Annotated in this window: 91 protein-coding genes and 1 riboswitch (1 of these 92 only partly in view); of the genes, 53 read left to right on the forward strand and 38 right to left on the reverse strand. The window is 69.0% G+C overall.

Annotated elements, in window-relative coordinates:
- Nucleotides 1-235, forward strand: the end of a protein-coding gene (locus tag ABFX36_RS10115; RefSeq protein ID WP_052692412.1) for an enoyl-CoA hydratase. It extends 539 nt beyond the left edge of the window; the window shows 235 of its 774 coding nt (coding positions 540-774); its start codon lies off the left edge, out of view; the stop codon is at nucleotides 233-235.
- A 13-nt stretch (nucleotides 236-248) separates the two neighbouring features.
- Here the strand turns inward: ABFX36_RS10115 and ABFX36_RS10120 are convergent, their stop codons facing one another.
- The gene (locus ABFX36_RS10120) at nucleotides 249-809 is read right to left on the reverse strand and encodes a hypothetical protein (protein ID WP_045538293.1); all 561 of its coding nucleotides are present in this window, start codon (nucleotides 807-809) and stop codon (nucleotides 249-251) included.
- A gap of 108 nt (nucleotides 810-917) precedes the next feature.
- Between ABFX36_RS10120 and ABFX36_RS10125 the strand changes: the two genes are divergently transcribed.
- From ABFX36_RS10125 to ABFX36_RS10135, 3 genes are all read left to right on the forward strand, one after another.
- Nucleotides 918-2,039: a sensor histidine kinase gene (locus ABFX36_RS10125; protein ID WP_062367765.1), complete on the forward strand. Its 1,122-nt coding sequence runs from the start codon at nucleotides 918-920 to the stop codon at nucleotides 2,037-2,039.
- Nucleotides 2,000-2,677, forward strand: coding sequence for a response regulator (locus tag ABFX36_RS10130; protein WP_062367764.1), 678 nt, complete (start codon nucleotides 2,000-2,002; stop codon nucleotides 2,675-2,677). The genes ABFX36_RS10125 and ABFX36_RS10130 overlap by 40 nt, the downstream gene beginning before the upstream one ends.
- Nucleotides 2,678-2,773: 96 nt before the next feature.
- Nucleotides 2,774-4,249 (forward strand): HNH endonuclease signature motif containing protein, encoded by a 1,476-nt coding sequence (locus tag ABFX36_RS10135; RefSeq protein WP_346076186.1) that lies wholly within the window; start codon nucleotides 2,774-2,776, stop codon nucleotides 4,247-4,249.
- Between the two features lie 40 nt (nucleotides 4,250-4,289).
- Here the strand turns inward: ABFX36_RS10135 and ABFX36_RS10140 are convergent, their stop codons facing one another.
- From ABFX36_RS10140 to ABFX36_RS10165, 6 genes are all read right to left on the reverse strand, one after another.
- Nucleotides 4,290-4,604, reverse strand: a complete 315-nt coding sequence (locus ABFX36_RS10140; RefSeq protein ID WP_045538303.1) for a DMT family transporter — start codon at nucleotides 4,602-4,604, stop codon at nucleotides 4,290-4,292.
- 10 nt (nucleotides 4,605-4,614) lie between these two features.
- A riboswitch (guanidine-III (ykkC-III) riboswitch) is annotated at nucleotides 4,615-4,680 on the reverse strand.
- Between the two features lie 98 nt (nucleotides 4,681-4,778).
- Nucleotides 4,779-5,294: a MarR family transcriptional regulator gene (locus ABFX36_RS10145; RefSeq protein WP_006895814.1), complete on the reverse strand. Its 516-nt coding sequence runs from the start codon at nucleotides 5,292-5,294 to the stop codon at nucleotides 4,779-4,781.
- A gap of 37 nt (nucleotides 5,295-5,331) precedes the next feature.
- Complete coding sequence (gene mmsB / locus ABFX36_RS10150; protein WP_006895815.1) at nucleotides 5,332-6,201, reverse strand: 3-hydroxyisobutyrate dehydrogenase; 870 nt, start codon at nucleotides 6,199-6,201, stop codon at nucleotides 5,332-5,334.
- The gene (locus ABFX36_RS10155; protein WP_045538304.1) at nucleotides 6,198-7,373 is read right to left on the reverse strand and encodes an acyl-CoA dehydrogenase family protein; all 1,176 of its coding nucleotides are present in this window, start codon (nucleotides 7,371-7,373) and stop codon (nucleotides 6,198-6,200) included. Before ABFX36_RS10155 ends, mmsB begins: the two co-directional genes overlap by 4 nt.
- A gap of 42 nt (nucleotides 7,374-7,415) precedes the next feature.
- The gene (locus tag ABFX36_RS10160) at nucleotides 7,416-8,939 is read right to left on the reverse strand and encodes a CoA-acylating methylmalonate-semialdehyde dehydrogenase (protein ID WP_006895817.1); all 1,524 of its coding nucleotides are present in this window, start codon (nucleotides 8,937-8,939) and stop codon (nucleotides 7,416-7,418) included.
- 114 nt (nucleotides 8,940-9,053) lie between these two features.
- On the reverse strand, nucleotides 9,054-11,414 hold the full coding sequence (locus ABFX36_RS10165; protein WP_045538305.1) for an acetyl-CoA acetyltransferase: 2,361 nt from the start codon (nucleotides 11,412-11,414) through the stop codon (nucleotides 9,054-9,056).
- 153 nt (nucleotides 11,415-11,567) lie between these two features.
- Here ABFX36_RS10165 and ABFX36_RS10170 point away from each other — a divergent pair, with 153 nt between their 5' ends.
- Together ABFX36_RS10170 and ABFX36_RS10175 are read left to right on the forward strand one after the other, a co-directional pair.
- Nucleotides 11,568-12,905 (forward strand): hypothetical protein, encoded by a 1,338-nt coding sequence (locus tag ABFX36_RS10170; RefSeq protein ID WP_346076190.1) that lies wholly within the window; start codon nucleotides 11,568-11,570, stop codon nucleotides 12,903-12,905.
- A 9-nt stretch (nucleotides 12,906-12,914) separates the two neighbouring features.
- A complete protein-coding gene (locus ABFX36_RS10175; RefSeq protein WP_346076192.1) occupies nucleotides 12,915-14,288 on the forward strand; it encodes an NAD-dependent succinate-semialdehyde dehydrogenase in 1,374 nt (457 codons plus the stop codon).
- 1 nt (nucleotide 14,289) lies between these two features.
- On the opposite strand, the gene ABFX36_RS10180 is transcribed toward ABFX36_RS10175, so the two are convergent.
- Both ABFX36_RS10180 and ABFX36_RS10185 read right to left on the reverse strand, forming a co-directional pair.
- A complete protein-coding gene (locus tag ABFX36_RS10180; RefSeq protein ID WP_045540711.1) occupies nucleotides 14,290-15,216 on the reverse strand; it encodes a hypothetical protein in 927 nt (308 codons plus the stop codon).
- Between the two features lie 21 nt (nucleotides 15,217-15,237).
- A complete protein-coding gene (locus tag ABFX36_RS10185) occupies nucleotides 15,238-15,801 on the reverse strand; it encodes an HhH-GPD-type base excision DNA repair protein (protein WP_039867210.1) in 564 nt (187 codons plus the stop codon).
- 124 nt (nucleotides 15,802-15,925) lie between these two features.
- Between ABFX36_RS10185 and ABFX36_RS10190 the strand changes: the two genes are divergently transcribed.
- Complete coding sequence (locus tag ABFX36_RS10190) at nucleotides 15,926-16,459, forward strand: hypothetical protein (RefSeq protein WP_231875700.1); 534 nt, start codon at nucleotides 15,926-15,928, stop codon at nucleotides 16,457-16,459.
- Nucleotides 16,456-17,877 (forward strand): sugar porter family MFS transporter, encoded by a 1,422-nt coding sequence (locus tag ABFX36_RS10195; protein ID WP_006895824.1) that lies wholly within the window; start codon nucleotides 16,456-16,458, stop codon nucleotides 17,875-17,877. Before ABFX36_RS10190 ends, ABFX36_RS10195 begins: the two co-directional genes overlap by 4 nt.
- A 1-nt stretch (nucleotide 17,878) precedes the next feature.
- Here ABFX36_RS10195 and ABFX36_RS10200 read toward each other — a convergent pair whose 3' ends face one another.
- From ABFX36_RS10200 to ABFX36_RS10210, 3 genes are all read right to left on the reverse strand, one after another.
- On the reverse strand, nucleotides 17,879-19,036 hold the full coding sequence (locus tag ABFX36_RS10200; RefSeq protein WP_006895825.1) for an alpha/beta hydrolase family protein: 1,158 nt from the start codon (nucleotides 19,034-19,036) through the stop codon (nucleotides 17,879-17,881).
- Between the two features lie 95 nt (nucleotides 19,037-19,131).
- Nucleotides 19,132-20,193 (reverse strand): hypothetical protein, encoded by a 1,062-nt coding sequence (locus ABFX36_RS10205; protein ID WP_346076196.1) that lies wholly within the window; start codon nucleotides 20,191-20,193, stop codon nucleotides 19,132-19,134.
- Nucleotides 20,194-20,479: 286 nt separating this feature from the next.
- A complete protein-coding gene (locus ABFX36_RS10210; RefSeq protein ID WP_346076198.1) occupies nucleotides 20,480-21,346 on the reverse strand; it encodes an Rv1157c family protein in 867 nt (288 codons plus the stop codon).
- Nucleotides 21,347-21,585: 239 nt separating this feature from the next.
- Between ABFX36_RS10210 and ABFX36_RS10215 the strand changes: the two genes are divergently transcribed.
- Genes ABFX36_RS10215 through ABFX36_RS10230 form a run of 4 tightly spaced genes read left to right on the forward strand, consistent with a single transcriptional unit; the run spans nucleotide 21,586 to nucleotide 25,726 of the window.
- Nucleotides 21,586-22,638 carry a thiamine ABC transporter substrate-binding protein gene (locus tag ABFX36_RS10215; RefSeq protein ID WP_346076200.1) on the forward strand — a complete coding sequence of 351 codons (1,053 nt, stop codon included), beginning with the start codon at nucleotides 21,586-21,588 and terminating at the stop codon, nucleotides 22,636-22,638.
- Nucleotides 22,639-22,640: 2 nt separating this feature from the next.
- Nucleotides 22,641-24,287, forward strand: coding sequence for an ABC transporter permease (locus ABFX36_RS10220; RefSeq protein ID WP_346076245.1), 1,647 nt, complete (start codon nucleotides 22,641-22,643; stop codon nucleotides 24,285-24,287).
- On the forward strand, nucleotides 24,288-25,316 hold the full coding sequence (locus ABFX36_RS10225; protein ID WP_006895831.1) for an ABC transporter ATP-binding protein: 1,029 nt from the start codon (nucleotides 24,288-24,290) through the stop codon (nucleotides 25,314-25,316).
- Entirely contained in the window at nucleotides 25,313-25,726 is a 414-nt protein-coding gene (locus tag ABFX36_RS10230) for a (deoxy)nucleoside triphosphate pyrophosphohydrolase (RefSeq protein WP_006895833.1), read from the forward strand. Before ABFX36_RS10225 ends, ABFX36_RS10230 begins: the two co-directional genes overlap by 4 nt.
- Here ABFX36_RS10230 and ABFX36_RS10235 read toward each other — a convergent pair.
- A complete protein-coding gene (locus ABFX36_RS10235) occupies nucleotides 25,713-25,889 on the reverse strand; it encodes a hypothetical protein (RefSeq protein ID WP_006895834.1) in 177 nt (58 codons plus the stop codon). The genes ABFX36_RS10230 and ABFX36_RS10235 overlap by 14 nt on opposite strands.
- A 183-nt stretch (nucleotides 25,890-26,072) precedes the next feature.
- Here ABFX36_RS10235 and typA point away from each other — a divergent pair, with 183 nt between their 5' ends.
- The 5 genes from typA (at nucleotide 26,073) to ABFX36_RS10260 (ending at nucleotide 33,828) form a co-directional block, all read left to right on the forward strand.
- On the forward strand, nucleotides 26,073-27,980 hold the full coding sequence (gene typA, locus ABFX36_RS10240; RefSeq protein WP_006895835.1) for a translational GTPase TypA: 1,908 nt from the start codon (nucleotides 26,073-26,075) through the stop codon (nucleotides 27,978-27,980).
- A gap of 47 nt (nucleotides 27,981-28,027) precedes the next feature.
- Nucleotides 28,028-29,923, forward strand: a complete 1,896-nt coding sequence (locus ABFX36_RS10245) for an ABC transporter family substrate-binding protein (protein WP_006895837.1) — start codon at nucleotides 28,028-28,030, stop codon at nucleotides 29,921-29,923.
- Nucleotides 29,908-30,789 (forward strand): N-acetyl-1-D-myo-inositol-2-amino-2-deoxy-alpha-D-glucopyranoside deacetylase, encoded by an 882-nt coding sequence (gene mshB, locus ABFX36_RS10250; RefSeq protein ID WP_346076203.1) that lies wholly within the window; start codon nucleotides 29,908-29,910, stop codon nucleotides 30,787-30,789. Before ABFX36_RS10245 ends, mshB begins: the two co-directional genes overlap by 16 nt.
- Nucleotides 30,786-31,145: a hypothetical protein gene (locus ABFX36_RS10255; RefSeq protein WP_045538231.1), complete on the forward strand. Its 360-nt coding sequence runs from the start codon at nucleotides 30,786-30,788 to the stop codon at nucleotides 31,143-31,145. The genes mshB and ABFX36_RS10255 overlap by 4 nt, the downstream gene beginning before the upstream one ends.
- A gap of 112 nt (nucleotides 31,146-31,257) precedes the next feature.
- Nucleotides 31,258-33,828: a bifunctional FO biosynthesis protein CofGH gene (locus tag ABFX36_RS10260; protein WP_156479422.1), complete on the forward strand. Its 2,571-nt coding sequence runs from the start codon at nucleotides 31,258-31,260 to the stop codon at nucleotides 33,826-33,828.
- Nucleotides 33,829-33,843: 15 nt separating this feature from the next.
- Here the strand turns inward: ABFX36_RS10260 and ABFX36_RS10265 are convergent, their stop codons facing one another.
- Together ABFX36_RS10265 and ABFX36_RS10270 are read right to left on the reverse strand one after the other, a co-directional pair.
- Nucleotides 33,844-34,002, reverse strand: a complete 159-nt coding sequence (locus ABFX36_RS10265) for a hypothetical protein (RefSeq protein WP_197462920.1) — start codon at nucleotides 34,000-34,002, stop codon at nucleotides 33,844-33,846.
- A 56-nt stretch (nucleotides 34,003-34,058) separates the two neighbouring features.
- Complete coding sequence (locus ABFX36_RS10270) at nucleotides 34,059-35,699, reverse strand: FAD-dependent oxidoreductase (protein WP_062367006.1); 1,641 nt, start codon at nucleotides 35,697-35,699, stop codon at nucleotides 34,059-34,061.
- Between the two features lie 315 nt (nucleotides 35,700-36,014).
- Here ABFX36_RS10270 and fdxA point away from each other — a divergent pair, with 315 nt between their 5' ends.
- Nucleotides 36,015-36,341 (forward strand): ferredoxin, encoded by a 327-nt coding sequence (gene fdxA, locus ABFX36_RS10275; protein ID WP_006895842.1) that lies wholly within the window; start codon nucleotides 36,015-36,017, stop codon nucleotides 36,339-36,341.
- Between the two features lie 7 nt (nucleotides 36,342-36,348).
- A complete protein-coding gene (dapC, locus tag ABFX36_RS10280) occupies nucleotides 36,349-37,485 on the forward strand; it encodes a succinyldiaminopimelate transaminase (RefSeq protein WP_269449338.1) in 1,137 nt (378 codons plus the stop codon).
- 333 nt (nucleotides 37,486-37,818) lie between these two features.
- Here the strand turns inward: dapC and dapD are convergent, their stop codons facing one another.
- Nucleotides 37,819-38,784: a 2,3,4,5-tetrahydropyridine-2,6-dicarboxylate N-succinyltransferase gene (gene dapD, locus ABFX36_RS10285; protein ID WP_197462919.1), complete on the reverse strand. Its 966-nt coding sequence runs from the start codon at nucleotides 38,782-38,784 to the stop codon at nucleotides 37,819-37,821.
- A gap of 149 nt (nucleotides 38,785-38,933) precedes the next feature.
- Here dapD and dapE point away from each other — a divergent pair, with 149 nt between their 5' ends.
- Nucleotides 38,934-40,058: a succinyl-diaminopimelate desuccinylase gene (gene dapE, locus ABFX36_RS10290; RefSeq protein WP_062367004.1), complete on the forward strand. Its 1,125-nt coding sequence runs from the start codon at nucleotides 38,934-38,936 to the stop codon at nucleotides 40,056-40,058.
- Here the strand turns inward: dapE and ABFX36_RS10295 are convergent.
- Entirely contained in the window at nucleotides 40,044-40,745 is a 702-nt protein-coding gene (locus ABFX36_RS10295) for a TetR/AcrR family transcriptional regulator (RefSeq protein ID WP_346076209.1), read from the reverse strand. The two genes, dapE and ABFX36_RS10295, sit on opposite strands and share 15 nt — an antisense overlap.
- Nucleotides 40,746-40,862: 117 nt before the next feature.
- On the opposite strand from ABFX36_RS10295, the gene ABFX36_RS10300 reads away from it, so the two are divergent.
- The 10 genes from ABFX36_RS10300 (at nucleotide 40,863) to glgC (ending at nucleotide 49,254) form a co-directional block, all read left to right on the forward strand.
- On the forward strand, nucleotides 40,863-41,345 hold the full coding sequence (locus ABFX36_RS10300) for a PNPOx family protein (RefSeq protein WP_346076211.1): 483 nt from the start codon (nucleotides 40,863-40,865) through the stop codon (nucleotides 41,343-41,345).
- Nucleotides 41,346-41,396: 51 nt separating this feature from the next.
- Complete coding sequence (locus ABFX36_RS10305; RefSeq protein ID WP_006895847.1) at nucleotides 41,397-42,224, forward strand: LOG family protein; 828 nt, start codon at nucleotides 41,397-41,399, stop codon at nucleotides 42,222-42,224.
- Nucleotides 42,221-42,757 carry an LOG family protein gene (locus ABFX36_RS10310; RefSeq protein WP_346076213.1) on the forward strand — a complete coding sequence of 179 codons (537 nt, stop codon included), beginning with the start codon at nucleotides 42,221-42,223 and terminating at the stop codon, nucleotides 42,755-42,757. The genes ABFX36_RS10305 and ABFX36_RS10310 overlap by 4 nt, the downstream gene beginning before the upstream one ends.
- 42 nt (nucleotides 42,758-42,799) lie before the next feature.
- Nucleotides 42,800-44,572, forward strand: a complete 1,773-nt coding sequence (locus ABFX36_RS10315; protein ID WP_346076215.1) for a long-chain-acyl-CoA synthetase — start codon at nucleotides 42,800-42,802, stop codon at nucleotides 44,570-44,572.
- A 123-nt stretch (nucleotides 44,573-44,695) separates the two neighbouring features.
- Entirely contained in the window at nucleotides 44,696-45,508 is an 813-nt protein-coding gene (gene folP / locus ABFX36_RS10320; protein WP_346076247.1) for a dihydropteroate synthase, read from the forward strand.
- Nucleotides 45,505-46,470, forward strand: a complete 966-nt coding sequence (locus ABFX36_RS10325) for a glucosyl-3-phosphoglycerate synthase (RefSeq protein WP_346076217.1) — start codon at nucleotides 45,505-45,507, stop codon at nucleotides 46,468-46,470. The genes folP and ABFX36_RS10325 overlap by 4 nt, the downstream gene beginning before the upstream one ends.
- A 5-nt stretch (nucleotides 46,471-46,475) precedes the next feature.
- Nucleotides 46,476-46,841, forward strand: a complete 366-nt coding sequence (locus ABFX36_RS10330) for a DivIVA domain-containing protein (RefSeq protein ID WP_346076219.1) — start codon at nucleotides 46,476-46,478, stop codon at nucleotides 46,839-46,841.
- 94 nt (nucleotides 46,842-46,935) lie between these two features.
- Nucleotides 46,936-47,103 carry a DUF3117 domain-containing protein gene (locus ABFX36_RS10335; RefSeq protein WP_006895853.1) on the forward strand — a complete coding sequence of 56 codons (168 nt, stop codon included), beginning with the start codon at nucleotides 46,936-46,938 and terminating at the stop codon, nucleotides 47,101-47,103.
- A 53-nt stretch (nucleotides 47,104-47,156) separates the two neighbouring features.
- Nucleotides 47,157-47,954 carry a putative RNA methyltransferase gene (locus ABFX36_RS10340; RefSeq protein ID WP_346076249.1) on the forward strand — a complete coding sequence of 266 codons (798 nt, stop codon included), beginning with the start codon at nucleotides 47,157-47,159 and terminating at the stop codon, nucleotides 47,952-47,954.
- Nucleotides 47,955-48,036: 82 nt separating this feature from the next.
- Nucleotides 48,037-49,254 carry a glucose-1-phosphate adenylyltransferase gene (glgC, locus tag ABFX36_RS10345; protein ID WP_006895855.1) on the forward strand — a complete coding sequence of 406 codons (1,218 nt, stop codon included), beginning with the start codon at nucleotides 48,037-48,039 and terminating at the stop codon, nucleotides 49,252-49,254.
- A gap of 15 nt (nucleotides 49,255-49,269) precedes the next feature.
- Here the strand turns inward: glgC and ABFX36_RS10350 are convergent, their stop codons facing one another.
- Genes ABFX36_RS10350 through cofD form a run of 3 tightly spaced genes read right to left on the reverse strand, consistent with a single transcriptional unit; the run spans nucleotide 49,270 to nucleotide 52,207 of the window.
- Entirely contained in the window at nucleotides 49,270-49,842 is a 573-nt protein-coding gene (locus ABFX36_RS10350) for an NUDIX hydrolase (protein ID WP_006895856.1), read from the reverse strand.
- Nucleotides 49,839-51,206, reverse strand: a complete 1,368-nt coding sequence (locus ABFX36_RS10355) for a coenzyme F420-0:L-glutamate ligase (protein ID WP_062366999.1) — start codon at nucleotides 51,204-51,206, stop codon at nucleotides 49,839-49,841. The genes ABFX36_RS10350 and ABFX36_RS10355 overlap by 4 nt, the downstream gene beginning before the upstream one ends.
- Nucleotides 51,203-52,207: a 2-phospho-L-lactate transferase gene (cofD, locus tag ABFX36_RS10360; protein WP_062366997.1), complete on the reverse strand. Its 1,005-nt coding sequence runs from the start codon at nucleotides 52,205-52,207 to the stop codon at nucleotides 51,203-51,205. The genes ABFX36_RS10355 and cofD overlap by 4 nt, the downstream gene beginning before the upstream one ends.
- A 363-nt stretch (nucleotides 52,208-52,570) precedes the next feature.
- On the opposite strand from cofD, the gene ABFX36_RS10365 reads away from it, so the two are divergent.
- Nucleotides 52,571-52,834: a WhiB family transcriptional regulator gene (locus ABFX36_RS10365; RefSeq protein ID WP_045538235.1), complete on the forward strand. Its 264-nt coding sequence runs from the start codon at nucleotides 52,571-52,573 to the stop codon at nucleotides 52,832-52,834.
- A gap of 120 nt (nucleotides 52,835-52,954) precedes the next feature.
- On the opposite strand, the gene ABFX36_RS10370 is transcribed toward ABFX36_RS10365, so the two are convergent.
- Nucleotides 52,955-53,464 carry a metallopeptidase family protein gene (locus tag ABFX36_RS10370; protein WP_045538221.1) on the reverse strand — a complete coding sequence of 170 codons (510 nt, stop codon included), beginning with the start codon at nucleotides 53,462-53,464 and terminating at the stop codon, nucleotides 52,955-52,957.
- Nucleotides 53,465-53,589: 125 nt separating this feature from the next.
- On the opposite strand from ABFX36_RS10370, the gene ABFX36_RS10375 reads away from it, so the two are divergent.
- The 3 genes from ABFX36_RS10375 to manA all read left to right on the forward strand — a co-directional run bounded on the left by ABFX36_RS10375 (nucleotide 53,590) and on the right by manA (nucleotide 56,449).
- Nucleotides 53,590-54,012 (forward strand): DUF3499 domain-containing protein, encoded by a 423-nt coding sequence (locus tag ABFX36_RS10375; RefSeq protein ID WP_085950745.1) that lies wholly within the window; start codon nucleotides 53,590-53,592, stop codon nucleotides 54,010-54,012.
- Between the two features lie 65 nt (nucleotides 54,013-54,077).
- Nucleotides 54,078-55,205, forward strand: coding sequence for a hypothetical protein (locus tag ABFX36_RS10380; RefSeq protein WP_006895862.1), 1,128 nt, complete (start codon nucleotides 54,078-54,080; stop codon nucleotides 55,203-55,205).
- A complete protein-coding gene (manA, locus tag ABFX36_RS10385; protein WP_006895863.1) occupies nucleotides 55,205-56,449 on the forward strand; it encodes a mannose-6-phosphate isomerase, class I in 1,245 nt (414 codons plus the stop codon). Before ABFX36_RS10380 ends, manA begins: the two co-directional genes overlap by 1 nt.
- A gap of 26 nt (nucleotides 56,450-56,475) precedes the next feature.
- On the opposite strand, the gene ABFX36_RS10390 is transcribed toward manA, so the two are convergent.
- Nucleotides 56,476-57,891: a type VII secretion protein EccE gene (locus ABFX36_RS10390; protein ID WP_346076224.1), complete on the reverse strand. Its 1,416-nt coding sequence runs from the start codon at nucleotides 57,889-57,891 to the stop codon at nucleotides 56,476-56,478.
- A 114-nt stretch (nucleotides 57,892-58,005) separates the two neighbouring features.
- Here ABFX36_RS10390 and eccB point away from each other — a divergent pair, with 114 nt between their 5' ends.
- Complete coding sequence (eccB, locus tag ABFX36_RS10395; RefSeq protein ID WP_045537020.1) at nucleotides 58,006-59,400, forward strand: type VII secretion protein EccB; 1,395 nt, start codon at nucleotides 58,006-58,008, stop codon at nucleotides 59,398-59,400.
- On the opposite strand, the gene ABFX36_RS10400 is transcribed toward eccB, so the two are convergent.
- Complete coding sequence (locus tag ABFX36_RS10400) at nucleotides 59,387-60,010, reverse strand: TetR/AcrR family transcriptional regulator (protein ID WP_045537065.1); 624 nt, start codon at nucleotides 60,008-60,010, stop codon at nucleotides 59,387-59,389. The two genes, eccB and ABFX36_RS10400, sit on opposite strands and share 14 nt — an antisense overlap.
- A 175-nt stretch (nucleotides 60,011-60,185) precedes the next feature.
- On the opposite strand from ABFX36_RS10400, the gene ABFX36_RS10405 reads away from it, so the two are divergent.
- From ABFX36_RS10405 to nrdF, 5 genes are all read left to right on the forward strand, one after another.
- Nucleotides 60,186-60,743 carry an NAD(P)H-dependent oxidoreductase gene (locus ABFX36_RS10405; RefSeq protein WP_278124454.1) on the forward strand — a complete coding sequence of 186 codons (558 nt, stop codon included), beginning with the start codon at nucleotides 60,186-60,188 and terminating at the stop codon, nucleotides 60,741-60,743.
- 448 nt (nucleotides 60,744-61,191) lie between these two features.
- Nucleotides 61,192-61,425, forward strand: coding sequence for a glutaredoxin-like protein NrdH (gene nrdH, locus ABFX36_RS10410; RefSeq protein WP_006895868.1), 234 nt, complete (start codon nucleotides 61,192-61,194; stop codon nucleotides 61,423-61,425).
- A gap of 14 nt (nucleotides 61,426-61,439) precedes the next feature.
- Complete coding sequence (gene nrdI / locus ABFX36_RS10415) at nucleotides 61,440-61,919, forward strand: class Ib ribonucleoside-diphosphate reductase assembly flavoprotein NrdI (RefSeq protein ID WP_045537024.1); 480 nt, start codon at nucleotides 61,440-61,442, stop codon at nucleotides 61,917-61,919.
- Between the two features lie 75 nt (nucleotides 61,920-61,994).
- On the forward strand, nucleotides 61,995-64,229 hold the full coding sequence (gene nrdE / locus ABFX36_RS10420; protein WP_006895870.1) for a class 1b ribonucleoside-diphosphate reductase subunit alpha: 2,235 nt from the start codon (nucleotides 61,995-61,997) through the stop codon (nucleotides 64,227-64,229).
- 54 nt (nucleotides 64,230-64,283) lie between these two features.
- Nucleotides 64,284-65,279 carry a class 1b ribonucleoside-diphosphate reductase subunit beta gene (nrdF, locus tag ABFX36_RS10425; protein ID WP_039867217.1) on the forward strand — a complete coding sequence of 332 codons (996 nt, stop codon included), beginning with the start codon at nucleotides 64,284-64,286 and terminating at the stop codon, nucleotides 65,277-65,279.
- 25 nt (nucleotides 65,280-65,304) lie between these two features.
- Here nrdF and ABFX36_RS10430 read toward each other — a convergent pair whose 3' ends face one another.
- The 3 genes from ABFX36_RS10430 to ABFX36_RS10440 all read right to left on the reverse strand — a co-directional run bounded on the left by ABFX36_RS10430 (nucleotide 65,305) and on the right by ABFX36_RS10440 (nucleotide 70,049).
- Complete coding sequence (locus tag ABFX36_RS10430; protein ID WP_278124451.1) at nucleotides 65,305-66,057, reverse strand: SWIM zinc finger family protein; 753 nt, start codon at nucleotides 66,055-66,057, stop codon at nucleotides 65,305-65,307.
- 13 nt (nucleotides 66,058-66,070) lie between these two features.
- Complete coding sequence (locus ABFX36_RS10435) at nucleotides 66,071-68,962, reverse strand: DEAD/DEAH box helicase (RefSeq protein WP_278124449.1); 2,892 nt, start codon at nucleotides 68,960-68,962, stop codon at nucleotides 66,071-66,073.
- A 70-nt stretch (nucleotides 68,963-69,032) separates the two neighbouring features.
- Nucleotides 69,033-70,049, reverse strand: a complete 1,017-nt coding sequence (locus tag ABFX36_RS10440; protein ID WP_278127447.1) for an ABC transporter substrate-binding protein — start codon at nucleotides 70,047-70,049, stop codon at nucleotides 69,033-69,035.
- 228 nt (nucleotides 70,050-70,277) lie between these two features.
- Here ABFX36_RS10440 and ctaD point away from each other — a divergent pair, with 228 nt between their 5' ends.
- The 3 genes from ctaD (at nucleotide 70,278) to ABFX36_RS10455 (ending at nucleotide 74,068) form a co-directional block, all read left to right on the forward strand.
- The gene (ctaD, locus tag ABFX36_RS10445) at nucleotides 70,278-71,984 is read left to right on the forward strand and encodes an aa3-type cytochrome oxidase subunit I (protein WP_006895875.1); all 1,707 of its coding nucleotides are present in this window, start codon (nucleotides 70,278-70,280) and stop codon (nucleotides 71,982-71,984) included.
- 109 nt (nucleotides 71,985-72,093) lie between these two features.
- On the forward strand, nucleotides 72,094-73,320 hold the full coding sequence (gene serB, locus ABFX36_RS10450; RefSeq protein WP_006895876.1) for a phosphoserine phosphatase SerB: 1,227 nt from the start codon (nucleotides 72,094-72,096) through the stop codon (nucleotides 73,318-73,320).
- 4 nt (nucleotides 73,321-73,324) lie between these two features.
- The gene (locus ABFX36_RS10455) at nucleotides 73,325-74,068 is read left to right on the forward strand and encodes a peptidyl-tRNA hydrolase (protein WP_346076229.1); all 744 of its coding nucleotides are present in this window, start codon (nucleotides 73,325-73,327) and stop codon (nucleotides 74,066-74,068) included.
- A gap of 40 nt (nucleotides 74,069-74,108) precedes the next feature.
- On the opposite strand, the gene ABFX36_RS10460 is transcribed toward ABFX36_RS10455, so the two are convergent.
- Nucleotides 74,109-75,173, reverse strand: coding sequence for an LLM class flavin-dependent oxidoreductase (locus tag ABFX36_RS10460; RefSeq protein ID WP_346076230.1), 1,065 nt, complete (start codon nucleotides 75,171-75,173; stop codon nucleotides 74,109-74,111).
- 74 nt (nucleotides 75,174-75,247) lie between these two features.
- On the opposite strand from ABFX36_RS10460, the gene ABFX36_RS10465 reads away from it, so the two are divergent.
- Complete coding sequence (locus ABFX36_RS10465; protein WP_006895879.1) at nucleotides 75,248-76,081, forward strand: ABC transporter ATP-binding protein; 834 nt, start codon at nucleotides 75,248-75,250, stop codon at nucleotides 76,079-76,081.
- A 112-nt stretch (nucleotides 76,082-76,193) separates the two neighbouring features.
- Complete coding sequence (locus ABFX36_RS10470) at nucleotides 76,194-77,018, forward strand: NUDIX hydrolase (RefSeq protein WP_062366993.1); 825 nt, start codon at nucleotides 76,194-76,196, stop codon at nucleotides 77,016-77,018.
- Between the two features lie 31 nt (nucleotides 77,019-77,049).
- On the opposite strand, the gene ligD is transcribed toward ABFX36_RS10470, so the two are convergent.
- Nucleotides 77,050-77,997 (reverse strand): non-homologous end-joining DNA ligase, encoded by a 948-nt coding sequence (gene ligD, locus ABFX36_RS10475; protein ID WP_006895881.1) that lies wholly within the window; start codon nucleotides 77,995-77,997, stop codon nucleotides 77,050-77,052.
- A gap of 92 nt (nucleotides 77,998-78,089) precedes the next feature.
- Here ligD and ABFX36_RS10480 point away from each other — a divergent pair, with 92 nt between their 5' ends.
- Both ABFX36_RS10480 and ABFX36_RS10485 read left to right on the forward strand, forming a co-directional pair.
- Nucleotides 78,090-78,878, forward strand: coding sequence for an enoyl-CoA hydratase/isomerase family protein (locus tag ABFX36_RS10480; RefSeq protein WP_006895882.1), 789 nt, complete (start codon nucleotides 78,090-78,092; stop codon nucleotides 78,876-78,878).
- 14 nt (nucleotides 78,879-78,892) lie between these two features.
- Complete coding sequence (locus tag ABFX36_RS10485; RefSeq protein ID WP_006895883.1) at nucleotides 78,893-79,912, forward strand: class I SAM-dependent methyltransferase; 1,020 nt, start codon at nucleotides 78,893-78,895, stop codon at nucleotides 79,910-79,912.
- A gap of 79 nt (nucleotides 79,913-79,991) precedes the next feature.
- Here the strand turns inward: ABFX36_RS10485 and ABFX36_RS10490 are convergent, their stop codons facing one another.
- A complete protein-coding gene (locus ABFX36_RS10490) occupies nucleotides 79,992-80,666 on the reverse strand; it encodes a ferritin-like domain-containing protein (RefSeq protein WP_052692370.1) in 675 nt (224 codons plus the stop codon).
- 63 nt (nucleotides 80,667-80,729) lie between these two features.
- Here ABFX36_RS10490 and ABFX36_RS10495 point away from each other — a divergent pair, with 63 nt between their 5' ends.
- Complete coding sequence (locus ABFX36_RS10495) at nucleotides 80,730-81,935, forward strand: THUMP-like domain-containing protein (RefSeq protein ID WP_045537037.1); 1,206 nt, start codon at nucleotides 80,730-80,732, stop codon at nucleotides 81,933-81,935.
- Here ABFX36_RS10495 and ABFX36_RS10500 read toward each other — a convergent pair.
- Nucleotides 81,932-83,248, reverse strand: coding sequence for an outer membrane protein assembly factor BamB family protein (locus tag ABFX36_RS10500; RefSeq protein WP_006895886.1), 1,317 nt, complete (start codon nucleotides 83,246-83,248; stop codon nucleotides 81,932-81,934). The two genes, ABFX36_RS10495 and ABFX36_RS10500, sit on opposite strands and share 4 nt — an antisense overlap.
- A 127-nt stretch (nucleotides 83,249-83,375) precedes the next feature.
- Here ABFX36_RS10500 and ABFX36_RS10505 point away from each other — a divergent pair, with 127 nt between their 5' ends.
- Nucleotides 83,376-84,137 carry an acyltransferase gene (locus tag ABFX36_RS10505; protein ID WP_045537040.1) on the forward strand — a complete coding sequence of 254 codons (762 nt, stop codon included), beginning with the start codon at nucleotides 83,376-83,378 and terminating at the stop codon, nucleotides 84,135-84,137.
- 54 nt (nucleotides 84,138-84,191) lie between these two features.
- On the opposite strand, the gene ABFX36_RS10510 is transcribed toward ABFX36_RS10505, so the two are convergent.
- The 8 genes from ABFX36_RS10510 to ABFX36_RS10545 form a co-directional block, all read right to left on the reverse strand.
- Complete coding sequence (locus ABFX36_RS10510; RefSeq protein ID WP_062366990.1) at nucleotides 84,192-85,778, reverse strand: S24/S26 family peptidase; 1,587 nt, start codon at nucleotides 85,776-85,778, stop codon at nucleotides 84,192-84,194.
- A 4-nt stretch (nucleotides 85,779-85,782) separates the two neighbouring features.
- A complete protein-coding gene (locus tag ABFX36_RS10515; protein ID WP_006895889.1) occupies nucleotides 85,783-86,394 on the reverse strand; it encodes a hypothetical protein in 612 nt (203 codons plus the stop codon).
- On the reverse strand, nucleotides 86,391-87,125 hold the full coding sequence (locus ABFX36_RS10520; protein ID WP_052692368.1) for a signal peptidase I: 735 nt from the start codon (nucleotides 87,123-87,125) through the stop codon (nucleotides 86,391-86,393). Before ABFX36_RS10520 ends, ABFX36_RS10515 begins: the two co-directional genes overlap by 4 nt.
- The gene (locus tag ABFX36_RS10525; RefSeq protein WP_045537044.1) at nucleotides 87,122-87,709 is read right to left on the reverse strand and encodes a hypothetical protein; all 588 of its coding nucleotides are present in this window, start codon (nucleotides 87,707-87,709) and stop codon (nucleotides 87,122-87,124) included. Before ABFX36_RS10525 ends, ABFX36_RS10520 begins: the two co-directional genes overlap by 4 nt.
- A 29-nt stretch (nucleotides 87,710-87,738) precedes the next feature.
- A complete protein-coding gene (locus ABFX36_RS10530) occupies nucleotides 87,739-88,263 on the reverse strand; it encodes an alternate-type signal peptide domain-containing protein (protein WP_006895892.1) in 525 nt (174 codons plus the stop codon).
- Between the two features lie 174 nt (nucleotides 88,264-88,437).
- Nucleotides 88,438-89,685: a glycosyltransferase family 4 protein gene (locus ABFX36_RS10535; protein ID WP_006895893.1), complete on the reverse strand. Its 1,248-nt coding sequence runs from the start codon at nucleotides 89,683-89,685 to the stop codon at nucleotides 88,438-88,440.
- A complete protein-coding gene (locus ABFX36_RS10540) occupies nucleotides 89,685-91,247 on the reverse strand; it encodes a 1,4-alpha-glucan branching protein domain-containing protein (RefSeq protein WP_346076237.1) in 1,563 nt (520 codons plus the stop codon). The genes ABFX36_RS10535 and ABFX36_RS10540 overlap by 1 nt, the downstream gene beginning before the upstream one ends.
- A gap of 22 nt (nucleotides 91,248-91,269) precedes the next feature.
- Nucleotides 91,270-92,142 (reverse strand): class I SAM-dependent methyltransferase, encoded by an 873-nt coding sequence (locus tag ABFX36_RS10545; RefSeq protein WP_375003903.1) that lies wholly within the window; start codon nucleotides 92,140-92,142, stop codon nucleotides 91,270-91,272.
- Between the two features lie 99 nt (nucleotides 92,143-92,241).
- Here ABFX36_RS10545 and ABFX36_RS10550 point away from each other — a divergent pair, with 99 nt between their 5' ends.
- The 4 genes from ABFX36_RS10550 to ABFX36_RS10565 all read left to right on the forward strand — a co-directional run bounded on the left by ABFX36_RS10550 (nucleotide 92,242) and on the right by ABFX36_RS10565 (nucleotide 95,900).
- Nucleotides 92,242-93,027 carry an electron transfer flavoprotein subunit beta/FixA family protein gene (locus ABFX36_RS10550; RefSeq protein WP_222111521.1) on the forward strand — a complete coding sequence of 262 codons (786 nt, stop codon included), beginning with the start codon at nucleotides 92,242-92,244 and terminating at the stop codon, nucleotides 93,025-93,027.
- 51 nt (nucleotides 93,028-93,078) lie between these two features.
- On the forward strand, nucleotides 93,079-94,032 hold the full coding sequence (locus ABFX36_RS10555) for an electron transfer flavoprotein subunit alpha/FixB family protein (protein ID WP_006895905.1): 954 nt from the start codon (nucleotides 93,079-93,081) through the stop codon (nucleotides 94,030-94,032).
- Between the two features lie 165 nt (nucleotides 94,033-94,197).
- Nucleotides 94,198-95,028 carry a GNAT family N-acetyltransferase gene (locus ABFX36_RS10560; protein WP_346076240.1) on the forward strand — a complete coding sequence of 277 codons (831 nt, stop codon included), beginning with the start codon at nucleotides 94,198-94,200 and terminating at the stop codon, nucleotides 95,026-95,028.
- 23 nt (nucleotides 95,029-95,051) lie between these two features.
- Nucleotides 95,052-95,900 (forward strand): lysophospholipid acyltransferase family protein, encoded by an 849-nt coding sequence (locus ABFX36_RS10565; RefSeq protein WP_346076242.1) that lies wholly within the window; start codon nucleotides 95,052-95,054, stop codon nucleotides 95,898-95,900.
- Nucleotides 95,901-96,154 lie beyond the last annotated feature (254 nt).

Consider the following 96,154-nt stretch of genomic DNA (forward strand, 5'->3'; position numbering starts at 1 on the left):
CGTGCCCGCCGCCGATCTGGAGAGCACCGTCGCGGAGCTGGCCGGGCGGATCGGCCGATTCAGCGGCGACACCCTCGCCATCGGTAAGCGGGCCTTCTACGACCAGATCGATCGCACCGAGCCGGAGGCGTACGCCGCGATGACCGAGGTGATGGCGACCAACGCCGTCACCTGTGATGCCCAGGAGGGTATCTCTGCGTTCCTGGGCAAGAGGGATCCGGTGTGGCGGTCGTAGACGGCGCCACCGTTCAGCCGGACGACGCTCCTCGCGCGGACCCCGCGTACCACACCGGGCCGGTGAGCAGCCAGATCGCGGTGATGACGCCGAGAGTCTTGAACAGACTGAACAATTCGTCGCGCTGGCCGGCGTCGGCGACCGTGAAACCGAGGACGAGCACCACCGCTCCGGCGATCGCGGCGGCGGCGAGCCACCGGCCGAACTCGGCCCACTCGTGCCGGAGCCGTACCGGTCCCCGCTTGGGCACCGGGACGGGTGCCGGGCCGTCGGCGTACCGGTGCGCGAACCTGACATCGGCCCACCGGATCAGCCGCGGTCCGAAGACGACGGTCACGCCCAAGTAGATCGGCGCCAGCCGGTGGGCCAACCCGACGTCGCCGCCGGAGTGGAGGTCGAGTGCCACGGCCGCGAGGAGCGCGACGTCGAGCCCCGGGACGGCCGCCAGTACCAGTGTCGAGAGGCGCTGCGCGCGGACCAGGTAGCGCAACGACAGTCCGCCGGCGACGAGTACCCAGAAGCCGACTTCACAGCCGGCGATGGTCAGCAGTACCGGGTCGGTCAGATCGTTCATGCGTTCAGCATCGGGCGGATCGCCCGAAGGCACATCCCTCATCCGGCTCGTCGGCGTCATCCCTTCGGCGGACCCGAAGCCCCGCGACGTGTGCTGTAGTGATGTCTGATGATGTCGATTCCCAGATTCTCGTCGACGACGGTGTCGGCTCTCGGCACACTGGTCGTCGGTCTGCTGCTGTGGGTCAGTGGGGCGTTCACGCTGATCCAGGGCTGGGGCGGGCATTCGGCTCCGGTCAAGATCGCGATCCTGGTGGCGGCGTTCGTCGTTCAACTCGCGGCGCCTCGCCGACCGTCGGCGGCGCTCGCGATCATGGTGGTTCTCATCGCGCTCGACCTTCCGTCGGGTGCGTCCCTTCCGCTCTGGATCTCCTTCACCGACGTCATCTTCGCGGTCATGACGGTCGGGTCCGCGCGGTTGCGCAGGTTCGTCGGTGTCGCCTGCTTCGCGGTGACGGTCGCGGGTGCGGTGGCTGTGGCGCTCGCGGCGGATCCGCGGGCCGGTGTGCTGGTGGGCCTGCTCGGAGTGGCCTTCCTCGTCTCGCCGCTGGGCTACGCGCAGTCGGTGCACGCCACCATCCGGGCGGCGCGGGCCGAACAGTCGGCCGCCGCAGCCGAGCACGCCGCGGCGCTGGCGGAGGAACGTCGCCGGGTGTCGCGGGAACTGCACGACACGGTGGCGGGCCACGTGTCGGCGATCGCGATCCTGGCCGAGGCCGCACGTGAGGCACCGGACCCGAAGCCGGTGATCGCCTCGATGCGCTCCAACAGCCTGGCGGCGCTGTCGGAGCTGCGGGAGATGATCGACGTGCTCGCCGCCGACGGCGATGACACTCCGACTGTCCGCTGGTCGTCACTCGCTCCGTTCGTGACGGCGGCGGAGGCGGTCGGCTCGGCCGTCGAGGTGCACGGCGACACCGAAGGTCTTCCGCTCGCGATCGAGACGGTGTTGACCCGGATCGCGGGTGAGGCGCTGGCGAACGCGACGCGCCACGAGCCGGGACAGCCCGTCGCGGTGCAACTGGTCTCAGCCGGAGACCTCGTCGAGATGACGGTCAGCAACGGTCTCACGGACGGACGTGCGATGGCGCGCGGCGAAGGCGACGGATCGGGAGGAAATGGGTTGCGCAACATGATGATTCGCGCCGAGAGCATCGGCGGGTCCGCGACCGCCGGTGTGGAGGGTCGACGATGGGTGGTCCGCGTGCGGGTGCCGGTGGTGCGGGCGTGAGCCGGACGCGAGTGGTCCTGGCCGACGATCACGCCGCGGTCCGAGAAGGCCTGCGGCTGGTGTTGGAGTCGTCGGGAGAGATCAGCGTGGTGGGCGAGGCGTCGAACGGTGCCGATGCCGTCGACGCGGCCGAGAGGCTGCGGCCGGACGTGGTGGTGATGGACGTCCGCATGCCGGGGACGGACGGAATCGCCGCCACCGCCGAAGTCATGGCGCGTACCGACGCGGCCGTCCTCGTCCTGACGACCTTCGACATCGACGAATACGTGCTCGGCTCACTGGCGGCCGGAGCGAGCGGGTTTCTGCTGAAGTCGGCGTCCGGCGCGGAACTCGTCGACGGTGTCCGACGTGTCGCGCAGGGCGACGCGGTGCTCGATCCCGCGGTGACCCGGGTGGTGGTGGACGCGATGCGATCACGTCCCGCCGAGCCCGCTCCGGATCTGAGTGACCTCACCGAGCGGGAGATCGAAGTCCTCGGCGGTCTCGGCGCCGGACTGTCGAATGCGCAGATCGCCCGCCGCCTGATGATCGGGGAGGCGACGGTGAAGACCCACGTCTCGCGGGTGCTGATGAAGCTGGGCGTGCAGTCGCGGGTGCAGGCCGCTGTGCTGGCGGCACGATCGGGCATCGAGTTGTGAGGCGGCGGCTTTGTCAGAGGGCGGCGGTATGATTCGAACATAGAAGCACAGCAGGAGTGTTCTCGGGCACTGTGCAGGTGGAGGGGGGTGGGTTCGATGGTCGCGTCAGAAGTGCTGCCGGACGATCCGGCCGCCCTCGCGCGCCTGTTGGAAGCTGCGGCGACCAAGTTCGCGTCCCTGCCACTGTCCGCGGTCCCAGAAGACACCCTGCTGGAAACCGTCGAGACATTGGAGCGTACTCATCGTCGTCTCGACGGTGTCGACGCGGCAGTGTTGGTGGAGGTCTCCGACCGGGCCGTGTATCGCAAAGTCGGGTACCTGTCGGTGCATCAGTATTTGGCGCAGGGGTTGCGGCTCGGTGACGGTGCCGCCCGACGCCGGCGCGTCAGCGCCGCCGGGATCGGACGGTTCACCGACCTGCAGGGCCAGACCCGCCCGCCGGTACTGCCGGCGACTGCGGTCGCGGTGGGCGAGGGTGCGATCGGTGCCGACCACGTCCGCGAAATCGACGCCGTCATGGACAAGATCCCCACCGCCATCGACGCCGACACCCGAGCACGCGCCGAGGCACAGCTGGCGTGGGTCGCCCGCGAGTTGAGTCCGGCCGGTGTCCGCACCGCCGGCATCCGACTGCTCGCGCACCTGGACCCGGACGGGACCGTCACCGACGAACGCGACCGCAAACGCCTGCGCGGCTTCGCTGTGCTGCCGCAGGATCTGCGGTTGATGAGCAAAGTCCGCGGGTATCTGACTCCGGCGTTGCGGGCGGAGATGGAGGCGGCACTGCCGTCGTGGGCGGCTCCGGGGATGAACAATCCCGACGACCCGGATTCCCCGTCGGGGACGGTGGAGTCGGCGGACCCGGCCGCTCTGGCGGCGGCGGTGGAGCGTGATACTCGCACGCCGGGGCAGCGCACCCATGATGGTCTGCAGGCGCTGCTGCGCGCCTCCCACACTGGTGCTGGGCGTGGTCGGCGGTCGGGTGATCTGGTCATCACCGTCACCGACCACGAGTTGGCCGAGCGGGCCGGGATCGCGTTGACCGCGACCGGGACCCGGCTGCCGGTGGCGGAGTTGATCGAGGTCGCCGCCACCGCAACCCCGCATCTGGCCGTCTTCTCCGCCCACACCGGACAAGCCCTCTACCTCGGACGGGGACGCCGGCTGGCGTCGCGGGCACAGCGGTTGATGCTCTTCGCCCGCGACCGCGGCTGCACCGCCCCCGGCTGCGACGCCCCGTTCACCCGCACCCAAGCCCATCACTTCCCCGACTGGGCCGACGGCGGACCCACCGACATCGACCACCTCGGCGCCGCATGCGGGCGCCACAACCGCTCCGTCGGACCCCGCCCCGGCCAATGGCAGACCACCATCCTGATCGACGGACCCCACGCCGGCCGCGTCGCCTGGCGACCCACCCCCAACACCAGCCGCGGCGGGACAAGACCGCCCGGGTGGCGGATCAACCAGATCCACCACGCCGAACTGTTACCGGGCCACGAACCGCAGCCGCCGCCCGAACCCAGCGAATCTCGCATCGAGAACTACCTCGACACCCTCCTGGCCGCCTGACCGGACACACCCGGCCGGGAGCACGGAAGTGCGGTGGCCGTCAGCTGACGAGCTTCAGCCCGATGACGCCTCCGACGATGGCGATGATGCACACGATCTTCGCGATGCTCGCGGTTTCGGTGCCGGTGATCATGCCGAAGACGACGGCTCCGGTGGCGCCGATCCCGACCCATATCGCATACGACGTGCCGGTCGGCAGTTCGCGCATCGCGTAGGCGAGGCCGCCCATGCTGATGACGAGCGCGACGAAGAAGACGATGGTTGGGATGAGGCGGTGAAGACCTTCCGACCGTCCCAGGGCGGTGGCCCACACCGCTTCGAAGACGCCGGAGAGGATCAGAACGAGCCAGTGCATGAGTGCTCCTCGTCCACCGTCTTGTCGCAGACCGGGTACGGCGGGCTCGTCCGGGCGCCCCGCCACGGGGCGTCGCCACGAAGGCTACCCACCCGGTCGCACGACGGCCAGACGCCGATGACGGATGGAGACCACGACCACACCGAACGGTGTCCCGTCCGAAAACGCGAGTGTCTAGAAATCTCCGTTGTCACGCCGAAGCGACCGGATCGACTCCACCAACTGACGCGCCTGGGCGCTGGTCATTCCGACATGGGAGAAGACGCCATTGTTCAGCACCGCCGTCGCCTTCTCGACCAACTCCCGGCCGTCGTCGGTGATCGACACGAGTGTGGTGCGGCCGTCGCTCGGGTGCGGTATCCGCTTCACCAGCCCGGCGTCGGCGAGGCGTGCGATCGCGTGGGTGGCCGAGGAGACGTGCACCTGAAGCCGGTCGCTCGCCTTGGAGATCGGCAGTTCGCCGTGCCGGGTGAAGGCCAGCAGCCGCAACAGCTCGAAACGGGAGAAGGTGAGGCCGAACGGTTTGAGCTCCTGCTCGACGCGCGCGAGCATGATCTGGTGCGCGCGCATCACCGACGTGACGGCCTCCATGCCGTCGGCGATGTCGCCGCCCCAGCCTGCGTCTTCCCAGTTGCGGCGGGCCAGGGCGATCGGGTCGCGCTCGTTCGACTCATGATCCACCCCGGCCACACCACTCCCATCGTCTACGGCTGCGCCGAACTCGAGATCAGCGCAGGGTTTCGATTATCGCACTGAAGTCGAGATCGCTGTGCTCGGCGGCGAAGGCGTCGTACAGCTCGGCCGCGTGTGAGCCGAGCGGTGCGGTGGCGCCGGTGGTCGACACGGCGTCCATCGCCAGGTGCAGATCCTTGTTCATCAGCGCGGTGGCGAACCCCGGCCGGAAGTCGTTGGCCGACGGTGCCGTCTCGACCGGCCCGGGCACCGGGCAGTTGGCCGAGAGTGCCCAGCAGTTGCCGGTGGCGCCGGTCACCACGTCGTAGAGCGCCTGATCCGAGAGCCCGAGCTTCTCCGCCAGAGTGAACGCCTCACCGACCACGATCTGCTGCACGGCCAGGATCATGTTGTTGCACAGCTTGGCGGCCTGGCCGTTGCCCGGTCCGCCGCACGGCACCACCTTGCCCGCCATCGGCGCCAGGATCGGCTGTGCCGCGGCCAGTGCCGCGTCGTCGCCACCGACCATGAAGGCCAGGGTTCCGGCCGCCGCTCCCTTGACCCCGCCGGAGACGGGGGCGTCGAGCTGCATCATGCCCGCGGCGACGGCGAGATCGTGTACGGCACGCGCGTCCTCGACCGAGATGGTGGAACTGTCGATGAACAGCTGACCCGGCGTCGCGTGCGGCAGCACGGTGTCGTACACCGCCCGCACCGCTGCGCCGCTGGGAAGCATGGTGATGACGACGTCGGTTCCGGCGACGGCCTCCTCCGCCGACTTCGCTGCGCGGACACCGTCGGCGACGGCCGCCTCCAGCAGTTCGGGGACGAGGTCGAAGCCGACCACCTCGTGTCCGCCCTTGACCAGGTTGGCGGCCATCGGTCCGCCCATGTGACCGAGTCCGAGGAAAGCGATCGTGCTCATCGGTTGCCCTTTCCGGCGGTGACCCGCTGCGCCTCGGCGCGACCGATCACCATCCGCATGATTTCGTTGGTTCCTTCAAGAATGCGATTCACCCGCAGGTCGCGGACGATCTTCTCGATACCCGTCTCGTGCAGGTATCCGTAGCCGCCGTGCAACTGCAGCGCCTGATCGGCGACGGTGAAGCAGCTCTCGGTGACGAATCGTTTCGCCATCGCGCACAACTCGACCTTGTCGGGATCGTCGGCGTCGAGTGCCTCGGCCGCCCGCCACAGGAGCAGTCGGGAGGCCTCCAGGGAGGTCGCCATCTCGGCGAGCGTCGCCGAGATGGTGGGTTCGGCGATCAGCGGCTTGCCGAAGGCCTCACGCTCGGTGGCGTAGACGAGCGCCTTGTCGTACGCGGCTTGCGCACCGCCCATCGAGCACGCGGCGATGTTCAGCCGCCCGCCGTTCAGGCCGTTCATCGCGATCGAGAATCCCGTGCCCTCGCCGTCCGGGCCGCCGAGCATCGCATCGGCGGAGACCCGGACGTCGTCGAAGATCACCTGGGCCGTGGGCTGGTTGTGCCAGCCCATCTTGGCCTCGGGCGGACCGAAGGACAGCCCCGGCGTGCCCTTCTCGACGACGAACGTGGAGATTCCGCGGGGGCCGGCGTCACCGGTGCGCGCCATCACCACGTAGACGTCCGAGACACCGCCGCCGGAGATGAACTGCTTGCTGCCGCGAAGCACGTATTCGTCGCCATCGCGGCGGGCCGACGTCGACAGCGCCGCGGCATCCGACCCCGCGCCGGGCTCGGTGAGGCAGTAGCTCGCGATGTGTTCCATCGACGCCATCTTCGGAACCCAGCGCTTGCGCTGCTCCGTGGTGCCGTAGGTGTCGACCATCCACGTGCACATGTTGTGGATCGACAGGAACGCCGCGGTCACCGGATCGGCTTTCGCCAGTTCCTCGAAGATCCGCACACCGTCGATCCTCCGCAGACCGGAGCCGCCGACGTCCTCCTTGGTGTAGATCGCGGCCATCCCGAGCGAACCCGCCTCGCGCATCTCATCGACCGGGAAATGCTCGGTGGCATCCCATTCGAGAGAGTGCGGGGCGAGCCGCTTACGGGCGAAGTCGCGGGCCGCTTCGACGACGATCCGATCGTCGTCGGGCAATTTCGGATAGGGCATGTCGTTACCTGATACGCCTGTTCTCTGGTTCCGCGACGGGCCTCAGTGCATGGTCGGGATGGAGAACTCGGCGCCCTCCTTGATGCCCGACGGCCAACGTGAGGTGACCGTCTTGGTCTTGGTGTAGAACATGATCGACGCGGGGCCGTGCTGGTTGAGATCGCCGAAGCCGGAGCGCTTCCAGCCGCCGAAGGTGTGGTACGCGACCGGCACCGGGATCGGCACGTTGATGCCGACCATGCCGACCTCGACGCGCGAGGTGAAGTCGCGCGCGGTGTCGCCGTCGCGGGTGAAGATGGCCACGCCGTTGCCGTACTCGTGCTCGGTGGGCAGCGCCAGCGCCTCCTCGTAATCGTGCGCGCGGACGATGGTGAGCACCGGGCCGAAGATCTCGTCGGTGTAGATCGACATGTCCTTGGTGACGTGGTCGAAGAGGGTGGGGCCGAGGTAGTAACCGCCTCCGAGATCGGTGCCGTTGAACGAGGCCTCGGTGGCGCCCTTGCCGCGACCGTCGACGACGAGTTCGGCACCCGCGGCGACGCCCTGCTCGATGTAGTCCACCACGCGATCACGTGCGGCGGCGGTGATCAGCGGACCGTAGTCGGCCTTGGGGTCGTGGCTGTGACCGACGCGCAGCGCTTCGACCCGCTCGACGAGCTTGGCGCGCAGAGCGTCCGCGGTCGCGTCTCCGATCGGGACGGCCACCGAGATCGCCATGCAGCGCTCGCCGGCCGAGCCGTAGCCGGCGCCGATGAGGGCGTCGACGACCTGGTCGAGGTCGGCGTCCGGGGCGATGATCATGTGGTTCTTGGCGCCGCCGAAGCACTGGCTGCGCTTGCCGTTGGCGGCGGCCGTCTCGTAGATGTACTGCGCGATGTCCGACGACCCGACGAAGCCGACGGCCTTGACGTCGGGGTTCACGAGCAGTGCGTCCACGGCGGTCTTGTCGCCGTGCACCACCTGGAACACACCGTCGGGCAGGCCGGCTTCGGTGAACAGCTCGGCGAGGCGGACCGGAACGGACGGGTCGCGCTCCGAGGGCTTCAGGATGAAGGCGTTGCCGCAGGCCAGGGCGGGGCCGGCCTTCCAGAGCGGGATCATGGCGGGGAAGTTGAACGGGGTGATGCCGGCGACCACGCCGAGCGGCTGCCGCATCGAGTAGACGTCGATGCCGGTGCCCGCGCCCTCGGTGTACTCGCCCTTGAGGAGGTGGGGGATGCCGACCGAGAACTCGATCACCTCGAGTCCGCGCTGTACGTCGCCGCGGGCGTCGGCGACGGTCTTGCCGTGCTCGCTCGAGAGCAGCTCGGCGAGCTCGTCCATGTTCTGGTTCACCAGCTCGATGAACTTCATCATCACGCGGGCGCGGCGCTGCGGGTTCATGGCGGCCCACGTCTTCTGGGCCTCTTTGGCGGTGGCGACGGCGGCGTCGACTTCGGCGGCGGTGGCCAGCGGCACCGTGGCCTGAACCTGACCCGTGCTGGGGTCGTAGACGTCGGCGGTCGCGCCAGTCGCGGCGACGTGTGCGCCGTTCAGGTAGTGATCGATGGTCCGCAGTGCAGTCATGCGCCGTCCTTCCAGAGGCATCCGTTCGTGACGTGAACCACGATATACTTGGACATCCAAGTAATTCAAGAGGAAGCCGGACATCTGCAGGTCGGCGACGGTTTCAGCGGGGAGTCAGCATCCTCTCCACTGCGGTTCGCGCTTCTGCGCGAAGGCCGTGACACCCTCGCGGAGATCCTCCGAGACGAGGACGGTGTCGAGGACCGAGAGGCTCTCGTCCACGGCCCGGACCGTGTCCGGCTGCGATTCGGATCCGGCCATCGCCGCCAGGGAGGCGCGAACGGCGACCGGTGACGCGGCCAGGATCTCCTCGGCCACGGCGCGGGCGGCGGACATCACTTCACCGTGCGGTGCCACCCTCGACACCAGGCCGTACGCCAGCGCCTCCGCGGCGTCGATGCGGCGTCCGGTGAGGATCATGTCGCGGGCGAGGGCGGGCGGGACGACGCGGGGGAGGCGGACCAGTCCGCCCGCCGCGGCGACCAGGCCGACCTTCACTTCGGGCAGGCCGAAGGTGGCCTGCTCGTCCGCGACGATCACGTGGCAGGCCAGGGCGATCTCGAGCCCGCCGCCGAGGGCGAAACCGTTCACCGCGGCGATCACCGGTTTGGCGCGGTCGCGCCGCGCGGTGAGTCCGGCGAAGCCGTTGGCGGGCATCGAGAGGCCGCCTTGGGCGCCGGCGCTCAGATCGTTGCCCGCCGAGAACGCGGCCGAGCCGGCGCCGGTCAGGATTGCGACCCACAGATCGGGATCGGCGAAGTACGCGTCGAAGACGGAGTCCAGTTCCGCGTTCGCCGCCGGATTCAGCGCGTTGCGGACCTCGGGCCGGTTGATCGTCACCTCGAGCACCCGTCCCTCGCGCCGGACGAGCAGATGCTCGTACCGCTCGGCGAATCCGACCGCCGCGCGCGGATGGCGCGCATCGAGGACGTCGCGTGTGCGTGCCGCGTGGTTCTGGTTCGTCGACGCGCGGACGAAGATCGGCGTTCCGATGGGGTCGTCGTCGGCGCGCAGCAGATCGAGCAGGGCGGGGTCGTCCACGGCCGCGACGAACCGGGCGCCGTCGGCGAGCCGACCGACCACGGTGGCTCCGGGGGCCTCGCCGTCGGGATCGATGACGACGAACGACTCGATCGTCGCCGGGCCGTTCGGATAGTGCGCCACCCGCACCGACGGTGCGGCGTCCAATTCGCGTTGCAGGTCGGCGGAGGTGCTCGGACGCCAGGGAGCGGGGATGGACGAGTACACGCCCACCGAGTACTTGCTCAAGACGCCGCCGTTGGCTGCGACCAGGCCGAACGAGCCGGGCTCGCGCCGCGCCCGCGACACGATCTCCGCGATGCCGTGCATCGAATAGTTGTTGCCGGGCCCGCCGAAGTAGGGGAGCCCGCCGGTGACGGTCAGTCCGCGGGGGTCGTCGGGCGAGAGTCCGAGCTCGTCGATGACGTGCGAGACCGCGACCGGGAAGCAACTGTACAGATCGAAGTGCGCGACGTCGTCGACATCGGTGCCCGCCAGGCGCAGTGCCTCCCGGACAGCGGCGACCGACGCGGGTCCGCGGGAGAGGTCCGGCCGGGTCAGGAGCGGCTTCTCCCGCAGGTCGGCGTGGCCGTGGACGAAGACCCAGCGGTCGGCGGGGATCCCCGCCGACCGGGCGGCCGCGACGGACATCAGTACCGCGGACGCGGCCTGGTTGACGTGGTCGCGAGCCACCATTCGGCGCGGGTAGGGGACCGAGACGCGGCGGTTGCGGTCGGTGACGGTCGCCAACTCCTCGGCGGTGAACTCCTCTCGGGCGGCGGCGAAGGGGTTCCGCGCCGCCACACGCGTCATCGGTGCGAACAGCTCGCCCATCGACCGCGCGTACTCGGCGGCGCCGAGTCCGAGACGGTGGCGCCGCGCGTTCTCGACGATCGAGTACTGGGAGATGGGGATGACGACCCCGTGCTTCACCTCGTCGATCGAGGTGAGGCCGCCGATCGAGTAGCCACGGTCCTCCAGTTGCCCGCCGACGGTCTCGCTGAAATCCGGTGCGGTGCCCGAGCGCTGGGCGTGGCGGACCGTCGACATCACCTCGGCCCCGAACAACACCACCGCGTCGGCACGCCCGGCGGCGATCTCGGCGCCGAACTCGTTCACCAGATGCTGCGGGCTCTGCCCGCCGGTCACCTCTTCGACGGCCCTGCGCGGATCCATGCCGGTCCGGCGTGCCACCGCGCGCGGCATGTTGTCCGGCCGGCCGAAGGGCGACGACGACGCCGGGCTCGACCGCTCGAACGATCGGACCGCCACCACGGTGTCGACGAGGCGTGCCACGTCGTCGGCCCCGGTGTCGGCGAGCGCCGCGCTCACCGCGCGGGCCGCGAGGTCGGCCTCGGAGAGGCCCGCGTAGTCGGCGTCGTCGATGCGTTCGGCTGCCTGGCCGACCCCTACGATGACCGGTGTGGTGGGTGGAATGTCATCGAGGCGGTACACGCACTCCGGCCGGGACGCGGATGCGCCGGGAGTGGGCTGTGCGGGTGTGGGGGCACTGGACACGGGTGGAGCCTTTCCGGCGCCGCGGCCGCGACGCCTGACACTGCACCGCATTATGCCCACGTTGCCATCGAGCGATGGCAAGGAGGTCTCGTGAGCGCGTTGACGCCGCCCGACGCGGCGATGTACTGGCGATCGTTGACCACGGCGAACGATCAGTTCCTGCTGTATGCGTTCGACGCGCCGGACGACCCGTCGGCCGATCCGTTCGCCGAACTCGCGCCCCGCGCGTCCGAGATCGCAGACCTGCGTCTCGGCGTCGCCCGCGTGCCGTGGGATCTCGGGTATCCGCGCTGGCGCGCGTCGCGTCCCCGTCCCGAGCAGTTCTGCCGACACCCGGCCACCACGTGGACCGAATGCCTGGCCGCCCTGGGGTATCTCATGGCGAGCGGCGACCGCACCGCCGGGCCGCTGTGGCGGCTGCATCTGTTCGAATCGCTCACGGATGTGCCCGACGCCGACGGCCCGGCCAACATCGTGGTGCTCCAGATCTCGCATGCGCTCGGTGGCGGGCGGCGGGTCTCGGCGATCGCACGACGGTTGCTGACGCAGGGTCGGCCCGACCGGGTGCGCAGCAGCGCGCCGCTTCCCTCCGCCGTGGCCTCCGCAGTGGCCGCCGCCGCGGGCGCCGCGGCCATTGCGCCGCGACTGGCGACCGGAACCGTCGCCGGTGCGGCCGCGTGGATGCTCCGATCCCGTTGCGGCACAGCGGAAACACCGGGCGCCGACGTGATCGAGCCGACCGTGCTCAATCGTCCGGATCCCGGCGCGGTGGAGCTGCGGACGGTGACGCTGCCGCGATCGTCGGTCCGGCGGCTGGGATCCTCGGTCACCGTCGGGGCACTGGTGGGGCTGGCCGAGGTGCTCGGGCGCTTCGGCGGGACGAGTCCTGACGGCCGGGTGGTCGCAGAGGTCGCCGTCTCCCGTGAACCGGCGACCCGAGAACCGGTGGCTCGGCGCCGGAACGACTTCTTCTCCGTCGGCGTCGATCTGCGCCCCGACCTCGATCGGCGTGCTCGATCCGAGGCGATCGCGAGCCAGCTCGACGCGGCGCGGCGGCGAGACCGTTCTGCGGCCGCCCGCGTCGACCGCTGGGCGGCAGACCGCGCTCCGTCGGTACTGGGATCGCTGGCCGTCCGGCTCTCGTCCGCGGCGCCGGTCCCGGAGCGGGTGGCGGGTGCGACCGTGGTCTCGTCGGTGAACCGCGGCGACGGCGACCTCCGGCTGGCGGGCGGTCGAGTGCTGTTCACCGCGGGGTTCCCGGCCTTGTCCGCGGTCCACGGACTCACCCACGGCGTGCACGGAATCGGTGCCACGGTGACCGTGTCGATCGCCGCTCGCGGAACCGCCGCGCGGACCGTCGACGAGTACGCCGCAGCCGTGCGCGCGGCCTTCGGAGGAAGCCCGGCGACGCCACCTTCGCACGCGTAGCATTCGCATATGACTGCTTATGTGACCCAGAACCCCGCCACCGGCGTCGTGGAGCGCGAGTTTCCGACGATCACCGACGACCAGATCGATCCGATCCTGGAACGCGCCGAGAAGGCATATCGCCAGTGGCGGCAGACTCCGATCGAGCAGCGCGTACAGATGCTTCGCGACACCGCCGCGGCGTACCGCGACCGGGCGTCCGAACTGGCCGCGGTCATCACGAAGGAGATGGGGAAGCCGACCAAGCAGGGTCTGGGTGAACTCGCACTGACGGCGATGATCTACGACTGGTACGCGGACAACGGCCCGGCTCTGCTGGAGACCGAGCAACTCGATCCGCAGGGAGCCGCGGAGTCGATCGTCACCCGCACGCCGATCGGCCCGATCCTCGGCATCATGCCGTGGAACTTCCCCTACTACCAGGTGGCCCGGTTCGTGGCTCCGAATCTGTTGCTGGGCAACACGATCATCCTCAAGCACGCCCCGATCTGCGCTGCGTCGTCGGAGCTGATGGAACAGATCGCGCACGCCGCCGGGATTCCCGCCGACGCCTACATCAACGTCTTCGCGACCAACGAGCAGATCGCGACGATGATCGCCGATCGCCGGTTGCAGGGCGTCTCACTCACCGGATCGAGCCGCGCCGGGGCGGCGGTCGCGGAAGTCGCGGCGCGCAATCTCAAGAAGTCGGTGCTCGAACTCGGCGGATCGGACCCGTTCATCGTGCTCGACACCCCGGATGTCGCGGCGCTGGCCGCCGGCGCCGCAGCCATGCGGACGATGAACGCGGGCCAGGCGTGCAATTCGCCCAAGCGGTTCATCGTCGATGAGTCGATCTACGACGACTTCGTCACGAACCTGACGGCGGCGATCTCCGGGCTCGCGGTGGGCGATCCGGCCGAGGACGGGACCAAGGTGGGGCCGCTGTCGTCGGTCACCGCGCGTGACAACGTGGTCAAGCAGGTCTCGCAGGCGGTGGAGCAGGGCGCGACGCTGCACACCGGCGGAGAGGCCCTCGACGGGCCGGGCGCGTTCATGGCTCCCGCGGTCCTCACCGATGTGACGCCGGAGATGGACGCGTACCGCGAGGAGATCTTCGGCCCGGTGGCGGTGGTCTACAAGTTCTCGTCGGTCGACGAGGCCGTCGATCTGGCCAACGACGTCGAGTACGGACTCTCCGGTTCGGTGTGGAGCTCGGACGTCGAGGCCGCGCAGGCCGTGGCCGACCGGCTCGATGTCGGCATGGCGATGGTGAACGAGCACGGGACCTCGCTGCCCGGCCTGCCCTTCGGCGGCGTCAAGCAGTCGGGGTACGGCCGTGAACTCGGACAGTGGGGTCTCGGCGAGTTCGCCAACGTGCGGTTGCGCCGGACCGCGAAGTAGCTCAGGAGCGACCGGGGTACCGGCTGACGGCGTCGTCGGTCGGGTCCCCGGGAAGCTGCGGCCGCGTCGGTGTCTGCGGGGTCGCCGCGGTTCCGGCGCGGGTGAGGCGCTTGGGGAGCCGGTCGGCCAGCCCGCCGATCGGTGCCACGGACGCATTGAGCAGTTCCACGACCTCGTTGAGGTGGTCGACGGTCTCCTGCATCGCAGCGAGATTCGGCGGCAGCGAGGCGAGCGTCTCGGACAGCTCGGTGAACTTGTCGAGCGGTCCGCCCGGAGCGATCAGCTTCTCGAGGGCACCGTCGGCGCCGAGCAGTTGATCGAGCAGGCCCTCGTCGCCGGCGGCGCGGTCGAGCACGCCGCCGGGCTGAGACAGCTTCTCCAGCACACCGTCCGGAGCGGTCAGCTTGTCGACGATGCCGCCCTCGGATGTCAGCCGCTCGAGGATGCCCTCGTTCTCGGTGAACTGGTCGACCACGCCGCCTTCCCGGGTGAGCCGGTCGAGCGGTCCGTCCTTAGCGGCCAGCCGCATCAGGATCCCCTTCTCGTCCGTCATCTGGTCGAGCAGGCCACCGCGCTCGGTCAGCTTCTCGAGCAGACCGTCCGGAGCGGTGAGACGGTCGATCACGCCGCCCGGCTGGATCAAGCGGTCGAGGGGGCCGCCGTTGGCCAGAATCCGGCCGAAGGGGCGGTCGGGGCTCAGCAGATCGGCCACCTGGCTGAGGATCGCGAGCGGAGCCCGGACAGTGGCGATCTCGCTGTTCTCGTCGATTCCGAGCATCGAGTTCACCTCGGACTCGATGCTCTCGGCGGTGAGCCGCGCGACGTTGACGACCGACTCGACCGTGGAGAGTGCGATACCGGCCGTGGCGAAGCCGAGACGCAGTGGCAGCTTGACGGCCATCCGGACTTCGTTCGCGCTGCTATTCATGGTCGACGATTGTAGCGGTCGTCATTTCCTGGCAGCCGCCTTCGCGGCCTTCTTGAAGTCCCGAACCCGCTGGAGCGACTCCGGATCGGTGACATCGGCCACGGAACGGTATCCCTTGCGGCCGTAATCACCGGTCACCTTGGTCCACCCGCGCGGTTTCACGTCCAGTTGCTTGGCGAGCAGGGCCACGAAGATCTTGGCCTTCTGCTCGCCGAAACCGGGCAGCGCGCGGACACGCCCGAACAGTTCTTCGCCGGTACGGGCAGTGGTCCAGAGGGCGGCGGTGTCGCCGTCGTACTCGTCCACCACCGTTCGGGCGAGCTCCTGGATCCGGCCGGCCATCGACCGCCCGTAGCGGTGGATCGCGGGCGGAGTGGCGCACAACTCGGCGAAGGCCTCCGGGTCGGCGTGGGCGATCGCCACCGGATCGAGGGTGCCGAACCGCTCCAGGATCTTCGCCGGTCCGGCGAACGCCCGTTCCATCGGAAACTGCTGGTCTAGCAGCATGCCCGTCACGAGTGCGAAGGCGTCCGTGGAGAGCAGTGCGTCCGCGACCGGGTCCTGGGCGATCTGGAGGTCAGCCATGCCGCTCATGCTAGTCGCCCGCGGTCATCGGCACGCCGGTCGCCGGCGAACTCCGAGACCCTCTCCGGCGGCGCCCCGGTCGAAGTCCCGGCGCTCGCGGCTCCCGGCTGGCACACTCCCAAGCATGCGTACTGCAGACTGCTCAGCCAGGAGATCGGTTCGGGGAGTACGGCGCCGGGGGAGGGCGGTCGCGGCGGCGGGCGCGAGCGCGGCGGTGCTGGCCGCCGGGTGCGTCGCCGTCCCGCAGGCGCACGCGTCGCCCTACGGCGCCGAGTACGTGCGGTCCATCCGGTGCGACAGCGCCAATCCGTGGCCCGGTGCGCGGCTGCGGATCGTGGTCGATGTGTACACGGGCGGCCCGTTCCCGACGGACGGACTGCCGGGGCCGGCCATCACGCTCTCGTCGAACAATCCGGGCGGGGTGGGTCCGGTGCTCGAGCTGACGATGCTCACGACTGTGACCTGGCGCAACCTGTCGACCGGACGGACCGGCACCGTGCGGGTGCCCACCCGCGCGCACACCGCCGACTGGGACGTCGTGCTCCACCCGGGTCGCGGCGCCGTGCGGTTCACCGTGCATCAGAAGATCGGGGCGATGGCCTTCAACCCGATGGTGAATCCGCAGTACTCGTCGTGCACCGGAACGGCAGTCGCATGACCGCGTCGGAGACCGGGCGCACAGACGTCCCGCTGATGCGAGTCCTCGGAGTCTCGACCGCCGCAGCGGTCGGCGGCTTCCTGTTTGGTTTCGACAGCTCGGTCGTCAACGGTGCGGTGGACGCGATCCAGGGCGAGTTCGGGCTGTCGGACCTGGTCACCGGCGTCGCGGTCGCCATCGCCCTGGTCGGTTGCGCGCTCGGGGCGTGGTTCGCGGGCGGACTCGCCGACCGGTGGGGCCGCAAGAAGGTGATGCTGCTCGGTTCCGCCTTGTTCATCGCCTCGTCGATCGGCGCCGGTCTCACTCAGACGGTGTGGGATCTGATGCTCTGGCGGCTCATCGGGGGTCTGGGCATCGGCATCGCGTCGGTGATCGCTCCCGCGTACATCGCCGAGATCGCGCCCGCCCGGTTCCGCGGCGCGCTCGGTTCGATGCAGCAGCTCGCGATCACGCTGGGCATCTTCGCGGCGCTGCTGTCGGACGCGGTGCTCGCCGACAGTGCCGGCGCCGCCGCCAACACCCTCTGGCTGGACATCGAGGCGTGGCGGTGGATGTTCCTGGTCGGTGTGGTGCCGGCCGTCGTCTACGGCGTGCTGTCGCTGACGATCCCGGAGTCGCCGCGCTATCTGGTGGTCCGCGGACGAGACGGCGAGGCCTCGCGGATTCTCGCTCACGTGACCGGGGAACCCGATCCGGACGGCCGGGTCGCGGAGATCCGCCGCACTGTGAAGCTCGAGTCCGCGGCGTCGATGCGCGACCTCGCCGGGCCGGCATTCGGTCTCCACCCGCTGGTGTGGGTCGGTATCTGGCTCGCCGTGTTCCAGCAGTTCGTGGGCATCAACGCCATCTTCTACTACTCGACCACCCTGTGGCAGTCGGTCGGCTTCTCCGAGTCGGCGTCGTTCGTCACCTCGGTGATCACGGCGGTCATCAACGTGGTGATGACCTTTGTGGCGATCGGCTTCGTGGACCGGGTGGGACGCCGACTGCTGCTGCTCTTCGGCTCCGTGGGCATGTTCGTGGGGCTGGTGCTGGCATCGGTGGCCTTCACGCAGGTCTACGACGCCGTCGACGATTCGGGCGATACGGTCTCGCGGCTCCCGACGAGTTGGGGCGTGCTGGCACTGATCGGCGCGAATCTGTTCGTCATCGCCTTCGCCGCCAGCTGGGGACCGGTGATGTGGGTGATGCTCGGTGAGATGTTCCCCAACCGCTACCGAGCGGTGGCTCTCGGTCTGTGCACCGCGGTGAACTGGCTTTCCAACTTCACCATCTCGCTGCTGTTCCCGGCCGCGATGGGCTGGGTGGGCCCGGCCTTCGTCTACGGCTTCTTCGCGCTGTGCGCCGGGATCTCGTTCTTCTACGTGCGCGCGAAGGTGCCGGAGACGAAGGGCATGGAATTGGAGGAGATGGGCTGACTCAGAACAGTCCGCCGAGGAAATTGTCGACGGCGGCCTGCTCCTGACGCTTGCCCGCCGACTCGTCGCCGGTGAGATACGTGCTCATCTTGACCTTGTTGCTCGAGAGCTGCGCCTGAGTGACGTACCGCAGCGATGCGGGCACCACGACGCTCTCGTCCACCAGGCGCTGGCTCATGAGGATCGGGCGGTTGAAGCCGCGAGCCGGGATCGCGAGCGACTTGCGCAGCGATGATGCGAGTGCGGCGTTCGACGCGAGCGGCTTCGAGACCAGGTCGGCCAGCTGCGTGCCGCCGATCTCTTTGATCAGCGCCGAAGTGCACAGCTTCTGAGCCTTCTGGACCAGGGCTTCGCCGCGCGGGGTGAGGATCGTGCCCAGGTCCTCGGTGCTCTGAGACGCCAGGGTGTAGAGGACGTCGGCCACCACGGCCGTTGGTACCGCCGAGGACGACGGACTCAGGCCGGCGACCACGTCGTCGTAGCCGGCCGGAATGCTGGTCGCGGCGGCGCCGCGGAAGTCGAGCTCACCGGTCTGCCACGCGGTCGCGTTGCGGGCCAGCGACGTGGCGGCTGCGGCGCCCTGCGTGGAGCCGACCACCGCCCACTTCGGCGACAGCGAGGACGAGCCCACGTCGGCTCCGGCACGGACCGCGTCGACGATGTTGTGCGCGGTCGCGTCGACGTCGGAGTACTGCGGTGAACCCGGCGCGCCGACGGCCGCGTAGTCGGGGGCGATGACGGCGTAGCCGCGACCGAGCAGATGGCTGAGCGTCGAGCGGTCGTCGGCATCGCGCTTGGCCGACGGGGCACATGAATCGTTCCAGCCGTCGGAGCCGTGGGCCCAGACGACGACCGGCCAGCCGGCCGCCGGCGCCTTGCCCCGGGGCTCGAGCAGCACAGCCGTGGACAGATGCAGACGCTCGTCGGCGCCGACGGACCAGTAGCTGTACTGCTGGCCGGCGGCGGCACCCGGCACCAGCGCCCGGTCGTCGATGGTCCGGTTGGCGAACACCGATCCCGCGGTCTGACCGCCGGTGGGGGCTGGGGCGTCCTCCGGATCGGCGACGGCGAGTGCGCCGGTGACGCCGCCGACCGTCAGCGCGGCTGCCGCGGCGGTCACGACGAGGGTGCGGGCGAGCCGCTTCCGGGCGGTGATCATTATTCGGTCCTTTACGACGGGCCGCCGGGCTGCGGCGGAGTGAGAGAGTGCCGGTGCGGCCGGCACAGTAGGGATCGGCGTCAGTCCTGAACCAGTCAGTTCTGGACTGTGCCGAGCGCGGGCAGGAATAAGCAGGTGCGGCCGGCGGTGGTCGTGGTGCCGAAGACCGCCGAGAGGATGTGGCCCTTACCGGTGTCGACGCGGGCCAGACGGACGCCGTGGAAGTTCTCGGTGTCGGTGAGCAACTGCTTGAGCGGTCCGGCGGACGCCGCCTCCGACAGCGGCTTCAGATCGGCCAGGCCGCCCTTCATCGTGGTGGTGTTGAACCACGCGACGCGGAACTGGTCCGAGTCGGGCTTGCCGGGCGGCACCAGTGCGAAGGCCGTCTGATCCTCACCGATCGCCGTCAGCAGTTCCTTGCTGTCGGCGGGCAACAGCGAGGTGAGCGCAGTGAGCACCCCGGTGCGGTCGGCGGCGACGGTGGGCCACGGGCCGGGTGCCGCCAGAACCGGGGCGGTGGTGAGTCCGAGCGGGTTGTCGGGGGTGGGCTCGGCGCACAGCGGAGCCACGGCGGGGGACAGCAGGGACGTTCCGGTGACCTTCTGCAGCACGGTCAGCACGTCGGCGGCGGGAGCCGGTGCGGGCGCCGCGGGGACGGTGGCTGCGACCGGGGCGGGCGTCTGCGGGTCGCTCTGTCCGAGCTTGCCCAGACCGAGCTTCTCGAGGCCGGCGCCGTCGAGACCGATGCCGTTGAGAACACTCGCGCTGTCCAGGTACTTCGACAGATCCAGCCGGCCGTCGGAGGAGAGGATGGCGGTGATCGCCTCGACGGCCTTCTCGTCGCCGCCGGTGGCCTTGAGCTTGCGCAAGAGATCGGCGAGCGCGGCGTCGCCCGGAATCGTCGGCAGGGTGCGCACCTGATCGGCCTGCGGTGCGGCCGTCTGCGGTGCGGTGGAGTCGGGTGCCGACGGTGCCGTGGAGTCGGGGACTGTGCTCTGCGGGGCGCTCGTCTCGGGGACGGCGGTGCCCGGAGTGCTCGCCTCGGGCGACGGTGCCGCCGGATCGGCCCCGGCGGCGGCCGGCACAGCGAGTGCTGCGGCGGCGACTGCGAGCCCGGCGATGCCGAACCGCATCGATCGGTACGTGCGTGGACTCACTGGCTTACCTCCACAGCTGCGCAACGGCCACGGCGGCCGTGACCGCTGTGGCTGATGTGACTAAAGTTTCTTAAGTTAATAATGAGAATCAACCGCTGGATTTCTCAAGGAGCGAGTCCGAGTCGTTACCTGGATGCGACCCTTTGGAGATGTCGGAGCCGTTGCGCCACAAAGCTTTTCGTTGCCATAGCGATGTCCGTCACAAGTTGCGGCGGCGTCCCCGAAACCGATCAGAGCCCCGGACCTCCGATGGTCCAGGGCTCTGATCGAACTCGGGTCGAGGGGCTCAGATGATCGCGGTGCCGATCGTCGGAGCGATCATGCATGAGACGTTCTTGCCCTTGATCTTCGTCGTCACGGTTCCGTAGATCGTCGACACGATCCGGCCGCGGCCGGTGTTGGCGATGCCGGTGAACGTGCCGGGGCCCTTGGTGGCGTTGATCTTCGGATTGGGCAGCAGCGCCTGCTGTCCGGTGCGGCCGTTGTCGATGTTGAGCCAGGTGACGAAGAGCTTCTGTGCCGACTTCACCGCGGGTCCGGTGCCGAGGCTGGTGTAGACGTAGCCGGCCTGGCCGCGCTTCGGGCCGGGTGCCGGTGCGGCCTGCGGTCCGGCCGTCACCAGGGCCATGCCGACCGAATTGCCGCCGCCGGGCATGCAGCCGAAGCCCAGGGTCGGATACAGGAACTGCTGGATCCGCGGCTTGCCGGGGCCGGTGGGGATGTCGGGCGCGTCGCTCTTCTTCTTCTCGGCCGCGGGGGTCGCCTCGAGCGACAGTGTCTTCGCGGCCTCCTTGGCCCCGGGCTCGCCCAGGAAATCGATCAGCGAGCGCCAGACGTCCTGCGCCTCGGCGGGTACGGCCGGGTTGTCGGCCAGCTTGCGGACCTGGGCCAGGAGCTCGGTGTTGACCTTGCCGTCGGAGTCGCGGGTGGCGGCGGAGCCGATCAGGGCCGGAGTCAGTGCCCCGAGGGATTCGAGGACCTTGGGCTCCACGGTGGGCGCGTGAGCGGCGTCCGGGATCGGAAGCTCCTGCTGCGCGGCCGGAGCGTCCTTCGCGGGCTCGGCCGATGCGGTCGACGGGACGAGCAGAGCGGGGGCGATGACTGCTGCCGCAGCGACGGCTGCGGCGGTGCGGCGGGAGCGCGCGAGTCGCACGGCTGAATCCTCTTCGGTCGACGAACAGTTGTCTAGTGAGGCGAGTGTAGCCACAATCCCATGAAACTACTGAGGCGTGTGCGAAAATTGTTACACAAGAGGTTAGAGGGATTCCGACTGCGGATGCCCTCCGAATGCGGATACGCACCGTCAACTGGTTAGATTCGCCTCAGGTGAGCAACAACTGGCCCGCAGGCGAAATCTGGGGGCTTCTCTATCGAGGGGACGTGGGTTAGCAGATGGCCTTCTTCGGCAACGCGCGCTTCGGCAGCGCGCGGCGCAACCGCGCTGTCGTCGCGGCGGCACTGGCAGCCGTGCTGGTGGCGACGTCGGCGTGCACCTCCGGATCGGGTGGTGCCGACGAGGTGACGTTGTTGACGCACGACTCGTTCGAACTGCCGCAGAACCTGATCGACCGGTTCGAGAAGCAGACCGGTACCGAACTCAAGATCGTGCGTTCGGGCGATGCCGGGCAGCTCTCCTCAGTGGTGTCGCTGACCCCGGGATCGCCCAAGGGCGACGCCGTGTTCGGTATCGACAACACCTTCGCGGCCCGGCCGATCGAAGCCAAGGCGCTCGACCCCTACACCTCGCCCGCCGCGGTCGACGGCTCGGCGAAGTACGACATTCAGGGCGCGCCCGGGCAACTCACCGCCGTCGACCGGGGAGACGTGTGCCTGAACGTCGACGATGCCTGGTTCGACAAGCACGGCATCGAGGCGCCCACGTCTCTCGAGCAGCTCACGCAGCCCCGGTACCGGGACATGGCGGCCCTCCTCGACCCGTCGACGTCGTCGCCCGGGATGGGCTTCCTGCTCACCACGATCGGGCGGTTCAAGGGCGGAGTGGACGATTACTGGCGCGGCTTGGTCGACAACGGTGCCGAGATCGTCTCCGGATGGGAAGTGGCCTACAACCAGTTGTTCAGCGCCGGCGCCGGGCACGGCGACAAGCCGATCGTGGTGTCGTACGCGTCGAGTCCGGCCGCCACGCCGGGTACCAGCGCACTGCTGAACGCGTGCTTCGCGCAGGTGGAGTACATCGGCGTCCTGCGCGGTGCGGCGAACACCGCGGGTGCGCGCAAGCTCGTGGACTTCATGCTGACCCCGGAGGTGCAGGCCGCGCTGCCCACGGCCATGTACGTCTATCCGGTGCAGAAAGACATCCCGCTGCCCGCCGACTGGCGGCAGCGTGCGCCGATGCCCGCGTGGACCGTCACGATGTCGCCGGAGTACATCGACGCACACCGTGAACAGTGGCTGAACGAGTGGCGCGCCACGGTCAAGCGCTGACCGTGTCCGTGCCGGCGCGCCGGACCCCGGCGCCGATTCGCCGCACGTCGACGGCCGCTCGGGTCGCGACGGTCGTGCCCGCGGCGTTCATCGTGGTCATGTTCGTATGGCCGCTGGTCACCCTGGCCCGGCGGGCGGTGGCCGATGACGACGGTGCGGGCTTCTGGCAGTTGATCGACCGTACGGCTGGCTGGCATCTGCTGGCGGTCACCCTCGCCCAGGCGGCGGCGTCGGCGGTCCTGACAGTGCTGATCGCGGCGCCGATCGTGTGGCTCGTGGCCACCGTGGACCTGCCGGGCACGGCGATCCTCCGGGTGATCGTGACGGTCCCGTTCGTCCTGCCGACCGTGGTGGTGGGGGTGGCCTTCCGGGCGCTGCTGACCGGGCCGCTCGGCTTCCTCGGCGTCACCGACGGGTGGGCGGCGATCCTGCCCGCCCACATCTTCCTCAACGTGGCGGTCGTCGTCCGTGTCGTCAGCGCCGCCTGGCAGCAGATCGACCCGAGGACCGTCGAGGCCGCGCGAACCCTGGGCGCGACCGCGCCGCGGGCCTTCTGGGACGTGGTGGTTCCGCGGATCGCGCCCGCGCTGGCCTCGGCCGCGGCGCTGGTCTTCCTGTTCTGCTCCACCAGCTTCGGTGTCGTGGTGGTCCTCGGCGGCGGCACCGCCCGGACACTGGAGACGGAGATCTACCAGCAGGCGATCGGGTACTTCCGCATCCCGGAGGCGGTGGCGCTCTCCCTCCTGCAGATCGTGGTGGTCGCCTGCGCGCTGCTGCTGACCCGAGCGGTCGGCGGATCGTCCACCGTGGGCGCCGGTACGGCTCCGGCCGGAGGCCACCGGCGACGGCCCCGCGGGCTCCGCCTGCCGGCGGCCCTCCTCGCACTCGCGTGGACCGCCCTGTGGCTTCTGCTGCCCCTGGCGGCGCTGGTGCTCTCGTCGCTGCGCCCCGCGGGTGCCTGGACCCTCGACGGCTACCGCGGCCTGACCGATGGGTCCTACGGCGACTCGGCGCTGTCGGCGATGCGCTACTCCGTCACGAGCGCCGGGGGAGCGACCCTGTTGGCGGTGGTGGGCGGGCTGCTGATCGCGGTCCCGGTGACCCGCGGAGGGGGCCTGCCCGCCCGCTTCACGGCGCTGCTGGCCGTACTGCCGCTCGGTGTGAGCGCGGTGACCCTCGGATTCGGCTATCTGCTGGTGATCGGCACCCTGCCCGTTCAGGTGGCGCAGTCGCCGCTGGTGATCCCGGCCGTGCAGGCGCTGCTGGCGGTGCCGGTGGTGGCGGGGATCATGATTCCCGCGCTCTCCCAGGTGCCCGAACGGCTCCGCGACGCCGCGCGCACGCTCGGAGCACGGCCGTGGCGGGTGCTCCTGTCGGTGGATCTGCGTCTCACGGCGCGGGCGCTGTGCGCCGCGGCCGGTTTCGCCTTCGTGATGGCGATCGGCGAGTTCGGTGCCACCACCTTCCTCGCCCGCGCCGACACCACCACCCTGCCGGTGCTCATCGGATCGCTCATGAGCCGCCCCGGAACCGCGAACCTCGCCACGGCGATGGCCGCATCGGTGCTGCTGGTGGCGGTCAGTGCCGCGGTGATCGCGGCGATAGAGGCCATCGTCGGGACGCGCTCACGCACGGACGGAGAGGGATAGATGCTGACTGTGGAGGGAGCGACCGTCCGGTACGGGCGATTCGAGGCGCTGGCCGGTGTGCAGTGGTCCGTGGGCACCGGAGAGTCCACGGTGACCGCTCTCCTCGGTCCCTCGGGCTGCGGCAAGTCGACGTTGCTGCGCGCGGTGGCCGGCCTCGAACCGCTGGCAGCCGGATCGATCTGCTGGGACGGTGTCGATCTGGCGACGACGGCACCGCATCGCCGCGACTTCGGCGTCGTCTTTCAGGACGGTCAACTGTTCCCCGGCCGTACGGTGGCGCAGAACATCGCCTACGGTCTCGCTCGGCGCCATGTCCGCGGCCGCGCCGCGGCCGATCGGGTCGCGGAGATGCTGAGGCTGGTGCAACTCGACGGATTCGGCGATCGGCCGGTGTCGGCGCTCTCCGGCGGTCAGGCGCAGCGGGTGGCGCTGGCGCGGGCGCTGGCCCCGCGACCGCGGCTGCTGCTGCTCGACGAGCCGCTGGCCGCGCTCGACTCGCAACTCCGCGAATCCCTCGCCGAAGCGATCGGCGACATCGTGCGCCGCGCGGGCACACCGACGGTCCTCGTGACACACGACCACCGCGAGGCGGCGCTGGTGGCCGACACCGTGTCGGTGATGCGCGACGGCGACATCGTCCAGACCGACACGGCGTCGCGGCTGTGGCGCCGGCCGGTGGACGAAGAGACCGCGCGGTTCCTCGGCGCCCGGGCCAGCGTCCCGGGCACCGTCCGGGACGGTGTTCTGACGACCGCGCTCGGCGACGCGAGGCTGACCGGCAGCGCGGACTTCGGCGAACTGCGAGACGGCCCCTGCACGGTGGCTCTGCGTCCGGAGGCCGTCAGCGTCCGACCGGATCCGGAGGGCGATGCGGTGGTGGAGCATGCGGCCGCGCTGGTCGCCGGATGGCGCGTCCGCATCCGGATGGGCGACGAGGTCTTCGAGTGCGTCGGCGATCGGCCGGTGCGCCCGGGAGCGCGGGTACGGCCGACCCTGGAGCCCGGCGCGGTGGCGGTGATCGGACGATGACCGGCGATGTCCTGGTGGTCGCGGGCGCGGTCCTCCACCGATCGCGGGTGCTCCTGGCGCAGCGTGACTATCCGGCCGAGGTGGCCGGTCTCTGGGAGCTGCCGGGCGGCAAGGTGGAATCGGGCGAGACGCCCACGCAGGCGCTCATTCGTGAACTGTGTGAGGAACTCGACGTTCGGGTTTCTGTCGGGGCGCCGCTGGCCGACGTCGTGACACCGCGCGAGGGGCTGAAGTTGGTCGCGCACCGTGCCCGGATCGTCTCCGGGACACCGCGCGCGGTGGAGCATCGCGCCATCGCGTGGGTCGACGCGCAGCGGCTGGCGGAGCTGGACCGCAATAGTCAGATCGTGCCCAATGACATCGGCTGGATCCGGGAACTCACCGCAGAACTGCAGGTCAGGCCGCTCTAGCCTTCTTGAGTGCCTTGTTGGCCTGCTTCTTCGACAGGTGATCGCAGTCGATCTTCTTCATCCGATGGATGACGACCGGGCAACGGAGGCAGCGCGTCGATTTCTTGCAGCACTTCTTCTTCGGCTTGAGCTGCGCCACCTTCGCCGGCGAGGTCTTTCCCATAGCAAGACTTTAGCGCAGCCTAACCATATTCACGCAAGCTCTCGTCGCGACCTCGGCTGAGGTTGCCGTACCCTTAACGGGTTGATCTGGCGCGGCCGAACAGGAGTCGCTCCGCAGATCGAGTGACCGGCTCCGCCATCGGCCGCCGGATACCGCACCTGAACAGATACGAAAGAGACCTTAGTGAGCGCAGTCACCAACTTCCGCAACGTCGCGATCGTGGCGCACGTCGACCACGGCAAGACCACACTGGTCGACGCGATGCTGCGTCAGTCCGGAGTGTTCGGCGAACGTGCCGAACTGGTGGACCGCGTCATGGACTCCGGCGACCTGGAGCGCGAGAAGGGCATCACCATTCTCGCCAAGAACACCGCCGTGCACCGTCGTCAGCCCGACGGCAGCGAGTACGTCATCAACGTCATCGACACCCCCGGTCACGCCGACTTCGGCGGCGAGGTGGAACGCGCGCTCTCGATGGTCGACGGCGTGGTGCTGCTGGTGGACGCCTCCGAGGGGCCGCTGCCGCAGACGCGTTTCGTCCTGCGCAAGGCGCTCGCGGCGTCGCTGCCGGTGATCCTGGTGGTCAACAAGACCGACCGACCCGACGCCCGGATCGGTGAGATCGTCAGCGAATCGCAGGACCTGCTCCTCGACCTCGCCTCCGACCTCGACGACGAGGCCGCTGAGGCCGCGGAGCTGGCGCTGGACCTGCCGGTGCTGTTCGCATCGGGCCGCGCGGGTGTGGCGAGCACCGACATGCCGGAGAACGGCACCGTTCCGGCGGGAGACAACCTCGACCCGCTGTTCGACGTCCTGATCAACAACGTCCCGGCGCCGAAGGGCGACCAGGACGCTCCGCTGCAGGCGCATGTCACCAACCTCGACGCATCGCCGTTCCTCGGTCGTCTCGGCCTGGTCCGCATCCACAACGGCACCCTCCGCAAGGGTCAGCAGGTGGCCTGGATGCGTGAGGTCGACGGCGAGCAGGTCGTCGAGCGCGCCAAGATCACCGAGCTGCTGGTGACTCTCGGCGTCGACCGCGCACCGGCCGAGGAAGCCGTGGCCGGCGACATCGTCGCCGTCGCGGGCATGTCGGAGATCATGATCGGCGACACTCTCGCCGACCCCGAGAACCCGGTCGCACTGCCGCGCATCACCGTCGACGAGCCCGCCATCTCGGCGATCGTCGGCACCAACACCTCGCCGCTCGCCGGCCGCGTCAAGGGGCACAAGCTGACCGCCCGCATGGTCAAGGACCGCCTCGACTCGGAGCTGATCGGCAACGTCTCGCTGCGCGTGCAGGACATCGGCCGCCCCGACGCCTGGGAGGTCCAGGGCCGTGGTGAGCTGGCGCTCGCGATCCTCGTCGAGCAGATGCGCCGTGAGGGCTTCGAATTGACCGTCGGCAAGCCGCAGGTGGTCACCCGCAAGGTCGACGGCAAGACATACGAGCCCTTCGAGCACCTCACGATCGACGTCCCCGAGGAGTACCTCGGCGCGGTTACGCAGCTGCTCGCCGCACGCAAGGGCCGGATGGACCAGATGAACAACCACGGCAGCGGCTGGGTCCGCATGGAGTTCGTGGTCCCGTCTCGCGGTCTGATCGGGTTCCGCACCGACTTCCTGACCGAGACCCGCGGCACCGGCATCGCCAATGCCGTCTTCCACGAGTACGCGCCGTGGGCCGGCGAGATCCGCGCCCGCCACACGGGTTCGTTGGTCTCCGACCGTGCGGGCACCGTGACCCCGTTCGCGATGATTCAGCTCGCCGACCGCGGCACCTTCTTCGTCGATCCCGGCGACGACACCTACGAGGGCCACGTCGTGGGAATCAACCCGCGACTGGAGGATCTCGACATCAACGTCACCCGCGAGAAGAAGCTCACCAACATGCGGCAGTCGTCGGCCGATGTCATGGAGACCCTGGCCAAGCCGATGCAGCTCGACCTCGAAGGCGCCATGGAGTTCTGTGCGGCCGACGAGTGCGTCGAGGTGACGCCCGAGGTGTGCCGGGTGCGTAAGGTCAACCTCGATGCGTCGACCCGCGCGCGTGAGCGTTCGCGTGCCAAGGCGCGCGACGCGAACGCCTGAGGGGCCTGACGCCGGACCGTCGACTGGAGGAGCGAGAGGGAGTGCGGATGAGGACCGTGCGGACGCGCATCACCGCGATCGCAGTGACGGGGCTGATCGGCCTCTCAGCGACCGCGTGCATGGCGGATCCGCCGCCGCCGGTGCGGGAGACGCTGCCGACGCACACTCCGAACGAGTACCCCGACGAACGCACCGTCACGGTCGCGACCGACAGCATCGGTTCGGGTTTCAATCCGCATCTCGGAGCCGACCAGGGAACGGTCACCACGGCGATCGCCGCGATGACCCTCCCGAGTCCGTTCGTTCCGGTGAACACCCAGGACGGCGTCCAGTGGCGGATGAACGACGCACTGCTGACCTCGGCCGAGGTCACCTCGTACGACCCGTTCACCGTCGAGTACAAGATTGTCAACGACGCCCAGTGGTCCGACGGGCTGCCGGTGACGGGCGACGACTTCCACTATCTGTGGGAGCAGATGTCCCGGCAGCCCAACGTGATCGGCCCGGCGGGCTACCGCGCGATCTCGGATGTGCAGACCTCCGGCGGCGGCAAAGTCGTCACCGTGACCTTCAACAACGCCTACCCCGCGTGGCGCGAGCTCTTCGACAATCTGCTGCCGAGCCACACGCTGCGGTCGGACCCGACCGGCTTCCAGGTCGGCATGGACAAGGGAAAGCCGGTCACGGCGGGCCCGTTCCAGATCTATTCGATCGACCGGGCCCGCGACGAGGTCCGGTTGATCCGCAACGACCGCTACTGGCGCAAGCCGCCGGAGGTGGACCAGGTGGTCCTCCGCAAGGCGGGCACGCCGCAGCAGATGGCGCAGACCATCCGCAACGGCGACTCCACTCTCGCGGCGCTGCCGAGCGGAGCGGCGTCGGCGGCCGAGCTGGGCGCGATCCCCGGGGTGGTCAGCAGCCGGCTGCCGACCACGAGGGCGCTCGCGGTGAATGCGAATTCGCGGTCGGAGACCATGCGCTCGCAGCAGGTCCGCAAGGCGGTCCTCGGGATGCTCGACGGACGGCTGATCACCGCCGCGGCGGCGGGGGAGACGGTAGTGACACCGTTCGCGAACACCGTGTACGCGCCGTCCGATCCCGGGTACACCCCGGCGGAGAGGCCACGGCCGACGCAGGATGAGGTCCTCGCCCTGCTCGCATCGGCCGGCTACCGACCGGGCGTGCCCACGCCGCGTCCGGCACCCGCCGATCCGTCGGCGTCGAGCACCGCGTCGCCGACCACCCCGGCTGCTCCCGCACCCGCCGACGTCCCGGGACTGCCCTACGGTGTCTCGCCGATTCAATCGAACGGAACCGACCTCGTGGTGCGGATCGGCGCCACCAACACCGACCAGCGCACGATGTCGGCGGCGGAGACGATGGCCGATCAGCTTCGGTCCCGGGGAGTGCGGGCCAGCGTGATCGGGATGTCGAACACCGAGCTGTACGGGCAGGCGCTCACGTCCGGCCGCGTCGATCTCGTCGTCGGATGGACCGGTGTCGGCGGCAGTCCGGCCACCGAGCTCGCCTCGCAGGTGGCCTGCCAGGCTCCGCCCAAGGGCACCGAGGCCGGTGCGCACACGGTGGAGCCCGAGCACGATCAAGCGGCCGACGAGACGGTGCTGCCGACGGTGCCCTCCGGTGCGCCGAGCAGTACTGCGAAGCCGGAGGCCAACGTCTCCGCCGACGAGAGCTACACCGGGAACATCTCCGGGCTGTGCGATCCGACGTTGATCGCGCTGGCCGACGCCGCGATGAGCTCCGAGGACCCGGCACCTCAGCTTCAGGAGGCCGAGGGGCTGCTCGCCGATCAGGCGGTGTACCTGCCGATCTTCCAGGACACGATGTTCTCTGCCGTCACCGACCGCATCTCGGGCGTCTCGCTGGACGGCCCGATGCAACTCGGTGTCTTCGGCGGAGCCGACGGATGGGTGATTCAGTGACCGAACGGGCTCGTCTGCTGCTGCTGCACGCACATCCGGACGACGAGACCATCATGACCGGGGGAGTGATCGCGACGTATCTGGCGCGCGGCGTCGACGTCCGGGTGCTCACCTTCACCCTCGGCGAGGAGGGCGAGGTGATCGGTTCGCAGTGGGCCCAACTGGTCGCTGACGGCGGCGCCGATCAGCTCGGCGGCTACCGGATCGGCGAGTTGCGAGCAGCACTGGCCGAACTCACCCCGCCCGGCGTCGTGGCGCCCGCACCGCGGTTCCTCGGCGGCGCGGGGCGCTGGCGCGACTCCGGCATGGCCGGGACGCCCTCCGCGGAGCATCCGCGGGCGCTGTTCCAGGCCTCCCTCGACGAGCTCGCCGGCCAGCTGGCCGACGAACTGGTCGCGTTCGCACCGCAGGTGATCGTCACGTACGACGCCGCGGGGACCTACGGGCACCCCGACCACAAGCGGGTGCACGAGGTGTCCGCGGCCGCGATCCCCGTCGCGGAGTCGATGCTGGGACGGCCGTTCAAGGTCTACGAGTCAGTGACGCAGCGGTCGGAGCTGGAACGCGGTCTGGCCGCCGTCAGCGAGGTCCCGGCCGGCTGGCGGATGCCCGAGCCCGGCGAATTGCCGAGCTACCCGGACGATCAGGTGACCGCCGCCGTCGACGTCCGCGAGGTGCTCCCGCGCAAGGTGCGTGCCCTCGCGGCTCATGCGACGCAGGTGAGTGTGGCGCGCTCGCGCACCGAGTACGCGCTCAGCAACAACATCGTGTCGCCGGTGCTGCCGACGGAGCACTTCATCCGCGTCGACGCGGGCCGAGTGGCTGGACGGATCGAGACCGACCTCTTCGAGGGAGTGGCGCTGTGACCATCGGAGATCGCCTGGAACTGGCCGTGCTCACGGTCAGCGGCTTCCTGCTCGGCATCCTCACCGCGGCCTTTCTGCTGATCCGGATCGGCGCCTGGCCCTTCCCGGTCACCGCGCTGATCGCCGGCGTCGCGAATGTGCTGATCCTTCGCCTCGCCGAGTCGTACACCAAGTCGGCGTGGCAGTACGCACCGCTGATCGCGTGGACCTTCGTCACCGCGATGGCGATGCTCCCGGTGTTCGGCAACGGCTCGTTGATCGGCGACTGGCGCCTGCTGCTGCTCCTGGCGTGCGGGCTGGCGGTGCCTGCCTTCTACGCCTCGACGTCGCGGGTCCGGAATCTATCCCAGTCCTGATCCGGCCCAGTGCTGATCCGGCCCAGTCCTGATCCGCTCCGGAGCCGAGCCGGTGCCCCGTTGGACGGCGGCCGCCGGGGTCGTCGAATGCGACGTGGTTAACATCGGAGAAGTGACCATATCTTCCAGCGGATCCACGGGCGCCGGACAGACGCCCCCGGCGTCGGCCATGCGTCGTGCCCTGCGCCGCGCACGTGACGGCTCGGTGCTCAACGTCGATGAGGCCGCGGTCCTGCTGGCGGCCAGGGGCGCCGACCTCGACGCACTCTGCGAGGCGGCCGGCCGCGTGCGGGACGCGGGTCTGGACGCCGACGGCCGCAGCGGCCTGATCAGCTACTCGCGCAAGGTCTTCATCCCGGTGACGCACCTGTGCCGCGATCGCTGCCATTACTGCACCTTCGTCACCGTGCCGGGAAAGCTGGCCCGCGAGGGCCGCGGCGCCTACATGGAGATCGACGAGATCGTCGAGGTGGCGCGCCGCGGCGCCGAGCTCGGCTGCAAAGAGGCGCTGTTCACCCTCGGCGACCGGCCGGAGGATCGATGGCCGGAGGCCGCCGCCTGGCTGGACGAACGCGGTTACGACTCCACTCTCGACTACGTCCGCGCGGCGGCGATCCGGGTGCTCGAGGAGACCGGGCTGCTGCCTCATCTGAATCCCGGCGTGATGAGCTGGGAGGAGATCAACCGGCTCAAGCCGGTGGCGCCGTCGATGGGCATGATGCTCGAGACCACTGCGCGCCGACTGTTCACCGACAAGGGCGAATGCCACTACGGCAGCCCGGACAAGGATCCCGAGGTCCGGCTGCGGGTCCTGACCGACGCGGGCCGCCTCTCGGTCCCGTTCACCACCGGCATCCTGGTCGGGATCGGTGAGAACCTCACCGAGCGCGCCGAGTCGATCTTCGCGATCCGGAAGTCGCACAAGGCATTCGGACACATCCAGGAAGTGATCGTCCAGAACTTCCGCGCCAAGGCCGATACGGCGATGCGCGGGGTACCGGACGCGGAGATGTCGGAGTTCCTGGCCGCCGTGGCCGTCGCCCGTCTCGTTCTCGGGCCGGGAATGCGGATTCAGGCGCCGCCCAACCTGGTGTCGGCCGACGAGTGCCGGGCACTCGTGGCCGCCGGTGTGGACGATTGGGGCGGCGTCTCGCCGCTCACCCCCGATCACGTGAATCCGGAGCGACCGTGGCCGAACTTGGACACCCTCGCCGAGATCACGGCGTCCACCGGATACCGGTTGGTGGAGCGGATCGCCGCGCAACCGAAGTACGTCAAGGCCTCGAACCCCTGGATCGATCCCCGGATCGGACGGCATGTCGCCGCCCTCGCGGATCCGGTCACCGGTCTCGCGGCCGATGTGAAACCGGTCGGGCTGCCGTGGCAGGAGCCGGACGACGACTGGGACTCGTCGGGTCGCATCGACCTCAACTCGGCGATCGACGTCGACGGCCGCAACACCGACACCCGCAGCGACATCGACAACGCGTTCGGCGACTGGGACACCATTCGCGAGCAGGTGCTGGCGCTGGGCGGAGGGACCGGGGCGCCCGAGCGCTTGGCGTCCGACGTGGCGGCGGCGCTGCGCCGGGCCGAGAACGATCCTGCCGGACTGTCGGACGACGACTACCTCGCGCTCGCCGAAGCCGATGGTCCGGGACTCGACGCGCTGGCGGCTCTGGCCGACGCCATCCGCGCGGACGTGGTCGGAGACGACGTCACCTACGTCGTGAACCGGAACATCAACTTCACCAACATCTGCTACACCGGCTGCCGGTTCTGCGCCTTCGCCCAGCGTAAGGGCGACGCGGACGCCTTCACCCTCTCGACCGCAGAAGTGGCCGACCGCGCCTGGGAGGCGCACGTGGAGGGGGCCACCGAGATCTGCATGCAGGGCGGCATCGATCCGGAGCTGCCGGTCAGCGGGTATGCCGACCTGGTGCGCGCGATCAAGGACCGCGTGCCCGGGATGCACGTACACGCGTTCAGTCCCATGGAGATCGTCAACGGCGCCTCGCGCGGCGGCGAGTCGATCCGCGACTGGCTCTCGGCGCTCAAAGAGGCCGGTCTCGGCTCGATCCCCGGCACCGCGGCCGAGATCCTCGACGACGAGGTCCGCTGGGTGCTGACCAAGGGCAAGCTCCCGACCGCATCCTGGATCGAAGTGATCACCACCGCGCACGAACTCGGCATCCCGTCGAGTTCGACGATGATGTACGGCCACGTCGACTCTCCGCGCCACTGGGTCGGCCACCTCAACACCTTGCGCGGTATCCAGGACCGCACCGGCGGATTCACCGAGTTCGTCCCGCTGCCGTTCGTGCACCAGTCGTCGCCGCTGTATCTCGCGGGCGCGTCGCGTCCGGGGCCGACGCGGCGGGAGAACCGTGCGGTCCATGCCCTCGCGCGGCTGATGCTGCACGGCCGGATCGACCACGTGCAGACCAGTTGGGTCAAACTCGGTATCGAGGGGACCCGCGTGATGCTCCGCGGCGGTGCCGACGATCTCGGCGGCACGTTGATGGAGGAGACCATCTCGCGTATGGCGGGCAGCCAGCACGGTTCGGCGAAGACGGTCGCCGAACTCCACGAGATCGTCACCGGGATCGGTCGCCGCCCGCGGCAGCGGACGACGGAGTACGGACAGGTGTCCGCGCCGCTGCTGGGAGTCGGACTGGCCTGAGCCGTCCCCGGCTCGTCAGCGACGCCCGAACAGTCGTGCCAGCAGTCCCGGCTCGTCCGGGTGGCCCGGACAGCGCTGAGATGCGGGCACACCGCGCATGACGTGGTCGACATGGCGGCCGCAGCCCTTCCACGTCGTCTTTCCGCAGGTCTTGCAGGTAGCGCGCTGGCACATGGTGATACTCCTGGGTTCGGTTCGGTTCGGATGTGGTGGGTGTCTCGTGAGGCCGGTCAGGCGCTCTGGCTCGCCCGCAGGGTGAGCAGGCCGCCCGACAGGTTCGCGGACGGCAGGCCCGCGGCGCGCAGCACGCGGTACGCGAGATACGACCGCATGCCGCTGGCACAGAGCACCCTGATCGGCCGTCCGGCAGCGGTCGCACGGATCTCGTCGAGACGCTCTCGGACCTGCGTGTGCGGGATGCACAGTGCGCCCGGAACGGGATTCTCGGACTGCTCGTCGGCTCCGCGGACATCGAGCAGCAGGTGGCCCGGTTCGTCGATCTGGTCGGCGTACCACAGCTCCAGGGAGCCGTTCACGACGTTCTCGGCGATCATTCCCGCGAGGTTCACCGGATCCTTCGCCGAGCCGAAGGGCGGCGCGTACGCGAGGTCGAGGTCGATCAGGTCGGGACCGGTGAGCCGGGTGCGGATGGCGGTCGCGAGCACGTCGATGCGCTTGTCGACGCCGTCGGCACCCACCGCCTGAGCGCCCAGGATGAGGCCGTCGTCGGACCGGATGTGCATCAGCAGGTGAATCTGTTCGGCGCCGGGGAAGTAGCCGGCGTGGCTTCCCGGATGGAGGTGGACCGTGCGGTAGTCGATGCCCGACCGGTCGAGTGCCGCGCGATTGGCCCCTGTCATCGCGGCGGTGAGCCGGCCGACGCGGACGATCGCGGTGCCCACCGGCTGGGGAATCGCACGTGCTCGATCGGGGTCGAGGATGTGGTCGGCGACCAGGCGACCCGCACGGTTGGCGGGGCCGGCGAGGGCGACCGGCCGGCGCAGTCCGGTGACGGCGTCGGTGCTCACCGTCGCGTCGCCCACGGCCCAGATGCGGTCCAGATTGGTCCGGCCGTGCTCGTCGACGATGATCGCGCCGCGGTCGCAGGCCACTCCCGCGGTCTCGAAGACCTCGGTGTCGGGGCGGACGCCGACGGACAGCACCACGATGTCGGCGTCGAGCCGGGATCCGTCCGCGAGGACCACGGTGTCGGCCTCGTCGCCGTGTTCGATCGCGGTGGCGCCGATCCCCGCGTGCACGGTGACGCCCATCGCGCGGAGTTCGTCGTGCACCCCAGCGGCCAGTTCGCTCTCGAGCGGAGGAAGAACGTGTGATGCCAGTTCCACGACGTCCACGCGCAGCCCGCGCATCCGCAGGCCTTCGGCGGCTTCGAGTCCGATGAACCCGGCGCCGAGGACCACGGCGCGGGCGGCCCCGGACTCCACCTCGTCGCGCATCCGCGCGGCGTCGCCGACGGTACGCAGCGTTTGAACACGGGACGAGTCGAGACCCGGCAGCGGGGGCCGCAGGGCTTTCGCGCCGGGGGAGAGGATCAGCGCGTCGTAGTTCCAGACGGTGGTCGTGCCGTTGTGGCGAACCTGCACCGTCCGTTCCCGAGGGTCGAGGCCGATCACCTCGTGCCGGACGTGCACGTCGATGTCCAGGGCACTCTTCAGAGATTCGGGCGTCTGGACCAGGAGGGAGTCCTCGTCCTCGATCTCCCCGCTGACGTAGTACGGGAGGCCGCAGTTGGCGAACGACGGATGATCGCCGCGCTCGAAGACGACGATCTCGGCGTCCTCGTCGCGGCGCCGGGCCCGTGCCGCTGCGCTCATCCCTCCGGCGACGCCGCCGACGATCAGAATTCTCACCGTGCACTCCTTCGTGTCCCTGGTACCCCCTGGGGTATGCGGACGATCATACCCCAGGGGGTATGTAATCGGCGGTGGCGACGGTCACGATGGGGCGGTCCTGCGGCGCAAGGGCGGTGGGGTCGCGCTGCAGGTCGCCGGTTTTCATCAGCGTGCGCAAAATTCTGTGCAGGTGACGCGGATGCGGGTGCCGAGTGCCGGGGTCGACGATCGGAGGTGAAGTGCGACAGTGGATACTCTTAGAGTCGACACGATTCCTCTGCGCTCATCAGCCCTGAGTGCGGGGTGGGAAACGTGCAGTGAAGGAGAAGCGTAGTGACGTACATCATCGCTGAGCCCTGCGTCGATGTCCTCGACCGGGCCTGTGTTGAAGAGTGCCCGGTGGATTGCATCTACGAGGGCGGGCGCATGCTCTACATCCAGCCCGACGAGTGCGTCGACTGCGGTGCGTGTGAGCCCGTCTGCCCGGTGGAGGCCATCTTCTACGAAGACGACGTGCCCGACGAATGGGAGCCGTACGTGAGCGCCAACGTCGACTTCTTCGAAGAACTCGGATCGCCCGGCGGTGCCAGCAAGGTCGGCAAGACCGCGTTCGACCCGGCATTCGTCAAGGCACTGCCGCCGATGGGCGAAGAGGGCTGATCGACCGGTGAGTGCCGCGCCCGGTTCCAGCAGCCTGCCGACCAGTCGTCTGCGGCCGGTGAGTTCCGGTCTGCCCGACTTCCCGTGGGACACCATCGCGGATGCGAAGGCCGCGGCCGCGGCGCACCCGGACGGGATCGTCGATCTGTCCGTCGGCACCCCCGTCGACCCGGTGGATCCGGTGATCCGGGACGCGCTCGCCGCGTCGTCCGAGTTTCCGGGGTATCCCGCGACGGTCGGCACACGTGAGCTCCGCGACGCGGCGGTCGGCGCACTCAGCCGCCGCTTCGGCATCACCGGCCTCGACGAGTCGTCGATCCTGCCGGTGATCGGCACCAAAGAGGTGATCGCGGGGTTCCCGGCCCAGATCGGCGTGCCCGCGGGCGACCTCGTGGTGATTCCGGAGGTCGCGTACCCGACGTACGAGGTGGGTGCGCTCCTGGCCGGTGCGCAGGTGCTGCGCGCGGACACCGTCGACGCGATCGGCGACCGCGAGCCCGCGCTGATCTACCTGAACAGTCCGTCGAATCCCACCGGTCGCGTGCAGAGTGCGGCGGAGCTCAAGGTCATCATCGACTGGGCGCGCGAGCGCGGCGCCGTCGTCGTGTCGGACGAGTGCTACCTCGGTCTCACCTGGGAGGGGTCGGCCCACTCCGTTCTCCACCCCGAGGTCTGCGGCGGCGACCATCGCGGCCTGATCGCCGTGCACTCGCTGTCGAAGGTGTCGAACCTGGCGTCGTATCGGGCCGGTTTCCTGGCGGGCGATCGCGAGTTGATCGCCGAACTCCTCTCGGTGCGCAAGCACGCAGGCATGATCGTCCCGTTCCCGATCCAGGGAGCGACGGTGGCCGCGCTGAACGACGACGTGCACGTCGACGCTCAGCGCGAGCGCTACCGTGTCCGTCGCGACAAGCTGCGAACCGCTCTGCTCGGCGCGGGCTTCTCCATCGACCACTCCGAGGCGGGCCTGTATCTGTGGGCGACGCGCGGCGAGGACTCCCGCACCTCCCAGCGCTGGCTCGCCGAGCGCGGCATCCTCGTGGCACCCGGCGACTTCTACGGTCCCGCCGGAGCCCAGCACGTCCGTATGGCTCTGACCGGTACCGACGAGCGCATCGACGCCGCCGTGGAGCGCCTCTCGTAGGATTCGCCGCGGACTGCATGGATCAGCCGCCTTGCCAGGCCAGTCGGGCATGGGTCGGCAACTTCTCCCACGCTAGTCGAGTAGCCGCGGCGCCCAGCGCCGCGGCGTATCGAGACAACCACCCACGATCACCGCAGACCCTTCGAGAACGCGCTCTCGAATTCCCCGACCCGACATGAACAGCATTGCCGCAGGCGAGCCGACAGTCACTTCTCTCCCCGTCGGCCGCAGTCTCCAGGGACTGAGCTCGCATGCGAATCCCCGATACGCGCAGACTGCTTGCACAACTGTCTGGGCTGTATCGGGGATTCGCACGCGGTGGCCGGGTTCGGATCAGTTGTGCGCGTGCAGCGCCTCGTTGAGTGCGATGCCGTCGCCCTGCTTCGCGGTCACCTCGACCGCACCGGTGGTGCTGTTGCGGCGGAACAGCAGGTTCGACTGTCCGGCCAGATCGCGGGCCTTGACGACGGAACCGTCCGGGCCGGTGACCTTGGTGCCGGCGGTGATGTAGAGGCCCGCCTCGATGACGCAGTCGTCGCCGAGCGGGATCCCGCAGCCGGCATTGGCGCCGAGGAGACAGCGCTTGCCGATGGTGATGATCTCCTTGCCGCCGCCGGACAGCGTGCCCATCGTTGAGGCCCCGCCGCCGATGTCCGAGCCGTCGCCGATGACGACGCCTGCGGAGATGCGGCCCTCGACCATAGAGGTGCCGAGGGTTCCGGCGTTGAAGTTGACGAAGCCCTCGTGCATCACGGTGGTGCCGGGCGAGAGGTGGGCGCCGAGACGGACGCGGTCGGCGTCACCGATGCGCACACCCTTGGGCGTCACGTAATCGACCATGCGGGGGAACTTGTCGATCGAGTACACGGTCACCTGGCCGCGGGCGCGCAGCCGGGCGCGGGTGGCCTCGAAACCGTCGACGGCGCACGGGCCGAAGTTGGTCCACACCACGTTGCTCAGCAGACCGAACTGGCCGTCGAGGCTGGCCCCGTGCGGCTGGATCAAGCAGTGGGAGAGCAGATGCAGTCGCAGGTACACGTCGTGGGCGTCGACGGGAGCGACCGACAGGTCGGCGATGACCGTCCGGACCGCGACGGTGCGGACGCCGCGCGCCTCATCCGTTCCGACCAGCGGGCGCAGGTCGGCGGGCACGTCGTCGCCGGTCAACTCGGTGGATCCGGTGGTTCCGGGGTCCTGGGTCAGTTCGGGGGACGGGTACCACGTGTCGAGGACGACGGCTGATCCGTCGTTGTCCCACACGGTGGCGATTCCGATGGCAGCAGCACCTTGAGTAGTCACGGCCATGAGTCTATCGAGCGTGGCGTCGCCGCCATGCACGCGCAGTAGACGCGACGCCCGGCGACGCAACCCCCGTCCCGGACCGGGGTTCTGTCGCCGAAGGTCGCGTCTGCGGTGCTCGGGCGGCGCCCGGCCTACGATGGACAACCGTGAGCACTTCGAGGCTGGACCTGACCGCCGATCCCATCGAACTGACCGCCGCGTTGGTCGACGTCCCCAGTGTGAGCCGCGACGAGTCGGAGATCGCCGACGCAGTGGAGGCCGCCCTCCGCGCACAGACCGACGGCTTCGAGGTGATCCGCCACGGCAACTGCGTCCTCGCGCGGACCGATCGCGGCAAGCCCACGCGGGTGATCCTCGCCGGTCATCTCGACACCGTGCCGATCGTCGACAACGTCCCCTCGCGCCGGACCGTCACCGACGAGGAGGGCGACGTGCTGCACGGCTGCGGCACGGTGGACATGAAGTCGGGCGACGCGGTCTTCCTCCACCTGGCCGCGACCCTCGACGATCCCGCGCACGATCTGACGCTCATCTTCTACGACTGCGAGGAGATCGCGGCGGAGTTCAACGGGCTCGGCGCCATCGAGCGCGAGCTGCCGGAGTGGCTGACGGGCGACGTCGCGATTCTCGGGGAGCCGACCGCCGGGCAGATCGAAGCCGGTTGTCAGGGCACCCTGCGGGTGCGGTTCACCGCCACCGGAATCCGCGCACACTCCGCGCGGGCGTGGATGGGCGACAACGCGATTCACAAACTCGGAGCGATGCTGACCACGCTCGGCGGGTATGAGCCGCGGCGTGTCGACATCGACGGCTGCGAGTATCGGGAAGGACTGTCCGCGGTCGGGATCCACGGGGGTGTCGCGGGCAATGTGATCCCCGACGAGGTGTACGTCGACGTGAACTTCCGCTTCGCGCCCGACCGCACACCGGAGCAGGCCTTCGACCACGTCCGAGAGGTCTTCGCCGCCGACCTCGCAGACGGGACGCTGACCGCGGAGGTCACCGATTCCGCGGCGGGAGCGCTTCCGGGGCTGGCTCATCCGGCAGCCGCCAAGCTGGTTGACGCCGCGGGCGGGCGGTTCCGGGCCAAGTACGGCTGGACCGACGTGTCACGGTTCGCGGCGCTGGGCATCCCCGCCGTGAATCTCGGTCCCGGCGATCCGAGCCTGGCGCACCGGGTGGACGAGCGCGTCCCGGTGGAGCAGATCACCGAGGTCACCGACATTCTGCGCACGTATCTGACGTCCGGCGCGGACTCACCCGAACAGTAGGGCCGCGCCCAGATCGACCACTCCCGCGAACCGCGCCTCTGGGTCGTCGGTGACCGGCCCGAGTTGCTCGAACAGCTCGCTCGAGATGGACCCGAGCAGCAGATTCCACACGGCCAGCGTCCGCGCGAGGACCGCCGGATCGGTGTTCGGCGGAACCGCGGGGTCGTCGGCGAGCCTGCGGAGAGCCCGCACCGACGCCGACTGGACGCGGTCGTCGGTGCCCGCCACCGCAGGGATCGAGCCGAGACCGGCGACGATGCCGGCGAGCGCCCGCAGAGGTCGTTCGCCGGCGGGATTGGTCCGGTGCGCCGGCGCCCGATAGCCCGGCACCGGGGAGCCGTAGAGGAGCGCGTACTCACTCCGATTGCGCAGGGCCCATCCGCGCAGCGCTGTGGCGAATGCTCCGAACCGACTTCGGGGGCTTCGCTTGTCGACGAGGGCGGCGTCGATCTCGTCGGCGAGGTCGGTGTAGGCGTCGACGATGAGCAGGGTCAGCAGGTCGTCGCGGTCCCTGACATACCGATAGAGCGCCGAAGGGGTGATCTCCAGGTCCCGCGCGACGGCGCGCAACGACAGGCCCGCCGCGCCGTGTTCGGCGAGATGGCGGCGGCCCACGACGCGGAGGCCGCTCTCGATCGCCGCGCGGCGACGTGCGCGCCGCCCGTTCTGCTCTTCGTCGTCACTCATGACGTGACATCGTCGCATGCCCACCTCGCCCGGATTAGAGAACAGTGTTCTTGATTCTAGGGCGGGACAGGATTATCGTGACTGAACGACCGAGAACAGTGTTCTCGAATTAACTCGATGACGGAGGTTCCGATGTCCCTGCGAGAAACTACTGACCCGGCGGCGTCGGGAGGCCGCCTGCGCTCGGCCTTCAACGCGGCCATCGGTGGTCTGGTGCGGCTCGGTGCGGCCCCGCGGGACTGCTGCGAACTGCTCGTGCCCGGGCGAGTATCGGGGCGGGTGACGGCCCGGCCGGTCAACGTGCTCGACGTCGGGGGTGAGCGCTACCTGGTCGCACCACGCGGTGTCACGCAGTGGGTTCGGAACGTGCGCGCAGGCGGCGCGGCGACACTCCGGCGCGGGCGTCGGCGGGAGGCGGTGCTCCTGTCCGAGGTCGACGACGCACTCAAGCCGCCCTTGCTTCGCGAATACCTGCGGCGGTGGGGATGGCAGGTGAAGGGATTCGTCGACGGGCTCTCGGCCGAGTCCTCCGACGTGGAACTCGCCGCCGCCGCTCCGCGGTTTCCGGTCTTCGAATGCCGACCGGCGCACACTCCGTGAGCGCCGCGTCCTGACCGGGTGACCGTCGGAGGTGGTTGCTAGGGTCGCGACATGACCGACCGACCCGCACCCGATGCGCAGGGCGCCGACGCGCCCGTTCCGACGTGGAGGTCCGACACTCCGGACCCGGCCGACGGGAGCCTCCGAAACGTCGGCGCCGCGCAGGTGCGCGTCGAAGAGGGCGTCGAGGTGGTCCCCTCCGACCGACTGCTGCTGGAATGGATCGATCCGCGCGACCCCCGCCGGGCCGAACAGCGGATGATCCGCGACTCCTGGCGGGTGCAGCGCATCCAATCGGAGTTCGTCGCAGGCTTCGACGCGCTCGAGAACGTGGCCGAGGCGGTCACGGTCTTCGGTTCGGCACGCGTCAAGGAGCGGACACCCGAATACGAGTTGGCGCGCGAGCTCGGCCGTCGGCTGGGCCACGAGGGCTTCGCGGTGATCACCGGAGGCGGTCCCGGCGCGATGGAGGCCACCAACCGCGGGGCGTACGAGGCGGGTGCGCAGTCGATCGGTCTCAACATCGAACTGCCCTTCGAGCAGCACACGAATCCGTGGCTCACGTTGACGATGAACTTCCGCTACTTCTTCGTCCGCAAGACGATGTTCGTCAAGTACGCCCAGGCCTTCGTCTGTCTGCCCGGCGGATTCGGCACGCTCGACGAACTCTTCGAAGCCCTCACGCTGGTCCAGACCAAGAAGGTGCTGCGGTTCCCGATCGTCCTGATAGGCCGGGAGTTCTGGGGCCCACTGGTGGACTGGCTCCGCGGCACGCTCGAGGCGGGCGGCAAGATCTCGCCGGGCGACGTGGATCTGCTGCATGTGGTCGATACCGCGGCCGAGGCGGTCGAGATCGTCGTGCGGGCGGCGCGGTCATGAGCGCGATCTGCGTGTACTGCGCCTCCGGCCCGGTCGACTCCGCGTATCTGGCTCTCGCCGCCCGTACCGGTGAGGCCATCGCCGCCGCCGGGCACACCCTCGTCTCCGGCGGCGGCAACGTCTCGATGATGGGTGCGCTGGCACGCGGCGCGCGTGAGGCCGGCGGTCGCACCATCGGCATCATTCCGGAGCATCTGATGGCCAAGGAGGTGGCCGACCTCGACGCCGACGAGTTGATCGTCACCGACACCATGCGCGAGCGCAAACGCCTGATGGATGAGCTCTCGGACGGATTCATCACCCTGCCGGGCGGAATCGGCACGTTCGAGGAACTCTTCGAGACATGGACGGGAGCCTATCTGGGCGTGCACGACAAACCGATCGTGCTGCTGAACCACGAGGGCTTCTACGACCCGCTCATCGGCTGGCTCGACGATCTGGCGGCTCGCGGTTTCGTCGCCGACCAGGCACTCGGCAGACTGAAAGTATGTGCAACCGTGGGTGGCAGTATCGCGTATCTGACTACCCGGTAGGGTTGCGGCGTTCACCTGAAGGGCGAGGGAGTGAGGCAGTCGATGAGCACGAGCGTTCCGAACAAGGTCGGTATCACCGATATCGTGCGGGGAGTCGCGAGAATGGTGCCCGACCTGCCGTCGATGGCCACCCATGTGCCGGGCATGGTGGTCCGACCGCCGACCGCCAAGCGGACCATCGGACAGATCTTCGCCAAGCGCGCCGCGGCTCACCCCGATCGGCCGTTCATCCGCTGGCAGGGCGAGTCGATGACCTACGGCGAAGTGAACCGTCAGGTCAACCGGTACGCCGCCGTGCTGAGCGAGCGAGGCGTCCGAACCGGCGACGTGGTCGGCATCCTCGCGAAGAACAGCCCGACCGACCTGATGGTGATCCTCGCGGCGCTCAAACTCGGCGCCGTCGCCGGAATGCTCAACTACAACCAGCACGGCGAGGTGATCGATCACAGCATGAAGCTGCTCGACGCCGCCGCTCTGATCTACGACCCCGAGTGCGCTGACGCCTTCGCCTCGATCAGCCCCGAGCGGCTGCCCGAGCACGTTCTGGACTTCGCGGCGCTCGACGCGGCGGCCGCCGACAAGCCGGACGCCGACCCGGCCGTCACCCGAGACCTGCCGGCGTCCACCACCGCCTTCTACATCTTCACCTCGGGTACCACGGGGCTGCCCAAGGCCAGCGTGATGAGTCACAACCGCTGGTTGGCGAACTACGACGGCATCGGCGGTCTGGCCGTTCGCCTGCGCCCGTCGGACACCATGTACGTCTCGCTGCCGCTCTATCACAACAATGCGCTGTCGGTGTCGCTCGGCGCGGTGCTCGCCGCCGGCGCGTGCATCGCGATCAGCAAGCAGTTCTCGGCGTCGCGGTTCTGGGACGACGTCGTCACGAACCGGGCGACGGCGTTCTGCTACATCGGCGAACTGTGCCGCTACCTGCTCGCGCAGCCGAGCAAACCCACCGACCGCCGGCACTCGGTGCGGGTGATGGTCGGCAACGGCCTGCGGCCGGAGATCTGGGACGAATTCACCGAGCGCTTCGGAATCGACCGCGTCGTCGAGTTCTACGGTGCCAGCGAGCTCAACCTCGCGTTCGTGAACGCCTTCGACGTCAAGCGGACCGCCGGATTCTGCCCGCTGCCGTTCCGGGTCGTCGAATACAACGACGACGGCACCGCTAAGCGTGACGCCGACGGACGCCTGCGCAAGGTCCCCAAGGGAGAGCCGGGGCTGCTGATCGCCGAGATCAGCGACCGGGTCCCCGTCGACGGCTACACCGATTCCGGCGACACCGAGAAGAAGATCATCCGCGACGCCTTCAAGAAGGGCGATGCCTACTTCAATTCCGGCGATCTGGTGCGTGAACTGGGGTTCGCGCACATCGCGTTCGTCGACCGCCTGGGCGACACCTTCCGGTGGAAGGGCGAGAACGTCGCGACCACCGAGGTGGAGGGTGCCGCCGACGGAGTCGACGCGGTGGCGCAGTCGGTCGCGTACGGCGTGGAGGTGCCCGGATGCGACGGCCGCGCCGGGATGGTGGCTGTCCAATTGCGCGACGGTGCCGAACTGGATCCGAAAGCCTTCGCCGACGAACTCTACGAGGCGCTGCCGGGGTACGCGGTGCCGTTGTTCGTCCGCTTCGTCCCCGAGATCGAGACCACATCCACCTTCAAGAACCGCAAGGTGGAGTTGCGGAAAGAGGCGTACGCCGACACCGGTGACGACGAGGTGTGGGTGCTCTGCGGCAAGGGCGACGGCTACGTTCCGTACTACGACGGCTACGCCGCCGACGTCGCGGCTGCGAAGGTCCCGCGCTGAGGCGCGAGCGTCGGGACCGGCGCGCGAGGCGCGTGAGACGCACCGTAGGCTGACATCGTGAGCACTGCCCGTCCGGCCGCGACCCTCTGCGGCCGGCCCGTCGCCACCGACCGTGCGCTCGTGATGGCGATCGTCAACCGCACTCCCGACTCGTTCTACGACAGGGGCGCGACCTTCGCCGACGACGCCGCCAAAGCCCGGATCGACGAGGTCGTCGCGCAGGGCGCGGACGTGATCGACGTCGGGGGAGTGAAGGCCGGCCCCGGCGAAGAGGTCGACGCGGCTACCGAGGCCGAGCGCGTGGTGCCGATGATCGCGTGGATCCGCCGCACCCATCCCGACATCCTCATCAGCGTCGACACCTGGCGTGCCGAGGTGGCCGAACGCGCCTGTGAAGCCGGTGCCGACCTGATCAACGACACGTGGGCGGGCGTCGATCCGGCGCTGGCCGCGGTGGCCGCCCGGGCCGGTGCGGGATTGGTGTGTTCGCACACCGGCGGTGCGCGCGTGCGCACCCGACCGCACCGAGTGGCCTACCGGGACGTGGTGGCCGACGTCGTCGCCGAGGTCACCTCGGCGGCCGAGCGCGCCCGGCGGGCCGGGGTGCGAGAGGACGGCATCGTGATCGACCCCACGCACGATTTCGGCAAGAACACTCACCACGGTCTCGCGCTGCTGCGGAACCTGGACCGACTGACCGACACCGGATGGCCGGTGCTGATGGCGTTGAGCAACAAGGACTTCATCGGCGAGACGCTCGACGCCGAACTCGGCGATCGAGTGGCGGGAACCCTGGCCGCCACCGCACTCGCGGCGGCCCAGGGCGCGCGGATGTTCCGAGTCCACGAAGTGGCCGACACTCGACGTGTGGTCGACATGGTGGCCTCGATCGCCGGTACTCGGCCACCGGCCCGGACGGTGCGAGGACTGGCGTGAACCCGGGACACGAGGGCGCGCCGTGGGTCGACCGCGGCGAGGGCGAGGCGCGCTGGTCGCACACGCACACCTGGGATCATCCGGAGTGGGACGTCGACGAGTTGGTGGCCGCGAAGAACGGCCGGACCGTCTCGGTGGTGCTGCCGGCACTGAACGAGGAGGAGACGGTCGGCGGAGTCATCACCTCCATCGCGCCCCTGCTGGACTCGCTGGTCGATGAACTGATAGTGCTCGACTCCGGCAGCACCGATCGGACGGCCGAACTCGCCGGTGCGGCGGGCGCGCGAGTGGTGAGCCGCGAGGAGGCGATCCCGGGCGTGCCGCCGGTAGCCGGCAAGGGCGAGGCGCTCTGGCGCTCGATCGCCGTCACCACCGGCGACATCATCGCCTTCGTCGACTCAGATCTCATCGATCCGGACCCGATGTTCGTGCCCAAGATGATCGGGCCGCTTCTGGCCGACCCGGAGATCCACCTCGTCAAGGGCTATTACCGGCGTCCGCTGCGCACCGGTGACACCCAGGAGCCGGGGGGCGGCGGACGGGTCACCGAACTGCTGGCCCGACCGCTGCTGACCGCGCTCAAACCCGAGCTCGGGGAGGTGTGCCAGCCACTCGGCGGCGAGTACGCCGGCACCCGGGAGCTTCTCGCCTCGGTTCCGTTCGCCCCGGGCTACGGCGTCGAGATCGGGTTGCTGATCGACACCTACGACCGGTACGGGCTGGCGGGCATCGGCCAGGTGAACCTCGGGGTCCGCAGCCACCGCAACCGGCCGCTCCACGAGTTGTCGGTGATGAGTCGACAGATCGTGGCCACTCTGCTCGACCGCTGCGGCGTCGCCGACTCCGGAGTCGGTCTCACCCAGTTCGTCCCGGAGCCGGACGGCGGGTTCACCCCGCGCACGACGCAGCTTCAACGCGGGGAGCGGCCACCGATCCGCGAACTCGATCTCTCGCTACCCTGAACATCGTGGTGACTATCGGGCTCTATGTGATGGGCGTGGCCGTACTGGTCGCGCTGATCTTCGCCGTGGTGTGGTTCGTCTTCGGCCGTGGCGAGGATCTGCCGCCGGTCGAGAAGGGGACGACGCTCACCCGCCTGCCCCGAGCGGGCATCACCGGCGACGATGTGCGTGCCGTGCTGTTCCAGCAGACCTTCCGCGGTTACAAGGCCTCCGAGGTCGACTGGGTGCTGGAGAAGCTGGCCCGCGAGATCGACGAGCTGCGAGCCGTGGTCCACGACCTGCAGGCCCGCGATGCGGTGGATTCGGCGGCGGCCGACACCGGGCCGATACCGGTCGCCGATCCGCCGGACGGTCCGGGCCGCGGACGGTGACCGCACTGCCTCGCCGGACTGCCCGGAGTGCACAGGTGTGCGCCAAGTATCATGAGCGTGACATCGTGAAATCCACGTGAAGGGAGCACGACACATGGCGGCGATGAAGCCACGTATGGGGGACGGTCCGCTTGAGGCGGTCAAGGAAGGGCGTGGGATCGTCGTCCGGATCCCGATCGACGGAGGCGGCCGTCTCGTCGTCGAACTGAACGACGAAGAGGCTTCGGCGCTGGGCGAGGCGCTGCGCGAGGTCACCGCCTGATCGAGGCCCGAGGTCCGCGGTGGGAGACCGCGGCCGAACTCCTGGCCTGTCCGATCTGTTCGGACGGCCTGTTCCCGGCAGGCGCATCGTTGCGATGCGCCGCCGGGCATTCCTTCGACATCGCCCGGCAGGGCTATGTGTCTCTTCTGACCGGCAAGGGCAGTGCCCACCGCTCCGACACCGCGGACATGGTCGCGGCGCGCAACCGGGTCTTCGAGGCGGGGCTGTACGCGCCGATCGTCGCGGCCGTGGCAGAGCGTTGCGCGGACTCTCGCGTGATCGTCGACGCCGGCGGCGGACCGGGACAGTACCTCGAAGCGGGGCTGACCGCGGCCGGCGACCGCGCCGTCGGCATCGGCGTCGATCTCTCGAAGTTCTGTGCGCGAAGCGTCGCGCGGCGCCATCCCGCCGCCCTCTCGGTGGTGGCCGACCTGTGGGCCGGGCTGCCGCTGCGGGACGCAGTCGCTGACACGGTCCTCTCGGTGTTCGCGCCGCGCAACGCATCCGAGATCGCACGTGTCCTCGGCAGCGGGGGTCGTTGGGTGGTCGTGACGCCCGGCACCGGCCACCTGGCCGAGATCGTGGCGCCCATGCAGATGCTCTCGGTGGGGCAGGACAAGACTCGCCGCCTGGCCGAGGAATTCGGCGACCGCTTCGGTGAGGTCGTCGAGCAGCGGGTCCAGTCGCAGGTGCGCCTGAGCGAATCGGCCCTCACCGACATCGCGGCGATGGGTCCGGCGGCATTCCATCGGACACCCGAACAACTCGCGGCCGCGGCCGCCGATCTGGCCTCGGGCGGTCCGGTGACCGCCACGCTGGACGTGACCGTCACCGTGGCCCGTCGCCGGTGATCCGGCCTGTGCGCGTCTGCGGCGAACAGCCGATCTGCGAGGCCGGGTGGTCGGGTGAGCGGCGGCCGGATATGTTTGATCGGTGAGATCACAACCGCATGTTCTCGGAATCGTCCTCGCCGGCGGTGAGGGAAAGCGGCTCTATCCGCTGACCGTGGACCGGGCCAAACCCGCCGTCCCGTTCGGCGGCTCCTACCGGCTGATCGACTTCGTGCTGTCGAATCTGGTCAACGGCGGGTACGAACGGATCTGCGTCCTGACGCAGTACAAGTCGCATTCCCTCGACCGGCACATCTCGCAGACCTGGTGGTCGTCGGGATTCCACGGAGAGTTCATCACACCGGTTCCGGCTCAGCAGCGGCTCGGACCCCGCTGGTACACCGGCAGCGCGGACGCGATCTACCAGTCGATGAACCTCATCTACGACGAGGAACCCGACTACATCGTCGTCTTCGGCGCCGACCACGTGTACCGCATGGATCCGGCTCAGATGGTTCAGTCGCACATCGAGACCGGCGCCTCGGTGACGGTCGCGGGCATCCGCGTTCCGCGCAGTGAGGCCCACGCTCTCGGCTGCATCGACGCCGACGGCGACGGCAAGATCACCGCGTTCGTGGAGAAGCCCGCCGATCCGCCCGGCACGGCGGACGACCCGGACGTCACCTTCGCCTCGATGGGCAACTACGTATTCACCGCCGAAGCACTGGTGGAGATGCTTAAAACCGATGCCGCCGACGGAGATTCCGATCACGACATGGGCGGCGACATCATCCCCGCCTTCGTGGCGCGGGGCGAGGCGTACGTCTACGACTTCGACGACAACGTCGTGCCCGGCCAGACCGAGCGCGACCGCGGTTATTGGCGCGACGTCGGCACCCTCGACTCGTTCTACGACGCGCACATGGACCTGGTCTCGGAGAACCCGGTGTTCAACCTCTACAACAAGAGGTGGCCGATCCGGGGTGAGACGAGCCACCTGCCGCCCGCCAAGTTCGTCCGCGGCGGCACCGCCAACGATTCGGTGGTCGGCGCCGGGACCGTGATCGCCGGCGCGACCGTCCACGGCTCGGTTCTGTCGACCAACGTCTACGTCGGCGAGGGCGCGGTGGTCCAGGGCAGCGTCCTGATGCCGGGAGTCCGTATCGGCAAGAACGCCGTGGTGCGCAACGCCATTCTCGACAAGAACGTCAGGATCGTCGACGACGGTCAGCTCGGCGTCGACCTCGACCACGACCGGGAACGATTCGTCGTCTCGCCCGGCGGCGTGGTCACAGTCGGCAAGAACACCGTCGTCGACTAGGCCGCGGCGGCCCGATCAGGCGGTGGTCGCCAGCGCTGCGGCGCCGAGTTCCACCAGCCCGGGCACCGACTCGGCGTCCACCTCGGAGGGCAGGTCGCCCACCGGCCACCACGCGAGGTCGACCGACTCGTCACTGCGCACGATCGGCGGGAGCGAACCGTCCGCCTCACGGTCCGCGACGGCGGCGAACCGGACGTCGAGATGTCTGGTGGGTACGCCCAGCGAGCACGTGATCGGATGGGCGTGCAACTGCACCGGCCGGTCGGACAACGTCAGCGAGGACAGTCCCGACTCCTCGAGCCCTTCGCGCAGAGCCGCCTCGGCGAGCGTCGCGTCCTGCGGCTCGCAGTGTCCGCCGAGCTGAATCCATTTGCCGACCCGCGGGTGCAGGGTCAGCAGGACGTGCGTCAGATCGGCGTCGAAGACGATCACCGAAGCGGTGAGATGTCCTGCGGCGCAAGCTCTTCGGCAGGCATCGTCGGTGGCGGCCAGAAACGCGAGGTACGCGTGCCGGATAGAGTCCTGATGGGGATCGGGCGCGGTCCACGCGGTCAGCGACTCGACCGCGGACGCGTGCAGCGCGCTCACAGCTCGACGACCATCGAGTCGACGTCGGCGGGCTCGCGCAGACCGGCCTCCTCGGCGGGGTGGCCGATGGCGACGGCCCCGAGGGGCTGCCAGTGGGACGGCAGGTCGAGCTCGCGTCGCACCACCTCTGCGGCGAAGATCGTCGACCCCACCCAACAGCTGCCGATGTCGCGGACCGACAGGGCCACCAGCAGTCCCGCCACGGCGGCCCCGCCGGCGACGGTGAACATGGTCTTCTCGCACGCATTGCGCCGTGCGTCCGGGTACTCGTGCATACCGTCGCCGGTGACCACGGGAATCACGAGTTCGGGCGCGTCGTACAGGATCTGGCCGCGCCGAATGCGCTTGGCCGTCGATTCCGGCGTCTTTCGGTCCGCGGTCAGATCGGCGCGCCAGGCTTCGGCCATCGCATCGAGCAGGCGACGCCGGCGATCGTCGTCGCGGATCCACAGGAAGCGGATCGGATGCGTGTGATGAGGGGCGGGCGCCGTCAGCGCCTCGGCGAACGCGGCCCGCATCGACTCCTCGGCGACTTCCCGTTCGGCGAACCGCCGGATCGACCGGCGGGTCAGCAGAGCCTGCCGACGTCCGAGGGCGACCGCCTCTTCGACACCGAGCCGGAACATGTCGTCGTCGAGATCCCGGACCAGGTCGCGCGCGCCGGTGCCGTCGTCGACCGGCGTCATGCCGCGCACCACCGCCACCGGCACTCCGTCGAGTTTGCCCTTGACCAGGTCGGCGGCCGCCGCGAGTTCGTCGGCGACGGCGATGTCGGTCACCTGGAGGGTGTTGCCGTAGGGGTCGACGACCCCGTCGTAGCCGTGGCTGACGGCGATGCCCGAGGCACCGATCGCGACGTCGGTCTGACCGGTCCGCCAGGCACGGCCCATCGTGTCGGTGACGATGACGGCGACCCGGAGCCCGAATTCGTCGGCCAGACGCGCCCGCAGCCGGGCGGCACTGGCGTCCGGATCCAGGGGCAGCAGCGCGATCTGATCGGTGCGGACATTGGACCCGTCGACGCCGGCGGCCGCCTGCACGAGACCGTTGCGGTTCGCGGTGATGAGCGTGCGGTTGCGCCGAGCCACGACGCGCACCGTCTCGTCGTCGATCAGCCTGCGGCGGAAGGCGTCGCGTTCCTCGGGGTCGGTGGGCGCGGCGACCATCCGCCCCTCGGTCTTGGAGAACACCTTGCTGGTGACGACCAGCACGTCGTCGTCGACGATCCACGGTGCGGCGGCGATGATCTCGGCTGCGAGATCGCTTCCGGGCCCGAACTCGCCCAGACCGGTGACGGGAAGGATCTGCAGTCCGGCGGCCGCGCGGTGGTCGGGCGTGCGCGAAGGCTCCGCGCCGCCGGTCACGGCGTCTGCACTCCGACGAGGGCGCACGCGGCGCGGATCATCTCGGCGGTGGCCGCCGGATCGGTCATCAGCAACGGCGCCGACCCGACGGCGATGCCGTCGACGTGCGCCTCGTCGCCCTCGGCGATGAGCCAGCCGTCCAGGATGCCGTTGCCCGCGCGGGCGCCGAAGTGCTCGGCGATGCCTTGGGCCGAGGTCTCCACGCCGATCACCGACAGACAGCGGTCGGCCATCCCGCGCAGCGGCTTGTCGTCGATCACCGGGCTGATGCCGACCACCGGGGCCGACGTGGTGCGCAATGCGCCGCGGATGCCGGTGACCGAAGTGATGGCGCCGATGCTGACCACCGGGTTGCTCGGCGCCAGCAGGACGACGTCGGCCTCGGCGATCGCCTCCAGCACACCCGGCCCGGGCTTCACCTCGTCGAGACCCACCTGGGCGAATCCGTGCGTGGGAACCTGGGCGCGGTGGCGCACCCACCACTCCTGGAAGTGGATCGCGACCCGCTCGCCGTCCTGTCCGCCGGGCTTGTCGATCACGACGTGCGTCTCGTGGCGTTGGTCGGTGGCGGGGAGCAGTTCCACGCCGGGCTGCCACCGACGGCACAGGGCGGCGGTGACGTCGGAGAGATGGAATCCGGCTTCGAGCATCTGGGTCCGGATCAGGTGGGTCGCCAGATCACGGTCGCCCAGACCGAACCAGTCGGGGTCGGCGCCGTAGGCGGCCAGTTCCTCTTTGGCGTTCCACGTCTCGTTCCTGTGCCCCCAGCCGCGCTCGGGGTCGATGCCCCCGCCGAGGGTGTACATGCACGTATCGAGGTCCGGGCAGATCCGGACGCCGTGCATCCAGGCGTCATCGCCCACGTTCACCACGGCCGTCACCGTGTGCGGCGTGGCCGGATCATCGGGGAGCCGGGGGAACGGGGTGCGTCCGAACAGTTCGCGTGCGCCCTGGAGAAAACGGGCGCCGCCGACGCCGCCTACGAGTACCGTCACCTTCACAGACGTCCACTGTAATGACCGCACGCGCGTTTCCGCGCGGCGGCGACACCCTGACGGCGCGACACGCCGTAGGACTATGTCATTCACCTGGTAGGCGCGGTTTTGTCCGACCTCGGTGATAGAAATGAATCTTCGCCTTCCGCTTGACCGCGGCGGTAGTCAGCGTGTCTAATCACAACAGTGTCATTTGAATCGTCGGGGGACATTCTTCAGGCACATCGACCGGATCGCCGATCCGGTCGCGGGGTGGAATCAAGTCTGCGAGCTGGGAGGTGCCGGATGACTTTGGATACGGGCGATGGTGCTGACCCGATCAGTGAGATCAGCGCGATTGAGATCAGTGAAGTCCACGCGAACCGCCATCTGTCGGTGGTAGCGAACGAATTCGAGGAACTGTTCGACGCCGTCGAGGAGCAGTGGCAGGACCGTGCGCTCTGCGCACAGACCGATCCTGAGGCGTTCTTTCCGGAGAAGGGCGGTTCGACGCGCGAGGCCAAGCGCATCTGCCAGGGCTGTGAGGTCAAGGCGGAGTGCCTGGAGTACGCGCTGCACAACGATGAGCGTTTCGGCATCTGGGGCGGTCTCTCCGAGCGCGAGCGACGCCGTCTGAAGCGCGGAATCATCTGACGTCGTGATCGTCTGACGTCGTACGCCCCTGGCCGACCCCTCTCGTATCGGATCCTCCCGCCGATCGCGACGAGGGGTCGGGGCGTCTCCGGCGGCGTGCTCGCCGGCGTCAGCCCCCGTTCAGTCCTCGTCGGGGCCGTCCTCGACGGTCTCCTCGTCCACTCCCAGATAGGTCGCGACCTGCTCGATGAGCACCTCGCGCAGGATCTCGGGCAGTTCCTCGGCGTCATGCGCACGGAGTTCGAGCGGGCGCCGGAACAGGATGATCTGCGCCCGGGTGGGACGGCCGGCCACGTCGATGCCGGCCGGGATCAGCCGGGCCAGCGGCACCTGGCCGTCGGCGGTCACCTCGTCCGGCCATTCCACGGGGCCGTCTCCGCGCGGGAGCATCCGCGGGATGTCGTCCACAGCGACGTCCAGCCCGGTCAGGTGGGTATGCCACCGGCTGTCGATCTCGGCGAAGGCCTCCACCGCCGCGGCGTCGAACAGGTCGGCGCGCGTGCGGTGTCCCGGCATCGAACTCGGCATGAGCGGGCCGCGCAGACCGCGGCCGCGGCGGTCGCGCAAACGGCGGGGAGGAGGCGCGAGCAGGTCGCGACCGGACCGCAGCGGAACGAGTCGATAGCCCATACCGCACACCTTAGTGTCCCGGCTCCGCACGGCCGGCGCGTCGCTCGTGGGCACGTCGACCGGGTCCGCATCGGATGTGCGTGTCGATTGTCCGCGTCCGGCGTCGAGGCGATAGGCTGAGCGGCGTGAGTGTCCCTCGTCAGTGCTGCAGGCCCGGCTGTTCGCGTATCGCCGTGGCGACCCTGACGTTCGTCTACGCCGAGTCGACCGCTGTCATCGGCCCGCTGTCGGCGTCCGACGAACCCCACTCGTGGGACCTGTGCTCCCAGCACGCCGATCGGATCACCGTGCCGGTCGGGTGGGAGATGATGCGGAGCGAGCGCGGGTTCGCGCAGCCCGCCGAGGACCAGGAGCTCACGGCACTGGCCGAAGCGGTACGTGAGGCCACCGCCACCTCGCCCCGCGTGGGTTTTCTCGCCCATGCCGAGTTCGACGACACACCCCGCGGCAGGCACCGCGCGCAGCAGCGGTCGGCAGCCACCCCCGCGGCGACGCCGCGGCCGGGCCGTCGCGGTCATCTGCGGGTACTGCCCGACCCGGTCGACTGAGCTTCGCGCGACCACGATCACGCTCGCGACCGCTTTCCGGCCGGGCGAATACTAGGCTGTGATTCATGTCTGCGTTGACTACTGACCTCGACGACGTCGACGGTCTGCTCGCCGCCGACCGCGATGGTCTGCTGCGGGCCGCCGCCATGGCGGGTGCGCAGGTGCGAGCGGTGTCCCAGGCGCAGTCGGAGGGCGCGCTGGCACGGCTCGCCGACCTGCGACCGCGCGCTGTCGTCGTGGTCACGGGAGCGTCGGCCACCGCTCGGCGCGCCACCGATCTGGTGGTGGCGACCGTCGCGGCCCGTTTCGACGTGCCCCTGGTCAGCGTGCCGACTCTGCCCGGCTGGATCGGTCCGCTCGACGTGGTCGTGATCGCCGGGCACGACGCGGGCGATCCCGCACTCGCCGACGCCGCGGTGCGTGCGCTGCGCCGACGCGCCGAACTCGTCACCGTCGTACCGGTGGAAGGGCCGCTCCGCGAGGCGATCGGTGCCCAGCCGATCGTCGACCTGTCGCCTCGGCTCGTCGTCGATCCGCGCTTCGGCTTCTGCCATTTCGTCGCGGCGCTGACCGCGGTGTGCGTCGCCTTGTCCGCCGTCCGGTTCGCGCCTGCTCCCCCCGATCTCGCCGATCTCGCCGACCGGTTGGACGGGGAGGCCGCAGCTGACCATCCGGGCCAGGAGAGCTTTCACAATCAGGCCAAGCTCCTGGCCATGCGTGTCGCGGACCGGTCGGTGGTCTGGGCCGGTGACACGCCCGGGGCGAACGCCGTCGCCGCTCATGCGTCGGCGGTCGCCTTCAGCGTCGCGGGCACGGTGTCGAGCGCCGCGTCGGAGACCGTTCTGGCAACCGGGCTGCTCGACGGCTCGAACCGTCCGGCACCGGTCGACGACATCTTCTACGACCCGGAGATCGACCCGCCGCGGTCGGCCGCGATCCGCGGGATACTGTTCACCACTGCTTCGCGGCGCTGGTACGCGCAGCAGCGCAATGCCGGGCGCGCCGAGATCGACGTGCTGGCGGAGCATCCTGCGGGGTCCGACTCGGGCGCCGGGGAACCGGATCAGGGATCGGTGGCCGCGACGAGCGATCTGTTCGCCGACGCGCCCGCGGATCTGGGGGAGTACCTGGTGCTGGCGCTGCGCGTGGAACTCGCGGCGGTGTTCGTTCGATTGATGGGAGAAGCGGCCTGATGAAGCTGCTGGCTGGAGTGGTGCGGCCGTATGCGTGGGGATCGCGTACCGCACTCGCCGAGTTGCGCGGCACGCCGAGTCCTTCGCCGCACCCCGAGGCCGAACTCTGGTTCGGTGCGCATCCGGCTTCGCCCGCGCGGATCTGCGGCGAGGTGGAGGGTCCGCAGGACCTGCTCGGCGTGATCGAGGCCGATCCGGTGCGCGAGCTCGGCGCCGAGACCGCCGACCAGTTCGGTTCCCGCCTGCCGTACCTGCTGAAGATCCTCGCGGCCCAGGAGCCGCTGTCGCTGCAGGCGCACCCGAGTCTCGAACAGGCAGTCGCCGGCTTCGAACGCGAGAACGCCGCGGGCCTGGCGCTGGACGCGCCCGACCGCAACTACCGCGATCCGTCGCACAAACCCGAACTGGTGGTGGCGCTGACGGAGTTCGACGCGCTCGCGGGGTTCCGCGATCCGCACGTCACGGTTGAGATCCTGAAGGCTCTCGCCGTACCCGCCCTGGATCCCTATCTGGGCATGCTGGTGGAGCAGCCGGACGAGACCGGTCTGCGAGCGGTCTTCACCACGTGGCTGACCCTGCCCGAGGCGGTCATCGGTGCGCTGGTCCCCGAGGTGCTCAACGGCGCGGTGCGCGTCCTGGGCGGGGACGACGACCGCTTCACCCTCGAACTGCGGTCCCTGCTCGAGCTGGGAGAGGCGTACCCCGGCGATCCGGGCGTGCTCGCGTCGCTGCTGTTGAACCGGATCCGGTTGCAGCCCGGTGAGGGAATCTATCTGTCCGCGGGCAATCTCCACGCCTACCTGCACGGGATGGCGGTGGAGCTGATGGCGAACTCCGACAACGTGCTGCGCGGCGGGCTCACCCCCAAGCACATCGACGTCCCGGAACTGCTGCGCGTCCTCGACTTCCATCCGGTGTCGATCGACGCCCTGATGCCTCAGGTGCGGAGCCTCGGGACCGAGCGCGTCTATCTGACCCCGGCGCCCGAGTTCCGGCTGTCGCGGGTGGAATTGGACGGCACCGGGCTGCACGCCGCGCAGTCGATCAGCTTCGAGATGGCGGGTCCGCAGATCCTGGCGGTGATCTCCGGCCGGGTGGCCGTGGAGGGGAGCGGCGGCGAACTGTTGAAAGCCGGTCCGGGCGATGCGGTCTGGCTGTCGGCGGCCGATCCGGACGTGGTGGTGCGCGCGATCTCGTCCGGTGCCGTCTTCTTCCGTGCGATGGTTCCGGCCCTGCAGCACTGACCGTCCGCGGCTCGACCGCAACGGAGTCAGTCGAGTTCGGTGAGGCTTCGTTCGGCGGCGGTGGAGACCGGGCGCACCGGGACGGTGCAGCCGAGTCCGGATGCGAGGAGGAGTCCGCTGCCGGGATCGTGACGCAGGGTGGGCTCGCGTCCGCCGCGACCGTCGTCCAGGCAGTCGTGCCTGCGCAGCAGGGTCGCGCCGGGCGGAACCTCGTGCCCGCCGGCGCGGGTGTCGTCGAACAGCACGTGCGGAGCGGTGGGTCCGCGGTCGTTGACGGTGATCCACCGCTCGCCGACTGCATCCGCCAATCGCCGCCAGCGCTGGGGAGTGTCGGATACGACGGCCACCGACATCCCGATCGCAGCCAGTCGCGCCGCCACTTGTCGTGCGAGCCGGTGGTCGCCGCAGATCGTGCTCGCGGCGACGCCGGGACCGGCCAGGCGAAGCGCCACGGGCGCGCCGGATGCCGCGGCGCCGACGAGCTGACCGTCACCGGCGCAGGGAACGGCCACCGAGCGGCAGATCTGTTCGGTGGCGGCCGGCGGCACCGGCGCGGCCCCGCTGCCACGAGAACCGCTGCCACGAGAACGGTCGTCTCGACGATCCTCCGGTGGCGCAGCGATCGGCAGACCCGCGGCGAGCGCGCCGCGGTCGGAGGCGTCGACCGGGACCAGATCGTGACAGCCGTCGCGATCGGAGGCGTGTGCGCCGTTGTCGCGCACCGTCGCGGTCAGCCGCGGACCGGACCGGTCGGCCGTGAGGCTCAGCGTGACGGTCGTCGACACCGCCTCGCTCGAACCCGGAGCGGCCAGCAGCGCGGACAGCGACTCCGGAGAGGTCCCGGCCCATCGGTGGACGGCGAATCGGAATCCGTCGACGTGTGCGCCGAGCGCATCGGACGTCGCGCGCTCGACGGGAGCCCCCTCGGTCAGTCGCATCGTCAGGTCGGTGATCTCGGCAGCGGTCAGCGGACGAGTGGGGATGCCGGAGTCGGCGAGGCGAGCGCGCAGCCGGCGCAGGCACCACAGCGCCGTACGCAGCATCCCGGCGGGCCCGTCACCGCGCATTAGGACCGCCTGCGGACAGTCAGCGGGCCGGATTCGGACCACCAGGTGCACGCTGCGGTGGGTGGGAATTCGCAGTCCGCCGAGCAGCGTCCGATACGCGCCGGCCGCGATGCCGTCGTCCCAGCTGCGCATGGTGTGACTGACGACGTCGATGGCCCAGGGCGCGGCGTCGTGGGCCGACATCGCTGAGAGCACTGCGGGCAACAGACGCGGTGGTGTGGCCCGGGGTGTTCCGACCACCACCGGCGCCGGTTCGTCGGGGGCGATCGCAAGCACCCCGATCAGACTGTCGCCGCAGCGCCGCAGTCCGATGAAACCGTCGTCGGCGGGCACGTCGAACGGTGCCCGGACCTCCCATGGCGCGGTGCGACGCACCAGCATCCTCGCTTGCACTGAGTGCTCCCCCCGAACACGGACTTCGCGAAATCGCCGTGGGACGAGGCTAACCCGCGTCTAACCTCCTTGCGGGGGAATCGATCGGGGGGATTGATGTCACGTCACATCACGACGCGCGCGCAGATCAGCGGGTACCGCTTCGGGGTGGCTCGGGCCGAACACGCGCTCGTGCGCCGCGACGTACGGATGACGCACGATCCGATGCGCGCGCAGTCGCGGGCGCTCGTCGCCGGGACGGTGCTAGCGGTCCTGGTGCTCGCCGGCGCGGCGATCTACGGATTCGTCCGACCGCAACCCGACGTGCGCGATGCGCAGATCGTGGCCGTCGACGGCGGTGGGATGTACGTGCTGATCGACGGCGTGATGCATCCGGTGCCGAACGTCGCGTCGGCCCGGCTGATCCTCGGTCGGCCGCTGCCGGTGCGGCGGGTGAGCGAGCGGTCGTTGAGTCGCTTCCCGCGCGGTGCGGCCGTCGGCATTCCGGACGCACCGGGTGCGCTCGATCGACCGGCGGTGGCCGGACGGTCGACGTGGACCGTCTGCGAGGACGCCGAGGGCAGCGCAGTCGTGGTCGGCGACCTCGCGTCTGCCGCCGAGACGATCGACGCCGATCTCGTGCAGCACGCGGGAGTCGAATGGCTGCTGTACCGGGACCCGACCGGCAGCGGGACCTCCGTTCCGGTCCGGGCCCGCGTCGACCGGTCGCGGGTGGAGTTGGTCCGTGCGCTGGGACTGGAGGGGCGTGAGCCCAGGACGGTGGGGGCGGGACTGTTGAACACCTTCACCGCGCGGCCCGATCTGCGCGTGCCGGAGATCCCGGATCGCGGGTCACCGGGCGTTCTCGGTCTGCCGGTCGGTTCGGTGGTCGCGACCGCCGGCGTCGACGGAACCCTGCGCTATCAGCTCGTTCTCGCCGACGGAGTGCAGCCGCTGTCCGAGCCTGCGGCCGAGATGATGCGACTGACCGACCCGTCGGCCGCGGACGGAGTACGGCGAGTGGCGCCGGCCGCGGTGGCGGCGCTCACGGTCCGCGAAGTGGTGCCCGTCGCGCATTTCCCGCACGCGGCGCCTCGGTTCGGCGACCCTCCGTCGGTGCTGTGCCATCGCTGGAGCCGCGACACCGAGGGGGCCGCGACGGCGGCGCTTCTCGGAGCGCGCCGACTGCCGGTGCCCGACGGCGCCAGACCGGTGCTTCTGGCTTCGTCGGACGGTCGGGGACCGGCGCTCGACCGGGTCTATCTGCGGCCGGGGACGGGTGAGCACGTGGTGTTGACCGGCGTGGACCCGCGGTCGCCGCGCGCGTCGACGCCGTTCTATGTGAGCGATGCGGGCGTGCGCTATCGGTTGGCGGGCGCGGGGATCGGCGAGATCCTCGGGTTGCCGGAACCGGTGCGGGCGCCGTGGCCGATGATCGCGCTGCTGCCGTCGGGTCCGGAGCTGAGCCGGGAGGCCGCGGCGGTCACCTCCGACGGCGTCAGCTCCCGTTGACGAAGCGGCGCACCATCGCCTCCCAGTCGTCGGCGATCTCCTCGCATGTCATGCCGACGACGTCGAGAAGATGGCGCACGGTCAAGGCCATGAGCGGTGCCTGGACGGCGTGGGCGGTGACCTCCAGCCTGCCGTCGATGCCCATTTCGGCCAGGAGCATCCGCACGTGGAGCGTCGACATCGCCCAGACCGGATGCGATAGATGGTCGGGCTGGTCGGCACCCGCCTCCAGCAGGATGTCGAGGTGGTCGACGGTCATCTTGAGTCGCGCGCGGCCGTAGGCGATCAGCCGGTCGAGCGGGGGAGCGCCGGGCCCGAGAGGTTCCGGTCCGGAGAGGAAGGCCTGCTGGAGGTCCGACTCCGAGTGGTCGAGGAGGGCGAGCATCAGTCCCGTCCGGTTGCCGAAACGGCGGAATACCGTGCCCTTGCCGACGCCGGCGGCACGGGCCACCGCTTCCATCGTCACCGCGGACGCGCCCTGACTGTCGATCAGCGATTTGGCGGCCGCCAGCAGCAGCCGACGATTCCGTGCGGCGTCGGCCCGCTCCGGCGACGCAGCGGGCGCGTTCGCCACGTGCAGTTCAAGGGGGCCGGGGCCGTCGGGGAGCATGAGTCGACTGTAAAGCATGTCGGCGTTGTCGTGATTGCGGACACCGGAGGCCGATCCGCGCGCGACCAGCACTTCCATGCTGTGTCCGTCATCACGGCCGGCACCGGGAATCACGGCGGACCGTGGTCCGTTTCACTGGAGGTATCCGTACGTACGTCAGGAAGAGTGTCGCTCCATGTCTGAAGGCAACATCACCATCGCAGTTCTCGTCGGCAGCCTCCGCTCCGGCTCGCACAACCGTGCGCTCGCCGAACTGGCCGCGGCCAATGCTCCCGAGGGGATCTCGTTGAAGATCGTCGAAGGTCTGGGCGAGGTGCCGTTCTACAACGAGGACATCGACACCCCGGATGCGATCCCGGCCGCCGCGGCCTCGCTGCGCGATCAGGTGGCGTCGGCCGACGCCTTCCTCTTCGTCACCCCCGAGTACAACGGCACGATGTCGGCCGTCCTGAAGAACGCCATCGACTGGCTGTCGCGTCCCTACGGCGCCGGCGCGCTCGCCGGGCGTCCGGCCGGCGTCATCGGCGCCGCACTCGGCCGGTACGCGGGCACCTGGTCCCGTCAGGACACGCGCAAGTCGATCGGCGTCGCGGGAGCGAATGTGGTCGAGGCCGTCGAGATCGGTATCGGCACCGGCGCGCTGGGCGACGAGGGCGTGGCGACCGCTGAGACCGCCGAGCAGTTGGCCGAGGTGGTCCGGGTACTGGCCGACGCGGTCGCCGTCGCCGCCTGATCGACGCTCCTCCGGCGGGGCCGGCCGCGGATGTCCGCGGCCGGCCCCGCCGTCTGTGTCGAGCCGTCTGCGGCCGGGCTGCCGGCGATGTCGGACCCCGGTGGTGAACTGTGTGTGCAAGGGGCCGCACGGTCCCGGCCGAAGGCGCCGAATCGGCGTCCGCCGGCCCGTCTCGGGCACGCGGATTCGAGACACGCCGGACGCGCCGAGACACGCCGGTCCGCCTGTGGACAACTGTCACGCGACCTGGGAGTTTCAAGAATGTTATTCACAAGTTCTTGTGGTCTAGGAAAACATCAGACACTAGGTGTAGTGTTTGGGGTGTCCGGGGGGCGGACGGCAATCGACCGAATTACGGCGGTGTCGTTCACTGCGAAAGCAGGAGATCCGGTCAGAGAAGTCAAGCAAGTCGCTCGCAGCAGATCATTCATCTCAAGGGAGTTCATCGATGGCCATCACCGTCTACACCAAGCCCGCCTGCGTCCAGTGCAACGCGACCTACAAGGCTCTCGACAAGATGGGCCTGGAGTACGACGTCGTGGACATCAGCCAGGACGACGAGGCTCGCGATTACGTGATGGCGCTCGGCTACCTTCAGGCGCCGGTCGTCGTGGTCGGCGACGAGCACTGGTCGGGTTTCCGTCCCGACCGCATCAAGTCGCTCGCCACCAACGCGGCCTGACGGAGGCGAGCCACATGGCCGCCGACACTGAAACCCGAAATCCGCTCATCGTCTACTTCTCGTCGGTGTCGGAGTACACCCACCGCTTCGTTCAGAAGCTGGGGCTCCGCGCGGTCCGGATCCCCCTCATCGACCGCACGTCGTCGTTCCGGGTGGACGAGCCCTACATCTTGATCACGCCCACATACGGGGGCGGGAAGATCAGCGATGCGGGCAGCGTCACCGCTCATGCGGGCGGAGGCTACGTGCCCAAGCAGGTCATCAAGTTCCTGAACATCGAACAGAATCGGTCATTGATCCGCGGCGTCATCGCCGGGGGCAACACCAACTTCGGCGAGGAGTTCGCCCTGGCGGGCGACATCGTCTCGCACAAGTGCCAGGTGCCGTTCCTCTATCGCTTCGAGTTGATGGGAACCACCGACGACGTCGAACGGGTGCGCGCGGGCCTGGCTCAGTTCGCCGCGAGTTCCGCGTTCACCGGCCGGGCCGCCTGACTGCCCGCGCTCACCAGTTTCCGGACCACCAGTTTCCGTCAAGTACGCAAACTTCAGTTTCACCAGGGAGAAGCAGTGTCGCCCACCGCAGTTTCTGTCAGCGAATCCACCGTCTCGGCGAGCAAGTCGGGGGTGCACACGGGTCCGGCCGGCCACGAGCCGGGCGACCTCGACTACCACGCGCTCAACGCGATGCTCAACCTGTACGACGCGGACGGTCGGATCCAGTTCGACAAGGATCGTGAGGCCGCCCGCCAGTACTTCTTGCAGCACGTCAACCAGAACACGGTGTTCTTCCACGATCTCGACGAGAAGCTCGACTATCTCCTCAAGGAGAACTACTACGAGCCCGAGGTCCTCGCGAAGTACGACCGCGAGTTCGTGAAGTTGCTGTTCGGGCACGCCTTCGCCAAGAAGTTCCGGTTCCCGACCTTCCTGGGCGCGTTCAAGTACTACACCAGCTACACGCTCAAGACGTTCGACGGAAAGCGCTACCTGGAGCGTTTCGAGGACCGCGTCTGCATGGTGGCGCTGACGCTGGCCGACGGCGACACCGCGCTCGCGCGCAATCTGGTCGACGAGATCATGGACGGCCGGTTCCAGCCGGCCACGCCGACCTTCCTGAACTCGGGCAAGAAGCAGCGCGGCGAGCCGGTCTCGTGCTTCCTGCTGCGCATCGAGGACAACATGGAGTCGATCGGCCGATCGATCAACTCCGCGCTGCAGTTGAGCAAGCGCGGCGGGGGCGTGGCGCTGCTCCTCAGCAACGTCCGCGAGCACGGCGCGCCGATCAAGCGCATCGAGAACCAGAGTTCCGGTGTCATCCCGATCATGAAGCTGCTGGAGGACTCGTTCAGCTATGCCAACCAGCTCGGCGCGCGTCAGGGCGCCGGTGCCGTGTACCTGCACGCGCACCACCCCGACATCTACCGCTTCTTGGACACCAAGCGTGAGAACGCCGATGAGAAGATCCGGATCAAGACGCTGTCGCTGGGCGTGGTGATCCCGGACATCACCTTCGAGCTCGCCAAGAACAACGACGACATGTACCTGTTCAGCCCGTACGACGTGGAGCGCGTCTACGGCAAGCCGTTCGCGGACGTGAACGTCACCGACGAGTACCACGCCATGGTCGAGGACCGGCGGATCCGCAAGTCGAAGATCAGGGCGCGGGAGTTCTTCCAGACGCTCGCTGAGCTGCAGTTCGAGTCCGGCTACCCGTACATCATGTTCGAGGACACGGTGAACAGGTCGAACCCGATCGAGGGCAAGGTGACGCACTCCAACCTCTGCTCGGAGATCCTGCAGGTCTCGACCCCGTCGGAGTTCAATGAGGACCTCACGTACTCGCATGTCGGCAAGGACATCTCGTGCAACCTCGGGTCGATGAACATCGCCAAGACGATGGACTCGCCGGACTTCGGCCAGAGCATCGAGACCGCGATCCGCGGACTCACCGCCGTCGCCGATCAGACGTCGATCGAGTCGGTGCCGTCGATCAAGCGGGCGAACGACGAGGGTCACGCCATCGGCCTCGGCCAGATGAACCTGCACGGTTACCTGGCTCGTGAGCGGATCTTCTACGGCAGCGAAGAGGGCATCGACTTCACGAACATGTACTTCTACACGGTCCTGTTCCACGCCATCCGCGCGTCGAACAAGATCGCCAAGGAGCGCGGGACGGCGTTCGCCGGCTTCGAGAAGAGCACGTATGCGACCGGTGAGTTCTTCGACAAATACATCGACCAGGTGTGGGAACCGAAGACTCAGAAGGTGCGCGACCTGTTCGCACGCGCGGGCCGTGACGGCGAGAGCGCGCAGCTGTTCGAGTCGGGCATCCACATTCCGACCCAGGACGACTGGCGTGAGCTCAAGGCGTCGGTGCAGCAGTACGGCATCTACAACCAGAATCTGCAGGCGGTGCCGCCGACCGGTTCGATCAGCTACATCAATCATTCGACCAGCTCGATTCACCCGGTCGCGTCGAAGATCGAGATCCGCAAGGAAGGCAAGATCGGCCGCGTCTACTACCCGGCTCCGTACCTGACGAACGACAATCTGGAGTACTACCAGGACGCGTACGAGATCGGTTACGAGAAGATCATCGACACGTATGCGGCCGCGACCCAGCACGTCGATCAGGGTTTGAGCCTGACGCTGTTCTTCAAGGACACCGCGACCACGCGGGACGTCAACAAGGCGCAGATCTACGCGTGGCGCAAGGGCATCAAGACGCTGTACTACATCAGGCTCCGTCAGATGGCGCTCGAGGGGACCGAAGTGGATGGCTGCGTCAGCTGCATGTTGTGAGCTGTTGTCGCACAACGAGATCCAGTCGCCGACTACACCGAATGAGGAATGACGATGACATCGACTAGTCCTGCCGAGGGCGCACCGGTCAAGCTGGTGAACCGGGTCTCGGCCATCAACTGGAACCGAGTCCAGGACGACAAGGACGCCGAGGTCTGGGACCGACTGACCGGCAACTTCTGGCTGCCGGAGAAGGTGCCGGTGTCCAACGACATCCAGTCGTGGGGAACGCTGACCGACTACGAGAAGACGCTCACCATGCGCGTCTTCACCGGGCTCACCCTGCTCGACACCATCCAGGGAACCGTCGGCGCCATCGCGCTCATCCCCGATGCGCTGACCCCGCATGAGGAAGCGGTGATGACCAACATCGCCTTCATGGAGTCGGTGCACGCCAAGAGCTACAGCGCGATCTTCTCGACGCTGTGCTCCACCAAGGAGATCGACGAGGCCTTCCGCTGGTCGGAGGAGAACGAGTATCTCCAGCGCAAGGCGCAGATCGTCATGGATTACTACCGTGGCGACGATCCCCTCAAGCGCAAGGTGGCTTCGACTCTGCTCGAGTCGTTCCTGTTCTACTCCGGCTTCTACCTGCCGATGTACTGGTCTTCGCGCGCCAAGCTCACGAACACCGCCGACATGATCCGGCTGATCATCCGCGACGAGGCCGTCCACGGCTACTACATCGGCTACAAGTACCAGCGCTCGCTGGAAGTGGAGACGCCGGAGCGTCGTCAGGAGCTCAAGGACTACACCTTCGAGCTGCTGTTCGAGCTCTACGACAACGAGACCGACTACACCGAGGCACTCTACGACGAGGTCGGGCTGAGCGAGGACGTCAAGAAGTTCCTTCGGTACAACGCCAACAAGGCCCTCATGAATCTCGGCTACGAGGCGATGTTCCCGAAGGACGAGACGGACGTGAACCCGGCGATTCTGTCGGCGCTGTCGCCGAACGCCGACGAGAACCACGACTTCTTCTCGGGATCGGGCAGCTCGTACGTGATCGGCAAGGCTGTCAACACCGAAGACGAGGACTGGGACTTCTGACCTCTTGCGGCCGGTCCGGCGCCCGTCAGCGCCGGCCGGTCAGCACGTCGTAGTACGTCGTGAGGTCGTCGAGGGCCTCGCCGACCTCGGTCAGCGGCACCCCGGTGGCGCGCAGCGCCTGCCGCAGGGCCGTCGGGTCGAGGTCGGAGAGCGGGTCGACGGCGGGAAACGACGGGGGAGCGGGCGGCAGACGGTGGTCCCCGTAGGGGTCGTCGGCGACGAGCGGATCGTCGTCGCCCACCGCCGCGTGTCGGTCGCCGTCCTGCACCACCGCCAGCAGTTCGGGCAGGTCGGTGCCCATCACTGTCAGCAGCGTGGTGGGACGCCGGTCGATCTCCGCCGCCACCTCGAACGACACCGCCAGGACATGGGTGCATCGGGGAGCGTCGTCGGGGCAACTGCAGTCGGACGTCACGTCGGCCGGCTCGGTGGGTGCGATCAATTCGCCGAGTCCGGTCGGCTGCTCACCGCGGGCGAGGTCGAGCAGGTCGTCGGTGCTGCCCGTTCGGCGCAGCAGTTCCACGACGGTCTCCGGGTCAATGGTGCGCATCTCGAGCCGGACGTCGAAGGGGTCGAGCTGGCTGCCGCGCACCGAAGCCGTCACCACACCGTGCCCGATCCGAAGACCTTCGACGTGCCGCTCCCGGAAGTATCGACGGGCGCCGGTGATGCGGCGGTGATCGGCACCCGACTCCACCACGCCGACGAAGGCGCGCGACCAGCCGGTGATGCCGTAGCCGCGGACTGCGGCCTTCGTCCGCCGTCTGCCGGGACTCATGGACGCTCCGATCTCATTCGGCGACAGCCTCCTCGCGCAGAGCCAGCAGATCCATCAGGGTGTCGTCGTCGAGCTCGGTGAGCCACGACTCGCCGGTGCTGACCGTCAGGCGCGACAGTTCCCGCTTCGCCGCGACCATCTCATCGATCCGTTCCTCCAGCGTTCCGACGCACACGAACTTCCGGACCTGCACATTGCGCGTCTGCCCGATCCGGTAAGCACGGTCGGTGGCTTGATCCTCCACCGCCGGATTCCACCATCGATCGGCGTGGATGACATGATTCGCCGCCACCATGTTCAGGCCCGTTCCGCCGGCCTTCAGTGTGGCGAGAAGCACCGGCGGACCGTCCTCGGCGGCGAACCGCTCGACGATCTCGTCACGCCCGCTGCGGGTGACACCGCCGTGCAGGACCGGCACGGCGGCGCCGAGGACCGGTTCGAGCCAGGTCGAGAGCAAGTCGGCGAACGCAGCGAACTGGGTGAAGACCAGCGCGCGGTCGCCCTCGGCGATCAGCGTGGTCAGGACGTCGACGAGGAGTTCGACCTTGCCGGATCGATGGCGGCCCCGCCGCAGCATGGCCGAGCCGTCGTCGAGGTAGTGCGCCGGGTGATTGCAGATCTGCTTGAGCCGGGTCAGGGCAGCGAGGACCGTCCGACGGCGCGGGCCGCCCTGCTGGGTATCGGCGAGTGCCTCATGCAATTCGTTCAGAACGGCTTGATACAGGCCTGCCTGCTCACTGGACAGGTTGGTGCGGACCATCAGTTCGGTCTTCTCCGGGAGATCGGGAGCGATGGTCGGATCGGTCTTCTCCCTGCGCAGAATGAACGGCTTGGTCACGGCCGACAGCCGGGCGACGGCTCGCGCGTCCCGGTCGCGCTCGATGGGTTCGGCGAACCGGGCCCGGAACTTCGAGGCGGTGCCGAGCATGCCGGGATTCACCAGATCGATCACGGCCCGCAGGTCCTCCAGCCGATTCTCGACCGGGGTCCCGGTCAACGCGACCCGCTGGGCGGCCGAGACGGCGCGCAGCGCTTTCGCTGCCGCGGTGTGGACGTTCTTGACGTGCTGAGCCTCGTCGACGACGAGTTCCTTCCATGTCAACGCCGCCAGTGCATCACGGTCGCGCGCGAGAGTCGCGAACGTGGTGAGCACCACGTCGGCACGGTTCTCGGCGATCCGCTCCGTCGATCGGCCGGTGCCGTGATGGACCACCACCCGCAGATGCGGCGCGAACGACGACAACTCCCGTTGCCAATTGCCGATGACCGACATCGGGCACACCACCAGAGCCGGATCCGATTCCGGGTCGCGCTCGCGGCCGGCGGTGAGCAGCGCGATCACCTGCACGGTCTTGCCCAGACCCATGTCGTCGGCGAGGACGCCGCCTGCCCCGATGGCGCCCAACGCGGTCAGCCACTCCAGTCCGCGCTGCTGGTAGGGACGAAGCTCGGCGCGTAGACGCGACGGCGGGGGCATCGACGGCGGCACGATGGTCCCGCCCGCGGCGATGTCGTCGAGCCAGCCGAGGCCGGAGACCGTCGTGACCGGAACCGGAAGGGTGTCGTCGCGCTCGGTCACCAGAGCCAGGAGATCGGCCATCGTGGGCGCCTGGTCGCCGGGCGCCAGCGCACGTTGGGCCGCGACGAAGGCCGCGGCGCGGCCCAGTGCGGCGCCTTCGGCGCGGAGCCACGTGCCGCGGAGCCGGACGAGATCGCCGCTCTGCTGAGCGAGTTCCTCGATGTCGGACGATGACAGCTCTCGGGAGCCCGGGGCGTCGCCGAGAGCGAGCCGCCACTCGAAATCCGAGATCTCGTCGAGGCCGACGAATCCGGGCCGGGCTCCGCCGCCGGGCGTCTGTTGTGAACGGATCGACAGCGAGGGGGTGACGGCCGCGATCGACGACGGCAGAAGGACGTTCACGCCCGCCGCCTGGAGGTCCGCGGCACCGCGGGCGAGGAGTTCGTCGACCACCGCGGTCGTGAGCAGATAGTCGAGGCTGTGCGGATCGGCTTCGGCGCGGCTCAGCTCGCCGAACGCGCCGACCGCTGTCGCGAGCTCGGTGGTGACGGCATCGAGTTCGTGCGCATCGAGGCGGTGCGGGACCACCGGGACGAGTTCACCGTTCGGACTGCGGAGGCAGACCTCGAGGCGCCAGCGCACCTGCTCCGGCGCCATCAGCGGCTCGTCGGGCTCGTCCGGAGGTACGTGAAGGCGCATCACCAGTGCGGGGCGTCCCGGACCGGCGGTGCCGACCCAGTCGTGCCAGGCCTGTGCGCTGCGCGGTCCGATCTCGCCACCGAGATCGGTGGGCGCTCGTTGCGCCAGACCGGCGATGAGCGGTATCGGCGACGTCACCTCCGCTGCCGCGAGGAGCCGGCGGCACTCGTGGTCGACGGCCTCGGCGACGAAGTCGGTGACAGCTCCCCGGGTGGCCAGCGCGGGCGGCGCCGAGTCCTGTGCGATCGACAGCCAGCTGTGCCACGCGGCCCCGGGTACCGGGACCCAGCGCACCTCGTACACCCCGCCGACCAGACAGGTGCTCGGCGCGACGGCGCCTGACGCGATATAGCGGCGTACGCAGGCGAGGAGGTGACGGTAGTACGCGATGTCGCCGCCGACGCGGAGATGGGCGCAGCGATCGAGGAACTCGACAGCCGACGCCATGCCGAGTCCGCATGCCGGAAGGAACCGGCGCGTGCCGTCGGGTTCGGCGATCTCCACCGTGTGCCGCAGCCGCTTGCGTGACACCAGATCGGTGAGCGCCGCGGGGACCTCGACCGCGTCGCCGAAGACGGTGCCCGGTTCGGTCGGCGCATCGGGCCACACGGCCATCCCGAGCCCGGGAACCCAGCGGATGCGCAGCGGTGCCCGGCTGTGCTGCTCGGCCACGGCGATCGCTGTCATGGCACCAGTTGTAGCTCAGCGGTACGACATCGGCGATGTCGGGAGCGCCGCGAGGCCCGGACCGGCGGAATCAGCCCGCGGAACTGCTGTTGAGGGAGACCTTCACGTCGTTGAGCACCAGCCACGCCGCTGCCAGTCCGGACGTGCCGTACCAGACGGTGTCGTCGACGGAGAGGACTCGGTTCCAGGTGGGCGCGCCCATGTCTAGCCAACGATCGCTGAGGAGGACGCGCTTGCCGCGCTCCAGACCCTCGGGCCCCTCGTAGCTCACATAGATGAGGTCGGCGTCGGCGTCGGTGAAGTCGGCGTCGGTGGCGGGCACCGCCTCGGGCGTGCGCTGGGCGGCGGGCCGGGCGACCCCGATCGTCGCCATGATCTGCGCACCGAAGGAACCGGTGCCCTCGATCATCTCCGCGTCGGGAGTGAAACGGACCAGCGAGACCTCGCTGTGGGGTGCGTCCATCACGCGTCCCACGCGGTGCGCCTCGGTGGTGAATTCGTCGAGACGAGCATTCGCCGCCCCGGTCCGGCTGACGCCCGCCGCGACCGCGCGGAAGGCCGCCTGCCAGTCGGAGGCGGGATCGACGGTGACGATTCGGGCCGTGCCGAGCGCGCCGGTACCGCGCAACGCGTCGAGGCGCTGCCGCGTCTCCGGCGAGGTCAGGACCACCTGGGGGGCGGCGGTGCGCACGGCCGAACTCGCCGGTGCGTCGCCGAGCGCCGGAACCGAGGCCAGTTGCGGGCCCAGATAGGCCGGGACCGACCCGGCCGGCGCGGTCACACCCGTGACTTGAGCGCCCATGCCGAGCGCGCACAGCGCGTCGAGGAGAGCGGGATCGGTGACGACGATCCTGGCCACGTCTGCGAGGCCCGGGTCGGGTGCGGTGGGAGCCAGACAGGTCTTGGCGTAGTCGCGGCCCGGATTCACGATGTTCACCTCGGCGATCCGGGTCACCGTCGTGGAGATGACCGAGCCGTCGGGCGTGCGCAGGACGTCGTCGTCGGCGGCACAGGCGCCGAGGCCGACGGTCAGCGCGACCGCCGTCGCCAGGGCACCGGCGCAGCGCCGCGGGGAGCGGGCAAGCATGGAGAACACCCGCCTACGCTAGCATCGGCGGCTCGCCGTGAAATGGGGCTACCTGCGGCGACGAACGCGGTCTATCTTGGTAATACGACAGATCGTAGGACCCGGTCGGAACGGTGCGCCGGTCTGGTTTACGATCAGTACGTAGCGCTAGCGCCAGAGTTGGCACGACAGCAGAGTTTTGGGCCGTCAGGCCCGGTGCCCGCAATCGGCGCCGAGGAGGAGGAATCTGTGACCGCGGTAGACCAACCGACGACCCGGGTGGAGGCGGAGCGGCCGTATCCGGCCCGCGTCCAGCCCAAGGGCTCGTTCTTCTACAAGCTCATCACGACGACCGACCACAAGCTGATCGGTCAGATGTACATCGCCACCTGCATCGGGTTCTTCCTGGTCGGCGGTCTCATGGCGTTGTTGATGCGTGCCGAGTTGGCGCATCCGGGGCTGCAGTTCCTGTCGAACGAGCAGTTCAACCAGCTGTTCACCATGCACGGCACGGTGATGCTTCTGATGTACGCGACCCCGATCGTGATCGGTTTCGCGAACTTCGTCCTGCCTCTGCAGATCGGCTCGCCGGACGTCGCCTTCCCCCGCCTGAACGCGCTCGGCTACTGGCTGTTCCTGTTCGGCAACCTGGTCGCGCTGGGCGGCTTCCTCACTCCGGGCGGCGCCGCCGACTTCGGCTGGACCGCTTACACCCCGCTGACTGACGCCGTTCACGCTCCGGGCGTCGGTGCCGACCTGTGGATCATGGGCCTGGGTGTCGCCGGTCTGGGCACCATCCTGGGTGCGGTCAACATGATCACCACCGTCGTGTGTCTGCGCGCACCCGGCATGACCATGTTCCGCATGCCGATCTTCACCTGGAACATCCTGGTGACGAGCGTTCTGATCCTGCTGATCTTCCCGCTGCTCACCGCGGCGCTGATGGGTCTGGAGGTGGACCGGCAGTTCGGTGCGCATCTGTACGACCCGGCCAACGGCGGCGTGATCCTGTGGCAGCACCTGTTCTGGTTCTTCGGTCACCCCGAGGTCTACGTCATCGCCCTGCCGTTCTTCGGCATCGTGTCCGAGGTGTTCCCGGTGTTCTCCCGTAAGCCGCTGTTCGGCTACTCGGGCCTGGTGTACGCGACGCTGGCCATCGCGGCGCTGTCCGTCGCCGTCTGGGCGCACCACATGTACGTGACCGGATCGGTCCTGCTGCCGTTCTTCTCGTTCATGACGTTCCTGATCGCGGTTCCGACCGGTGTGAAGTTCTTCAACTGGATCGGCACCATGTGGAAGGGCCGAATCACCTTCGAGACACCGATGCTGTTCGCCATCGGCTTCATCGTCACCTTCCTCTTCGGTGGTCTGACCGGTGTTCTGCTCGCCAGCCCGCCGCTGGACTTCCACATCTCCGACACCTACTTCGTGGTGGCGCACTTCCACTACGTGCTCTTCGGCACGATCGTGTTCGCGACCTTCTCGGGAATCTACTTCTGGTTCCCGAAGATGACCGGTCGCATGCTCGACGAGACCCTGGGCAAGTGGCACTTCTGGCTGACCTTCATCGGCTTCCACGTCACCTTCCTGGTCCAGCACTGGCTGGGCAACGAGGGCATGCCGCGTCGTTACGCCGACTACCTGCCGTCGGACGGTTTCACCACGCTGAACATCGTCTCGACCGTCGGCGCGTTCATCCTCGGCCTGTCGACCCTGCCGTTCGTGTGGAACGTCTTCAAGAGCTACCGCTACGGCGAGGTCGTGACCGTCGACGACCCGTGGGGCTTCGGCAACAGCCTCGAGTGGGCCACCAGCTGCCCGCCGCCGCGGCACAACTTCACCGAGCTGCCGCGCATCCGTTCGGAGCGCCCGGCGTTCGAGCTGCACTACCCGCACATGGTCGAGCGCATGCGCGCCGAAGCCCATGTCGGCTGGGGCAGCAGCAACCAGCACTGACGTCGCGACAGCGACCAGATCAGGCCCGTCCGAGTTCGCTCGGACGGGCCTGATCGTCGTTGGTGGACCTGCCTGGGAACGCGTCGTCGGTGGCGGCCATAATTGCGGTGTGGAAACGAGCGATGCGAAGCGCACCATTCTGATCACCGTCAGCGGACCCGACCATCCCGGCGTCACCTCCTCCCTGATGGGGGCGTTGTCGTCGGTGGGCGTCGATCTGCTCGACGTGGAGCAGGTCGTGATTCACAATCATCTGACCCTCGGTGTACTGGTGACCGCCGACGGCGATGTGGAGGACCTGCAGGACGCGGTGTCCGCGCAGATGGCCGACCGCGGCATGCACGTCGATATCGACCTCGATCCGCACGGCAGAGAACAGGCCGCCTCCACTCACGCCGTCGTGGTCCTCGGCCGCCCGATCTCCGCGGAGGCCTTCCAGGCCGTGGCCGCCGAACTGCATCGTCAGGGCGCGAACATCGACTCTATCCGCGGAGTGGCCGACTACCCGCTCACCGGCCTGGAGCTGATGATCAAGGCCGTCGACACCGAGGACTCCGACGCGGCCATCCGCGAGGGGCTGGGCGCGGTGTCGGCGAAGTACCCGATCGACGTCGCGGTCGAACGCGGCGGGCTGGCGCGGCGTGCCAAGCGCGTCATCGTCTTCGACGTCGACTCGACGCTGATACAGGGCGAGGTCATCGAGATGCTCGCGGCCAAGGCCGGCCGCGAAGCCGAGGTCGCGGCGGTCACCGAGGCCGCCATGCGCGGGGAACTGGACTTCGCCGAGTCGCTGCACGAGCGGGTCAAGGCACTCGAGGGCCTCGACGCGGAGGTCATCGACCGGGTCGCGTCGTCCCTGGAACTGACTCCGGGCGCGCGCACCACCATTCGCACCCTGAACCGCCTCGGGTACCACTGCGGTGTGGTCTCCGGTGGCTTCCGCCAGGTGATCGAGCCGTTGGCCGGAGAGCTGGAACTCGACTTCGTGCGCGCGAACACTCTGGAGATCGTCGACGGCAAGCTGACCGGTCGGGTGATCGGAGAGGTGGTCGACCGAGAGGGCAAGGCTCGCGCGCTGGCCGCCTTCGCCGAACAGATGGGCGTCCCGATGGAGCAGACCGTCGCGGTCGGCGACGGTGCCAACGACATCGACATGCTGACCGCCGCCGGCCTGGGCATCGCATTCAACGCCAAACCCGCGCTCCGCGAGGTCGCCGACACCACCCTCGACCATCCGTACCTCGACGCCGTGCTGTTCATGCTCGGCGTCACCCGCGACGAGGTGGAGGCGGCTGACAGTCGCGACGGCGTGGTGCGACGCGTGCCGATCGACTGATCGGATGAGCGTCTCCGTCACCGATCAGTACCGGCGCCTGGTGTCGTACCAGGGTGCCTACGACGATCCCGAGGACCCGCAGAACGTACAGGCCATGCAGATGGTCCTGCACATCGAGAAGAAGGACCCACCCGAGCGCCATTCGCTGCTGGTGTCGGCGGCTCGAGCCGTCGTCCTGCTCTGTCTGGACCCTCGTGTCGCGGCGGGCGGGGAGTGGGCCGCACCGATGGACGCCTGGTGCGATGCCCGGATCCGCAAGATCGCCCGACGCGCACGGGGCGCCCAATGGGAGGCGGCTCAAGGCGTACCGGGAGTCACCGCGACCGTGAGCGGCGTGCAGGCTCGGGCGTATGTGCCGAGCCGCATCGGCGACGTCGACAAGCGGATCGCGAAATTGCAGATCGGCGGCACCGAGGTCGACGGCCCGCTACCGGGCGACGATGCGCCGGTGGACGGTTCCGCCGGTTTGATCCTCTGGGTCAATCCGGGCCTCGAGATGACGGTGGGGAAGACGGCGGCACAGGTCGGTCACGCGTCGATGCTGGGAGTCCGCTTGATGTCGGAGACGCAGACCGCGGACTGGTATGCGGAGGGCTGTCCTCTGGACGTCCGCCTGCCGGGACCGCAGCACTGGGCCCGTCTCGTCGACGCCGCCGCGGCCGGCGACGCTGTCCCCGTGCAGGATGCCGGTTTCACCGAGATCGCGCCCGGGTCGATGACCGTGATCGCCGAACTAGCCCGGCCGTGAGCTGTTCGGCTCCGCCGCACGGCGAGCGGAGCCGGACCGCTCAGACGCTCGGGGCCAACTTCTCCACGGTGCCGAACCACACCTCGCGATCGCCCGCCAGCGGGGCGAGGATCAATTCGTCGGCGCCGATACGCTCGGCGAACCGATCGAGTCGGCCCAGGACGTCGTCGGGTGTGCCGACCGCGGCGAGCCGAAGCATCTCGTCGACCTGAGCGCCCTGCGGTCCGTCGAGCAGAGCGGCGGCGTCCGCGTCACTCAGGTGACGTCCGCGGTTGAAGAGGAACTTGATCCGCTGCAGTTTCGCCGATCGGAGCTGCTCGTAGGCGCGGTCGACGTCGTCGTCGGCGATGACGGTCGCGGCCGCCATCACGTACGGCTCGGTCTGTCCGCCGTCGGGCAGCGGTGCGGGCCGGAAGTCGCGCACGTAGAGTTCCACTGCCCGTTCCAGGGCCTGCGGCGCGAAATGCGAGGCGAAGGCGTAGGGGAGACCGAGGGCCGCGGCGAGCTGGGCGCCGAACAGTGATGATCCGAGGATGTAGAGCGGGACACCGGTGCCCGCGCCCGGGGTCGCGACCACACCGTGGACCGAGGAACCCGCGAAGTAGCGCTGGAGTTCCACGACGTCGCCCGGGAAGTTCTCTGCGGCCGCGGGAGTGCGTCGGAGCGCGGTGAACGTGGCCTGATCGCCGCCCGGCGCACGCCCGAGGCCGAGATCGATGCGGCCGGGATGGAGCTCGGCGAGGGTGCCGAACTGCTCGGCGATCGCCAGCGGCGAGTGGTTGGGCAGCATCACGCCGCCGGCGCCGAGACGGATATGGGAGGTGTGGGCCGCCATGTGCGCGACGAGGACCGCGGGCGCTGCGGACGCGATGGCCGGCATGTTGTGGTGCTCGGCGTACCAGATCCGCCGGTAACCGGTCCGGTCCGCGAACTGCGCCATCCGGAGCGAGTGCGCGAGGGACTGGGCGACGGTCTCGCCGGGGCCCACCTGAGCGAGGTCGAGGAGGGAGAACGGGACGCGGGACCGCGCGGCGCGGGAATCGGCCGGCGAGTCTGAGGGATCGGAGACAGCGTCTGAGGGATCGGAAACGACGGAATCGGTCACTGATGGTTCAGCGGTGCGGGGCGTCTTTGTATTCCGCCGCACCGGCGATGTGAGGCATCCGGCACCATGGAGACGTGACCGAACTGATTGCTGACCCCGACCTGCTCATCGATTTTCGCGACGTCTCCCTGGTGCGTGACGGCAAGACGCTCGTCGGCCCGGTGAACTGGCAGGTGGAGCTCGACGAGCGATGGGTGATCATCGGGCCCAACGGCGCTGGGAAGACGTCGCTGCTCCGGATGGCCGCGGCCATGGACTTCCCCACCCGCGGTGAGGCGTTCGTGGTGGGCGAGCGGCTGGGCCGCACCGACGTGCGTGAGCTGTCGACCCGGATCGGCATGGTGAGTTCGGCGATGGCGGCCCGGGTGCCGGGCGACGAACTCGTCTCCGACCTGGTGATCTCGGCAGGCTATTCGGTGCTGGGCCGCTGGCGCGAACAGTACGACGAGATGGACCGGGCGCAGGCGGCGGACATCCTGGAGTCGATGGGCGCCGAACACCTCGCCGATCGCACGTTCGGCACGTTGTCGGAGGGCGAACGCAAGCGAGTGCTGATCGCCCGAGGTCTGATGACCGACCCGGAACTGCTGCTTCTGGACGAGCCGGCCGCTGGACTCGATCTCGGCGGGCGCGAGGAACTCGTCGACCGGCTGAGTGTGCTCGCATCCGATCCGGATTCCCCGGCGCTGGTGCTGATCACGCATCACGTCGAAGAGATTCCGCCGGGCTTCACGAACATCATGATGCTGTCCGAGGGCGCCGTGACCGCACAGGGTCCGCTCGACGAGGCGCTCACGGCCGAGAACCTCACGGCGACCTTCCGCCAGAACATCGCGCTCACCCGGGACGACGGCCGTTACTTCGCTCGTCGCGCACGCCGAGCGGGCGGTCACCGTCGCGGGGAATGACCCGACCGGGCCGCCGAATATCGATGCGGCGTTTCTTGGGTATGCGAGTATTGAATCCGGCCGACCGAGCGTAAGTTCGGTCGCAGATGATCGCTCAGTCGAAGGAACGTGCATGTTTGCTGAAGAAGGTTCGGCCCCGGTGCCGCTGCGGGACGCCTCCACGGTCGTCCTCGTCCGAGACTCCGCCGACGGCATCGAGATCTTCCTCCAGCGCAGGGTCAAGCAGATGGCGTTCGCCGGCGGGATGACGGTGTTCCCCGGCGGCGGTGTCGACGATCGCGACCGCGATGCGGAGATCGCGTGGGCGGGCCCGGACGTGGACTGGTGGGGCGAGAAGTTCGGCACCGACGTCGAGACCGTGCGGGCGCTGGTGTGCGCCGCGGTCCGCGAGACCTTCGAGGAATGCGGGGTGCTCCTTGCCGGGTCGGCCGACGCCGTCCATCCGGACCCGGCGAGCCTGGCGGGTGAACGCGCCCGCCTGGTGAACAAGGAGATCTCGTTCGCGCAGTTCTTGAACGAGCACGCACTGGTGCTGCGCACCGATCTGCTCGCGCCGCTGTCGCACTGGATCACCCCCAAGAACGAGGTTCGCCGCTACGACACCCGCTTCTTCCTCGCGGAACTCCCCGCCGGGCAGAACGCCGACGGCGAGACCTCGGAGGCGGCCGCTACCGAGTGGCAGACCGCGGAGCGAGCGCTGGCCGACTGGGAGGCGGGGCGGCACTTTCTGCTCCCGCCCACGTGGTCGCAGCTCCGAGAGGTCGCCCGGTACGCGACGGTCGCCGAACTGATGGCCGCCGAGCACGTCATCGCGCCGGTGGAACCGGCCATCGCCGACCCGGCAGGACTCCAGGGGCTCCGCTTCGCCGACTCCGACGAGTACCTCGCCTCGCTCGCCGACGGCCGGATGGAACGGCTCGGGGACACCGCGTCGTAGCCGGAGAGGGGCGCGGCATCCGGCGCGGGTGCTACTCGCCGGCGAGTCCGTCTCGGTCGGCCCACTCCAGCAGGGGGTCGAGCCGGAATGCGCGGTCGTCGATCGCGCGGTGAAGGTCGCCGAGTTCGGCGTAGCGGGCGGGCATCGTCGCGACGGTGAAGTCGTCCGGCTCGGCGTCGTCGATCTCGTCCCAGCGCAGCGGCGCCGAGACCGTGGCGCGGGCGTTCGCGCGGATCGAGTACGCGGCGGCCATCGTGTGATCCCTGGCGTTCTGGTTGAAGTCGATGAAGACGGCGTCGGGATCGCGGTCCTTGCGCCACCACGTCACCGTGGCGTCGCCGGGCAGCCGTCGCACCACTTCGGCACCGAAGGCGTGTGCGGCGCGGCGCACGTCGCCGAATCCCCACTCGGGTTCGATGCGAACGTAGACGTGCAGTCCGTGCCCGCCGGACGTCTTCGGGAATCCGCGGATGCCGAGTTCGTCGAGTATCTCGTGGACCACGTGCGCCACCCGGCGGACGCGGGCGAAGTCCGCGCCGGGCATCGGATCGAGGTCGATCCGCCACTCGTCGGGCTGTTCGACGTGCGAGCGCCGCGAGTTCCAGGGGTGGAACTCGACAGTCGCCATCTGTACGGCCCAGAGCACCGCCGCGGGCTCGGTCACGCACAGTTCGTGGACGGTGCGCGAGTACCGGGGGAAGAAGATGTCGACGGTCTGCACCCAGTCGGGCGCACCGGCTGGGAGCTTCTTCTGGTGGACCTTCTTCTCCGCCGTCCCGCGAGGGAAGCGGTGAAGCATGCACGGCCGTTCGTACAGAGCGCGGGTGATGCCGTCCGCGACGGCCAGGTAGTACCTCGCGAGGTCGAGCTTCGTGAGTCCGGCATCGGCGAAATAGACACGGTCGGGGCTGCTCACCCGCACGTCGCGAACCGACCCGTCGGGCCCGGGAACCTGCAGTACGACGGCTTCGTCACCCATGCGGCAACACTAATCCCTCTCGGGAGGGTTCAGGTGTCACATGCTTACCGCCCGGTTGGGTCGACGACCTGACTTACCGGTAGCCTGCCCTCATGGCTGAGTTTGTGACGCTGGAGACGTCCGAGGAACATCCGGGCGTCGGGACGATCCTGCTGAACCGTCCGCCGATGAACGCGCTGAACCGTCAGGTCCAGAATGAGCTCGCGGCGGCCGCCGACGAGGCGAGCGTGCGCGACGACGTCAAGGCCGTCGTCATCTACGGCGGGCCCAAGGTGCTGGCGGCGGGCGCCGACATCAAAGAGATGAACGATATGTCGTTCTCGGACATGCAGAAGGTCGCCGGACGTCTGCAGCGGGCGCTGGGGGCGATCGCCGAGATCCCGAAGCCGACGGTCGCGGCGATCACCGGTTACGCGCTGGGCGGCGGACTCGAGGTGGCGCTGGGCGCCGATCGGCGCATCGTCGGCGACAACGCCAAGCTCGGCGTGCCCGAGGTGCTGCTCGGAGTGATCCCCGGAGGCGGCGGCACGCAGCGGCTCGCGCGGCTGATCGGTCCCTCGCGGGCCAAGGACATGATCTTCACCGGTCGGTTCGTCGGTGCCGAGGAAGCTCTGCGGATCGGTCTCGTCGACCAGGTGGTGGCACCCGACGACGTGTACGACGAAGCGCTGAAGTGGGCGGGCCAGTTCTCCGGAGCGGCTTCGGCCGCCCTCGCCGCCGCGAAGACCGCCGTCGACTCGGGTCTCGAAGTGGACCTGGCCACCGGACTCAAGATCGAAGAACAGGCTTTCGCGGCCCTGTTCGCGACGCAGGACCGCACCATCGGCATGGAGTCGTTCGTAGCCAACGGCCCGGGCAAAGCCGAATTCACCGGAAAGTAGGGAAAGACCCGACAATGACCGCCATCGACGACCAGAACCCCGCCGATCCGTCCCCCACGGGCGTCGACGCCGCCGATCAAGTGGACCCGGCACCCAATCCGCATGCCACCGCCGAGCAGGTGGAGGCCGCGCTGAAGGACACCAAGCTCGCGCAGGTCCTCTACCACGACTGGGAAGCCGAGACGTACGACGAGAAGTGGTCGATCTCCTTCGACGAGCGCTGCATCGACTACGCCCGCGGTCGTCTCGACAAGATCCTTCCCGATGCGCCGCTGCCGTACGGCCGGGCCATGGAACTCGGTTGCGGCACCGGCTTCTTCCTGCTGAACCTGATGCAGTCGGGTGTGGCGGAGAAGGGCTCGGTCACCGATCTGTCGCCGGGCATGGTGAAGGTGGCGCTGCGCAACGCGGAGAACCTCGGCCTGGACGTCGACGGCCGGGTCGCCGACGCCGAGAGCATCCCGTACGAGGACGACACCTTCGATCTGGTCGTGGGCCACGCGGTGCTGCATCACATCCCCGACGTCGAGAAGTCGTTGCGGGAGGTGCTGCGCGTGCTCAAGCCCGGCGGCCGCTTCGTCTTCGCCGGCGAGCCCTCGACGTACGGTGACTTCTACGCCCGGTGGATGAGCCGCGCCACCTGGTGGGCCACCACCAATATCACGAAGTTCGGGCCGCTCAAGTCGTGGCGCCGGCCGCAGGAGGAACTCGACGAGAGCTCGCGCGCGGCGGCACTGGAGGCCGTCGTCGACATCCACACCTTCTCGCCCGAGGATCTGGAGCGACTGGCGACCAGCGCGGGTGCGGTCCAGGTCGAGTCGGCCGCGGAGGAACTCGCCGCTGCCATGCTCGGCTGGCCGGTCCGGACTTTCGAGGCCGCGGTGCCGCCCGAGAAGCTCGGCTGGGGCTGGGCGGGCTTCGCGTTCGGCGGCTGGAAGCGCATGACCTGGCTCGATGAGAACGTCCTCCGCAAGTTGGTTCCGCCGAAGTTCTTCTACAACGTTCTGATCACCGGAGTGAAGCCGGAGAAGTAGGGCACCCTCCGCAAACGATCGACGCACCGCTCGGCATCGGCGACCTCCTCCGCGAGGGGCCGGAGCCGGGCGGTGATCGCTATGGCGGCCCGGCGCCGTCGAACACCGCCACCCGGAAGTCGGTCATCAGCCGACGGCAGCGCGTGTAGAAATCCCGCCTCGTGGTGCCTATCGCGCGCAGCGCCGGCCCGTGGTCCAATGCCACCACCGCGATCACGACGGTCGCGAAGGTCTGCCACGCGCCGCCCGCCGGCCTGCGCGCCCATCGCGGTGCGGGCGCGAACGCCTCGCGCAACCGGCGTTCCTGGAAGCGGACGTGGTGGCGTTCGTCGTCCAGGATCCGCGACGAGACCTCGCGCAGCAGAGGGTCGGACGATGCGGCGAGCGCGCCGTAGTATTCCAGTGCGATGAGCTCGGCGGTCGCCAGTACCAGCAGTTCGCTCCGCAGTCCGAGGGCGCGCCGCGTCGCGACGAACACGCGGTCGGACCAGTGCCCGGCGATCGTCGGCGCCCCGGCTGCCCGAAGCAATTCGGCCAGCATGCGCGCGTGGTTCTGTTCCTCGGCGACGAACATCCGAACCGCCGCGGCGTAGTCGGGATCGCCGGTTGCTTCCGCAAGCCGGATCAGCGCAGCGCCGTCGCCGCTCTCGCCCACCTGGAACCGTTGCAGACTCCGGATCACCGGTGACGGGAGTCGGCTGCCGGCTCGCCAGTCGGGGTCCGGATTCTGCTCCCGGATACGGGACCGTGTCACGAACTCCTCGCTCCATGTCATGGTGCCGGTTATACCGGTTATCGCACCGACTAGGGTTGCGCTGTGGGTTACGAGTTCAGCATCGACGACGTCGACTACCTGCGTTCCCGGTACGGCGACAAGGCCCTCCAGAACGCGTCCGCGATGGCCCTGACTCCTGATTCGCTGCTGCGTGAGATGCCCGATCTGCGCTCCCGGTACGGCGACCGCGCGCCGGCGCTCGTCGAGACCGTCCTCAATCGCCGTAGGGCCGCCGGACGGTTGGCTCACGCCGATCAGCTGCTGGCGAGCGACACCGCGGTCCAGCAGGCCACGGCGGCGGCCGTGGCCGAGCACCGGGCGGCCGACATCGCGGCGCGCTATCTCGGAGCCGTCGTGCACGACGTGACCTGTTCCATCGGATCGGAGATGATGGCGCTGTCGGTGACGAGCGGCATCGCCGGTGTGATCGGCAGTGACGTCGATCCGGTCCGGTTGGCGATGGCCGACCACAACATGTCCCTGGGCGACGAGCGGCGCTCGCCGTGGCTGCTGGCGCGCGCCGACGCCCTCGCGCCGGTGTCGAACGCTGACGTGGTGATCGCCGACCCGGCGCGCAGGAATGCGCGTGGCCGAACCTTCAAGCTCGACGAACTCGATCCGCCGCTGTTGGAGTTGCTCGCGGTGTACGCCGGACGCGAGCTGGTCGTCAAATGCGCCCCGGGGCTCGACTACCGACTGCTGCGCGATCGGTTCGGTTTCGAGGGCCAGGTCCAGATCGTCTCGCTCGACGGCGGCGTCCGCGAGGCATGTCTGTGGAGCGAAGTGACGCAGCCGCGCCGCCGAGCGACCGTCCTGCGCTCAGCCGGCCGAGACTACGAGATCACCAGTGCCGATCCCGACGACATCGATCCGCCGGGAGTCGACGAGTGGATCATCGATCCGGACGGCGCGGTGGTTCGCGCCGGTTTGGTGCGGAACTACGCCCACCGACACGGGCTGCGGCAGTTGGACCCGCAGATCGCGTACCTGACCGGTGGCCGTGTGCCCGCGGGGGAGCGCGGCTTCCGGGTGCTCGACCAGCTGGGGGTCTCGGAGAAGAACCTTCGGGGCGCACTGGCGGCGCACGACTGCGGGAGTCTGGAGATCCTGGTCCGGGGGCTCGACGTGGACCCCGACCGTCTGCGAAAGCGGCTGAAGCTCAAGGGCTCCCGACCTCTTGCGCTGATCATGACGCGCATCGGTCGGTCGGGGACCGCGTTCCTGTGCGAGCCGGGTGTCCGGCGCTAAGACGTCGACTTCGGGCTGTAGTAGTACACGGCGCCGATATTGGTGGCGACCGCCAGGCGGCCGGTCGGCGAGACCGCGACGCCCGTCGCGAATCCCTTGGCGTCCGGCATCGGCAGTGTGCGTTCGGTAGCGCCCGAGCGTGTGTCGATCTCCATCAATTCGAGGTTCTGGTCGGCGCCGGTGCGGACCACCGTCCACGCGGTGCCCGCCGCGGTCATGCTCGACAGTCCCGTCGTCTGGAGGTCGTCGCGGCGAACGACTTCTTCGGCCCTGTCGCCGGCGTCGCGCAAGATCACCAGCGGGGCGCCGATGGTGCCCGCCGGGATGATCAGTCCGTCGGGAGAGACGGACATGGTGCCGAACCCGTATCCGCCGTTGTCGTGGGTCCACTTCACCGCGCCGTTGGACGCGTCGAGTGCGTTGATCCGGCCGTCCCTGCTGAAGGCGTAGACGGTCTTGCCGTCGGCCGACACGGTGGGAGGGCCGACCACACCGCCGGGAAGATCGGTGGCCCACTGGTCGGTGATCGCCTGGTGGTCGCCCTGGCGGGCGTACGAGAGCGCCTTCACCTGCGACGATTTCGCGCCCTGCGGGAAGAAGTTGAGGAAGAGGCGCTGGTGCGCCCAGTCGACGGCCGGGGGCGCGGAGATCGCGCATCCCGGCCCGCCGCTCACGCAGTCGCCCAGCCCGGTCAACGGGTCGGCGGCGGGCGCCGACCAGAGCTCGGCCTGCGGCATCGCGAGATCGCCGTTCTGTGAATTGAGGATCGTCACCTGGCCGAGCGACGTGGTCACCAGCACGTGGCCGGGGCCGACGAACTTGGCCGACGTCGGTACTCCGGCCACGTCCTTGCGCCAGCGGATCGCTCCGCCGCCGGTGAGCGCCAGGAACCGGCCCGGCTCTCCGATGTACGGCTGCGAGAACTGATCCACGACGGCCGCGTTGCCCCAGAAGCCGTCGGCCATGCGCTTGCAGAAGTTCTTCCGTCCCGCTCGCGAGTCGAGCACCAGGAAGTTGCAACCGACCGGCGTCCGTGCGCTGACGACGACGTCTCCGCCGCCGTTGAGGGTCACCGGACTGGTCACCGGGCCTCCGGTGGGCCGGGTCCACGACAGTTCGAGGTCGGCCGGCGGTCGTGCGAAGCTGTAGTTCGAGTTCGCATTGTTGCCGCCGTACGACGACCAGCCCGCCGCGGGCACCGACCGCACGTCCAGGTGACCGTCGGAGCAGGAGGCGACGATCAGCGCGGTCAGCGCCCCGAGAACGGCGGTGCGGAGGATCGCGCGCATACGTCGGCGTGCGGCCTGGGTCATCGTGCTCCGATCTGGTCGAGATGCGCGACTGCCGTCGCGCCCGCGCACGACTCTATCGTGTCGTGTCACCAGGCCAATCGTCCGCTGGCGGAGGTCTGTCGGAGACCGTCGTTTACTGTGTGTCTTCATGACCACGATGTGGAACGCCTCCTATCGTTCACGCTGGCGTGCCGGACGCCGCCGCGACCCGCAGCAGGTTCGTTTCCTGACGATGGACTCGCTGCGCTGGGTGAAGCGCAATCGCGCGTGGACACCGTGGTATCTCGTGCGCTACTACCGTCTGGCCAGGTTCCGGATGGCGAACCCGCACATCGTGCTGCGCGGCATGGTCTTCCTCGGCAAGAACGTGGAGATCCACGCGACGCCTGAACTGTCGCGGATGGAGATCGGGCGCTGGGTGCACATCGGCGACGGCAACTCCATCCGCTGCCACGAGGGCAGCATGCGCATCGGGGACAAGACCGTCTTCGGTTGCAACAACGTCGTCAACTCGTATCTCGATCTCGAGATCGGCGGATCGACGCTGATCGCGGACTGGTGCTACATCTGCGACTTCGACCATGTCACCGACAATCTCGACCTGCCGATCAAAGACCAGGGCATCGTCAAGGGACCGGTGCGAATCGGCCCGGACACCTGGATCGCCGCCAAGGTGACGGTGCTGCGCAACACCACCGTGGGGCGTGGCTGTGTGCTCGGTGCCCATGCGGTGGTGCGCGGAGTGATCGACGACTACGCGATAGCCGTCGGGACGCCCGCCCGCATGGTGAAGAACCGCAAGGAGGCGTGGGAGGCCGGCGCCGAGCAGCGCGCCGAACTCGAACGCGCCTTGGCCGACATCGAGCGCAAGAAGGCCGCCGCCCGGGGCGAGGACACCAGCGCAGAGTAGCGCCTCGGCCGATCCGGGGTCGGCTCACCGCGGCTGCCGATCAGCCGCCGGAGGTCAGCCGGCCGGAGCCACCGGAACCGGTTCGACGGAGGTCTCCGGCTGGGCGGCCGGGGCCTCCGCGGACGGAGCGTTGGGCGCAGCGGTGGTCGGCGGCGGCGTGCGCGCCTCACTCCAGACCCCGCCCGAGCGGCTCACCACGACGACGGTGCCGTCGGGTTCGGTGATCTCCAGCCGCTCACTCTGCGGCAGCCAGCGCACCGAACTCGACGACGGGAAGCTGCCCCGGTAGACCACCTCGGTCGAGGTCGCGTCCCGGATCGTCACCGCGCCGCCGTCGTCGTAGAACGCGAACTGTCCGGACGAGGTGAGCGTTCCGCCCGGCGGAAGTTCGGGGGTGGCGCTCGGACTGTCGGTGGTGGACGGCTGCGCCGGCTTCGACTCCGACGACCCTGGAGCGGTCGACGGGGACTCAGACGTGGAGGGGGCCGCGGAGCTCGACGGGGCTGCGGAGGTCGAAGCGGTCGCGGAACCGCTCGGGCTCGCCGTGGGTGCGGCCCGCGAGACGGATGACGGCGAGAGACACTCGAAGTAGGGCAGTGCCGGTGGGAGAAGTCGCGCGGCGTGGAACTGGACTTGGACGGTCAGTGTCCGCTGCGACGGGAAAAGGTAATCGTAGGCCCGCAGGGAAATGGTTAGAACGGTGTCGCCGCCGCCGAAGAGCAGGTCCCAGAGCCAAGTCCAGAAGCTGCCCCCTGTGATGTCCTTGGTGATGGTCGAGTTTGCGGGGTAAGCACTGGTCAGGAAAGTGTCAGCCTCGGTGGACGAGCCTTTCGTCACCGACAGGACGAATTTCCGGTTCGGGTCCGGCTGTGCCACGTTGGGCCAGCTGAATTGCACCGATTTCGAGAGTCCGAATCCAGGATTCGAGGCGGTACAGGCCAGAGAGATGGGGTCGGCCTCCCACCCGGTGGCCAGCGCGCCGGTTGCGGTCGCCTGGTCTGACTGCGCGGCTCGAGCCGGCCCGGAACCGTGTATGCCGGAGGCTGCGACGGCGATGACGGTCACCGCCGCGGTGCCGGCGAGCAGCCGATGAGCGATCTTCGTGTTCCGCCACCCCCGCGCGGGTGCGAATGCGATAGCCAGCAGGGCGGCTACCGCGAGGGCCTGGAGGGTGAGGGTGAGCGGGTTGGCGAGCCACGATGCGACGTACCCGAGGATCGGCACAGTGAAGAGAACGCGCCGTGCGTCGGCGACGATGTACCGGTTCGGGTCGGGCGCAGAGTTCGCATCGCCCTGCATCGTCAGTTCAGCGGACGCCGAGGACTTCGCGTCGACGGATACTACGCGATGGGTGACGCGTGTGCCGTCGTCGCGCACGACCGTGGCGACGTCTCCGGGCTCGAGGCGGTTCGCGTCGATGGTCTTCGAGATGCCGAGGGATCCCACGGGAATGGTCGGCGCCATCGATCCGGTCTCGAAGATCAGCGGCCGGATACCGAAGATCAGGGCCACGACCGTGGCGAGGAGGCAGAGTGCACCGAGAACCGCGCCCACGGTGAGCGCGCGATCGGCGAGGCGCCGAGGCCCGGCCGGCCTGGTCGGCGTGGCGGTTATCGGTTGAGTGGGGGCGTCGTCGTTCACGTGGCTATCCCGTCGCATCGAAGAAGAAGACGACGCTGCCTGCAGACCCGAGGTTGAGGCCCGCGTACTGCGCCGGCGTGTCGGTCCGGAGTGTGAGCTGCATGCACAGCCGCTCGCTGCTGCCGACCGCCAACGGCCGCGGGGGTACGCCAGTGAATTCAGTCTTCGCCGTGGAGACGTTCTGTGCCGAGACGAGGGTGGCCGATCCCGACGGACACACCGTGCCGGTCGACGTGCTGCCGACGGTGGCGTTCGCGGCGACGACTGTTGATTTCAGTGTCGTCCACCGGCCGACGTCGGTGGGCGGTGTGCCGGAAGTGCCGGTCGCCTGCACCGAGGGGACGTACGTGAGCGCGACCGAGCCGACATTCTGGACGTCCACCATTGCAGCAGTCGTGTAGGCCGGGAGCAGTGTTCCCGGGAAGGTGAGGGTCGCGGTGTGTGACCCGTTCGCCTCGATCTTGAGGACCCCGGTCGTGAACGTTCCCGACAGTGTCTGGGAGGTGGTGGACCACAGCGCCGAGGTACCTATCGCGCCGGTACCCAGGAGCACGCCGCACGCGAGCAGCGCGCGGACCCTCTTCGAGGTGACCGCCGTCTTCCATCCGGGTCTCACGATTCTGGCTCCTTCGAGGAAGGTCGCTCGGGAAGGGGATCGTCGGCACTGGCGTCGGCGATCGGCTGGGTCTGCGCGTCGCTGTGCACGGCGGCGAACGTCTCGGTCGGAGTGTCGTCCGCCGGCCCCGCGGCCGCTTCGGCGGCGGCTTTGTCACGGCGCTCCTGTCTCCAGTCGGTGTAGAACTGCCACGCGCCGTAAGCGAAGAGCAGTCCGGCGAGGACGAACACCGTCAGGGTGCGTTTGGCGCCGCTGAACCAGGTGTTGACACAGCCCAGAAGCGGAACCGAGTACCAGAGCACTCCGCGGACCTGCACCGGCCGGACCGGTGGGTCGACGGCGCTGTTGGCGTCGCCCTTGGTGATCAGCCGCGGCTGACCGGACGGCGACTTGTCGAATCCGACCACTCGGTGGGTCACCACACCGGGCTGTCCCGACTTCACCTGATAGGTGACCACATCGCCGACCTCGATCGACGAGAACGGACGCGGCTTCACCACGATCAGCGTTCCCGGCGGATAATCCGGCCGCATGGACCCGGTGAGTACGGAGTACGGCCGCGCCCCGGCGACCTTCGGTATCACGATGGTCGTGAACAGCACGGCGAATGCCGCGATGAGGAGAATCCAGCTGACCGTCTGCCACAGAATGTGCAGTGCTCGCTGACGCGGTGTGCGCTCCACCTCCGCCGAGCCGCCGGTCTCGGTCCGAGCCGATTCGTCGCCGGTCACGGGTTCTGCCCCGGCCGCAGCTGTCCGACGGAGAAGTCGAAGTTGATCTGATACTGGGCGGGCTGGGTGCCGGTGACGGACTTCAGCTGGGCCTGCACGCACCAGGTGGTCTCGGCGCCGACGTCGAGCACCTTCCAATCCGATGACGACGGGGACGTCGGCGCGATCGCCGTGTGCGGACCCGTGGTGTCGGTGGCGGGAAAGGCCCCGCTCAGATCCCCCGTGCCGCCGGGGCAGCCGCCGACCGAACCCGACAGCCGTACCGTGACCGCCGAACCGGAGGACGTGATCGACGGCCCGGCGCTCGCGAGCAGGAACTTGATCCGCGTGGAACCGGTGTTCTTGATCTTCAGCGGCGCCTGCGTGACGTTGCCGACCGCGATGTTCGTTCCCTGCAGTGCGGGGAAGGTGTGGGACGACGCTCCGTCGCCATGTGCATCGAGGCCGATGGTGCCCGTCTCGATGGTGCCTGGATTCCGAGTCTCCTCATCGGCCCACAGAGCCCCGGTGGTGTACACCGATCCGAAGATCAGTGACACCACCAGGACTCCGAGGGCTCCGAGCAGCAGTCTGCGCTGGGTCACGGTCCGGGGTTTCGCTCAGCGATTCTCCGTCAGGACGGCCGGACCTGGTTGAGTGTGATCTTCATATTGCTGACCTGCACCGAGGCGTTGGTGTCCTCGGTACCCGGTGTCGATTCCTTGAACTCGACCTGGACGGTCACGGGGAGCTCCTGCCCGTTCGTGACGTCGATCGGCGTGGTGGTGGTGTCGGTGCCGTTGACCGAGGTGGTCACGACGAAGTTGTCAGACGGCACGTTGGTGGTGCCGAGGTTCACGCCGAGCGTGGCCTTCATGTTCTTACCGGTCGCCGTGACAGTGCAGTCACCGGAGTACTTCCAGACGTCGCCGGGAACCATCAGGTCTTCGAGGGGATTGATCGCGCTGCCGCCGATCATGGTCGGCGAGACGTCGGTCCAGGTGCCGCCGGTGCCGCAGTCGAGCCCGAAGTCGCCGGTCGTGATGTTGCCGCCGACGATGTCCTCGGTGTCGTTCCACAGTGCGTACGATCCGACTCCGCCGAGCAGGAGGATCGCCCCCGCGCCGACGGCCAGTGCACCTTTGGTCTTACGGTTCATATCTCTTACCTCTGGTCGCGGTGGTCATCGTCGACGCCACCGAACTCGAAATTCGTGACGTTGTGCCACTGACCAAGTAATCGCAGACGTCCGAATAGGCCGTTACCTTCTGTAATCGAACCGTTATGCGCATCGGGCATGTCGTCCACAGGCGCATGGGCCGAAAGGCCTCGATCAGGGCTGCGACGGGTCTCGATCGGGCATCGGGCGCATCGGAATGTCCGGACGGCCGAGGTCACGCGGCGGGCGTCGGCGCGCAGCCGCGTACACCGATGCGGTGCGCTTGGCGATCGACTGCCAGGTGAATTCCTCGCCCAGCCGGGTACGGGCGCGACGGGCGCGCTGCTGCGTCGCCGCCGGGTCGTCCAGGGCCTCGCAGACGGCGACGGCGAGTCCCTCCGGATCGAAGGGGTCGAAGGTCCAGCCCGTCTCGCCGTCGGTCACCGCTTCGCCGAGCCCGCCCGCCGTGGACGTGATCAACGGGATGCCGGTGGCGGCTGCCTCGAGGGCGACGATGCCGAACGGTTCGTAACGGCTCGGCAGGACGATCGCGTCGCAGCGGTGCATCAGTTTCAGCAGGCCGTCGTGGTCCTGCCGTCCGACGAAGTCGACCGCGGCCGTCACCTGATGTTCGAGGGCCAGCTGACGCAGCCAGCCGATCTGGGTGCCGTCGCCCGCAACCGTGAGGTGCGTGCCGGGGTGCGCCCGCCGGATCACCGGGAGTGCCTCGAGCAGATCCTGCACGCCCTTCTCGAACTCGAGCCGACCGGCGAAGAGCAACTCGGGCGGACCGCTGCGCGGGCGTCGATCCACGAACCGCCAGGTGCCGACGTCGATTCCGTTGTGGATCACGGTGATCGGCGCCAGGTCGGGGCCGAAGAGAGTCGCCACCTCCTCGCGCATGGACGCCGAACAGGTGATCAGCGCGTCGGAGGCATTGGCCAGCCACCATTCGACCGAGTGAACCTGCCGGTTGATGTGGCCGGCCACCCATCCGCTGTGCCGCCCGGCTTCGGTGGCGTGAAGAGTCGAGACCAGCGGAACGTCGAAGTACTCGGCCAGCGCAACCGCGGGGTGGGCCACCAGCCAGTCGTGCGCATGCACCACGTCCGGCGGCGGGCCGTCACGCAGGAGGCGCAGGCCGGCGCGGACGAACCCGTGGCCCATCGCCAGCGTCCACGCCATCATGTCGGCGCCGAAATCGAACGCCGGCGGGTCTTCGGCCACCGCGATCACACGGACGCCGTTCACGACGGTGTCGGTGGTGGGATGGGTCCGGGCGTCGGTGCCCGACGGCCGGCGGGTCAGCACCGTCACCTCGTGGCCCAGGCCGGCGACGGCCTCGGTGAGATGGTGGACGTGGCGGCCGAGGCCCCCGACCACCACTGGCGGGTACTCCCAGGAGACGATCAGCACACGCATCAGAACCCGCCTTCGCGGCTCGGCAGACGGCGGGCGTCGAGTGCGCCGAACAGATTGTCGGCGCGGCGCCACCCGGCGGCCAGCCCGGCGGCCCGCTGCTCCTTGCCCGCATCGGAGGCCTCGCAGATCTCTCGCGTGGCGTGCGCATGCTTGTACGCGCGGTCCTGGGCGTAGCCGGCGGCGGTGTCCTTCGAGATCATGAACGGCCAGTCGGACTGCACCGTCAGCAGCGTCTCGCGCAGAATCTGGTCGGCTACCTCGTCCCGCACGTCCGGAATCCCGTGACCGCCGTCGAGCCGCTTGTCGAGGGAATCGAGCGCGGTCGCGGTGACCTCCTCGTTGAGCCGCACCAGGTGCTGCACCTGCGGACCCTCCCAGACGCGCCAGTCCTTGCCCGAGCCCCACGACGAGTCGTCGATCCGGACCGGGTCGCCGACGAATCCGTTCCGCCGGGCGGTGGCGAGCGATCCGACCGTGATGCCCGACTCGGGCAGCCTGCGCATGAGCCGCTCGAGCCACACCGGTCCCTCGTACCACCAGTGGCCGAACAACTCGGTGTCGAAGGCGGCGACCACGTGTGCGGGGCGGCCGATCCGGTCCGACTCGGCGATGAGCCGTGAGCGCACGCAGTCGATGAAGTCGTCGACGTGCTTGTCGATCACGGGGTTCACGAGCGCCGGATAGTAGGGCTTCTTGGCGTCACCCGGCACGTTCTTGCCGGTGACCCGAACGGGTTTGAAACCGGTCAGGTGATCGTAGGTGTGGAAGTCGCGGTAGTTCGCGTGCCCGGGGTAGCCGGACTTCGGCGACCACACGCGGTAGCTGACGGTCAGATCGCGTCCGAACGCGACGACGTCGGAGTCGCCCACCGGGCGGCCGAGCGCCGTCTCGCCGTGCAATGTGGGGCCGTCGACCATGAAGTGGCCTACGCCGGCAGCGGCGTACTCCTGCTCCATGCCCGGCGTGTACGCGCACTCCGGCGCCCAGATGCCCGACGGCTGCGTGCCCCAGCGCAACCGCGCGTCGGCGAGACCCTCCCGGAGGGAGAACTGCCGGAGTCGTCGGTCGAGCAGCGGCTGGAAGGGATGGGCGAGCGGTCCGCCGAGCAGTTCGATCACCCCGGCGGAGACGAGCGGACGGATCTGCGGGCTGCCGCCGTGCCGCCACTGCGACTCGAAATCGGCCAGTGCTCCGGCGGCCGCACGGAACTCGCGGTGGCCCATCGCACGACGGTCGGCGTCCGGTGAGGTCGCGGCCTCCATCGCGCGCAACTGCCAGTCGGCCAGCCACTCGTACATCGACGTGGCGCAGTGCGGGTCGTCGAGCTGCGCGGCCAGCACCGGGGTGATGCCCAAGGAGATCAGGTCGGTGTATCCGTCGTCGGCGAGGCGTCGCAGGGCGGCGAAGACGGGCTGGTAGCAGTGTGCCCACGACTGGTACAGCCATTCCTCGCCGACCGGCCAGCGGCCGTGATTGGCCAGCCACGGCAGATGCGAATGCAGCACCAGGGTGAACTGGCCGGGTACCTTCTCGGCGCGCGGTGCAGCGGCGGTCGTGCTCATCACGGCTCCAGATCGAGGGTCGTCAGCGGCGCACGGCCACGGCGAGCAGGTCGAGACTCGCGTCGATGTCGGCGTCGTCGGCGGAGAGGATGTCGAAATCGGAGGTCGCCACCGCGGCGACGTCCGCGGCCAGGTCGGCGGGCCACTCGTCTCCGGCGAGTGCGCGGTCGATCTGGGCGTCGATGATCGATCCACCCCATTTCGCGTCGAGGTCGCGCAGCGCCGGGCCGTGGTGGACGCCGAGCATCTGCCGGACGTCGAAGGCCGCCGCGCCGGCGTCGGCGGGCCCGTTCGGCGCGGCCGCTCCGGTCAGCAGTTCGGTCAGTTCGGCCGCGCTGAGCTCCCGGGTGTGGAACGGGTTCAGCGGAGTGTCGCGGCCGGGGGAGAAGGTGATGCGGTTCGGGGTGCTCATCAGGAGCACCCCGCCCGGGCGGAGAACGCGGTGGCACTCGGCGACGAAGGCGCTCTGGTCCCACAGATGTTCGATCACCTGGAAGTTGACGACCACATCCACCGATCCGTCGGTCAGCGGGAGGTCGATCAGATTGCCCCGGTGGACGACCAGTTCGGGGTACCGGCGGCGTGTGTGCTCGACGGCCTGCTCGTCGTAGTCGACGCATGTCACCGACTTCGCGCGCGCGGCGATCATCGACGCGCCGTAGCCCTCACCCGATCCGGCTTCGAGGACGTCGCGGCCCGCGCAGTGGTCGAGGATGTACTCGTAGGCCACCTCGTGCCTGCGGAACCAGTAGTTCTCCGCGGCGATTCCGGGTACGGTGCGTTCACCGGTGAGCGCGAGCTGATCGGACTGCGGTGTCGCCTGGTAATCGGTCACCGCCACGACCTTAGTACCCGTGCGGGTGGGCGCCTGCATGCGGGAAGTGATCGGTGCCATGTTCTCGTCGCCGAGTACCAGCCGCTAAAGTGATGAGTGAACCATGGCCTTACCGGCCGGTAAGTTGCCGAACCCGATGCAGGAGGTCGACGTAGACCCATGACGAATATTGTCGTTCTGATCAAGCAGGTTCCCGACACGTGGTCCGAGCGCAAGCTCGCCGATGGCGATTTCACGCTCGACCGGGAAGCCGCCGACGCAGTGCTCGACGAGATCAACGAGCGCGCTGTGGAAGAGGCGCTGCAGATCAAGGAAGCCAACGGCGGCGAGGTGACGCTGCTGTGCGCCGGTCCCGAGCGCGCCACCGACGCCATCCGCAAGGCTCTGTCGATGGGTGCGGACAAGGCCATCCACATCAAGGACGACCTGATGCACGGCAGCGACGCGGTCCAGACCGCCTACGTTCTGGCGTCGGCGCTGGGCACCATCGAGGGCGTCGAGATGGTCATCGCGGGCAACGAGGCCACCGACGGACGCAGCGGTGCTGTGCCGGCGATGATCGCCGAGTACCTCGAGCTGCCGCACCTGACCCACCTGCGCAAGCTGGAGATCGACGGCGAGACCCTGCGCGGTGAGCGGGAGACCGACGAAGGCATCTTCAACGTCGAGGCCACCCTGCCGGCGATCGTCTCGGTCAACGAGAAGATCAACGAGCCGCGCTTCCCGTCCTTCAAGGGCATCATGGCCGCCAAGAAGAAGGAAGTGAATGTCGTGACCCTCGCGGAGATCGGCGTCGAGGCCGACACCGTCGGTCTGGCCAACGCGGGCAGCACCGTCACCGGCGTCACCCCGAAGGCCGAGAAGACGGCCGGCGAGCGCGTCACGGACGAGGGCGACGGTGGCGTCAAGGTCGCCGAGTTCCTGGTCGCGTCGAAGATCATCTGATCGCGCCCACCACTTCATCTGGCGAACCCATAGACATTCAGGAGAACAATCATGGCTGAAGTACTCGTGCTCGTTGAGCAGGACGCCGAAGGTGGGCTGAAGAAGGTCACCAGCGAGCTCATCACCGCGGCGCGCGCCCTCGGCACCCCGTCCGCTGTCGTCGTCGGCAAGCCGGGCTCGGCTGCCGGCGTCACCGCGGGTCTCACCGAGGCCGGCGCCGAGAAGATCTACGTCGCCGAGTCGGACGACGTCGCGAACTACCTCATCACGCCCAAGGTCGACGTGCTGTCGCAGCTGGCCGAGGCGAACGGCGCCGCAGGCGTCCTCGTCGCCGCCACCGCGGACGGCAAGGAGATCGCCGGCCGTCTGGCCGTGCGTCTGGGCTCGGGTCTGCTGACCGACGTCATCGAGGTCAAGGAGGGCGGCGCAGGCGTGCACTCGATCTTCGGTGGCGCGTTCACCGTCGACGCGCAGGCCGGCGGAGACACCCCGGTCATCTCGGTGCGCCCCGGCGCCGTCGAGGCCGCGCCGGCCGCCGGTGCGGGCGAGGTCGTCGAGGTCGAGGTTCCGGCTCAGGAAGGCGGTGTGAAGATCACCGGCTTCGCGCCGAACGTCGGCGGCGACCGCCCCGAGCTCACCGAGGCGTCGATCGTCGTCTCCGGTGGCCGCGGTGTCGGTTCGGCCGAGAGCTTCTCGGTGGTCGAGGCACTGGCCGACTCGCTCGGTGCCGCTGTCGGCGCATCGCGTGCCGCCGTCGACTCGGGCTACTACCCGGGCCAGTTCCAGGTGGGTCAGACCGGCAAGACCGTGTCGCCGCAGCTGTACATCGCCCTCGGCATCTCGGGCGCGATCCAGCACCGTGCCGGCATGCAGACCTCGAAGACCATCGTGGCCGTCAACAAGGACGAAGAGGCCCCGATCTTCGAGATCAGCGACTTCGGCATCGTCGGCGACCTGTTCAACGTCGCCCCGCAGCTGACCGAGGAGATCAACAAGCGCAAGTGATGCGCTGATCTTCGCGTAAGCGTCGAGATCGCCCCGCCGCACCCCGTGCGGCGGGGCGATCCGCATTTCCGCGTGAGCCGAGCACGACAGGAGTTCACCCGCAGTGTCCGGACACGTCACGTCGCATTGCCGGGGACGTTCAACGACGCGCCTTGACTGCGAGGCATGACAGTAACGGACGTCTCCACCGGATTCCCGTCTCCGATCCTCGCGCGACCGGTCCTCGCCGGGGGCGACTACCAGGTCCTGATCTCCGAGAACCCCTCCGACATCGACGACGCGCAACGACTCCGATACGAGGTGTTCAACGGCGAGCCCGGCTACTCCGACGCCATCGGCGACGCCGATTCGGGCCGCGACGCCGACGCTTTCGACGAGTTCTGCGACCACATGCTGGTCCGTCACATGCCGACCGGGGCACTCGTCGGGTGCGCCCGGGTGCTGCCGCCGCCCAGGGCGATCGCAGCCGGCGGCTGGTACTCGGCCGGTGAATTCGATCTCGGAGAGCTCTCGGAGATCCGCGGCGAGACGGTCGAGATGGGCCGCGCGGTGGTCGATCCGGGTCACCGCAGCGGTTCGGTGACGGCGATGCTGTGGGCCGCCGTCCTGAGCTACCTCGAGGAGGGCGGTTACCGGTATCTGATGGGTTGCGTATCGGTGCCCCTGGAATCGGCGATCGGCCGCGGTCGGGAACTGCGCGGGATCCGCGACCTCGCCCGCGACAGGCACCGGGCGCCCTGGCAGGTGTACCCGTACCGGCACGTGGAGGTCGACGGAGCCAGGCTCGACGATCTGGAGCCTCCCGCCGTCAACCGGCTGCCCGCACTGTTGCGCGGCTATGTCCGCCTCGGTGCCCGCGTGTGCGGGGAGCCGGCGTTCGACGAGGTGTTCGACGTCGGTGACTTCCTCACCGTCCTGGATCGCCACAACGGCGACCAGCGGTACACCGACCGTCTCCGGGGTGCGATGACCCGGCTCGGCGCCGACGGGAAGTAGGCGCCGTGGAGTCCAGTCCGTGGATGCCCGTCAGTCCGTGCGGTGTGCACTGCGTACACACGCACACGCCCCCGGTGTCCCGGCTGCGAGCGAGCGTGCGGCTCACGTCGTTCGCTGTCGTCGGCGTGACGATCCTGCTCTTCGGACTGCTGACCGTGGCGTGCCCGCGCGGGCTGCGGCACCGGTACTGGCGCGCCGGCGCCCGAGTGACGCTGCGCTCGATGGGGGTGCTGCTCGAGATCGACGATCGCCGTCCGTCACATGCGCCTCGGTTGCGCGGCGCGCTGATCGTCGCGAACCACATCTCTTATCTGGACATCGTCGCGATCGCATGTGTGGCGCCCGCGCGTTTCGTGGCGAAGAGTGAGGTGCTGGCGATGCCGGGCTTCGGTCCGATCGCCCGCCTGTTCGGAGTACTGGCGCATCGGCGCGGGGATCTGCGCCGGCTGCGGCCGATGATTGACAGGGTCGGCGGCATTCTCGACGCCGGGCGCCGTGTGGCCGTGTTCCCCGAGGGCACCACCTGGTGCGGAACCGCGTCCGGCCGATTCCGTCCGGCGTTCTTTCAGGCGGCCGTCGATACCGGCGTCCCGATTCTGCCGGTCCGACTCTCGTACACCGATCGCGGTTCACGGACCACCATGCCGGGATTCCTGGGCGAAGACACCGTCGCGAGCACGCTGTCACGTATCGTGCGATCGCGCCATCTCACCGTCACGATCACGATCTTCGACCTGCAGATGCCTGCAGGGGATCGACGCGGTCTGGCGGCCGCGGCCCAGCGACTGATTCTCCCGGCGGAGCCGGTCTCGGCGATGCGGGAACTGGATGTGGATCTGTCCGGTCAGCCGCCGGTGCCGACCGCGGCCTGACGCCGACGGGTCGGCAGCCGCATCGCCGGACGCACTGTGACCGCGGGGCCATGGGCGCGGCAAGGCGCTTCCAAGGACCGCCCCGGAACCTGTTCTCGTCAATCTCAACGAACGAGGTCAGGACTAACCTCGAAATTTCATCGGGGTGACGTCCTGGCCTGTGCGGTTTCGGATTGATGGTTGTGAGCTGATTGTGCCTGTCGGGTACGACAAGGCCGCCGATCGTCGGATACGTCCGGGTTCCACATCACCGG

Source organism: Gordonia cholesterolivorans, from assembly GCF_039531975.1.
In the GTDB taxonomy this organism is placed as follows: domain Bacteria; phylum Actinomycetota; class Actinomycetes; order Mycobacteriales; family Mycobacteriaceae; genus Gordonia; species Gordonia sihwensis.

Bases quoted from the DNA above. Each gene is read 5' to 3' on its own strand.
- ABFX36_RS10120 (WP_045538293.1), bottom strand. From the start codon at position 809: ATGAACGATCTGACCGACCCGGTACTGCTGACCATCGCCGGCTGTGAA.
- ABFX36_RS10125 (WP_062367765.1), top strand. From the start codon at position 918: ATGATGTCGATTCCCAGATTCTCGTCGACGACGGTGTCGGCTCTCGGC.
- ABFX36_RS10130 (WP_062367764.1), top strand. From the start codon at position 2,000: ATGGGTGGTCCGCGTGCGGGTGCCGGTGGTGCGGGCGTGAGCCGGACG.
- ABFX36_RS10135 (WP_346076186.1), top strand. From the start codon at position 2,774: ATGGTCGCGTCAGAAGTGCTGCCGGACGATCCGGCCGCCCTCGCGCGC.
- ABFX36_RS10140 (WP_045538303.1), bottom strand. From the start codon at position 4,604: ATGCACTGGCTCGTTCTGATCCTCTCCGGCGTCTTCGAAGCGGTGTGG.
- mmsB (WP_006895815.1), bottom strand. From the start codon at position 6,201: ATGAGCACGATCGCTTTCCTCGGACTCGGTCACATGGGCGGACCGATG.
- ABFX36_RS10155 (WP_045538304.1), bottom strand. From the start codon at position 7,373: ATGCCCTATCCGAAATTGCCCGACGACGATCGGATCGTCGTCGAAGCG.
- ABFX36_RS10160 (WP_006895817.1), bottom strand. From the start codon at position 8,939: ATGACTGCACTGCGGACCATCGATCACTACCTGAACGGCGCACACGTC.
- ABFX36_RS10175 (WP_346076192.1), top strand. From the start codon at position 12,915: ATGACTGCTTATGTGACCCAGAACCCCGCCACCGGCGTCGTGGAGCGC.
- ABFX36_RS10180 (WP_045540711.1), bottom strand. From the start codon at position 15,216: ATGAATAGCAGCGCGAACGAAGTCCGGATGGCCGTCAAGCTGCCACTG.
- ABFX36_RS10185 (WP_039867210.1), bottom strand. From the start codon at position 15,801: ATGGCTGACCTCCAGATCGCCCAGGACCCGGTCGCGGACGCACTGCTC.
- ABFX36_RS10190 (WP_231875700.1), top strand. From the start codon at position 15,926: ATGCGTACTGCAGACTGCTCAGCCAGGAGATCGGTTCGGGGAGTACGG.
- ABFX36_RS10195 (WP_006895824.1), top strand. From the start codon at position 16,456: ATGACCGCGTCGGAGACCGGGCGCACAGACGTCCCGCTGATGCGAGTC.
- ABFX36_RS10200 (WP_006895825.1), bottom strand. From the start codon at position 19,036: ATGATCACCGCCCGGAAGCGGCTCGCCCGCACCCTCGTCGTGACCGCC.
- ABFX36_RS10215 (WP_346076200.1), top strand. From the start codon at position 21,586: ATGGCCTTCTTCGGCAACGCGCGCTTCGGCAGCGCGCGGCGCAACCGC.
- ABFX36_RS10225 (WP_006895831.1), top strand. From the start codon at position 24,288: ATGCTGACTGTGGAGGGAGCGACCGTCCGGTACGGGCGATTCGAGGCG.
- ABFX36_RS10230 (WP_006895833.1), top strand. From the start codon at position 25,313: ATGACCGGCGATGTCCTGGTGGTCGCGGGCGCGGTCCTCCACCGATCG.
- ABFX36_RS10235 (WP_006895834.1), bottom strand. From the start codon at position 25,889: ATGGGAAAGACCTCGCCGGCGAAGGTGGCGCAGCTCAAGCCGAAGAAG.
- ABFX36_RS10245 (WP_006895837.1), top strand. From the start codon at position 28,028: ATGAGGACCGTGCGGACGCGCATCACCGCGATCGCAGTGACGGGGCTG.
- mshB (WP_346076203.1), top strand. From the start codon at position 29,908: ATGGGTGATTCAGTGACCGAACGGGCTCGTCTGCTGCTGCTGCACGCA.
- ABFX36_RS10265 (WP_197462920.1), bottom strand. From the start codon at position 34,002: ATGTGCCAGCGCGCTACCTGCAAGACCTGCGGAAAGACGACGTGGAAG.
- ABFX36_RS10295 (WP_346076209.1), bottom strand. From the start codon at position 40,745: ATGAGTGACGACGAAGAGCAGAACGGGCGGCGCGCACGTCGCCGCGCG.
- ABFX36_RS10300 (WP_346076211.1), top strand. From the start codon at position 40,863: ATGACGGAGGTTCCGATGTCCCTGCGAGAAACTACTGACCCGGCGGCG.
- ABFX36_RS10305 (WP_006895847.1), top strand. From the start codon at position 41,397: ATGACCGACCGACCCGCACCCGATGCGCAGGGCGCCGACGCGCCCGTT.
- ABFX36_RS10310 (WP_346076213.1), top strand. From the start codon at position 42,221: ATGAGCGCGATCTGCGTGTACTGCGCCTCCGGCCCGGTCGACTCCGCG.
- ABFX36_RS10315 (WP_346076215.1), top strand. From the start codon at position 42,800: ATGAGCACGAGCGTTCCGAACAAGGTCGGTATCACCGATATCGTGCGG.
- folP (WP_346076247.1), top strand. From the start codon at position 44,696: ATGGCGATCGTCAACCGCACTCCCGACTCGTTCTACGACAGGGGCGCG.
- ABFX36_RS10335 (WP_006895853.1), top strand. From the start codon at position 46,936: ATGGCGGCGATGAAGCCACGTATGGGGGACGGTCCGCTTGAGGCGGTC.
- ABFX36_RS10370 (WP_045538221.1), bottom strand. From the start codon at position 53,464: ATGGGCTATCGACTCGTTCCGCTGCGGTCCGGTCGCGACCTGCTCGCG.
- ABFX36_RS10380 (WP_006895862.1), top strand. From the start codon at position 54,078: ATGTCTGCGTTGACTACTGACCTCGACGACGTCGACGGTCTGCTCGCC.
- manA (WP_006895863.1), top strand. From the start codon at position 55,205: ATGAAGCTGCTGGCTGGAGTGGTGCGGCCGTATGCGTGGGGATCGCGT.
- eccB (WP_045537020.1), top strand. From the start codon at position 58,006: ATGTCACGTCACATCACGACGCGCGCGCAGATCAGCGGGTACCGCTTC.
- ABFX36_RS10400 (WP_045537065.1), bottom strand. From the start codon at position 60,010: ATGCTCCCCGACGGCCCCGGCCCCCTTGAACTGCACGTGGCGAACGCG.
- ABFX36_RS10405 (WP_278124454.1), top strand. From the start codon at position 60,186: ATGTCTGAAGGCAACATCACCATCGCAGTTCTCGTCGGCAGCCTCCGC.
- nrdH (WP_006895868.1), top strand. From the start codon at position 61,192: ATGGCCATCACCGTCTACACCAAGCCCGCCTGCGTCCAGTGCAACGCG.
- nrdI (WP_045537024.1), top strand. From the start codon at position 61,440: ATGGCCGCCGACACTGAAACCCGAAATCCGCTCATCGTCTACTTCTCG.
- nrdF (WP_039867217.1), top strand. From the start codon at position 64,284: ATGACATCGACTAGTCCTGCCGAGGGCGCACCGGTCAAGCTGGTGAAC.
- ABFX36_RS10430 (WP_278124451.1), bottom strand. From the start codon at position 66,057: ATGAGTCCCGGCAGACGGCGGACGAAGGCCGCAGTCCGCGGCTACGGC.
- ABFX36_RS10435 (WP_278124449.1), bottom strand. From the start codon at position 68,962: ATGACAGCGATCGCCGTGGCCGAGCAGCACAGCCGGGCACCGCTGCGC.
- ABFX36_RS10440 (WP_278127447.1), bottom strand. From the start codon at position 70,049: ATGCTTGCCCGCTCCCCGCGGCGCTGCGCCGGTGCCCTGGCGACGGCG.
- ABFX36_RS10455 (WP_346076229.1), top strand. From the start codon at position 73,325: ATGAGCGTCTCCGTCACCGATCAGTACCGGCGCCTGGTGTCGTACCAG.
- ABFX36_RS10470 (WP_062366993.1), top strand. From the start codon at position 76,194: ATGTTTGCTGAAGAAGGTTCGGCCCCGGTGCCGCTGCGGGACGCCTCC.
- ligD (WP_006895881.1), bottom strand. From the start codon at position 77,997: ATGGGTGACGAAGCCGTCGTACTGCAGGTTCCCGGGCCCGACGGGTCG.
- ABFX36_RS10480 (WP_006895882.1), top strand. From the start codon at position 78,090: ATGGCTGAGTTTGTGACGCTGGAGACGTCCGAGGAACATCCGGGCGTC.
- ABFX36_RS10485 (WP_006895883.1), top strand. From the start codon at position 78,893: ATGACCGCCATCGACGACCAGAACCCCGCCGATCCGTCCCCCACGGGC.
- ABFX36_RS10500 (WP_006895886.1), bottom strand. From the start codon at position 83,248: ATGACCCAGGCCGCACGCCGACGTATGCGCGCGATCCTCCGCACCGCC.
- ABFX36_RS10505 (WP_045537040.1), top strand. From the start codon at position 83,376: ATGACCACGATGTGGAACGCCTCCTATCGTTCACGCTGGCGTGCCGGA.
- ABFX36_RS10530 (WP_006895892.1), bottom strand. From the start codon at position 88,263: ATGAACCGTAAGACCAAAGGTGCACTGGCCGTCGGCGCGGGGGCGATC.
- ABFX36_RS10535 (WP_006895893.1), bottom strand. From the start codon at position 89,685: ATGCGTGTGCTGATCGTCTCCTGGGAGTACCCGCCAGTGGTGGTCGGG.
- ABFX36_RS10540 (WP_346076237.1), bottom strand. From the start codon at position 91,247: ATGAGCACGACCGCCGCTGCACCGCGCGCCGAGAAGGTACCCGGCCAG.
- ABFX36_RS10545 (WP_375003903.1), bottom strand. From the start codon at position 92,142: ATGGCACCGATCACTTCCCGCATGCAGGCGCCCACCCGCACGGGTACT.
- ABFX36_RS10550 (WP_222111521.1), top strand. From the start codon at position 92,242: ATGACGAATATTGTCGTTCTGATCAAGCAGGTTCCCGACACGTGGTCC.
- ABFX36_RS10555 (WP_006895905.1), top strand. From the start codon at position 93,079: ATGGCTGAAGTACTCGTGCTCGTTGAGCAGGACGCCGAAGGTGGGCTG.
- ABFX36_RS10560 (WP_346076240.1), top strand. From the start codon at position 94,198: ATGACAGTAACGGACGTCTCCACCGGATTCCCGTCTCCGATCCTCGCG.
- ABFX36_RS10565 (WP_346076242.1), top strand. From the start codon at position 95,052: ATGCCCGTCAGTCCGTGCGGTGTGCACTGCGTACACACGCACACGCCC.